The following is a 112410-nucleotide window of genomic DNA, read 5'->3' on the forward strand; positions in this document are numbered from 1 at the left end:
CCCGCGGGGGTCGTACCGCGAGCGCCTCGCGCCGAACCTCCGCGCCCGCCACGCGATCATGTGGACCAGCGCGACCGTCGGCGCGTCGAGCCGGCGGTTGACGCACAGCAGCGAGGGGTGCGCCAGCCCGTCCTCGACGACGACGTCGAACCCCGAGAGCCGGGCCGCGAGTCGGCGGGCGCGGAGGTTCGGCGCGAGGCGCTCGCGGTACGACCCCCGCGGGAGCGAGACGACCTCGACCGCGTGTCCGCGCTCGCGGAGGCGGTCGCGGAGCCGCCGGTCGTAGTAGAAGCCGCCCGACTCGGACTCGATGTCGCCGGCGAGGACGAGGGCGACGCGCATCACGCGCTCACTCCAGCGCGCCGGCGTAGGAGACGCTCGCGACGTCGTCCTCGCGAACGGTCACGGCCAGTTCGGTCGCGGCCGGCGCTTCCACGTCGGCGAGCGCGTCGAACAGCGCCCGCGCCAGTCGCTCCGCGCTCGGGTTGCCGTCGAGGTGGTCGTTGAGCGTCTCGTCGCGGTAGCTGTCGGCGACGCCGCTCAGGGCTTCGACGGCGAGGTCGATGTCGAGCAGATAGCCGTGCTCGCCGAGGGCCGGGCCGCGGAACGTCGCCTCCGCGGTGAACGTGTGCGAGTGGAGTTCGGCCTCGTCCGCCGGCGGGTTCGGGACGGTGAGGTAGTGCTGTGCGACGAACGATTCGGTGACGGTCAGTTCGTACATGGGTAGGTGAAGAGGAGCTGGAGGGTCGGTTCGGTCTCGTCGGCGAGGCGTCGGTACGCGCTCGGCGCGTTCGAGACGGGGACGCGGTCGGTGACGAGTCGATCGGCGACGTCGAGGTCGGCGTCGAGCCGTCTGAGCTCGCGCCAGGCGGTCTCGCGCCGGCGTTCGCGGTCCCAGCGCCCGCGGAGTTCGGGCGCGATGGTGGTGACCTGACTGCTCCGGACCGTCACCCGCCCCCGGTGGAAGTGGTCGCCGAAGCCGAGGTCGGCGCGCTTGGTGCCGTACCACGAGCCGACGAGGACGCGCCCGTCGAACCGGGTCGTCTCGACGGCCGTCTCCAGCGTCTCCGGGCGGCCCGAGACCTCGACCGCGAGATCGACGCCGTCGCCGGCCCGCCCGCGAACGGCGTCGACGACGCCCGCGCGCCCGTCGTGTCGGCTCGGATCGACGACGGCGTCGGCGCCGAACTCGGCCGCGAGTCGGCGTCGGCGGTCCTTCGGCTCGACCGCGACGACGGTCTCGGCGCCGCTCCGGGCGAGCAGGGCCGTCGTGAGCAGTCCGACGACGCCCTGTCCGAACACCGCGACGCGCTCGCCGATCCGGGGGGCGGCGTCGAGCGTCAGGGTGACGGCGGTCTCGGCGTTCGCGAACAGCGTCGCCGTCTCCGGGTCGATCCCGTCCGGCACCGGCCGGACGGCGTCCGCGGGGACGGTGAACCGGCTCTCGTGGGGGTTAAAGGCGAAGACGGTCCGGTCGAGCCACCCCGGGTCGACGCCGTCGCCGACCGCCGTCACCCGGCCGACGACCGCGTAGCCGTAGCGGAGCGGGTACGAGAAGTCGCCGTCGAGCGAGGCCAGCTCCTCGTCGGCGACGGTCTCGGGGTCGAGCTCGCCGCGGTACGCCAGCAGCTCCGACCCCGCGCTCACCGCCGAGACGGACGCGGAGACGACCACCTCGTCGGGGGCCGGGTCGGGGTCAGCGGTCGAGACGACTTCGACGCGCCTCGGCCCGGCGAACTCCACCGCCCGTTCTGTTCCCTCGTCGCTCACGCGGACTCACCCGTCCGCGGCCGACGACCGAGAGGATTCGGCATTACCGATCGCACGGACCGATCGAACATAAAGCCCGGCGGCGACGATTACACGACAGAACGGCGTCGCCGGCCGCGGTCCCGCGGGTCCGGGAGTAGACATAAGCCCGCGGAGACCGTGTTTCGCGTATTCATGGCACGCTCCGACACCGGTGTCGACGTCGAATCGCTGACCCCCCTCCACTGGATCGGCATCCTCGCCGCGGCGGTGACCGGAATCGCTCACGTCGCTCTCGGCGTCCAGTTCGGCGGGACGTGGATGGTCCTGTTCTTCCTCGCGACGCTCGGGTTCGGCGCCGGCGTCGCGGCGGTGGTCGCGAACTACCGCCGACGGCTGGTGTACGCGCTCGGTATCCCGTTCACCGCCGGCCAGATCGTCATGTGGTACGTCCTCAACGACGTGCCGCCGATCCCGACGAGCCACGCGATCGACAAGGTCGCGCAGGTCGTGTTGATCGCCGTCCTCGCCGTCCTGCTGTCTCGGGAGTCGTAGTCCGCGTTCCGCATTTCGTCGTCGCACTCCCGCTGTCGCACTCTCGGTCAGTCGCTCCCCCGTCCCGCCGCGGTCGGCGGGTCCTCGCGTCCGAGCCGTCCCGTCGCGGCCGCCCAGTCGCGGGCGAAGCTCGCGAGCAGCGCCGCGAGCGCCACCGCCGCGAACGCGGTCAGCAGGGCCGACCGTCCCGCGAGTCCGACGCCCGGGAGGAGCGCGAGCGCGACGACGGCGAACTGCGCGGTGCCGACGACCGGTCGGAGTCGGCTCGGCGGCAGTTCGTACACCGGCTCCCCGGCCAGCCGCCGCCGCCACAGCGACCCGGCGTAGGCGTACCAAACGCCGCCCGCGATGAGGTACCACGCCGGGAGCGCACCGAGCGCGACGGCGACCGCGGCGCCGACGAGGACGGTCAGCGCGTCGGTGGCGCCGTCGAGCCGCGCGCCGAGGACCGTCTCGCGCGTGCGCCGGGCGACCGCGCCGTCGACCGCGTCGAGGCCGACCGCGCCGACGAAGAGAACCGCGGGGAGCCACGGAACCGGCGGCGACGCGACCGCCGCCCCGGCGAGGAGGACGGCGAGCCAGCCGCGGAACAGCGTGATCCCGTTCGCCGGTCCGAACCGCGGGGACGGGTCGCCGCCGTCGGGCGAGTGATTCGCTCCGAGGTTGGTCCACGCGTACGCGGCGAGGTACGCTGCGGGCAGCGATGCGGCGAGGACCCACGCGGTCCCGAGCGGGCGCCACAGCGCGGCGAGCCCGAGGACGCCGAGCGCGACGGCGCCCGCGAATCGGAGGCGGAGCCGAGAAGGTGGAGCCCCGGGCGACCCGGTCGCCGTCATCTCAGTCCGACCCTCGGTCCGCCGGCGGTTCGGCGCCTCGCTCGCCGCGCTCACGCGCTTCTCCGCCGTTATCCCCGACCCCCCCGTCGGCGCCGCTCCGCGCCGGCTCGCCGATCTCTTCCATCACGCGGGCGTGGAACTCGCGGAGGACGGCCGACTCGTCGTCGGCGATGACGGTGTCGGAGTCGACGAGCGTCGCGAGCCCGAACGCGAGCGGGCTGGGCGAGTCGACGACGCGGTGTTCCACCGCGAGGTCGCCGGCCGCGATCCGGCCGACCGCGTCGGAGATCCCGGCGACGTCGAGGCGGTCTTCCAACAGCTCGCGGTACGTCTCCTCCAGCACGGCGAACTCCTCCAGACCGGCCGCGAACGACAGCAGCATCTCGGCCGAGACCTGCTGTTCCGCGGCCGACTTCTCGTACCCCTTGTAGCGCTTTAAGATGAGCAGCGCCCGCCCGGCGTCGATCCGGAAGTAGCGCTGGAGGAGGTCCGTCCCCTGAACCGCCTCCCGGAGGTCCTCGCGGACCGTCTCGGGGTCGAGGTCGGCCAGAATCCCCGCCACGTCGACCTTGCGGTTCAGCGGGAGCGCGAGCGAGAACCCGCGGTCCGCGACCGCGACGGCGACGTTGGCGTCGGTCCGGTTCGCCACCTCGGCGGCGACGAGCCGCGAGAGCCCGTCGTTGAACCGCCGACCGTAGGTGGCGTGGACGTAGAAGCGGCGCTTGTACTCGCCCCGGTCCAGTTCCTCCTCGACGACGAGGCGGTCGGGCGTGGAGACGCTCTCGGGACCGGCGTACCGGACCTGCTCGTCGTACATCCGGGCGAGCGCGCGGACGGCGTTCTCGTCGAGGGGCAACTCGCGGAGCCACGCGCGGACCGCGGCCGGGCCAGCGTTCGGGTCGTCGCCGGCCAGCCGGTCGAGGAGTTCGCCTTGGAAGTCGAGGACCTCGCGCGCGAGGTCCGCAGAGAGGGGGAGACGCTCGGCGAACCACGACGGGACCGTCGGGCGCTCGCTCGTTCGGTCGACGTACACCTTCGAGCCGCGGCGGTAGCGGAACGCGAAGCGCTCGCCGCCCAGCGCGAACACGTCGCCGGACTCCAGCGTGTCGAGGTACGACTCGTCTAAGGTGCCGACCCACTCGTCGTCGCGCGTGAACACGTCGCACGTGAACGAGTCGGGGATCGTCCCCACGTTCGTCATGTAGATGACCCGCGCGAGCCGCCCGCGCTTCCCGACGAGCGTCTCGTCAACCGGGAACTCGGCGTGGTGATGCTCGCCGTCCGGCGGGTCGTTCGCGTCGCGCCACACCTTCGGGTAGACGTTCTTCTCCTCCAGCCCGTCGTAGTCACCCGTCAGATACCGCATGAGTCGCTCGTACGCGTCCTCGTCGAAGCCGCGGTAGGGGTGCGCGCGACGGAGCACCTCGCGGACCTCGCGGTCCGGTCGGATCCGGTTTATCGCCATCCCGTAGACGTGCTGGGCGGCGACGTCGTAGGCGCCCTCGGGCGGGAACACCCGGTCGACGAACCCGTCCTCGGCCCGCGCGAGCAGCGTCGCGCACTCGATCAGCTCGTCGCGGTCGAGGGCGAACACTCGCCCCTCGACGGTCTCGCCCGGACTGTGGCCCGCGCGGCCGACGCGCTGGAGCAGCGCGGCGACGGACTTGGGCGAGCCCACCTGAACCACCAGATCGAGGTGGGGCATGTCGATGCCGAGTTCGAGGCTCGTCGAGGTGGTGACGACGTCGAGGTCGCCCGCCTTCAACCCCTCCTCGACCCGGGTGCGCTGCGCCTCGCCGAGGCTCCCGTGGTGGACCCCCGAGTCGGACTCGTCGTAGCCGAACCGCTCGCGGAGCTCTTGGAGCGTGCGCTCGGCGCCCGACCGGGAGTTCGTGAACACCAGCGTGTTCTCGTGGGACGCGATCAGCTCGCGGAGCGACTCGTAGAACCGGTCGGTCACCGCCGACCGCGGCGTGTGGACGAGGTCGGCGGCGGGCGTCCGGAGTTCGAGGTCGAACTCGCGGGCGAACCGGGCGTCGACCACCTCGCAGGGGCGCGTCTCGAACCCGTCGGCGTCGCCGACCGCACCGCTCGCGCGCTCGCGGCCGACGAGGAACGACGCGATCCCGTCGAGCGGTTCGACCGTCGCCGAGCAGCCGATTCGTGTGATGTCACCGGGCTCGTGCGCCGAGGAGTCGCCGTCGGGGGCGTGCCGCGTCAGTTCGGTCAGTCGCTCCAGCGACACCGAGAGATGGGTGCCGCGCTTGTTGGCGGCCAGCGAATGGATCTCGTCGACGATCACGTACTCGACGCTGCGGAGCTTCTCCTTGAACTTCGGCGAGTTGAGCAAGATCGCGAGCGTCTCGGGCGTGGTGTTGAGCACGTGCGGCGTCTCCGAGAGCATCGCCTGCCGGTCCGCCTTCGAGGTGTCGCTGTGGCGGATCGCCTGCCGGACGCCGGGGTCGTAGGCGTCGTCCGCGTCGGAGTTGCCGGCGTCGCCTCCGTCCGCCTCCGCCGCGGCGACCGCCTCGCCGATCCCCGCAAGCGGGGCTTCGAGGTTCCGCTCGATGTCGTTTGCGAGCGACTTCAGGGGCGAGACGTAGAGGCAGTAGACGGCGTTCTCCAACTCACCGGCGCGGTCGCGCGCGAAGAGGTCGTCGAGGACCGCGAGGAAGGAGGCGAGCGTCTTCCCGCTGCCCGTCGGCGCGGCGACGAGGCAGTTCTCCCCGGCGTCGACGTGGGGGATCGCCTCGCGCTGCGGCGGCGTGAAGAAGCCGCCGTTCTCGGCGACGTACTCGCCGAAGCGCTCGACCCACCAGCGGCGGACCGGCGGCGAGAGCCGAGCGAGCACGTCGGCGTCCCCGATCGGGACCGTCTCCGGATCGAAGTCCGGATCCGCGATAGCGCCGCGATCGACCGCGTCGCGGAGGAGCGCCCGCGCGGCGGCCTCGTCACCCCGGTCCGTGGTCTCGCTCACGGCGATCACGAGGGCTCGGGAAGGGAAATCGGTTGCGTCGATCGCAGCGGAAATCGCGCAACGCAGCTCTCTCCGTCGGCTCCCACCGGAACGCTCGGGGGAACCGACCCGTTTATCCGAGCGTCTTCCGTGTCGCAACACGTATGAGCGGCACCTCGCCGGAGCCCGACCGACGGATCGACCGGAACCTGTTCGTCACCGTCTCCGGCCCGCCGGGCTGCGGGGCCACGACCCTCGTGGAAGGGATCGCCGAGTCGCTCGACTGCGGCTACGTCTCCGGCGGCGAGCTGTTCCGCGAGATCGCGGCCGAGCGCGACATGAGCCTCTCGCAGCTCATCGCCGAGACCGGCGAGTCCGAGGAGATCGACCGCGCGCTCGACCGCCGGCTCCGCCGGATCGCCGAGAAGTGGGGGACCGCGAACAAGGCGTTCGTGTTGGAGTCCCGGCTCGCGGGGTGGATCGCCGGCAACCGCGCCGACGTCCGGATCTGGCTCGACGCGCCCGACGAGGTCCGCGCGGACCGCACGGCCGGCCGCGAGGAGATGACCTCCGAGATGCAGGTCCGCGAGGTCATCGAGGAACAGCGCTACAAGTCCTACTACGGGATCGATCTCTCCGACCGCTCGATCTACGACCTCGCGATCAACACGGGGCGCTGGGACGCCGAGGCGACGCTCGAGTTGGCGCTCACCGGCATCGAGAACTACGACGTCGAGGCCGACGAGGGCGCGTTCGACACGCCCGACTTCGAGATCTGAGCCCGCGGCGCCGACCGGTCGAGTCCTTTTAGTACGGTCGAGTGCCGCTAAATCCCCTCGATCCGCCGGAGCGCGCTCCTGACGTCGCCCGGCGTCGCGTACGGCCCGCCGCTCACCCGGTGGTCCGGCAGCAGGACGGGGATCGGGTTGTCGTCGAGCGCCGCCGTGACGGTCTCCAGGTCGTCGGCGTCGTCGGGGTCGAACCCGCTGAGCCGAGTGAGCCGACTCACGGAGACCTCCTCGCCGTACGGGAGGCTCCGGAGCGCCTCCAGCACTTCCCGCTGATCGGTCGGCACGGTGAGACCGAGCGCGACCTCGGCGAACTCGTCGCGCTCGCCGCCGAGGTAGGCGTCGACCCGGTCGAGCAGGTCGTGGTCTCCCTCGGCGTCCGCCGGCGGTTCCGCGGGGAACGACACCGAGATGACGCGGCCGCCGGCGAACCCTACCTGAACGGCCCGGTCGATCGCGCCGAACTTCCGGGCGTAAACGCCGGACGTACCCGACAGACTCATACCCACCAATGTTCGGGTCGAGCACTTAAACTATCGGCCGCCCGACGGCCTTCTGCGCGCGGGCGGGAGATCGGAGGCGGACGACACCTCCCCGCAAGCCTTATGAACAGATACGTACATTAGTGTATAGTAATGGACGATCCAGACGAGCTGGCGCCGGCGGTCAGGTCGATCCTGTCCGCCGCTCGGGAGCGGTCGACCGGGCGAGCGGACGCGAGCGGGACCGTCTCGGTCTCGCCGCGGGACCTCTCGGCCGCGTTCGAGCGGGCCGAGGCCGACGGGCGCGTCCCGCTTATCGCGGAGGTGAAGCCGACGAGTCCGACGACCGAGGGCACCCGCGAGGACGACCCGGTCGCGCTCGCGGAGGAGATGGTCGCCGGCGGGGCGGCCGCCCTGAGCGTCCTCACCGAGCCGGAACACTTCGGCGGGAGCGTCGACACCCTCGAACGCGTGCGCGCCGCCGTCGACGTGCCGGTCCTCCGGAAGGACTTCGTCGTCGAGGAGTCGCAGCTGGACGCCGTCGAGAGCGACGTCGTCCTCCTCATCGCCCGGTTCGTCGGCGACGACCTCCCGGACCTGCTCGCGGCCGCCCGCGATCGGGGGTTTCAGGTCCTCGTCGAGGTCCACGACCGCGAGGAGCTGGAGCGGGCGATCGACGCCGGCGCGACGACGGTCGGCGTCAACAACCGCGACCTCGCGGAGCTGGTCGTCGACCTCGGAACCTTCGAGTCCGTGGCGCCCCACGTCCCGGACGAGGTGACGCTGATCGCCGAGAGCGGTATCGGGTCGCCCGCGGACGTCCGCCGGATGCGCGCCGTGGGCGCCGACGCGCTGCTCGTCGGGAGCGCGATCATGGACGGCGATGTGGAGGCGAACACGCGGGACCTGACGCGGGCGGAGGCGGCGACCGACGACGCGACGGAGACAACGGAGACACCCACATGAGCGAGACCGACACGCGGACGACGGACGCAACGGACGGCGCGGCGCCCTCGCGGCGACCGGGTCGCGAGCGCGGGCGGGGCGACGGGAAGTTCGGCCGCTACGGCGGCCAGTACGTCCCGGAAGCGCTGATGCCGGCGATCGAGGAGCTGACCGACGCCTACGAGCGCTACGTCCTGAACAACGAGGACGGGTTCATGGACGAGTTCCGCGAGCGCCTCGCCGACTTCGGCGGCCGCCCGACGCCACTCCAGCGCGCCGACCGCCTCTCCGAGCGCTACGACACGGAGGTGTACCTCAAGCGCGAAGACCTCCTCCACGGCGGCGCCCACAAGCTGAACAACGCGCTCGGGCAGGTCCTCTTGGCGAAGTACATGGGTAAAGAGCGCATCATCGCGGAGACCGGGGCCGGCCAGCACGGCACCGCGACCGCGATGGCGGCCGCGCACCTCGATATGCCCTGTACGATCTACATGGGCGAGCGCGACATCAACCGCCAGCGCCCCAACGTGTTCCGGATGAAGCTCAACGGCTCGGAGGTGAAGCCGGTGACGACGGGCCGGGGCACGCTCAAGGAGGCCATCTCCGAGACGATGCGCGACTGGGCCGCAACGGTCGAGGACACCCACTACGTGATCGGCTCGATCGTCGGCCCCCACCCGTTCCCGGTGATGGTCCGCGACTTCCAGGCGGTCATCTCCGAGGAGGCCCGCGAGCAGGCGATCGAGAAGACGGGCGGGCTCCCGACCGACGTGGTCGCCTGCGCCGGCGGCGGCTCGAACACGATGGGCGCGTTCGCCGAGTTCGTCGACGACGAGTCCGTCGCGCTCCGCGCGGTCGAGGCCGGCGGATCGACCCTCGAAGTCGACGAGGAGGCGGGCGTGGCGCCCAACTCCGCGTCGCTTTTCGCGGGCGAGGAGGGCGTCCTCCACGGCGCCCGCACGAAGCTGCTCCAGGACTCCGACGGGCAGATCATGGAGAGCCACTCGGTGTCGTCCGGGCTCGACTACGCCGGCGTCGGCCCCGAGCTCGCGTACCTCGTCGACGAGGGGCGCGTGGAGCCGGTCGCGGTCGACGACGACGCCGCGCTGGAGGGGTTCCACCGACTCTCCTCGACGGAGGGGATAATCCCCGCCTTGGAGACGGCGCACGCGTTCGGCTACCTCGAAGAACACCACGATGAGCTCGGCGAGCGCGTGGTCGTGAACGTCTCCGGTCGCGGGGACAAGGACCTCGACGCCGCCATCGAGGAGACGGACCAGCGAGACCTGCCGAACGCGCCGGACATGTCGATGTTCACGGAGGGGATCTGAATGGCGGAGACGGGCAACTCCGACGCGATCGCCGCGGCGTTCGCCGACGGCCCCGCCTACGTCCCCTACCTCGTCGTCGGCGACCCGGACTACGAGTCGTCGAAGGCGTACGTCGAGGCGTTAGACCGCGGCGGCGCCGACGTGATCGAACTCGGCCTTCCCTTCTCCGAGCCGATCGCCGAGGGGTCGACGATCCAAGAGGCCCTCGTCCGCTCGCTCGACGCGGGGATGACGCCGGAGCGCTTCTTCGAGTTCGCGGAGGAGGTCGACGTCGACGCCGCCGTAGTGTGTATGACGTACTACAACCTGATCTACCAGTTCGGCACCGATCCCGGCCCGCGCCCCTTCGTCGAGCGCGCCGCCGCGGCCGGGATTCAGGGGCTCGTCGTCCCCGACCTGCCGGCCGAGGAGGCGGACCCGCTGCGAGCGGCCTGCGACGAGTTCGGCCTCGACCTCGTCTTCATCGTCGCGCCGACCACGCGCGGCGACCGCCTCGACCGGATCATGGAACACGTCTCCGGCTACGTGTACGTTCAGGCGCGTCTCGGCACGACCGGCGCCCGCGACGACGTCTCGGACCAGACGACCGCGAGCCTCGACCGGCTCCGCGAGTACGACGTGCCGAAGGCGGTCGGGTTCGGCATCTCGACCGGCGAGCACGCCGAGCGGATCGTCGCGGGCGGCGCCGACGGGATCATCGTCGGCTCGGCGCTCGTCGACCTCGTCGCCGAAGGCGTCGAGGACGACCTGTCGGCCGAGGTGGTGGCCGACCGGCTGGAGGCCCTCTCCCGCGAACTCACGGACGGCGCGGAGCGCGGCTACCGCTCCCGGACCGAGACGGTCGAGTCCGCCTGAGGCGGCGCGCCGCGCCGGACCGATACGAACCAATACGGCCCCGAACGAAACCGACTTACCTCCGATTGCCACACCCTCACACAACGACCGACCTCACAATGACAGCAGGACTCTCGGCACGACTCGACCGCATCTCCACGAACGACCGATACCTCATCGTCCCGATGGACCACGGGATCACGATGGGCGCCGTCGAAGGGCTCGTCGACATCGAGTCGACCATCGACGGCGTCACGAGCGGCGGGGCGGACGCGGTACTCACGCAGCGAGGGATCGCCGACCGCGTCCACCCGAACAAGAACGACGCGGGGTACATCGTCCACCTCAACGGCTCGACGACGATCGGTCCCGACGAGAGCGACAAGCGCGTCACCGGCACCGCGGAGGACGCCGTACGCGCCGGCGCCGACGCCGTCTCCTTCCACATCAACGTCGGCTCAGACCACGAGCCGGACCAGATCGAGGAGCTCGCCGAGCTGACCGCCGACGCCGAACGGCTCGGGCTCCCCGTCCTCGCGATGGCGTACGCGCGCGGTCCGGGCGTCGACGAATCCGATCCCGAGTCGCTCGGCCACGCCGTCCGGCTCGCCGAAGAGCTCGGCGCCGACGTGGTGAAGACGGGCTACTCCGGCGACGGCGACTCGTTCGCGCGCGTCACCGAGTCGACCCGCCTCCCGGTCGTCATCGCCGGCGGCTCGAAGGGGACCGACCGCGAGACGGTCGAGATGGTCCGCGGCGCGATGGACGGCGACGCCGCCGGAGTGTCGATGGGACGGTCGATCTTCCAGCACGAGGACCCCGAGGGGATCGCGCGGGCGGTGTCGTCGGTCGTCCACGAGGACGCGAGCGTCGAGGAGGCGCTCCGAGCCGGCGGGTTCGTCGAGGCGTAACGGCGTCGCGTTTTTCCGGCGTTTCAGCAGGCGACGCGTATCTGCCGCTCTCGCTCCGGCTCTCCCACGGCCCCGCTCGCGTCGACAGCCTGCTCGACGTGGAAGACGGTCACGGACTGTAACTCGCGGTCCGAACGCTCGCAGAGGTACGACGCCACCGGTCGGTACCGCGACTCCCCCGCGTTCTTCATCCGGAACCCGAACTGATGCCAGAGGGTCGTCGGATACGTCTCCGCCGCGTCGGGCGGTCGGTCGTACGTGGGCTCCTCGCCGTCGCGGAGGTCGATTGCGTCGCCCGATTCGAGCGTGCCCGCGGCGACGTACCAGCCCGAGGCGTCCGGGGGGTTCGGGGCGAAGAAGGACCAGCTCACCTCCGACAGCTCGCCGACCGACTCCGACGCCGGGAGGTCGACGAGCCCGACCCCCGCGGCCTGCCACCACACGAGCGCGACGAAGACCCCCACGAGCAGCGCGGCGGCTCCGACCCCGATCACGCGACGGCCCCGTGACGGGGTCGAGGACGCGGTCCCCGCGTCGGCTCCGCCGTCGTTCCGGCGCGGGCGGCTCCGATCCGCGAGCCGCAGGGACTCGGGGCGCTTCGGCGCGACGGCCTCGACGCGGTCCCACGCGCCGGGCGGGAGGAACAGGAGGAGGATCGCGCCCATGACGAACGGGAACACGGCGAGTCGCATCGTCGCGGCCATCCCGAGGTGCGCGGAGACGAACGCGGCGACGAGTGTGGTCCTCGACCGCCCGGTCGCGACGACCAGCAGGGGCGAGACGGAGAGGAGCGCGATCCAGAGCCAGTTGACCGCGGTGAGGGCCGCGGCGTACTCCGAGACGAGCGGTCCCAGCCCCACGGTGAACTCCCCCAACTGGAAGATCCGGGAAACGGCGCCCCCCGACATCCAGGCGTCGCTCCGGTACTTCGAGACCGCGTTCGCCGCGTATATCGACACGAACGTCAGGAGCGTGACCGCCGTGGCGATCGAACAGACCCGCGGGTCGGCGGGTTCCCCCCGATCGCCACTCGCTCGCTCGTCGGCGCCGTCGCGGCCGTCAGCGCTGTCGCGGCTGTCCCCGCCGTCGGCACCGTTGCGGACGCCACCGCCGCCGCCGCCGCGACCGTCCCCGCCGTCGCGATCGCCTCGCCGGTCCGAACCGAGCGACCAGCGGGCGTCGAGCGGGATGAAGAGGCTCAGGAACAGGAACGCGACCAGAATCGTGTTCCCGCCGTTGAGCACGTACGGGTTCCTCGCGTACAGCGACGCGAGCAGGACGAACGAGAGGCCGGTCGCCGCCCGCGTGCGATAGCCGACCAGAAGGCAGACGGCGGCGATGGCGGCGACCGCGAGGAGCCCCGTCTGGACCCGCGCCGACCCGGATATCGCGAACAGCGACGCGCGCTCCAACAGCGGGAAGGCCTCGGCGAGCGTCGATCGCGGGAGGACGCCGCCGTCGGTGTAGAACGTCCGCACCGCCGGGAGGCGATAGACCAGCAGATCCGCGAGGACGACGAGCGCCACCGCGATCCGGAACGCGCCGAGCGCTCGCGGATCGATCCCGAGGTGCGGCCGGGCGCGGTCGCGGAGGGATTCGCGCGCCGCGGCGTATCGCGACCCCGCATTCGAGAGGCGCTGGCGTGGTGGCGTCATGCGGAGGTGTACGTCTGAGGATGCTAGCTCAGCGATAAGTGCTTTGTCGTCCGCCTCGCGCCGTCCGCAACGCCCGACCCTTTCGCAGTTTTCAAGCCGGCGGGCCGTGAGGTTCCGGCAATGACACGCACGGTCTGGGTCAAAGCCGACGGCGCCGTCGGCGACTGGGAGGCGCGGAAGCGACGGGTCACGGCCGCCATCGAGGCCGGCGCGGACTGGGTGCTCGTCGACGAGGACGACGTCGGGCGCGTCCGGGAACTCGGCGACGTGAACGTGGCGGCGTTCCGCTCCGACGCCGACGTGATCGACGACGCCGAGAGCGACGCCGAGGCCGACGCGTACTTCGTCGGGAAGGGCGGCGAGGGCGACGGGACGATCGACATGCCCGAGGACCTCTCCGGGTCGGCGGACCTCACCACGCTTCGCCGGCGCGACGACCGCGCGCAGGGCGCGTACGTCCGCGTCCTCGACACCGAGTACGAGGCGTTCGCCGAGGCGGCGGCAGACGAGGCCGAGTTCACCGTGGTCATCGGCGAGGACTGGTCGATCATCCCCTTGGAGAACCTCATCGCGCGGGTCGGCGAGGAGACCCACCTCATCGCGGGCGCGACGACGGCCGCCGAGGCCCGGACCGCCTTCGAGACGCTGGAGATCGGCGCCGACGGCGTTCTCCTCGACGCGGACTCCCCCGACGAGATCCGCGGCGCGGTCGAGGCCCGCGACGCCGCCGACCGCGAGACGCTCGACCTCCGCTACGCCGAGGTGACCGCGGTCGAACAGACCGGGATGGCGGACCGCGTCTGTATCGACACGGGGTCGCTGATGGACGACAGCGAGGGGATGCTCGTCGGCTCGATGTCGCGCGGACTGTTCTTCGTCCACGCGGAGACCGCCGAGTCGCCGTACGTCGAGTCGCGCCCGTTCCGCGTGAACGCGGGCGCGGTCCACGCGTACGTCCGCAACCCCGAGGGCGGCACCAACTACCTCGCGGAGCTGTCGAGCGGCGACGAGGTCCAACTCGTCGACACCGACGGACACACCCGCGAGGCGGTGGTGGGCCGAGTGAAGATCGAAAAGCGCCCGATGTTCCGGCTTCAGGCGGAGGTCCAGACCGACGACGGAACCGATCGAGTCGAGACGCTGATTCAGAACGCCGAGACCGTGAAGATCGCCACGAGCGAGGGGCGGAAGGCCGTTACGGAGGTCGAGCCGGGCGACGAGGCGCTCGTCTACTACGAGGACGTCGCGCGCCACTTCGGCGAGGCCGTCGAGGAGAGCATCATCGAGAAGTAGCGGGGTCGACCGCACGGGAGACCCCGTATGGCGAGCCGGCCATCGGCCGGCGAGTAGCGAGACCGAGCGGAGCGGGGTCGACGCGAACCGGTCGGAACCGGGCGTGTTCGCACCGACCCGAACACATTAGTGTGATACTTTTTATATCGCTGTCATATGGCTGTTGTTGACGAGAGCCGTCACGTCGCAGAGTCAGGGTTCGTCGAACGGGTACAACACCTCGCGGACGCAGCGAACCCGGCGTTCGCGGCCGGGAGCTTCCTCGTGCCGCTGGCGTTTCTCGCGGCGAGCGTCGCGCTCGCGAGCACCGAACTGCTCTTCTATACGCACGTCGCTGCGGGCGCGGTGTGGTTCGGCTTCGCGCTGATCTTCCCCGCGCTCATCGGCCCGACGCTCGGCGGGTTAGACGAGGAGGCGTCGGCCGCGGTGAACAAGACGCTCATCCCGAAGGCCGTCTTCTTCCTCGTCGGCTTCTCGCTGACGACGGTGCTGTCCGGAACGGTCCTGTTGACGCCCGGCCTCGGACTCGGCTACGGCTTCGGCGGGACGTGGTCGGGGCTCGCGCTCGGTCTCGGCTGGGGGCTGTTCGCGTTCGGGCTGGCGGTCCCGCACCGGCTCCAGCTGTCGGCGTACTACGAGACGCTGTCCGCGGATCCCGACGCGTCCAAGCTCGAATCGATCGAGAAGAAGAACCTGATCGTCGGGCTGTTCGAGGGCGCGATGATGCTCGCACTCATCGTGTTGATGACCGGGTTCCGACTCTGACGGGCCGCGCCGCTATCCGACACTGACAGTCTGCGTTCGCGGGCGACGCAACCGTTATCTCCCCGTCGGGAGTCGGCCCACCATGGCCTCGACGGGATCTAGCTCCTCCTTCCGCACCCGATTCGGAACCGCGCTCTTGGTCGGTCTTCCCGGCATCGTCGCGCTCGTGGCGTACGTCTACCGGTCGACGCCGTCGGGGGCCGTCCCGGCCGGACTGTCCCGTCCGTCCCTCGCGCTCCTCTCCGGACTCAACCCGCTCCTGCTGCTCGTCGTCGCGTGTCTGGTCGGCGCTTACGCGGCGCCGAGGGCGGGCCTGCGGTCACACCTGCTGGACCGGGCGGGCGGCGCGGGGGTGAGAGAGCGGCTCCGTCCCGAGGTCGGCTTCGCGGTCGGGGTCGGGGTCGGCGGGAGCCTCCTCGTGCTCGCGCTCGACGTCGCGCTGGCGCCGTTCGTCGCCCGCGACCTCCCGCAGTCGGCGATCGGGGCGGCCAGACCGACCGTCGTCGACGTGCTCGCGCACGCGCCGGTCCGGTTCCTCTACGGCGGCGTCACGGAGGAACTCCTGTTGCGGTTCGGGCTCATGTCGGCGCTCACGCTCGCCGGGTGGGTCCTCGTCGGCCGCCGGGGTGACGCGCCCGGGCCGAGGGTCATCTGGGCCGCGATCGCGATCTCGGCGGTCCTGTTCGGCGTCGGCCACCTGCCTGCGCTGGCGGGAGCGGTGGGACTGACCCCGGCGCTCGTCGCTCGAACGGTCCTGTTGAACGCGGTGGCGGGCGTCGCGTTCGGGTGGCTCTACTGGCGGCGCAGCCTCGAAGCCGCGATGGTCGCGCACGCCGCGTTCCACGTGCCGCTGGTGGCGCTTTCGCTGATTCAGGTGCTCTGATGCGGCTGGAAAACGGGACGACCCGTCTTCAGATCCCGTACAGCTCGCCGTACTTCTCGTCGACGTAGTCGAGGAAAGCGTCGGCCGAGAAGTCCTCGCCGGTGGCGCGCACCACCAGTTCGTTCGTCTCGTAGCGGGAGCCGTGCCGGTGGACGTTCTCGCCGAGCCACTCGTGGAGGTCGCCGAACTCGCCGTCGGCGATCTGCCCGTCGAGGTCGTCGATCTCCTCTTCGGCGGCCGCGAACAGCTGCGCGGCCATCACGGAGCCGAGCGAGTAGGTCGGGAAGTAGCCGAAGTTGCCGTGACTCCAGTGGATGTCCTGGAGACACCCCTCGGCGTCGTCGTCGGGGCGGACGCCGAGGTACTCCTCGTACTTGTCGTTCCAGACCTCGGGCACGTCCTCGACGTCGAGGTCGCCGCGGATCAGGTCGCGCTCGATCTCGAACCGGATCACGATGTGGAGGTGGTAGGTGAGCTCGTCCGCCTCGACCCGGATGAGGTTGTCCTCGTACACCTGGTTGAACGCCTCGTAGGCGTCCCGGACCGTCGCCGCCTCGGTCTGCGGGAAGTGCTCTTTGAACACGGGGAGGAACTCCTCCCAGAACGCCTCGCTGCGGCCGACGTGGTTCTCCCAGAGGCGCGACTGCGACTCGTGGACCGAGAGGTCGCGCGACTCGCCGAGCGGCGTGCCGAACTGTTCCTGCGGGAGCCCGAGGTTGTACTGCGCATGGCCGAACTCGTGGATCGTCGAGCCGACGGCGCCGAGCGGGTCGGTCTCGTCGAACCGCGTCGTCACGCGGCAGTCGAACTGGTTGCCGGAGGTGAACGGGTGCGAGGAGACGTCGAGGCGGCCGCGGTCGAAGTCGTAGCCGACGAGTTCGAGCGCCTCCCGCGAGAGCGCCTCCTGGTCGTCCTCCGGGAACGTCCCCTCGAAGGTGTCGACCGCGAGGTCGACGTCCGACTCGCGGATCTCGTCGATCATCGGGACGAGCGCCTCGCGGAGCTCGGTGAGGATCGACTCGGCGCGCTCCATCGAGAGACACGGCTCGAACTCCTCGAAGAGGACCTCGTAGGGGTCGCGGTCGGGGTCGATGTGCTCGGCGTACTCGCGTTTCAGCTCGACGTGCTTCTCCAGGTAGGGCGCGAACGTCTCGAACTCGTCTTCGGCCTTCGCCTCCTCCCACGCCTGAAGCGCCTCGGAGCCGGTCTCGGAGATCTCCTCGACGAGCTCGACCGGCACGGCGTCGGCGCGCTCGTACTCGCGGCGGACCTCGCGGACCACGGCGGCCTGCTCCTCGGTGAGGTCGGCGCCGTCGAGCTCGTCGAGCAGCTCGCCCGTCTCGTCGGCGGTGACCATGTCGTGGTGGACGGAGGAGAGCGCGGAGAGCTGCTTCGACCGCGCGGGCGTGCCGCCCTCCGGCATCATCACCTGCTGGTCCCAGCCGAGGACGCCGGAGGCGCTCCCGACCGCGTTCCATCGCTGGACCCGGTCGAGGAGCGCGTCGTAAGCCTCGGGTGCGTCGCCCGTCTCGTCAGTCGCGGCTTCCGTTGCCATACGTCACGGATCGATCCCGGCCGTTAAGAAGGGACCGAACGCGGAACCGGCGCGCTCGGGACCGAGCCGGTCGAAGCCGATCTGTTCGGGAGCGAGCCGGTCGGAACGCCCCGCGACTGCGACCGGCCTCCGCGACTGCGACCGGCCTCCGCGACTGCGACCGACCGCCGAGCGCGGGATATATCCTCGCCGCCGTCGAACCGTCGGTAACAGATGTCAGACGACGACTTCATCGACCTGCGGTCCGACACCGTGACGACGCCCTCCGCGGAGATGCGCGAGGCGGCCGCGACCGCCGAGGTCGGCGACGACGTGTACCGCGACGACCCGACCGTCAACGAGCTGGAGCGCCGGGCGGCCGACGCCGTGGGGACCGAGGCCGCGCTGTACGTCCCCTCGGGAACGATGGCGAACCAGATCGCGGTCCACGTCCACACCGAGCCGGGCCAGGAGCTCCTCTTGGAGCGCGAGTCGCACATCTACCGCTGGGAGCTGGCGGGCGCGGCCAAGCTCTCGGGCGTCCAGACGCGGACGATCGACGCGGGCGAGCGCTGCGTCCCGACGCCGGAGGCGGTCCGCGAGGGGCTCGTCGACGAGGACCTCCACCGGCCGGGGACCGGTCTCCTCTCGCTGGAGAACACCCACAACTACCGCGGCGGGACGGCGATCCCCGTCGACCGGATCGCGGCGGCGGCCGAGGTCGCCCGCGACGCGGACGTACCGGTCCACCTCGACGGCGCGCGCGTGTTCAACGCCGCGGTCGCGCTCGACGTCGACGCGAGCGAGATCGTCGCGCCCGTCGACAGCGTCACCTTCTGCCTCTCGAAGGGGCTCGGCGCCCCGGTCGGCTCGATCCTCGCCGGCGACGAGGCGTTCGTCGAGGCGGCGCGCCGCGTCCGCAAGCTGTTCGGCGGCGGGATGCGACAGGCGGGGATGATCGCCGCGCCCGGGCTGCGCGCGCTGGACAACGTCGACCGGCTCGCCGAGGACCACGCCAACGCGGCGCGGCTCGCCGCCGGGCTCGACGCGATCGACGGCGTCGACGCGCCCGCGCCCGACACGAACATCGTCGTGGCACACACCGAGGCGGCCGGCGTTCCGGCCGAGTCGCTTTACGCGGCCTGTAAGGACGCTGGCGTCGGCTGCGTCGAGTTCGCCGACTACACCACGCGGTTCACCACCCACCTCGACGTCGACGGTGACGACGTCGACGAGGCCGTCGACCGCATCACCACGGTCGTGGACGAACTGCGGGACTGACGGGACCCCCGCCCGCTCCGAGCACCGCCGCGGGCCCGACGAAAACGTTCAATTCGACGCGCGACCAACGCGGTCGCATGGACGCACAGACCGTCGATGCGGACGCGGAGGCCGGTCCAACCGTGGTGAACGGCGCCCGCCCCTGAGGTCGTCGGCGTGGACATCAGCGGCCGCCACGAGGAGGACGGCGAGTACCTGATGGTGGCGGCCGCGGTCCACGCGCGGATCGACTCCGCGCGGATCCGCTCCGTCGAGGGGATGGGGTTCGCCGCCGCGCGCGAGGGGCCGACGCTGGAGGCGACCGTCGCGCTCGCCGCGGAAGCGGTCGGCGATCTCCCGGCCCCGCCAGACGGACCGGTCGTCGCGGAGGGCGGCGAGTTCTACGAGGAGCCGGCGGCTCGCGTCGGGCTCAGCTTCCAGCCCGAGTTTAAATACGTCGAGAGCATAGGCGAGCGCGAGACAGTGCAGGCAGCACACCACGCCGCGTACGCGGCCCGGGACCTCATCCGATGAACGGGAACGCCGAGCGAGTCGACGCGAGCGTCGAGCCGTCCGCTGAGGGGCGCCGCGCGGTCGTCGCGAAGCGCGTCGACTCCGGGGAGGCCGACCTCGCCGAGATCTCGCAGCTCGCGGCCGCCGCGGGGTACGAGGTCGTCGGCGAGCTCACGCAGACCCGCACCGAGGACGCCGCCTTCATGTTCGGCGAGGGGAAGGTCGCTGAGCTGCGCGACCTCGTCCGCCGGACGGACGCGAACGCCGTGATCATCGACAACGACGTGGGGCCGTACCAGACGTTCAACATCGGCGGGAAGCTCCCCGAGGGCGACGAGGTGATCGATCGGTTCACGCTCATCCTCGAAATCTTCGGCCAGCGCGCCAACTCCCGGAAGGCGCAGCTCCAAGTCGAGCTCGCGGAGCTGCGCTACGAGCTGCCCCGAGCGGAGGCGAAGGCGAGCCTCGCGAAGCGCGACGAGCGCCCGGGGTTCATGGGGCTCGGCGAGTACGACGAGAGCGTCGAGCGCGACATCAAACGCCAGATATCGGAGATCCGCGACGAGCTGGAGTCGATCGCGGAGAAGGAGGAGGCGCGCCGCGAGCAGCGCCGCGACTCCGGCTTCGACCTCGTCGCGCTCGCGGGCTACACCAACGCCGGGAAGTCGACCCTGATGCGCCGGCTCGCCGACGAGCTGGAAGTCGACGAGAACGCCGAGCGGCACCGCGACCTCGACACGACCGCCGAGTCGCAGGACATGCTGTTCACGACGCTCGGCACCACGACCCGACGCGCCGAGATGGAGAAGCGAGACGTCCTCCTCACCGACACCGTCGGGTTCATCTCCGATCTCCCGCACTGGCTGGTGGAGTCGTTCGAGTCGACGCTCGACTCCGTCTATCGCGCCGACCTCGTGCTGCTCGTCGTCGACGCCAGCGAGCCGGTCGCGGAGATGCGCGAGAAGCTCGTCACGAGCCACGACACCCTCTACGAGCGCAACGAGGCGCCCGTCGTCACGGTGTTCAACAAGATCGACCGGCTGGAGCCGGGCGAGCTGGCCGAGAAGCGCGGCGCGCTCTCCGGCGTGGCGCCCGATCCCGTCGCCGTGTCGGCGAAGACCGGCGCGGGCGTGGCGGAGCTCCGCGACCGGGTCGAAAGCGAACTTCCCGAGTGGGAGCGCGAGCGGCTCGTCCTCCCGCTTTCGGACGACGCGATGAGCCTCGTCTCGTGGGTCCACGACCACGGCCACGTCGCCGAGGAGACGTACGCGGGCGACCAGGTGACGGTCGACTTCGAGGCGAAGCCGTCGATCGTCGCCCGCGCTCGGGCGAAGGCGACGGAGATCGCGGTGCCGCCCGCCGAGGAGTCGGCCTGAGCGAGCGACGGGCCGCGCGGCCTGAGCCCGCCCGGTAGACCGCGGCGTCCGGACCGCTGCTCTCGCCGACGGCTCTCAGTCGCCGGGCACCCGGACAAAGTATACGTTTCTCCGCGGGTCATACTCGTTCATGGACGACTCCGGGGGGGACGGTCGGCTCGCCGACGGCGAGGAGGACGTCGTTCCGCCGCCGGCCGACTTCCGGACGCGGGCGGCCGCGAGCGACCCCGCGGTGTACGAGCGGTTCGACCGGGACGGGCCCGAGGCGTGGCGCGAAGCCGCGGACCTCCTGACGTGGGACCGGGAGTACGAGACCGTCCTCGACGACTCCGAGCCGCCCTTCTACGAGTGGTTCCCCGACGGGCGGCTCAACGCCGCGGTGAACTGCGTCGACCGACACCTCGACGAGCGTCGGAACCAGCTCGCGATCCGGTGGTTCGGGAAGCGCGGCGAGCGCCGGTCGTACACGTACCTCGACCTCCACCGCGAGGTGAACGCGGTCGCGGCCGGGCTCCGCGACCTCGGCGTCGAGGAGGACGACGTGGTGACGCTGTACCTGCCGATGATCCCGGAGCTGCCGATCGCGATGCTCGCGTGCGCGCGCATCGGGGCGCCGCACAACGTCGTGTTCGCGGGGCTGTCGGCGGAGGCGCTGGCGACGCGGATCGACGCCGCCGACTCCGAGTACCTGATCACCTGCGACGGCTACTACCGCCGCGAGGACGCGTTCAACCAGAAGTCGAAGGCGGACAACGCCCGCATCCGCGCCGAGGGGGAGCTGTCGGCCGCGGTCGTCGTCGACCGGCTGGGCGACGAGCTCGCCGTCTCGCTGGGCGACGACGAACACGAGTACGGCGCGCTCGTCGACGCGCACGACGGCGAGACGGTCGAACCGGTCGCCCGCGACGCGACGGACCTCCTGTTCGTGATGTACACGTCGGGGACGACCGGGCGGCCGAAGGGGGTCGAGCACGCCACCGGCGGCTACCTCGCGCACGTCGCGTGGACGACGCGGAAGGTCTTGGACGTGCGCCCCGAGGACACCTACTGGTGCGCCGCCGACATCGGCTGGATCACCGGTCACTCGTACGGGGTGTACGGCCCGCTGGCGACGGGGACGACCACCGTGCTGTACGAGGGGTCGCCCGACTACCCCGATCGCGACCGCGTCTGGGACCTGATCGAGCGCAACGCGGTGAGCGTCTTCTACACCTCGCCGACCGCGATCCGCTCGTTCATGAAGTGGGGCGCGGAGTACCCCGACTCGCACGACCTCTCGTCGATCCGCCTGCTCGGGACCGTCGGCGAGTCGATCACGCCGAAGGCGTGGCGGTGGTACCGCGAACACGTCGGCGGCGGCGACGCGCCGATCGTGGACACGTGGTGGCAGACCGAGACCGGCGCGATCGCGCTCGCCACGCTCCCCGGAATCACGCCGATGAAACCGGGGAAGGTCGGTCCGCCGCTCCCGGGGATCGACGCCCGGGTCGTCGACGAGGACGGCGAGCCGGTCGAGCCGGGCGAGTCGGGGTACCTCACGCTCGCGTCCCCGTGGCCCGGCATGCTGCGCGGGCTCCGCGAGGGCGACGAGCGCTACCTCCGGGAGTACTGGCTGAAGGGCGAGGATGGGTGGCGCTACCGCACCGGCGACGGCGCAACCGTCGACGAGGACGGCTACGTCACGATCCTCGGACGCGTCGACGACGTGATCAACGTCCGCGCGCAGCGGTTCAACACCGGCGAGCTGGAGGCGGCCATCGTCGACGCCGACGGCGTGACCGAGGCCGCGGTCGTCGGCGACGACGACGGGCGCATCGTGGCGTACGTGACGACGAAGGGCGCGGTCGAGCCGGGCGAGACACTCCGCGACGCCATCGCGGACCGGCTTGCGAGCGCCGTCGGTGACGTGGCCCGACCGGACCGGATCGTGTTCACGCCCGAACTCCCGAAGACGCGCTCGGGGAAGATCATGCGGCGACTGCTGGAGGACATCGCCCGCGGCGAGGAGTTCGGCGACGTGAGCGCGCTCCGCAACCCCGAGGTCGTGGGCGAGATCGAGTCGACCGTGAGAGAAAAAAGTAACTGACAATGGTTTCGTATTGCGCTTTGTGACGGTGGTAGTAGTTACTTATTGGTGGCGCCCCAACCGGTGGGTATGTCCACCAGCGTTTTCTCGCGGGACGCGATCCACGCTCGCCGTCGCGCCCTCGTCAAGACCCTCTGTTACCGGGTGCTGATGGTGACGATCACGGTGCTGGTCGCGTGGCTCGTCGTCGGCGACGTCGGTCAGGCGGCGAGCATCGGCTTCGTGACCAACGCGGTAAAGACGCTCACTTACTACGGCTACGAGCGACTGTGGGACCACGTGGCATGGGGGGTCGGCCAGTCGGGGTGACCGGCGAACGGTGTTTCGGATTCTCGTGAAAGACCGAATTTGAACGATCAGCGACCGACCCGAATAAAGATGAATTTCGCGATGTCGGAGACTATCCGCCCGTAGACGCCGTTTCCACCGGAAATTTTTTCTTTCGGCTGCTCATTGAGTCCCGAAACGAATGGTCGACGGCCTCGACGCGGACGCCTACGACGCGCTCGTCACCGCCGCGGAGACGTATCGCGCGGCGCTGGTCGTCAGGCTGGCGGGCGAGGCGGGGCTCCGAACCGAGGAGATAACCCGCGTCGCCCCGCGACACCTGCGCGAGGCGGAGTCGGTCGCGGACGCGCGCCTCCTCGCCGTTCCGGTGGGCGACGGCGACGAGGGAGGGGACGGAAGCGGGAGCCCCCCCGCGGCCGGCGGCGAACCGATCGACCGCGAGACCGTGGTTCCGGCCTCGCTGGCGGCCGACCTCGATCGGTACGCGACGAGCGAGGGGCTCGGCGAGGGAGATCCGTACGTCGACGTCTCGCCCCGCCGCGTCCAGATGATCGTCAGCGAGACCGCGGCGCGCGCGGCCGACCTCGCCGACGGCGCGCTCGACGAGCGGGTCACCCCGAGCGCCCTTCGGAAGACGTTCGCCCGGCGCCAGCTCGTCGACCGCGGCGTCGACCCGCGCGCCGTTCGGGACGCGGGCGGCTGGGAGTCGCTCGGGACGCTCGACCCGTACCTCGACCCCCTCGACGGCGAGGCGCTCGCGGCCGCCATCGCCGGCGACGAACGGTCGGGTGACGCGCCGCTTGAGGGGACTGTGACGGCGGCGTTGACGGGGTTCGAGGCGCTCGCAGACCCCGGGTCCGCGGCCCCCGCGGCGGCCGTGACCGCGGGGCTGACCGAGGCCGACCGCTGGGCCGAGGCGTGGGTCGTCCGCCGTGGGGTCGGCGGCGACCGGGCGGACGTGACCGCGGCGGCGGGCGTCGATCGAGAGACGCTGGCGGACCGCGGCGTGACTGCCGGCGGGCCGTGGCTGGACGCGATACCGGACGGCGCGCCCGCCGCCACCGACGGTCGGCGGGAGACCGGCGGTCGGCCGGCGGTCGCGGTTCCCGCGGCCTACGAGGGCGTGGCCCACGGCGCGCTCTGCGTCGTCGCGGCCGACGGCGACGACTCGATCGACGAGTCCGAACGCCGGGCGCTCGCCGCGCTCGGCGGGTGTCTCGGCCGGGCTATCACCGCCGACAGGTGGCGAGAGCTGCTCCACTCCGACGCGGTCACCGAAGTCGAGTTCCACACCACCGACGACGCCGCGTTCCTCGCCCGCGCGAGCGACCGGCTGGACTGCCGGATCGAGTTGACCTCGACCGTCGACGTGGACGAGGAGGTCTCGCGGGCGTACCTCTCCGTGGACGGAGCCCGGCCGCAGGACGTCGCGGCGATCGTCGAGACGGCGACGGGGGTCTCCGATTTCCGGGTGATAGAGACCCGAGAGGAGGGCTGTTCGGCGTCGCTGCGCCTCGCGGACGGGTCGCTCGTCAGGGCGCTCGTCGACCACGGCGCGACGGTGCGCGACGCGTCGGCCGCCGACGGTCGGGTCCGCGTCGTCGCGGACTTCCCCGAGGGGACGAACGTCCGTCCCGTCGCGGACGGGCTCCGGGACCGGTTCGCAGACGTCAGGCTCGCGAGCAAGGAGTCGGTCGCGCGCTCGCCGCGCGCGGAGTCCTCGCTGCGGGACGGGATCGCCGACCGGTTCACCGACCGCCAGTGGGCCGCGCTGTCGGCGGCGTACCACGGCGGCTACTTCGACTGGCCGCGCGGGAGCACGGCCGAGGAGGTGGCCGACGCGATGGACGTCTCCTCGCCGACGTTCCACAACCACCTGCGAAAGGCCCAGCGAGCCCTCCTCGACGGCGTCTTCGAGAACGCTTCCGACCGACCGGATCGAGCGGCCGACGAGCGGGCGGCCCCGCCGGGCGGGTGAGCGACCTGCGGGGGTGACTCCGGTCGGCGGCGTCCCGCCACGCGCCCGACCCGCCGGAGTCTGTCACGGTTTTTCGTATTTAGCGTCAGCGTTTATATGCCGATATTGGTTGGATACGACCGTACCATGACAGAGGGAGACGGCCAACTGGAAGCGAGATTAGCGGAACAAGAGGTATTCGAGCCGTCGGAGTCGTTCGTCGAGCAGGCGAACGTCTCCGACCCGGACATATACGAGGAGTTCGAGGAGAACTGGCCCGAGTGCTGGGAGACGGCCGCCGACCTGCTGGAGTGGGAAACCGAGTACGATCAGGTGCTCGACGACGACGACCCGCCGTTCTACGAGTGGTTCACCGGCGGCGAGCTGAACGCGTCGGCGAACTGCCTCGACCGACACCTCGACGAGCGCGGCGACGAGGTCGCGATCGAGTGGGTCGGCGAGCCCGTCGACGAAGACGACCGCTCGTACACCTACGAGGAGCTTCACCGCGAGGTGAACGAGTTCGCGGCCGCCCTCCGGGAGCAGGGCGTCGAGGAGGACGACGTGGTCACGATGTACATGCCGATGATCCCGGAGCTGCCGATCGCGATGCTGGCGTGTGCGCGCATCGGCGCGCCCCACAGCGTCGTGTTCGCCGGGTTCTCGGCGGACGCGCTCGCGACGCGGATGAACTCCGCGGACTCGGAGTACCTCGTCACCTGCGACGGCTACTACCGCCGCGGCGACCCGCTCGACCACCTCGACAAGGCGAACGAGGGGCTCGCGGGCGTCGACCACGACACGACCACGGTCGTCGTCGACCGGCTCGGCCCGAACGGCGACGGCTTCGGTCACGACCTCGGCGACGACCAGCTCGACTACGCCGACCTCGTTGCCGAACACGAGGGCGCCGAGGTCGACCCGGTCACCCGCGACGCCGAGGACATGCTGTTCCTGATGTACACCTCGGGGACGACCGGAGAGCCGAAGGGCGTGAAACACACGACCGGCGGCTACCTCTCCTGGGTGTCGTGGACCTCGCAGTCGGTCCTCGACATCAAGCCGGATGACACGTACTTCTGTTCGGCCGACATCGGCTGGATCACGGGCCACTCCTACATCGTCTACGGGCCGCTCTCGCTCGGGACGACGACGATGATGTACGAGGGGACGCCGGACCACCCCGAGCGCGACCGCCTCTGGGAGATCGTCGAAGAGTATGAGGCGACGCAGCTGTACACGGCGCCCACGGCCATCCGCGCGTTCATGAAGTGGGGGTCGGAGTACCCCGACCGTCACGACCTCTCCTCGCTGCGGCTGCTCGGCACGGTAGGCGAGCCGATCAACCCGCGCGCGTGGAAGTGGTACTACCAGCACATCGGCGACGAGGAGTGCCCGATCGTCGACACGTGGTGGCAGACCGAGACCGGCGGGATGATGGTGACCACGCTGCCCGGTGTCAAGGACATGAAGCCCGGCGCCGCGGGCCCGCCGCTGCCGGGGCTCGACGTCCAGATCCTCGACACGCTCGGCGACGAAGTCGAGCCCGGAAAAGCCGGCTACCTCACGGTACAGAAGCCGTGGCCCGGCATGCTCCGGACGCTGTACAACAACGACGAGCGGTACATCGAGGAGTACTGGGCGGAGTACTCCGACACCGATAGCGACGACCCCGACGACTGGGTGTACTTCCCGGAGGACGGGGCGAAGATCGACGAGGACGGCTACATCACCGTCCTCGGTCGCGTCGACGACGTGCTCAACGTCTCCGGCCACCGGCTCGGAACGATGGAGATCGAGTCCGCCATCGTCGGCGTCGAGGGGGTCGCGGAGGCCGCCGTCGTCGGCGGTGACCACGACATCAAAGGCGAGGCGGTGTACGCCTACGTGACGACCGAGGACGGCTACGAGGGCACCGACGAGCTCCGCGACGCGATCGTCGCGGGCGTCGAGGACGCCATCGGGCCGATCGCTCGGCCGGAGCAGGTCGTGTTCACGCCCGACCTGCCGAAGACCCGGTCCGGAAAGATCATGCGCCGCCTGCTGGAGAACATCGCCGACGGCAAGGAGCTCGGGAACACGAGCACGCTCCGGAACCCGGAGATCGTCGAGGAGATCCAACAGAAGGCCGACGCCGAGTAGCGCTCGGCGACCCGTTTTCCGCACGCCCGAAACAGACGAAGCGCACGGCGCGGCAAACAAATATCACGATAAAATCGTACAAACAAACCACGACCATACACACCACGACACATGACAAACAATAGCTCACAAGATTCGGACGACGCGGTCGCCGACGGGGGCCGCGCAGCCGACGAAGCGGTCACTGACGGTGGCCGCGCAGCTGACGACGCGGTCACCGACGGGGGCCGCGCAGCTGGCGACGCGGCCACCGACGGCGGCGTCGCCACGGGTGCGGCACAGGCGCACAACGACACCGACTACCTCGGCGCGGAGGTGAACATCCTGAATCCGAGTACGCCGTACATGCGCGACCACCTCCGTATCGTCTGGACGGGGTTCGCCATCTGGGTCCTCGCGGTGTGGGGGCCGGTAACGCTGACGCGACTCGCGCCCGGCCCGATGACGCAGTCGATGCCGATCTTACAGTTCCCGCTCCACTACTTCCTCGTCGCGTTCGGCGCACCGACTAGCGCGCTGATCCTCTCGTTCTGGTACTCGCGAAAGCGGGACGCGCTCGACGAGAAGTACGGTATCGAACACGACACCCCGACGGAGAGCGTGAGCGGCGCTGAGGCCGCTGCGGCGGACGGAGGGGTCGACGAATGACGCCGAGTTCACTCCTCCTACAGAGCGAACTCCTGCCCGAAGCCCTCGACATCTCGTTCAAGATCGGCCCGGCAGTCCTCGTGATCGGCATGCTGGGGCTGTTCCTCACGATCGGGTTCGTCTTCCGCGTGGCGGACACCGAGGACATGTGGGTCGCCGGCCGCTCCATCGGGAACGTCGAGAACGGGATGGCGATCGGGGCGAACTGGATGTCGGCCGCGTCGTACCTCGGCATGGCGGCGTCGATCGCGCTCGCGGGCTTCTACGGGCTGGTGTACGTCGTCGGCTGGACGACGGGGTACTTCATCCTCCTCATCTTCCTCGCCGCGCAGCTGCGTCGGTTCGGGAAGTACACGGCGCCTGACTTCGTCGGCGACCGGTTCAACTCCGACACCGCGCGCGCCATCGCGGCGGTGACGACGTTCCTCATCGGCTTCGTCTACGCCATCGGGCAGGCGAAGGGGATGGCGCTGGTCGGTCTGTACATCTTCGGTAACTACGGGGCTCTCGTCCCCGGCTTGGACGGGTACCAAGTGATGGTCGTCGCCATGATGGTCATCACGGTCGGCTACCTGACGCTGTCCGGAATGTTGGGCGCCACGAAGAACCAGGCGGTCCAGTACGTCATCCTCATCCTCGCGTTCGTCGTCGGGCTGTTCGTGGTCGGCTACACCAACGGTTACTCCACGGTGTTACCGCAGCTAGAGTACGGCGCGCTGATCAGCCAGCTCGGCAGCGAGTTCTCCGAGCCGTTCGCCTCGTCGAGCTACTACCTCTGGGTCGCGACGACGTTCTCGCTGATCGTCGGCACCTGCGGGCTGCCGCACGTGCTGGTCCGGTTCTACACGGTCGAGAGCGAGCGGACCGCCCGCTGGTCGACGGTGTGGGGCCTGTTCTTCATCTGTATCCTCTACTGGAGCGCGCCCGCGTTCGCGGCGTTCGGGACCGACCTCTACTCGCAGAACGTCGGCGCGACGTACGGCGACCCCGGCATGACGAGCGCGGCCAGCGAGGTTATCGTCGTGCTGGCGGCACAGCTGTCCGGGCTGCCGTCCTGGTTCGTCGGCATCGTCGCGGCGGGCGGTATCGCCGCGGCGATCGCGACGGTCGCCGGACTGTTCATCGCCGGCTCCTCGGCGATCAGCCACGACATCTACACGAACATCATCAACGAGGACGCGACGCAGCGCCAGCAGATCCTCGTCGGCCGCCTCTCGATCGTCGCGCTGGGCGCGCTGACCACGCTGGCGGCCTTGAACCCCGCCTCCTCGATCGCGGCGCTCGTCGGCTACGCGTTCTCGCTGGCCGGCTCCGTCCTGTTCCCGATGTTCTTCCTCGGCATGTGGTGGGAGAACGCCAACCGGCAGGGGGCGCTCGCCGGGATGACCACCGGGCTGACGCTCTGGTCGATCCCGATGATCAACCAGATCGTCCCGACGTACATCGGCTCGCTCGAAGCGCCGCTGTCGGCGGGGCTAGCGACGTGGATGCCCGCCATCGGCTCGGCGCTCATCACGCTCCCGATCGTGTTCGCGGTCACCATCGCCGTCTCGATGGCGACCGACGAGCCGTCGCTGGAGACGAAGCGGATCGTCCGGCAGTGTCACAGCCCCGAGCCGATGGGGCAACAGGAGACCGCCGAGGACGTCGTCGCCGCCGACGGCGGCGAGGACGTGGCGACCGACGGCGGCCGCGCAGTTGACGACGCGCGCGCCGACGGCGGTGACGCGGCCGCGACCAAGGAGGGGGAGCGGTGATGTACGACCGCATCCTCGTCCCCACTGACGGCAGCGACGTCGCGGAGGCCGCCGTCGACCACGCGCTCGACCTCGCGGAGAAGTACGACGCGGAGGTCCACGCGCTGTACGTGGTCGACATCGACTCGGTGAACTTCAGCCTCGGAACCGAGCAGGTCGACCGGCTCAAGCAGGGTCGGTTCGACGAGATGGGCGAGCTGAAAGAGCAGGCGGACGAGGCGACCGGCGTGGTCGCCGGCCGCGGCGCCGACCGCGGCGTCGACGTCGTCGAACACGTCTCGGGCGGTCGGCCGCACAAGGTGATCGCCGACTACGCCGAGAACCACGAGATCGACCTCATCGTGATGGGGAGCCACGGGCGGGCCGGCGTTCGGCGCGCGCTGCTCGGCAGCGTCACGGAGCGCACGCTGCGCTCGACGCACGTCCCCGTCCTCGTCGTCGACTACCTCGACGAGGACTGAGGCCGCCGCGCCGGGACCGTGCCGCCCGGCCCGCGAACCGTTCCGCCGCGCGGTCGACGCCGCGCGATTCCGCAACACCGACGTAACTCCTCGCACACACTCACCACATGCCCGACTCGGACGCCCCGGAGACGCCCGACGACCAGCCGACCGACCCGAGCGTCGCCGACCGCGCCCGAACCGTCCTCAGCGAGAACGGCACGGGCATGGCGCAGGACCTGTTGTTCGCGCTCGCTTGGGTCGGGCTCGCGTCGATCCTGTACGACTTCGTCTTCCCGACGGCGCCGCGGTGGGTGCTGTACATGTTCATGCTCGCGGGGATCCCCGCGTACTTCGGTTTCTTCATCTCGCTGGAGATAGCCAAGGAGCGCAGCGCGCGCTGACGCCGCCCCGCGAGCGGTCGGTCTCGTTCGTCCGCGGTCGGTCACCCGGCGAGATCGCGAATGTCACCGACGTCGAGCAGTCGCTCGTCCGGGTTCAACGCGGCGCGGTACGTCGCCCGCGCGACGGTGTCGACGGAGAGCGGCCGCGACTCGCCGAGCCGCGACGCGATCGGTCGCGCGCTCGCGACGAACCGGAGGACCCGGTCGACGACCGCCGGGACGTGCGGCTGGCCCTCGCCGTACACCGGTCCCGGCCGGAGGACGACCGTGTCGAGATCGAGGTCGGCGATCGCGGTCTCGGCGCGGCGCTTGGCGGTCAGGTAGGCGGCTCGGACGCCGGGGGGCTTCGCGGTCGCGGAGAGAAAGACGAACGCGTCGACGCCGGCGCGTTCCGCCTCCAGCGCCGCGATGACGGCGGCGTCGCCGTTGACGCGCTCGAAGGTGACGCCGTCGGTCGCCGCCTCGGTGAGCGTTCCGACGGCGTGGACGACGGCGTCGACCCCGTCGAGGCGGTCGCGCCACGCGTTCGGCCGGAAGAGGTCGGCGCTCGTCCACGAGACCTCGTCGGTCCACGCCTCGTCGACGTCCGGGCGGCCGCTCCGCGAGACGCTGCGGACCTCGTGGCCGTCGCGGACCGCGAACCGACAGACCGAGCGTCCGATGAAGCCGCTGCCGCCGACGACGAGGAGGGTGGTCATGGCTCCGCGTACGCGCCGGGTCGTCTTGGGACTTCGGGACGGGACGCCGAAAAGAAGTTAGACGCGGTCGGCCGCCGATCAGCGCCGGAGGACCCCGAAGAGCACGTAGTCCCGGTCGGGATCGTACCGGCGGAACAGGAGGCTGTTCGTCAGCACCGATACCGAAGAGAACGCCATCGCCCCGGCCGCGAGGGCGGGCTGGAGCAACCCGAGGGACGCGAGGGGGATCATCGCGGTGTTGTAGCCGAGCGCCCACACGAGGTTCTGTTTGATCTTCTGAAGCGTCGCGTCCGAGACCCGGATCGCCTTCACGACGTCGAGCGGGTCGTCGCGCATCAGCGTCACGTCGGCGGCCTCGATGGCCACGTCGGTCCCGGAGCCGATGGCGGTGCCGACGTGCGCCACCGCGAGCGCCGGCGCGTCGTTGACGCCGTCGCCGACCATCATCGCCTTCCGACCGTCGGCCTGAATCTCCTCGACCGCGTCCGACTTGTCTTCGGGGAGGACTCCGGCGCGGACGTTCTCGGGGTCGATCCCGACCTGCTCGGCGACCGCGCGGGCCGTGCGCTCGTTGTCGCCCGTGATCATCATCACGTCGACGCCGCGCTCTTTCAGCTGGCTCACGGCGTCTTTCGCGCTCTCTTTGACCGTGTCCGCGTCGGCGACGACGCCGAGGAGTTCCCCCTCGTCGGCGCCGGCGGGCACGCGGGCGACGAGCATCGCCGTCTTCCCCTCGCGTTCGAGCCGCTCCATCGCGTCCGCGGCCGGCGAGGGGTCGATTCCGGCGTCGCGCAGGAGCTTCCGGTTGCCGACGAGGATCTCGTCGCCGTCCACCGTCGCCTTCACGCCGTGCCCGGGGACGTTCTCGAACTCCGCGGGGTCGGCGAGGTCGAGACCGCGCGCCTCAGCGCCCTCGACGATGGCGCGGGCGAGGGGGTGTTCGCTCCCGCGTTCGGCGCTCGCGGCGAGGCGGAGGATCTCGTCTTCCGGCGTCGCCGTCGCGTCGTCGGTCTCCGCATCGTCGGCTTCCGCGTCGTCGCCGCCCTCGACGACCGCGCCGCCGTCGGGGAGCGTTCCGCCGTCGTCGCCGACCGCGACCACGTCCGTGAGCTCCATCTCGCCCTCGGTGAGCGTCCCGGTCTTGTCGAAGACGACGGTGTCGACGTCCTTCGCGCGTTCGAGGACGTCGCCGCCCTTGAACAGGACGCCGTTTTGCGCCCCGATGGTGGTCCCGACCATCGTCGCGGCCGGCGTCGCGAGCCCGAGCGCGCAGGGACACGCGATCAGGACCGAGGAGGCGAACACGACGATCGCGAACTCGAACACGGAGACGGTCCCGCCGACCGGGGCGGGGCCGCCCGCGACCTGGCCCCACAGCGGGAGCCGGTCGACGAACGCGGCGAGCGTCTCGGGGAAGAGGAACCAGACGACGCCCCACAGCAGGGCGTTGGCGATGACCGCCGGTACGAAGTACGCCGAGATGCGGTCCGCGAGGTTCTGGATGTCGGGCTGGCGGGACTGCGCCTCCTTCACCGTCTGGACGATCTGCTGGAGCGCGGTGTCCGCGCCGACCTTCGTCGCCTCGACGACGAGGAGCCCGTTCTCGTTGATGGTGGAGCCGACGACCTCGTCGCCCTCCTCCTTCTCGACGGGGACCGACTCGCCGGTCACCATCGACTCGTCGACGGCGGACTGCCCCTCGACGACGACCCCGTCGGTCGGGATCTGCTCGCCGGGGCGGACCTTCATCCGGTCGCCGACCTCGACCTCGTCGATCGGGACCTCCTCCTCGTCGCCGTCCTCGTCGACGAGGGTGGCGGTGTCGGCCTCCATCTCCAGCAGCTTCCGGAGCGCCTCGCCGGCCTGCCCCTTCGAGCGGGCTTCGAGGTAGTTGCCGAGCGTGATGAAGACGAGGATGAGCGCGGCCGTGTCGAAGTAGACGCTCCCGGCGACCGCGTTGAGGAGGACGGCGACGGAGTAGACGTACGCCGTCGTGGAGCCGAGGGCGATCAGCACGTCCATGTTGGCGCGCCCGTTCGTGACGAGCGCCTTGTAGGAGTTCTTATAGAAGGGTCGGCCGAGCGCGATCTGGACCGGCGTCGCGAGCGCGAACTGCGCCCACTCGGCCCTGACGCCGAAGATCCGGTCCGGAATCACCGTTCCCCCGAGCAGGAGCTTGTCGACCATGAAAAAGAGGAGGGGCGCGGCGAGCACGGCGCCGAACAGCGTCAGCCGGAGCTGTTTTCTGATCTCGGCGTTCCGTGCGGCGTCGCGCGCGCTCTCGCCCGAGTCGCCGCCGCTTCCCCCATCCGCGTCCTCCCCCTCGCCGCCGTCGCCCTCGCGGACCGGCGAGTAGCCCGCCTCCTCGACGGCGTCGTACAGCGCCGACAGCGAGGTCTCGGCGGGGTTGTACCGCACCTGCGCCTCGTCCGTGGCGTAGTTCACGTCGGCCTCGATGACTCCGGGCACGCCTTCGAGCGCGTCGCGGTTTGCGTCCGCGCAGTTCGCGCAGCTCATGTCCGTGATCGCGACGGTCACGCTCTCGGAGACCGCGCCGTAGCCCGCGTCCTCGATCGCGTCGTAGATCGCGGCGAGCGACGTCGTCGCCGGGTCGAACTCGACGGTCGCCTCGTCCGTGGCGTAGTTCGCGTCCGCCCGCTCGACGCCGTCTATCGACTCGACGGCGTCGCCGACCGTCGCCGAGCAGTTGGCGCAGCTCATCCCCGTGATGTCGAGGTGGGTTGTTCTGGTACTCATCTTGGGTACTACTACGGGATACTCCCTTAGTGCGTTTTCCCATTCGGAAGCAAAGCCAGAGGCGAGTCGAAATTTGGAATACAAAGTGAAACACGGGTGTCGGCCGATTTTGGTCCGATTTCCGCTCGGCGTAAACGGCGCACACAACACTTATGCCCACGTCGGGTGACTGTTAGGCTGCGATGGCGACAGGCAAGGTCGACTTCTTCAACGACACCGGCGGCTACGGATTCATCGAGACTGACGACGCTGACGAGGACGTGTTCTTCCACATGGAAGACGTCGGCGGCCCGGACCTCGAGGAGGGACAGGAGGTAGAGTTCGAGATCGAGGAGGCGGACAAAGGTCCGCGCGCGAAGAACCTCACTCGACTGTAGCTCGGTCGCGGCATCCGCTACCGGCGAACTCGGACAGCTCTCGAAACGCGTTCCGCGTATATTCTCACCGCGAGCGACGGCGCCGGGGTTTTCCTCGCCGAGCGCCGAAAACAACGCATGCCCGTCGACGACCTCGACGCGTTCGTGGCCGAGAACCTCGACCGCTACGCCGAGACCCAGGGCGTTCTCCCGGAGCGGCTCGACGAGTTCGGCGAGCGGTATCGGTCGCAGGGACACCTGACGCGCGAACAGCTGTACGAGATCGCCTACGAGTCGTCGACCCGGAGCGCCTACCACGTCGAGAAGAACTCCGAGGGCCGGTGCCGAGAGGTGACCCGCAACGCGCGCGCCGTGGACGGCGACTTCTCGACGGTCCACCTGATCACCGGCCTCGCCGGGTTCAAGCCGCCGACCGCGTCGTGCGTGCTGGCCGCGCTCGACGGCGACCGCCACGCCGTCGTCGACACGCGCGTCTGGGCGTCCTTAGAGCGACTCAGCTACCTCGACGGACGGAAGGAGTCGTTCGACGCCGCCGACTACGTGACGATGATCGGGCCGATCCGCGAGATCGCCGACGAAACGGGGTACCGCGCGGTCGACGTGGGGTACGCGCTGTTCGCGCACGACGCGCACGTCCGGGAGGGGACGCTCCACTGAGGTGCGGGCCCGCGGCGAGACGAGCTATACCGGGAACTCGACGCCCGTCGCCTCGGTCGAGTACTCCCAGAGCCGCCGCGCGTCCTCGCGGTCGTAGGAGGCGTCGTTCGACCGGCCGACGGTCGGGTGCCCGCGCATGTTCATGAACCCGCCGGGCTCGACGTACGCCCCGCCGTCGATGTCGGTCGTCGCCGCGTACAGCATCGGTTCGACGCCGACGTCGGGGTCCTGCCCGAGGACGGCGTTCGCGACCTTCATGCCGACTTTCATCAGGGGGTTGCCGCTCTCTTCGGCGGTCCGCATCTGGAGGTTCGTGTCGGTGTATCCGGGGTGGCAGGCGACGCTGCGGACGCCGCTTACGTCCTCAGACGCGTCGAGCCGCCGCTGTAGCTCGTAGGCGAAGAGCAGGTTCGACAGCTTGCTGCGCCCGTACGCCTTCCACTTGCCGTACGACCGCTCCCAGTTGAGGTCCGAGAAGTCCATCTCGCCCTGCTCGTGGGCGCCCGAGGACTGGGTGACGACGCGCGCGTCGCCGGACTCCGTCCGGCTTCCAGCGGCGCTGCGCGCCGCCCCGTCCCCGCCGATCCCCTCGGCCGCGTCGAGGAGGTCGAACAGTCGTCCGGTGAGCGCAAAGTGTCCGAGATGGTTGACGCCGAACTGCGTCTCGAAGCCGTCCTCGGTCTCGCTCCGCGGGATCGCCATCACGCCGGCGTTGTTGCAGAGCACGTCGACGGCGTCGTAGTCGGCCGCGAGCCCGTCGGCGAACGACGCCACCGAATCGAGCGAGGCGAGGTCGCACTCGCGGACGTCGAGCGCGCCGTCGACCTCGCCCCCCGCGTCCGCCCGGATCTCGTCGGCCGCGTCCTCGGCGCGCTCGACGCTCCGGCACGCCATCACGACGGTCGCGCCCTTCGCGGCGAACGCGCGCGTCCCCTCGAACCCCAGCCCGCTGTTCGCGCCCGTGACGACGACCGTCTTCCCGTCCAATCGCGGCATCTCGTCGGCCGTCCATCCTGACATGGCCGATCGAAGGGACGTCGAGGGGAGAAAGCTGTCGGCGGGATCGGACGTTGCCCGTTCGGGTTCGGGATTGCCGACGGCGAGCCGTGCGACACCGTACCGAACAGCGGGACGAGAGAGCGTCTGACGGCGAGATACACTTTCACCGCGCCGGCGGTGCGTTTTTAGGTGCCTCGGTGGAAGGGAGGGATACCGAATGACGTCCTTCCAGTCGACGATCGGCGACGAGGAGGGGATCGCGGAGGAGCTGGCCGAGGGCCAGCGCGAGATCTCCATCGCCGAGTTCTTCGAGAAGAACAAACACATGCTCGGGTTCGACTCGGGCGCCCGCGGGCTCGTCACCGCCGTCAAGGAGGCGGTCGACAACGCCCTCGACGCGACCGAGGAGGCCGGGTACCTCCCCGACATCTACATCGAGATCGAGGAGGTGGGCGACTACTACCGGCTCGTCATCGAGGACAACGGGCCGGGCATCACGAAAGAACAGCTGCCGAAAGTGTTCGGGAAGCTCCTGTATGGGAGCCGGTTCCACGCCCGCGAGCAGTCACTAACCCCGAACCAACAACTGCTCGTCAGACGGGGCGGAAACGTCGAGTACATCCCCATCGGAGTGCTCTGTGACGCGTATCTTCCCGATGACGGCGACGGAACAGCCCCGATACCCGACGAGATAGAAGTCCCGTCGTTCAATCGCGAAACACAGGAGATGAGTTGGCAGCCGGTCACTCACGCGATTCGCCACGAGACTGACGAGCGAACCTACGAGATCGAGACCCAAAAGGGGAGAACGGTTGAGGTTACCGGGAACCACAGCGTGTTTAGCGTCGATTCGAACGGGAACACACGCGAAGTGAAGGCCAGCGAACTTGAATCAGGAGACACACTTCTCACGCCCCGTACGCTACCATCGACCGACCGGAGCGTCGAGAAAATCAACCTCCTCGAGCACCTCATACCCGAGGAGGTTGCCGATCGGCGCGTCTACGTCTACGGCTTCGACCGAGAGACGCTTGAGACGCTCCAGACGGGAGAGACGATTCGACGGAAGCCGTCGGACGAGAGCGACCGAAAGCGCACGTACTACCGGTACGACGGCGTTGAGATTCTGAAGGACAGCCTCGACCAGAACTACTTGGAAAAGGGGTATCTCCCGGCGGAGACGGTCTTGGAACTCGGTTGGGAGGAGAAGGCGGCCGACTGTGAGTTTAAGACGTATCGGGTCGGCGGTGACGAGACGACGCTCCCGGTGTCGCTACCGGTCGACGAGTCGTTGGTCGAGATGTTGGCGTACTACGTGTCGGAGGGGCACGCGGGACCGAGACAAGTCGGATTCACGTTCGGAAGCCACGAATCGAATCTGATCGAAGCGACAGAACAGGCGATACAGACGATAGGTGGGTCGACGACGACGGTAGAACGTGAGCGCAACTCGACTCGCGTGAAGGCGTTCGGTTCGCCACTGGCGCTGTTCTTGAAATCCGTCTGTGGCGACGCCGCCGAGAACAAGCGGGTTCCGGGATTCGTGTTCGACCTCGACTCGGACCTCCAGCACCGGTTCATCGGGGCACTATACGAGGGAGACGGATCCGATTCCCACCCGAGCAACGAACTCTCTCACACGACGCGAAGCGAGACGCTGGCTCGGCAGCTCTCGACGCTCTGGAACATGCAGGGCGTCCTCGCGAGCACGGAGGTTTCGGAGGACGACAACGGGTACGGTGATGGCATCTCCACGAAGTATCGAACCAAAGTGTACGGTTCGGATATCGACGTCGTCGACGCGCTCAAAGACTCGGAATCGGTGCGGACTCAGCAATACAAACGAGTCCCGACGGCGCTGCTTGACGATGTGCGCGTCAGCGACGCTGGCACCGAGACGGTTCCGGACACGATTCCCGGATTGCTGATGGGTGCCGGGATCGGATCGAAGCGGGAGCACGCAGAAACGTACGCCTCGTTGATCGAGCGCGCTCTGGACGGAGAACGGGTTGACGAGCCGAGGTACGCACACAACCTACAGGAGTACGGACTCCTCGACGACGAAGGCTTCGCGACCGACGCACTCGAATCGCTCTGGAAAACGGTCACCAATCTACACGGAATTACGGACACGGACATGTGTCTGCTCTCGGTGAAGAGCGTGACCGAGACGGAGCCGCCAGAACACGTGTACGACATCTCCGTCCCCGGGGAATCCGGAACCGACGAGAACTTCGTCGTCTCCAACGAGGGCGCACTGAGCGTTAAAAACAGTCGCGGCCAGCAGGGGATCGGCATCTCGGCGGCCGTGCTGTACTCCCAGTTGACCTCCGGCCAGCCGGCGAAGATCACCTCGCGGCCGAAGGGCCAGTCGCGGGCGCAGTACTTCGAGCTCATCATCGACACGGACACGAACGAGCCGGAGATCCAGGCCGACGAGGAGACGACGTGGGACCGACCGCACGGCACCCGGATCGAGCTGGAGATGGAGGCGAACATGCGCGCCCGCCAGCAGCTCCACGACTACGTGAAACACACCGCGGTCGTCAACCCCCACGCCCGGCTCGAACTGCGCGAGCCCGGACTCGACGAGCCGCTGAAGTTCGAGCGCGCGACCGACGAGCTCCCGGCGGAGACGGAGGAGATCCGCCCGCACCCGCACGGGGTCGAGCTGGGCGCGCTGATCAAGATGCTGGAGGCGACCGAGTCGTACTCGGTCTCCGGATTCTTACAGGAGGAGTTCACGCGCGTCGGGAAGAAGACCGCAGACAGCGTGATCGACAACTTCCGCGACGTCTACTACGGCCGCGAGCTCGCGTGGACGCCGCCGAGGGCGCACGACGACCGGGACGTCGCGGGCGCGGTCGCCGAGGCGGTCGCGAACAAGGGCGCGGCGGCGACGAGCGCCTTCGCCGACGGCGTCGCCGAGACCGTCGGGAACAACGATCGGATCGCCCGCTCCGAGCTCGCCGAAATAGTCGACAACGTCGCGGAGACGGTCGAGGCCGACACGGGCAAGACGTTCGGCGGGACGGTCCGAGAGAACGCCGTCGCCGCCGCGTGGCGGGCGGTCACGGGGATCGGCGGAGAGGAGGCCGCGGACACGACCGAGTCCGGCGGGGAGGACGACGACGCCGACGGCAGCGACGAGTCGCCGCTCGTTTCCGACGCCTACGCCCTCGTCGACGAGGCCACGTCGACGCGGAAGGACGACGCCGCGGTCCGGGCGATGGCCGAGGCGCTCGCGCGCCGGTTCGAGAACCTCGACGGCGACGCGTTCCGAATCACCCGCGACGACCTCGAACGGCTCGTCGCGGACGCGGCCGGGTTCGTCGCCGAGCAGCGCGACGCGACGTTCGGCGAGACCGCCCGCGAGAACGTCGTCGAGGCGTTCTGGTCGCGGGCGCGCACGGTCCCGGACGAGCCGCCGAAGGTGAAGTCGATCGCGGGCAGCCGCGACGCCGCCGCCGACCTGCTCGACGCGATGCGGACGACCGACATCCTCGCGCCGCCGACCGACTGCCTCGCGCCGATCACGGCCGAGCTGGTCGAGGCCGGGCTGCGGAAGGAGTACGACGCCGACTTCTACGCGGCCGCGACCCGCGACGCCGACGTCCACGGCGGCGACCCGTTCATCGTCGAGGCGGGCATCGCCTACGGCGGCGAGATACCCGCCGAGGGGTCGGTCGAACTGCTCCGGTTCGCCAACCGCGTCCCGCTCGTCTACCAGCGCGGCGCCTGCGCGACGACGGACGTGATAAAGAACATCGGCTGGCGGAACTACGGGCTCGACCAGCCCGGCGGCTCGGGGATGCCCAACGGGCCGGCGGTCATTAGCATCCACGTCGCCTCCACGAACGTCCCGTTCACGAGCGAGTCGAAGGACGCGCTCGCGAACGTCCCGGCAATCGAAGACGAGATCGAGCTCGCGGTGCGGGAGGCGGCCCGGGAGCTGAAGTCGTACCTCAACAAGCGGCGTTCGATGCAACAGCGCCGGGAGAAACAGGATGTGCTCGGCAAGATCCTCCCGGAGATGGCCGACAAAGTGAGCGAGGTCACGGGCCGACCGCGCCCCGATATCGACGGCGCGCTGGCGCGGATCATGAACAACGTGAGCGTCGAGCGCGAGGTGAACGGCGAGACGGTGACGCTCGTCGTCGAGAACCACTCCGACGTGAACGAGCAGCTGGATATCACGGACATCGTCTCCGCGGAGCCGACCGACCTCTCCGACGGGACGGTGGTGGACATGGACGGCGAGTGGTTCGTCCAGTGGAAGCCCGAAGTCCCCTCGGGCGACGAGCGGGAACTGACGTACGCGGTCGACGGCGACGCGGAGTTCGAGGTCAGCGTCGGCGGCGTGGAGACGGAGAAACTCACGGTGAACGCCTAATGACGACCGAAAGCGACGCACGAGACGAGCTGATCGACCTGGCGGCGGACTTCTACGACCAGTTCGCCGGGGGGAAGATCCCGGAGATGACGCTCCCGACCCGGACGAAGAGCAACATCGAGTACGACGAGGAGAGCGGCGTCTGGACCTACGGCGACCGCACTTCGACGCGCAGCGCCAACTCGGTGCGGGGCGCGCGCAAGCTGTTGAAGGCCGCCTACACGATCGAGTTCCTCGCCGGACAGCTCGACGAGGACCGATCATCGACCCTCCGTGAGCTGTACTACCTCTCGGAGTCGTGGGACAACGACGAGGCGCAGTTCAAGAGCCAGGACGAGTCGAACGACCTCGTGGAGGACCTCGAGATCGTCACCGGCGTCACCCGCGAAGACTTCCACATGCGGCCGGAGGAGTCGGGCGCGAAGGTGATGGGCCCGCTGAAGATCCGCGAGCAGACCAACCGCGGCGACCGCGAGATCCACTGCCAGCTCGACGTGGGGCAGGGCGGCTACCAGATCCCGAACAACCCGGACACGATCGAGTTCCTCGACAACGACGCCGAGTTCGTCCTCTGCGTCGAGACCGGCGGCATGCGCGACCGGCTCGTCGAGAACGGGTTCGACGAAGAACACGACGCCTTGGTCGTCCACCTCGGCGGCCAGCCCGCGCGCGCCACGCGGCGGCTGACGAAGCGGTTCCGCGACGAGCTCGACCTCCCCGTCGTGGTGTTCACCGACGGCGACCCGTGGTCCTACCGGATCTACGGCTCCGTGGCGTACGGCTCGATCAAGTCCGCGCACCTCTCGAAGTACCTCGCGACGCCGGAGGCACGGTTCATCGGCATCCAGCCGGAGGACATCGTCGAGTACGACCTCCCCTCCGATCCCCTCTCCGACTCCGACATCAACGCGCTCGAATCGGAGCTGGAGGACCCGCGTTTCCAGACCGACTACTGGGAGGAACAGATCGAGCTCCAGCTCGACATCGGGAAGAAGTCCGAACAGCAGTCGCTCGCGAGCCGCGGCCTCGACTTCGTCACGGACACGTACCTCCCCGAGCGGCTCGGGGAGATGGGCGTCCTCTGAGCAGCGGTCGAGGCGCAGCTACTCGTCTTCGTAGACGATCTCGTCGATCGCCCGACGCTCGCCGTCGGCGTCGTCGTTCGCGTATTTGTAAACGACACCGTCTTCCTCGTCGGTCGTCGCGTTGTGCGAGCCGTCACAGAGCGGCTTCGAGTCCGACAGACCGCACCGGCAGACGTAGATCAGGCCGTCGTCGCCCTTGTCGTCGTCGTCGAGCACCGCCGGACCGCGCTCCTCGTGTGTGACCTCACGTGCCATGGAGTGAGATTCACCGCGACGGGGAAACGCCTTGCGTCGGGGGGTCGTCCCGCCGCAACCCCCTTGCCCGTGCGCTGCCAAAGGGCGGTATGAGCGAGACCGACGAGCGCGACCCGACGGAACTGACCGACGAGGAGTGGCGCGAGCGACTCTCCGAGGAGGAGTACCGCGTGCTGCGCGAGAGCGGCACCGAGGCGAAGTTCTCCGGCGAGTACGTCGACCACCACCCCGGGGACGGGGAGTACCGCTGCCGCGCCTGCGGCAGCGTCCTCTTCGAGGCCGAGACGAAGTACGAGTCCGGCTGCGGCTGGCCCGCGTTCTACGCCGCCGAGGAGGAGTCGGTGACGACGCAGGTCGACACCAGCCACGGAATGCGTCGCACCGAGGTCCGGTGTGCGAACTGCGACTCGCACCTCGGTCACGTGTTCGACGACGGCCCCGAGCCGACCGGGAAGCGGTTCTGTATCAACTCGGTCGCGATGGAGTACGACGACGAGTAGCCGGGAGACGGTTCGGGAGGGTCCGGCCGCGCGTCGGGGACGCCTCGCCGCTGGCCGTCAGACCCGCTCGGTCGGCCGCGAACACCGCAGACAGAGGACTCCGGTGCCGGCCCAGTTCACGTGGTTCGACCCGCAGTGCGGACAGCGATGCGACTCGTTGTCGTACTCGGTCGTCCCGCGAGGCGCGGCGAGGTGGCCGTCCTCGACCGCGCGCTCGACGAGGCTCCGGAACCGCTGCTTTTTGAATCGGGCGCGGTGGGCGAGGAACTCGCCGGGCTGGTCTGGATCCGCCCCGTGGAGGTCCTCCCACGCGATCGCGATCTCGCCGTCGGCCTGCCCGCGCGCGACCTGCTTGATCGTCGCGGCCGCGGCCTCGAAGAGCGGCGTCGTCGCGAGCGCCTGCGGCGAGTCGACGGCGTCGCCAGCGGCGACGTACTGGTCCGCGGCGTCGTCGTAGGCGGCCTCGGCGGCGTCGAGCGCGCCCGCGACCCGGAAGTCGGCGACGAACTCCGCGAGGCAGGCCGCCTGTCCCGGCTCGTCGAGGACGCGCGCGAAGTCCCGGCTCGCGGCGATCCCCTCGACCGCCCGCTGCGTGGCCCGCGCGTCGACGCCGGCGACGCGGGAGGCGACCGTGGCTGCGAGCAACTGCCGGAGCCCCTGTCCGACCCAGCCCTTCTCGTCCGGTCCGAAGGGGTCGATCTCGGGTCGGGGATCGGCGAGCACGCGCCATCCGCCGCGAGTGTAGCGGTTCCCCGCGCGCTCGTACTCTCGGACCGCCAGCGCGTCGACCGCCGCGTCGTGGTGGCCGCCGTCGTCGGTGTTCACACGCGGCGTACGGACGTGGCGGAGTTACGCCTATCGGGTGTGAGTCCCGACCATACTTACCCGCGGGCGTCGAAGCGGTCGCATGGACAGGCCGGACGGGGACGCACGGTCCGCGTCGGGGTCCGGAGCGCGGTCCACCGCAACGTCCGGAACCCGGTCCGCGTCGCGCCCGGATCGACCGACAGCGAGTTCGCGCGTCGAGTGGCTCCTCGTCGTTGCGCTGCTCGCGGTCCCGATGGCGGTCGTCCCCGGCGACGGCGATCCGACGCTTGTGAGCCTCTGGGGATTCGTGACGCTCGGCGGCAACGGGGCCGGGCTCGGCGGCTATCCGGTGTGGGCGTACTTCCTCGACCAGCCGCGGCCGTTCGCGACGCTCCCGCCGTCGATCCGGGCGTGGCCGCTCGCCCTCGGTTTCCACCTGACCGCGGCCGGGAGCGCCACGGCCGGGGTCGCGCTCGGGCGCGAGGACCGTCGGGTCACGGGCGGCCTCCTCGTTCTCGCGGCGGCCGCGACGCTGTGGGTCGCGGCGGGTCTCGGCGTGCGGTTCGGCGTCGGGACCACCGCCGGCTGGCTGGCGGTCCTCCCGGTGGGCGCGGTCGCAACGCTCGCCGTCGGCGCCGTACTCTACCGGGGCGATCTCCGCCGGATCGTCGCTCGGTGACGCCCCGGGAGCGACCGGACCCCGCCCGGCCCATTTATCAGTCCGCCTCTCGGATGCGGATCGCATGACTTCGTTCGCGACCATGCTCGGCGTGACGAGCGCCGCAGGGCTCGTCACGGCCCTCGGCGCGGTCCCCGTGTTCTTCAGCGCACGCGTGACCCACCGGACGTACGACGCCGCGCTCGGGCTCGCGGCCGGGCTGATGGTCGCGGCCAGCGTGTTCGGTCTCGTGATCCCGGGACTGGAACAGGGGACGCTCTCGGAGGTGATGGCGGGCGTGCTCGTCGGCGGCGTCGTCCTGCTCGCCGGAAACTACCTTATCCCGCACCTCCACGCGGAGTACCGCGAGTGGTTCCCCGAGGGCGGCGCGACCGGAGCGGACGCGTCCGAGGTGGGACTGCCGGCCGCGGACCCGGTCGGCGCAGCCGGCGCGTCCGCGGACGCCGGCGACACGAGGGAAGCGGTCACGGACGACCACGCGAGCGAGTCGGCCCCGAGCGACGGCCGAGAAAGCGGCGACGGCGAAAACGGCGGCGCCGGACGCGCCGAGGGGCTGGAGGCGTCGCTGCGGAAGGCGCTCCTGATCGGCGGCGCGATCACGCTCCACAACGCGCCCGAGGGGTTGGCGATCGGCGTCGCGTTCGCCTCGGGACTCGACGAGGTGGCGCTGGTGCTGGCGGTCGTGATCGGCCTCCAGAACGTCCCGGACGGGTTCGCGTTCGCGGTGCCGATGGCCGAGACGGGGATGTCGAACGCCCGCGTCGTCTGGTACACCGCGCTCTCCGGGTTCGTCCCGCAGGTCGTCGCGTCCGCGTTCGGATTCTGGCTCGTCGGGCTCTCCACCGGGCTGTTCCCCGTCGCCTCGGGCTTCGCGGCGGGCGCGATGCTCGCCGTCGTCTTCCGAGAGCTGATCCCCTCGTCGCACGGCCACGGCCATGCCGACGCCGCGACCGCGGCGTTCCTCGTCGGGTTCGTCCTCCTCGTCGTCGTCGACGCGGTCGTGGCGGTGTGATCGCGATCGCGATGTGAGCGCGGTCACGGCCCTCGCCGGTAAACGTTAATCCCCCTCGACGCGTTTCTCGGACCGATGTCACGACGCGGGTTCCCACGTGCGCCCTCCGCGGACGGACGCCCTCGAACGAGTCGACGCCGACGTACCGTTCGGCCAACCGAGTTACAATCGGCGGCCTCACGCGCCGCCGCGCCCGGAGGAGACCGATGACGCTGTACGCCGTCGAGGCGATCGACGACGCGATCGCGGCGACGCGGTCGTTTCTCTGGCCGTTCGACGTGGGCCGATGGCTCCGACTGGCGCTCGTCGTGTTCTTCGTCGGCGGCACCGGCGGCTCCGCGCCGGCGCAGTTCGGAGGCAGCGCCTCCACAGCCCCCGGATCGCAGCCCGGGCCACCACCGCAGCTGCCCGCCCCGGAGACGGTCCTCCCCGGCGGCGTCGAACTCCTCGCGATCGGGGCCGTCGTCGCGGCGGTCGTCGTGCTCGTCCTCGGGCTCCTGTTCGTCGGGTCGGTGATGGAGTTCGTCTTCGTCGAGTCGCTCCGCCGCGAGGCGGTCTCGGTCCGGCGCTACTGGCGCGGCCGCTGGCGGGCGGGCGCCCGGCTGTTCGCCTTCCGGCTCGTCCTCGGCGCGGTCACGCTGACGCTCGTCGGCGCGACCCTCGCGCCCTCCCTGCTGCCGGCGCTCTCCGGCGACGCGCCCGTCGCCGTCGGCCTCGTGCTGCTCGCGGTGCCGGTGGTGGGCGTTCTCGCCGTCGTCAGCGGCCTCATCGGAGGGTTCACCACGAACTTCGTCGTGCCCGTGATGATAGCCGAGGACCGGTCGCTGCTCTCCGCGTGGCGCCGTTTCTGGCCCGCGCTGACGGGGGAGTGGAAGCAGTACGCCGCGTACGTCGTCCTCGCGTTCGTGCTTCGGGCCGCGATCGGGGTCGCCACGGGAGTCGCGGTCGCCTTCGGCGCGCTCGTCGCCGCGGTGCCGCTCGGGATCGCCGGGATCGTCGGCGTCGCGCTCCTCTCGGTCGCCGAGCCGGTCGGCGCGGCCCTGATCGCGGTCTCGGTCCTGCTGTTCGTGGTCGCGGTCGTCGCGGTCGCCCTGATCGTCTCAGTGCCCGTTCAGACGTATCTCCGGTACTACGCGCTGTTCGTGTTGGGCGACACCGACGCCGACTTCGACCTCATCGCCGAGCGGCGGCGGGCGGTCAGGGAGTGACTACTCGTTGCGCGGGCTGCTCGGGTGGTAGTCGGTGTCGTACTCGCCGGGGGACCCGTCGACGCGGTCGGGGTTGATCCGGCCGCCGAGCAGCATGAAGTCGAGGACGGTACAGTACAGCATCGCCTCCACGACGGGGACCGCGCGCGGCGGCAACACGGGGTCGTGGCGGCCGACGACCTGAATCTCCTTCTCCTCGCCGGTCTCCCAGTCGGCCGAGCGCTGCTGCTTGGGGATCGAGGTCGGGGCGTGCCACGTCGCCTCGCCGTAGATCGGTTCGCCGGTGGTGATACCCCCCTGGAGTCCGCCGTGGTCGTTGCCGACGGGGACGGGGTCGCCCTCCTCGCTCTCGACGTGGTCGAACGACTCGCCGTCGTCGAACGTCCAGTCCTCGTTGCGCTCGCTGCCCGTCACGTCGACGGCGTCTTTCCCCAGCCCGAACTCGACGCCCGTCGTCGCCGGAATCGAGAACATCGCCTGTCCGAGCCGGCTCGGGAAGCCGTCGAAGCGCGGCGCGCCGAGCCCGCGCGGGACGCCGCGACACTCGAAGTAGATGGAGCCGCCGATGGAGTCGCCCTTCTCTTGGTACTCCTCGATCAGCTCTTGCATCTCTGCCGCAGCCTCGGGGTCGGCACAGCGCACGTCGTTCTCCTCGCTGTTCGCGAGCAGCTGCTCGAAGCTTACCGGGTCGGCCTCGACGTCGCCGATTCGGTTGACGTGCGCTTTGATCTCGACGTCGTGCTCGGAGGCGTCGAGGACCTGCTCGGCCACCGCGCCCGCTGCGACCCAGTTGACGGTCTCGCGCGCCGAGGAGCGGCCGCCGCCGCCCCAGTTGCGCGTGCCGAACTTCGCGGAGTAGGTGTAGTCGCCGTGCGAGGGGCGCGGGGCGGTGACGTACGGCTCGTACTTCCCCGAGCGCGCGTCCTTGTTCTGGATCACCATTCCGATCGGCGTCCCGGTGGTGTACCCGTCCTGAACGCCCGAGTTGACGACGACCTCGTCGGGCTCGCCCCGCGAGGTGGTGATCATCGACTGCCCCGGCTTGCGCCGGTCGAGGTGCGCCTGAATTGCCTCCTCGTCGAGCTCGACGCCCGCCGGCACGCCGGAGAGGGTGACGCCCATCGCGTCGCCGTGGCTCTCGCCGTAGGTCGTCAGCTGGAAGAGTCGGCCGAACCGGTTCCCGTTCATACCCTCACGTGTGGCCGGGGGCATATATGGGTTGCAATCCGCGCAACGGGTGTCGGTCGGGGCCTCGTGGTGGCGGCGGAGGGACGGCGCGGCTGCTCGGAGCGCGACCGATGGGAGTATGTAACGGGAACGCGTCGGTCGAGGCGTGCGCGAACGCCTGACATCGGACCTCGGCGTGTACGCCCTCGCCGGCCTGTTCTCGCTCGTCGTCTTCGTCCTCGCCCTCGCGATCCTCTCGCGGACGCTGCCCGGCGGGCTCGCGAGCCGACAGCTCGGCGGGCTCGTGGTCGGCTACCTCCTGTTCGTCGGCGTGTACACGACCGCGTGGTTCATCTACACCGGGATCGACAGCCGCGAAGATGTCTGACGGCCGCGTTGCGTCCGCTCGCTGGCACCGCTCTCGGACCGACGGTTCCGCCTGCCGAACCGTTTTCACGCCGCCGTTCGACGGAGGCGTATGGATTCGGACACCGTCGCCTTCGACGTCGACGACCGCGGCGTCGCGACGATCACCGTCGACCGACCGGAACAGCTCAACGCGCTCACCGTCGAGACGCTGGAGGCGATCGAGGACGCGCTCGACGAGGCCACCGACCGCGAGGCGCGCGCCCTCGTGATCGCCGGCGCGGGCGACGACGCGTTCGTCGCGGGCGCGGACATCTCCTACATGGTCGACCTCTCGACGCCCGAAGCGCAGGCGTACGCCGAGCTCGGCCACCGCGTCGCGGACGCGATCGAGACGTTCCCCGCGCCGACGATCGCCGCGATCGACGGGTACGCGTTCGGCGGCGGCTGCGAGCTCGCGTTGGCCTGCGACCTCCGAGTCGCGGCCGAGAGCGCGGTCCTCGGGCAGACGGAGATCGACCTCGGGATCATCCCCGGCTGGGGCGGCACGCAGCGACTTCCGGCGCTGGTCGGCGACGAGGTCGCCCGGCGCCTGATCTTCCTCGGCGAGCGGATCGACGCGGCCGAGGCGGCCGAGGTCGGCTTCGTCGGGGAGGTCGTCGCGGACGACGCGTTCGACGAGCGGATCGACGAGCTGACTGGCGAGCTGGCGGCGAAGCCCGCGACCGCGCTGCGCGCCGCGAAGGAGGCGCTGAACGCGGCCGGCGACGGCTCGGCGGCGACCGGGCTCGCCCTCGAACGCCGGGCGTGGGCCGGCCTGTTCGGCACGCACGACCAGCGCGAGGGGATGGAGGCGTTCTTAGCGAAGCGCGAGCCGGAGTTCGAGTAGACGGACCCACAATCGAATCGGAACAGCGGTGTGGTGGCGCGCGCCTCCGAGCGGCCGTCAGGCCGTGAGGAGCGCGTGCGAGGGACGCCGTGAGCGACGGGCGACCGGAGGGAGCCCGAAGCGAACGGCGAGGCTGGGGAGGTGTGAGGTGCGGTGCGGTCCGGGGCGGGATTCAAAGGGGCAGCCACGAGGCCGCGGTAGGCGACGTAAGCACTGGAAGGAGCGAACGGAGTGAGCGACTGAAGCGCGCAACGAGCGTACCGCGGCCTCGTGGCTGGGGCTTTGGCGGTGTTCGCCGTCGGTCAGCAATCACTCACTGATGACCGAATGGTTGGGGCTGTGGTGGTGAGACACACGGCGTCAGTTCGGCTTTCGTTCCGTGCCACCGTCTCTCACCGCGATCCGGCAACCGCCACGCTTTATTAATCCGCCCGAGTACCCGCGACATGGACCAGTTGCGGCAGTCGCTCCTCGACGCGCCGATCATCGAGAAAGGCGAGTACCAGTACTTCGTCCACCCGATCAGCGACGGCGTCCCCATGCTCGAACCGGAGCTACTCCGGGAGATCGTCATCCGGATCATCCGGAAGGCGGAGCTGGAGAACGTCGACAAGATCGTCACCCCCGCGGCGATGGGGATCCACATCTCCACCGCGCTCTCGCTGATGACCGACATCCCGCTCGTCGTCATCCGCAAGCGCCAGTACGGCCTCGACGGCGAGGTCCCGCTGTTCCAGGAGACCGGCTACTCCGAGTCGGAGATGTACATCAACGACGTCGAGGAGGGCGACCGCGTGCTCGTGCTCGACGACGTGCTCTCGACGGGCGGCACGATGAAGGCCATCCTCGACGCGCTCACCGACGAGGTCGGCGCGGAGGTCGTCGACGTCGTCGCCGTGATCAAGAAGGCAGGCGACAACGAGCTCGACGACACCGACTACAACGTGAAGACGCTGATCAACGTCACCGTCGAGGACGGCGAGGTCGTGATCGTCGACGCGCAGGGCGACGAGTAAGCCGGTATCCGTAGATCGACGAGGAACATCACCACGTTTCCAACCGGTCAGTTATTAACGACTGACCTCAGCAACGCGGGGACCATTTCCGAAGCCCCAGTCGCGGGGACTCGCGCGGCTCGGTGCGCTCCTCGCTCAGTCGCTGTCGCTCCTTCGCTGCGGTGCTTCCGTCGCCGTGCTTCGTCCTCGCGACTGCCCCTTCGAGTCCCACCCCGCCCAGCAACGCAACCGCAGCCTCACACCTCCCCAGCCTCGTTGGCGGCTCCCGGTGGTCACCGCCAACTCCCTCGCGCGGTGCTGCTCGCCCGCAAAGCGGCCTCGCAGGCACGCGCCACCGCACCGCGAACGCGCTTATAAAACCCGCGTCGCCCCGCGTCGCTGCCGGGCGCGGGCCGCTTTTGTGTCGCGGTCGCGAACGTGGATCCGGACATGACTAGCGCGCTGTTCGTCGTGAGCGAGGAAGGGTACTGGGCCGAGGAGTGTATCGAGCCGCTGACGACGCTCGAATCCGAGGGCGTCGACGTGACCGTCGCGACGCCCTCCGGGTCGCCGCCGGTCGTCGACGAGCGTTCCTTAGAGCCGGACGCCGCGGGCGGCGAGGAACGGGTCGCGGAGCTCCGCGAGGTCGACGAGAACCACCCAGGTCTCAACGATCCCGAACCGATCGCGACGGTCGACGCCGACGGCTACGACGCCGTCGTCTTCCCCGGCGGCCACGGCACGGTCTGGGACGTGAACCAGGACCGCCACGCCCGTCAGCTCCTGCTCGACGCGGTCGCGGGCGAGGAGAGCGTCGCCCTCGTCGTCTGTCACGCCGTCGGCATCCTCGCGTTCACGCGCGAGGCCGACGGGACGCCGCTCGTCGAGGGGCGCTCCGTGACCGGCTTCCCGAACGCGTGGGAGGAGAACATCGTCGACGACCACGACGTGATGCCGGACGGCCGGAAGCTCCCGTACTGGGTCGAAGACGAGGTCGTCCTCGCGGGCGCCGAGTGGGACGCCGAACTCGACGCCGACACGAGCGTCACCGTCGACGGCGACCTCATCACGGCCCGCGGCCCCGGCTCGTCGGCCGAGGCGGCCGCGACGCTGCTCGACGAACTGTAGGCGCCTCGCTCGGGGTCGGCCCGCTCCGCTCGCCTAGCGGATCACGAACGCCGGCTCCTCGATCCGCTCGCTCTTACACTCGGGGCACCGCGACGGCTCGTTGACGAGGTCGTCGAAGCCGTCGAACCCGCAGTCGCGACAGGCGGGCGGCGCGACGAGGAACTCCTCGTCCGCGCCGCCTCCGTCCCCGTCGCCCCCCTCTCGGACCGACCGCGAGACGTGGTCGAGGTGTTCGTACACGACGGGCGTCGGCAGCGACAGCGTCTCGGCGAGATCGTCCGCCGTCCGCGGCTCCTCGCGGAGCGCGTCGGCGATGCGCTGGCGGGTCGTCTCCATGCGTCGGATTCGCGGTGAGCGAGGAAAAGCCGTGCGGGAGGAACGACCGGTACCGGCACAAGAGGTATGTCACCGGGGCGAGACGGGACGGGTATGAAAGCAGTGGTACTTGCGGGTGGCTACGCGACCAGACTCTGGCCGATCACCGAACACCGGCCGAAGATGTTCCTCCCGGTGGGCGAGAACACCGTCATCGACGAGATATTCGAGGACTTGGAGGCCGACGACCGCGTCGACGAGGTGTTCGTCTCGACGAACGAGCGCTTCGCCGACACGTTCGCGGAGTACCTCGCCGACAGCCCCTTTGAGAAGCCGACGCTGTCGGTCGAGGAGACCGTCGAGGAGGACGAGAAGTTCGGCGTCGTGGGGGCGCTCGAACAGCTCGTCGACCGGGAGGGGGTCGACGACGACCTCATCGTCGTCGCCGGCGACAATATGATCAGCTTCGATCTGGGCGACTTCGCCGACTTCTTCGAGTCGAAGGGGACGCCGACGCTGGCGGCGTACGACGTCGGCGACCGCGAGCGCGCGAAGTCGTACGGGCTCGTCCAGCTCGACGGCGACGAGGTGATCGACTTCCAGGAGAAGCCCGACGACCCGCAGTCGACGCTCGTCTCCATCGCCTGTTACGCGTTCCCCGCCGAGACGCTCCCGGATCTCACCACGTACCTCGACGACGACAACAACCCCGACGAGCCGGGATGGTTCCTCCAGTGGCTACAGCAGCGCGGCGCGGTCCACGCGTACACCTTCGACGGCGCGTGGTTCGACATCGGCACCGCCGATTCCTACCTCGACGCGGTGGAGTACGCCTTGGAGGGCGGGACGCTCGTCGCCGACGACGCGACGGTCGAGGGGAGCGACCTCGGCGACGTGGTCCACGTCATGTCGGGCGCGACGGTGACCGACTCGACGCTCGACCGCGCCGTCGTCTTCGAGGACGCCACGATAACGGACTCGGAGATCCGCAACTCCGTGATCGACACGGGCGCGACCCTGGAAGGCGTCGACCTCTCGGGCGCGCTCATCGGCTCGTACACCTCGATCACCGAGGGCGACGAGTTCTAGCTCGCCTCGCTCGGCTCTCCCGTCCGAGACCCGGTCACGCACGGGCCGTCAGTCTGTGCCGGCCTGCGCGTGCGTGTGGTGATAGCAGTCGAACGCCGGCTCGCCGCCGTCCGCTCCTTCCTTTCCGCCGTCGGTCGCAGGGTAAAAACAGACCCGCTGGTAGCGCTCGTTGTCGAGCAGGTTCACGACGAAGCCGCCGGTGTGCCGGGAGACCGAGTCGTACGGGTCGCCGCAGGCGGGACAGTCCGGCGGCGGGTCCTCGGGGACGTACATGCGACGTGTGTGGCTGGCTACGGTCGGGAGGCGGAAAACCGCCTCGCCGCTCAGGAGCCGTTCGAGCCGTCGCCGCTGCCGCCCTCGACGCCGAGCGCGTCGAACAGCTTCCGGCGGACCGCCTCCTCGGTGAGGTGGAGGAGCGTGTCGCGGTTGTCGCCGCTCGCCTCGATACCGGTGAAGATGCCGAGCGGAATTTCGAGCGACCCCTGCGTCGAGTGGCCGGCGGCGTCGCCCATCTCGGAGAACGCCTCGTCGAGGACGTTCCCGATGTTCAGCCGGATGTCCTTCGAGCGCGCCGCGAGGTAGATCTTCTCGTCGGCGATGCCCAGCACGGCGGTCGTCGTGATCCCCTCCAAGTTGAGGAGGTGCTGGGCCGCCTGCGCCAGCGCCTCGCGGTCGCGGATGAAGCCGGCCGTCGAGAAGAGGTGGCTCCCCTGGACCTCGCGGTTCTGGATCGCCTCGGCGAGCACATCCAGCGTCTCCGGGCTCATCGACGGCGACTCCACCTGTTCGAGCGTGTCGTGGTTCGCGAACGGGTGGAGGTACGCCGCCGCGGTCAGGTCCGCGGGCGTCGTGTCTCGCTTGAAGTCGAGCGTCTCGGCACGGATCCCGTACAGCAGCGCGGTCGCGACCGCCTCCGATGGCGACTGGTCGAACTCCTGGAGGTACTTCGTGAGGATCGTCGACGTCGACGAGACGTTGGTCCGCACGTCGACGAACCGCGCGTCGAACGGCACCTCGGACTCCAGGTGGTCGATGTAGATGTCTATCCCGACGTCGAAGTCGAACCCCTCTTCCGCCGACTTCGCGAGGTCGACGGCGGCCACGGTGCCGTACTCGGACAGCTCTGGTGCCTCGTCGCGGGCGAGCAGGTCGATTCCGAGGAGGTTGACGAACGCGCGGTTCTCCTGGTGGCCGACGTCGCCGGAGTAGACGATGTCGGCGTCGACCCCGAACGCCTCGGCGATCGCCTGGAGCGCGGTCGCGGACGCGATCGAGTCCGGCTCCGGGTTGTCGTGGGTGAGGATCGCCATCCCGTCGCCCCCCTCCTCGATTATCTCCGCCAGCTGGCGGGCCATGTACTCCAGTTCGCCCGTCTCCAGCGACTGGAGCGCGCTGTCCGCGATCACCGTCGAGGGGTTGATCACGACGTCGGCGCCGCGCTCGCGCAGCTCGTCCTCGCTGACGGGGTCCGAAGCGCGGACGACGACGTAGTGGTCGCCGCCGGTCTCCCTGACCGCGGAGACAGCGGCCTTGTTCGCCTCCACGTCGCTGGCGAGGATCAACACGATGTCGCGGTCGGCGAGCTCGTCGACGACGTCCGGCTCGGCGATGTCCTGGACGCGCGCGTTGAGGTCCTGGTCGCGGAGCGCCTCGACCCGGCTCTCGTCGCGGTCGAGGATGAGGACGTCCTTCCCGCGCTCGGTCAGTTCCTCCGCGACGGCGTGACCGACGCTACCACAGCCGAGGATGGCGTATCGGGTCCGCGCGGATCCGGATGCCCCACTACTCATTGGAGGGATTTCCGCGGCACGACACTTAACGAGTGCGCTCTCGCCGTCCGCGCGTCCGAGAACGACCCACGAGACGGACGAGATGTCGACGGCCGAACCGATCGACAAGCCGCCGTCGTCACGGAATGAAAAGGTCTTTTACCGTGACAGGGATATCGTCTCGTGAGGGCCGGTAGCTCAGTTAGGGAGAGCGACGGACTCTTAATCCGTCGGTCGCGTGTTCAAATCGCGCCCGGCCCGTTCCGTTAATAAAAGATAGAGACCTCTTAGTCGCTTCTTGGCAATTAGCTGGTACCCCAGCGATAGCGCTGTGAGCAGCGTCGAGCGGCGGATCGACGTCGACCCACGGTGGCGGACACGGTCTCAGTCATCGACTGATACGAGCGCGAGTATCGGATAGACACACCACACGTGTCAGAGATGTACACAGGGTTCGAGGGTCAATCTGTGTTCCCGAATGAGCGCGACCCAACTGCGTGGGGTGGCCGAAACACGGATCTTCTCGCTGATGGACTGATAACCGCCCCCTAGAACTTTTTATACAGTATTATCGAACCGCTGTATGGATAGAAATTTGACGCGGCGCAAGATGCTCGGCGCCGGCGCCACGGTCGGCCTCGGCTCCTTGGCAGGCTGCGGAGGGGACGGAGACTCGACGGGGCCCGGAGCGAACTCGGAAGCCAATCCGAACACGACGGGACCGGAGACTGAGAGGGAGCAATCGGAAGACGGTGTGCCCGCTCAGACGGGGGTCCTCCCGGCCCAGTTCGTGGTCACGAAGGGGTCCGACGAGATTCGGGCGTACGACGGTACGACGCTCGAGGTGGCGTTCCGGGGCGAAGCCGGGGCGGAAGACGGTCGCGTGCTACAGGAAACGTTCGATGCGACCGACGGCGGCCGGGTCTTCATTCGGCGCGGCACCTACACGGTGGACCGTGGATTACGGATCCGGAACGATGGCACCGAGATCCGGTCGGACTTCGCGCGGCTCGCGTTCAGCGACCACGAGCCGTCCGGCTCGGCGCAGGTCGACTTCGCGGTGAATTCGGCGGAACACGTGGAAGTGAACGGGCTCGTCCTCGACGCCCGGAAGCGGGAGCGAACCGGGGGAACTCGGACGGCGGACATCTGGGGCGAATCGGCCTTCGTGGCGTACCGGAACTGTGTGATTTTCGGCGGGAAGTCCGTCGACGGAAACGCCGGCTACGGCATCGGCGAGGATAACGACGCCGACTACGTCACCATCGACAACTGCGTCATCCGCGACAGCGACCGGCACGCCTACCACCCTTCTGCCGCTCATCACCGAATCGTCAACTCGACGTTCATCAACAACGCCCAACGAACGGGCGACATCTTCGACCTCGCGTCGACGAAGGCGGTGGTCGCCAACAACCACTTCGAGGCGAACGGTCACGGCATCAAGATCGACGACGCCGGCGACGCCGCTAGCGGCGGAAACATCCTCATCACGGGGAACGTCTTCACGGACAACTACTTGGAGGACGTCGCCTCCGGTCAGATCGAGTTCGCGGACACCCGCGTCGATTCGGTGACTCTCTCGGACAACACCTTCCTGTTACCGGACATCGACGCGGAAGAGACGTCGGCTCACGTGCTCTTCGATTCCAACCTCGATCTCGGGAGCGTTACGTTCCGTAACAACTACTTCGCTGGTGGCGGCCGGAACGCGCTGACGTGGTTTACCGAATCGGGCCGGCGGCTCGACACGCTCGTCTTCGAACACAACACGTTCGAAGACATCTCCGGCGACGTGGGGCTGCTCGCGAGCGCTAACCGCTTGCTGTTCCGGGACAACCTCATAACGTGTTCGGGGTCACGGCGAGGGCGTCTCGATATCATCGAATCGAACACCGGTGTCGTCTCCGGGAACGTCTGCTACAACGCGACGATCGAGGTTGCCGACGGTCTCAACGTGATCGCCGAGAGAAACCACAACTTCTGACCGGTCTGGGATGTCAGTACCGATATCGGTCGACGATTCGAACGCCTTCTCTCGGTAGGGGTCGCCACACGGTCCCGATAGCGCCCGACTCGAACGGCTTCGACCCGGGACGGATCGAGCGCTGGCGCCGCTCTATCCCCGCGTCCTGACCGCGTCGCCGAGTCCCGTCTCGGGATACCCCTCGCCTCGACGCCTTCCGAAGTGTCGAGTCGGCGCGGACGGTGTTAGCCCTGATAATTTGCGGTGTACGCTTTTATATCGCAGCGACGTGGGGCGGGTATGACGCTGGAGACCGACCCGGCCCGGCCGATCGTTCACCGCGGCCTCGACGGGGAGTTGGTTCGCGAGGCGGTCGCGGAGTCGACCGTCGTCGCCGACCCCGAGCGCGTCCTGTCGGTGGGTCCGGAGGCCGGAGACCTCGCCTCGGTCGCGGGAACCGACCCGCTGGTGGTCGTCTGTCGCCTGAGCGCGGGCGATACCGACGGGTTCGCCGCGGTCCGCGAGTCGTTCCCCGACGCGCCGTCGCTCGCGCTCGTCGCCGACGACGACGCGGTCGGTGACGCGCTCGCGGCCGGCGCGACCGACGTGTTCGTCCGTCGTGAGGGGATCGACGAGGCGGCGGTGCTCGCTCGGCGGATCGACGCGCTCGCGACCTCGCCGGATGAGTCGACGGCGGCCGGTGGCTCGGCCGAGCCGTCGCTCGGCTCGGAGTCGACGGGGCGGCTCCTCGACGCCATCGACGACTCCTTTTACGCGCTCGACGCGGACGGGTCGCTCGTCCGGTGGAACGAGCGGTTCCGCGACGTCACCGGCTACGACGACGCTGAGTTGGCGGGGATGCACGCGCTCGACTTCTTCGTCGGCGCCGACCGGGACCGCGTGGCCGACGCCATCGAGACCGCGCTCGACCGCGGCAGCGCCACCGTCGAGGTGGAACTCGTCGCGAAGGACGGGGAGACGGTCCCGATCGAGTACACGGGCGCGCCGGTCACCGACGCCGACGGGACGGCGACGGGCATCGTCGGCGTCGGCCGGAACCTGCGGGACCGACGCGAACGCGAGGACCGACTGGTCCGGCTTCGACAGGCGGTCGAGACGGCCGTCGACGGGGCGCCCCTGACGCTGTTCGAGATCGGTCCCGACGGCGCGGTCGCGACCGTTCGCGGCGATTCGCTTTCTCGGCGGCTCCCGGGCGGACTCGGTTCCGGGGACGCCGTCGCCGACGCGTTCGCCGACCACCCGGAGATGCGGCGGGATATCGGAGCCGCGCTCGACGGCGAGGCGAGCTGCAGCCTCGTCGAGGCGGGCGGGGCGACGTTCGAGACGTGGCTCCAGCCGGCGTTGGACGAGACGGGAACCGTCAGTCGGGTGATCTGCCTGGCGCTCGACGTGACGGAGCGGGAGAACCGAGCCGCCATGCTCGATCAGATCCGGGCGAACGCCGGCGAGGTGATCTGGCTGTCGACGCCGGAGAAAGCGTCGATGGACTTCGTCACCGACGCCTACGAGGACGTCTGGGGGCGCTCCCCGGAGACGCTGTACGAGGATCCCGTGTCGTTCGTCGAGGCGATCCACCCCGACGACCGAGAGCGGGTCGAGGCGGCGTTGGCGGAGCAGCGCGAGGCTCCCGACGCGTACGAGGAGACGTACCGCGTGGTTCGACCGGACGGCGAGGTCCGGTGGGTACACGACCAGTCGGCCGGCGTCTACGAGGACGGAGAGTTGACCCGGATCGTCGGCATCGCGACCGACGTCACCGTTCGGAAGCGACGCGAGCGCGAGCTCCGACTGAAGAACCGCGTCGTCGAGACCGCTCCCGTCGGCATCGCGATCCACGAGACCGGCGACGGAAACGGGTCGATATCCCACGTCAACGAACGGTTCGCGGCGACTGCGGGCCGCGACCGCGATGCGGTCACGGGCGAGGGGCTCTCCGTACTCGGCGGTGACGACACGGACGCCGATCGGCTCCGGGCGCTGGAGGCGGCCGTCGAGTCCGGCGCCCGCGGCTCGGAGACCCTCGTCTGTCACCGCGGGGACGGGACGCCGTTCTGGGGGCGTATCGACGTCGCTCCCGTCGTCGGGCCGGACGGGGAGGCGACTCACGCCGTCAGCTTCCTCCAAGACGTGACGGAGTCGAAGGAGCACGAACAGGAGATAGAGCGTCATCTGACGGAGTTCGGCGAGGTGCTCGCCGAGGACCTCGGAGCCCCGCTCCGGGAGGCGGACCGGCGGCTCGACGCCGCGCTCGACGGCGAGTCGGACGAGGACCTTCGACGGGCGAAACGGGCGGTCGAGACCGCTCGCTCGCTGGTCGACGACCTCGAGACCGTCCACTCGTTCTCCGTCGAACCGCGGCGGCTCTCGGAGTCGATTCGCGGGGGGACGCCTGCGCCGACGGAGGGCGATGAGTGACCCGACGGCGGTGAGCGACCGGCCGGTGCCGCGCGTACCGACAGCGCAGAGTGAGGCGACCGCACCGCAGGTCTCGCGAGAGACCCGGTCGGGTGTGGGACGGTGACCGGCGTCGAACTCCCCGTCTCGACGGTCGTCGTCTGCGAGGCGAACCGAACGAGAGCGGACCTCTACGGGCTCTGGCTCGACGCCTACGAACCTCGCCGCGCGCTGACGAGCGCGCAGTTCGCCGAGGCGTTCGACGCCGGCGTCGCTGTCCTCGTGCTCGACGACTCGTTCGGCGACGGGAGCGCCGAGGCGGTGGTCGAACGGGTCCGATCGGAGGCTGCACACTGCCGCGTCATCGGCATCAGAGAGGCGTCGGACGCGGACGACCCCTCGGCGTACGACCGGGACCTCACGCGGCCGGTGTTCGAGGCGGACCTCACCGACTGCGTCGAGACGCTGCTGTACCGGGCGAACTACCACCTGCTGTTGGACAAGTACTACCGGACCACGGTGTTGATCTCGGCGTACGAGTGGCGGACCGGCGACGAGGGGTCCCCCGCGGCGGACTCGCCCGACGCCGAGCGGTACGACCGACTGCGGGACCGCGCCGAGCGACTACAGGGCTACCTGAACGACATCCGCCCTGCCATGACCGACGAGGACGTCCGCGCCGTCGCGGAGGGGATCGCGGTCGCCGACGCCGAACCGGCTGATGCCGAACCGGCTGACGCCGCGGGAGGGAAATCGGGCGAGAGCAAGTACCGCCCCGACGAGTGCGCTCGGTGCGGGACGGACTGGCGAGGGTCGAACGGGAGCGAGGCGCCCGCGACGAAGCTGGGCGCCTACGTCTGGCGGTGCGGTAGCTGCGGACACGTGGATATGCGAGCCGACCCGAACCACCGACACGTCTCCTCGTTCCGGCGGTGAGTCGGCGGTCTGGCACGAATCCTTTATCAAGCGCGCCGTCGACCCCGAGCACATGACGGATCTCGACGGCGCGGCGGCGGTGATAACCGGGGCGAGCTCGGGGATCGGGGAGGCGACGGCGCACGCGCTCGCGGAGCGCGGCGCGAACCTCGTCCTCGTCGCGAGACGGCGCGAGGCGCTCGAATCGGTCGCGGACGACGTACGGGCCGAACACGGCGTCGAGGCGGTCGTCGCGGACGGCGACGTGCGCGACCCGGCGACCTCGGCGGCGGCGGTCGAGGCCGCGGTCGAGTCGTTCGGCGGGCTCGACGTCGCCGTCGTCAACGCGGGGCTCGCCCGCGGGAGCGACGTGGCGACGATGACCGACGAGGAGTACGCCGCGATGCAGGAGACGAACGTCGACGGAGCGTTCTACCTGACGCGCGAGGCGCTCCCGTACCTCACGGAGAGCGAGGGGAGCCTGATCGCGGTCGGCAGCTTCGCCGGCCAGTTCCCCCGCTCGTTCAACCCCGTGTACGCCGCGACGAAGTGGTGGGTCCGCGGGTTCGCGCACAGCGTCGCGGCGCAGGTCGGCGACGACGGCGTGGCCGTCTCGGTGGTCAACCCCTCTGAGGTCCGGACGGAGTTCGGCAGCGAGGACGGCGAGCCGTTCGAGGAACGGTTCGAGCCGGGGAGCGCCACCGAGCCCGAGGAGGTCGCCGAGGCCGTGGCCTTCGCGGCGTCGCGGCCCGGCTCGTCGGCACAGGAGATCGACCTCTATCGCCGAGACAAGTTCTCCGATACCCTGTAGCCGTCGCGAGCGGACGCCTCAGCGCTCGGTCGACCCGTCGCCCCGGCAGTCGAGCGACGCCCCGCACTCCGGACAGACCTCGTCGACGCGCGTCACCGCGAGGTCACACTCGGGACAGAACTCCCGGTCGCAGGCGGAGTCTCCCATGCCGCAACTGACGGCGCCGTTCCGGAAATAGCTTCGGCGCGGGACGGCGCGGCCTTCGAACCGAAATCCCTTTTGAACCGGTGGCCGCCGATCCGGTGTGAGCAACGCCGACCGCCGGGGGCAGTTCTGGGCGCTCTACCTCACCCGGTTCGCGGAGGGATTCGGGTTCATCACGCTGTTGACGCTGCTGCCGACGTACATCAACGCGCTGGACCCGCAGGCGACGACAGTGCTAGGCGTGACGGTGTCGGCCGGGTTCGTCATCGGGATGTACACCACCGGGTTCACGCTCGCGCAGACCGTCGCCGTGGTCCCGCTCGCGTGGGCGGGCGACCGGTTCGACAAGCGGCTCGTGCTGCTCGCCGTCCTCGCTGCCGGCGCGGGCGTGTACGCGCTGTTTCCGCTCGTCGACTCCTCGGCGACGTTCATCCTCGTGCGCGCGCTTCAGGGGCTCGTCGTCACCGGCGCGGGGCTGATGACGCTCTCGCTCGTCGGGCAGATCGCCGAGACCGGCACGCGGGCGGACAAGATCGGGAAGGCGAACGCCGCCTCGTTCGGTGCCTCCATCCTCGGCTCGCTCGGAGCGGGGGCCGTCTACGACGCCGTCGGCTTCGGGCCGGTGTTCGCGCTCATCACGGCGCTGATGATCGCCGCGTGGCTCGTCACGTGGGGGTACCTCGATTCGGACCCGACGCGGGTCGAGGGGTTCCCGTTCAGCGACCTCGCGGTCAACCGCAAGATCCTGACTATCTCGACGTTCCGCGCGCAGTACGCCTTCGCGGTGACGATGGTGCGGACGTGGGTCCCGATCTACGCCGGCACCGAGCTGGCCGCCGGGGGGCTCGCGGTCGGCGCGACCGCGGTCGCCGTGACGGTCACCGCGGAGAAGGGGACGAACATGGTCGGGCAGCTGTTCACCGGTCGCCTCTCCGACGCCTACGGCCGATCGCTGTTCGTCTTCGCAGGCGGGGGCGCGTACGGGCTGATCGCGGTGCTGATCCCGTTCTCGACCGCCATCGGAACCGTGCTCTGGACCGGCGTCTCGGTCCCGATACTGGGCGAGCTCCCCGTAGCGTACCTCCCGCTCGTCGCTCTCTCCGGGCTGCTCGGCGTCGCGGACTCGTTCCGCGAGCCGGCCAGCATGGCGCTGTTCGCCGACGAGGGGACCGACGACGGCGGCGTCGCGTCCAGCTTCGGCATCCGCGAGCTCGTGTGGCGCCCGGGCTCCGTGGCCGGCCCCCTCATCGCGGGCTGGCTGATGGTCGAGGTGAGCATGGCGTCGGTCTTCTACGTCGGCGGCGCGTTCGCGGTCACCGGCGTCCTCGCGTTCCTCGCCGTCCTCCTCAACGACCACGGCCGCGCGGCGCTGACGGCGTGGTGAGACGTAGCGGGCCGGTCCGGCGAGAACGTCTGGTTTGAAAAACTATCTGCGTGATTCGGTGTTCGCGCTCGCGGAGGTCGTCGACTCAGGCCTCGTGCCCCTGTACCGCGAGCGCCTCTTCCAGCGCCGAGAGGACGTACTCGACGTTCTTCGGGCGAGCCGAGTAGCCCATACAGCCGATCCGCCAGATGTCGCCTTCGAGGTCGCCGAGTCCGGACGCGATCTCCAGGTCGTACTCCGCGAGGAGGTGGTCGATGACGGCGCCGTCGTCGACGCCGTCGGGCACCCGCACCGCGTTCAGGCTCGGGAGCCAGTACTCGTCGGGGGCGTTCATCTCCAGTCCGAGGTCCTGAAGCCCGGCCTTCAGCTCGCCGGCGACCTCGCGGTGACGCTCCCACCGCGACTCGATCCCCTCCTCCGCGACGAGGCGGAGCGCCTCGCGCAGCGCGTACACGTTCGTGATCGGCGCGGTGTGGTGGTACGAGCGGTCGTCGCCCCAGTATCCCTCGAGCAGCGAGAGGTCGAGGTACCACGAGCGGGGCTGCTCGTCGCGGTCGAGCACCTTGTCCATCGCGCGGTCGTTGAGCGTGAGCGGGCTCGCGCCCGGCGGACACGAGAGGCACTTCTGCGGACCGGAGTAGGCGACGTCGACGTCCCACTCGTCGACGCGCAGTTCCACGCCGCCGAGCGAGGTGACGCAGTCGGCGATCACGAAGGCGTCGTGGGCGTGCGCGATGTCGGTCAGTTCGGGGACGTCGGGCTGGCGGACGCCGGTCGAGGTCTCGGCGTGGACGAACCCGAACACGTCCGGCTGGTGCTCGTCGAACGCGCGCTCGACGTCGACGGGGTCGAGCGGCTCGCCCCACGGCGCGTCGACCGTCACGACCTCGCCGCCGGCGCGCTCGGCCATCGACTTCATCCGCCCGCCGAAGTAGCCGTTCGTCGGCACCAGCATGGTGTCGCCCGGCTCGACGAGGTTTCCGATCGCGGCCTCCATCGACGCCGACCCGGTGCCCGAGACCGGGATCGTCCACTGGTTGTCCGTGCGGAACGTGTAGCGCAACAGCTCCTGTACCTCGTCCATGATCTCGACGAACGAGGGGTCGAGGTGACCGACCAGCGGCGTGCTCATCGCCTGAAGGACGCGGGGGTGAACGTCGCTCGGCCCCGGTCCCATCAGCGTGCGGTCCGGCGGTGTCAGCTCGCCGACCTCGGGCGCTTGCTCGTCGACGCCGCGTTCGGCGTATCGCTCCGTCATACGCTAAACTCCAGCAAGCGCCGACAAAAAGCCGACGGAACCCGAATCCCTCGCGCGGCCCGTCGGCGGACGACCCTCTCTGAGGCGATCGGCTAGGGAGTTTGGGGCGACCGGCTGGGGGTGACCGTCTCAGGGGTGACCGTCTTGGGGGACGACCGGCCGCGAACCGCCTCCGTTTGGCCTCCGCCCATGTAAAATGGTAATCCACGTCACCTAAGAACCCGGGACGCGTATCTCGGAACATGAGCGACCGCCGCCGCAGCCCGAGCGCGGAGCAGGACCTCCGGACCATCCTCGACCGGATGGCGGACGGGTTCTTCGCGCTCGACGCGGAGTGGCGCATCTCGTTCGCGAACGATCGGGGGCGAGAGATTCTCCGCTCCGCGATGCGCGACGACGCGGTGGGGGCCGACGGCTCGGTCGAGGGGTGTCACCTCTGGGAGTCGATCCCCGGGTCCACCGAGACCGTCTTCCACGACGAGTACCACCGCGCCATGGAGACCCAAGAGCCGGTCTCGTTCGACTCGTACTACGAGCCGCTGGACACCTGGTTCGAGGCCCGCGCGTTCCCCTCTGACGAGGGACTCTCCGTCTACCTCCGGGACGTCACCGAGCGGCACGAACTGGAGCGACAACAGCGGGAGAGCCTCCGAGCCATCCAGCGGCTCTACGCTGTCTCGTCGGACAACGACCGGACGTTCGAGGCGAAGGTGGAGGCGATACTGGCGCTCGGCTGCGAGTACCTCGACGTCCCGAACGGGTTCCTCACCCGAATCGACGACGAGACGCAACACGTCGAGGTGTCCCACGCCGAACACCCTCTGTTACAGGCGGGCGAGAGCTGTCCGCTCGACGAGGCGTACTGTAAGCGCACCATCGAGCGCGAACAGCTCCTGACGGTCGTCGACGCGTCGGACGAGGGGTGGGTCGGCGACCCGGCCCACGAGACGTTCGGGCTCGAAACGTACATCGGCGGACGCGTCGAGGTCGACGGCGAGCGGTTCGGCACGCTGTGCTTCGCCGACACGGTCCCCCGAGGCGAGCCGTTCACCGAGACGCAGCAGACGTTCGTCGAGCTGTTGACCCGCTGGGTGAGCTACGAGCTGGAGCGGCAGCGCGCGGCCGACCGGCTGGAGCGCGAGCGCGACCGGCTCGACGAGTTCGCGAGCGTCGTGAGCCACGACCTCCGAAACCCGCTCACCACGGCGCGCGGACGGGTGGACCTCCTCGCCGACGACTGCGACAGCGAGCACGTCGAGCCGGTTCAGCGGGCGCTCTCACGCATGGAGACGCTCATCGAGAACCTCCTCATGCTGGCCCGCGAGGGCGGCGGCGTCGACGAGGTGGGGCGCGTCGACCTCGTGGCGCTCGCCGGGGACGCCTGGGAGACGACCGACAGCCGCGGCGGGGCGCTCCGCACGGCGGTCGACGAGTTCGAGCTCCGCGCCGACGAACCCCGGCTGCGACAGCTGTTGGAGAACCTGTTCCGGAACGCCGTCGAACACGGGGCCGCGGAAGCGGGCTCAGACGGCGTCACCGTGACCGTCGGCCCGCTCGCGGACGGCGACGGCTTCTATGTGGCCGACGACGGGCCGGGAATCCCCGAGGACGAGCGCGAGAAGGTGTTCGAAAGCGGCTACACGACGGCGAGCGGGGGCACGGGATTCGGGCTCGACATCGTCTCGCAGATCGCCGACGGCCACGGCTGGGAGGTGCGCGCGACCGAGTCGGACGAGGGCGGCGCGCGGTTCGAGTTCACCGGGGTCGAGCGCCCCTGAGTCCCGTCCTCACTCCTCGTCGACGAAGTCCGGCTCCGTCCGCTTCTCCGAGCGCTCCGCGACGAGGTGGTCGACGAACGCGTCGAGGTCCACGTCGCCGCGCTGGTTCTCGAAGCGGTCGCGGACCGAGACGGTGCCCGCCTCCTGCTCGTCGTCGCCGACGATGACCATGTACGGGAGGCGGTCGTCGTGGCCCGCGCGGATCTTCCGGCCGACGGTCCAGTCGCGGTCCTCGACCTCGACGCGGAACCCCTCGCTCTCCAGCTCGTTTTTCACGCGGTGGGCGTACCCCAACGTCTCGTCGGAGACGGGGAGGATCCGGACCTGCTCCGGGGCGAGCCACAGCGGGAAGTTGCCGTCGAAGTGCTCGATCAGCACCATGAAGAAGCGCTCGTAGCTCCCGTACAGCGCCCGGTGGATCATCACGGGCTGGTGTTCCTCGTTGTCCTCGCCCGTGTAGGAGAGGTCGAACCGGTCGGGCATGTTGAAATCGAGCTGAACGGTCGGGCCGTCCCAGACGCGCCCCAGCGCGTCCTCGAACCCGAAGTCGATCTTCGGGCCGTAGAAGGCGCCGTCGCCGGGCTCGACGTCGTAGTCGTAGCCGCCGGACTCGAGCACGTCGCGGAGCTGTTCCTCGGCGGACTCCCAGATCTCGTCGCCGCCGACGGACTTGTCGGGGCGGGTCGCGAGCGCGACCTCGACCTCCAGATCGAGCGTCTCGACGACCTCGAAGATCATCTCGATCACCGACTCGATCTCCTGCCGGATCTGGTCGGGGCGGACGAACAGGTGCCCGTCGTCGATGGTGAACGACCAGACGCGCGACAGGCCCGACAGCTCGCCGCGCTGCTCTTTCCGGTACACCTTCCCGTTCTCGAAGTAGCGCTGCGGGAGGTCGCGGTACGACCAGTTCTGCTGGTCGAAGATGGTCGCGTGGCCCGGGCAGTTCATCGGCTTCAGGCCGTACTCCTCGTCGTTGACGTCGAGGAGGAACATGTCGTCCTTGTAGTTCTCGTAGTGGCCCGACTGCTTCCACAGCTCCGTCCGGAACACGTGGGGCGTCTCGACCTCCTCGTAGCCGTTCTCGCGGTTGAGCTCGTTCGCGAAGTCGGACAGCTCCCGCAGCACGGTCTTCCCCGGCGGGTGGTACAGCGGGAGGCCCGGGCCGGTCACCGTCGGGATCGAGAAGAGGTTCATCTCCTGGCCGATCTTCCGGTGGTCGCGCTCTTGGGCCTGCTCGCGGAGTTCGAGGTACTCTTCGAGGTCGGACTCGCTCGCGAACGCCGTCCCGTACACGCGCGTCAGCGTGTCGTTGTCTTCGTCGCCGCGCCAGTAGGCGGCCGACACCTCCAGCAGCGTCGCGGCGCCGATCTCGCCGGTCGACTCGACGTGCGGCCCCTGACAGAGGTCCTCCCAGTCGTCTTGGACGTAGAAGGTGACCTCCTCGCCGTCGGCCTCCTCGTCGAGGATCTGCCGCTTGTACTCGTTGTCGGCGTAGGTCTCCTTGGCCGCCTCGCGCGACCGGACCTCGCGCTCGATGTCGTAGTCGGCGGCGATGATCTCGTCCATCTCCGCCTCGATGGCGGCGAGGTCGTCCTCGTCGACGTCGACGTCGGCCACGTCGTAGTAGAAGCCGTCGTCTGTCGGGGGGCCGATCGTCAGCGTCGCCTCCGGGTGGAGCCGCTGGAGGGCCTGCGCGAACACGTGGGCCGCGGAGTGGCGCAACACCGTGAGGTACTCGTCCGACTGGTCGGTGACGATCTCGATCCGCGCGCCGTCGTGGACCTCGGCGTACTTCTCGACGAGTTCGCCGTCGATCTTCCCCGCGACGGTGTCGCGACCGAGCCCGGGGCCGATCTCGAAGGCGACGTCCTCGACTGTCGACCCCGCCGGAACGGTCAGCTCTGATCCGTCCGGCAGGACGACCGTCACCTCGGCCTCCGCATCGGTCTCGCTCATACAGCATCGGAGCCGGACGACCGGCATAAGTGTGTTCGATCCGTGGCGGGGGGTCGCACGCGCGGCCGACCGACTTCCCTGCGAGTCGGCTAAGAGTTCGACCCCTGCGGGTCGCAAGGACATCGACCCCTGCGAGTCGGCAAGGCCTGCCGCGGCTCCGGACACCCGGAACCGGCGGAGTCGATGGCAACACACAAATCCCGCGGCAACCTTTGCCGCGCCATGACCGATCATCGGGAGCCCCTGTCGTCGGTGTTGGAGACGATCGGGGAGACGCCGCTCGTCGAGGTCCACGACGCGCCGGAGGCGGTGCCCGTGTACGCCAAGCTGGAGTCGTTCAACCCCGGCGCGAGCATCAAGGACCGCATCGGGAAATACATGCTCGAACGGATGCTGGAGCGCGGCGACGTCGGCGAGGGCGGCACCGTGATCGAGCCGACCGCCGGCAACACCGGGATCGGGCTCGCCGTCGCGGCCAAGCAGCTGGGGCTGAACGCCGTCTTCGTGGTCCCCGAGCGCTTCTCCGTGGAGAAACAGCAGATCATGCGCGCGCTCGGCGCGGAGGTCGTCAACACGCCGAGCGACGACGGGATGGGATTCGCGATCGAGCGCGCCCACCAGATCGCCGACGAGCTCGACGACGCCGTCGTCCCCCAGCAGTTCTCGAACCCACTCAACGCGGAGGCGCACTACGAGACGACCGCGCCGGAGATCGACGAGGCGCTCGACGGCGAGGTGGGCGCGGTCGTCGCCGGCTGCGGCACCGGCGGCACGCTGATGGGGATCGCCCGCTACTTCCGCGAGCGCGACCCGGACACCCACGTCACCGCGGTCGAGCCCGCGGGCTCCGCGTACCGCGAGTTCCTCGGCGAGGACGTCGACCACGAGGCGTACAAGACCGAGGGGATCGGCACGCACGACATCGACACCAACGAGCTGTTCGACCCCGACCTCGTCGACGACATCTGGGCGATCGACGACCGCGAGGTCCACGCGGAGATGGGCCGGCTCGCCGCCGAGGAGGGCCACCTCGCCGCCTCCTCGTCGGCCGCGAACGCGCTCGCGGCGAAGCGGGTCGCCCGCGGGATCCGCGACGGCGAGATCGACGCCCCGCACGACGCCGTCGTCACCGTCTTTCCGGATTCTTCCGAGCGATACCTCTCGAAGGGCGTCTACCGTAGCTTCGAGGAGTGGGAAGGGTAGGGTGTCTATCGAGGTTAGCCCCGCAGACGACCGTGTTCGACCTTGAGACAGCGGTCTTGGACCACGTCGAGTCCGTCCGCTTCCGCGGCCGCGACCGCCTCGTCGTGAGTGATGCCGAGCTGGAGCCACACCGCGCCGGCGTCTCCCCGCTCGGCGTGGCGCTCGCGGACGGCGTCGACGATCTCCGGCACCTCCTCGCTGGGCCGGAAGACGTCCACGAGGTCGATCGCCTCCTCGACGTCGCCGATCGCGTCGTACGCCGGCTCGCCGAGCACCTCGTCCGCGAACGGGTTCACCGGAATCACGCGGTACCCCTGATTCTGGAGGTACGCGGGCACGTCGTGGGCGGCCTTCCCGGCCGTCGTCGAGCAGCCGACGACGGCGATCGTCTCCGCGTCGAGCAGGCGGTCGAGTCCGGCGTCGTCCGTGATGGGCATAGCTCCCGATTCGGTCGCCGGCCGATTAAGCTGTAGGGTCGCTCGCCCGTGGGGCCCGGGTCAGGGGAGCCGGAGTTCGGGCTCGCCGTCCTCGGGGACGGTGACGATCCCGTCGAACAGCTGCTTTAGCGTGTTCATCGCCTGATCGTCGTGGGCCGTCGAGTCGATGCTGTACAGCCCGAGCCCGTCGACGCTCTGGACTCGGCCGGTGAACACGTGGAGGAAGCGGAACACCGTCTGGAGGTCGGAGTACATCAACAGCGTCGACAGCGAGTGGACCATCACGCGGTTCCGGTCGATCCCGCGATCGCCGAACGCCTGGAGGAACTCGGAGAGCTTGATCCCGATACCGGTCATGTCCACCGGCGAGGAGGCGTACTTGATCCGGTCGGACTCGCGGGTCTCGCCGCCCTGCTGACGGGTGACGCAGTCGACGACCGCGACGGGTTTGCCCTCGTAGGGCGTCCGCTTCTCGTAGTCGCGGAGGACGCGATCGGCGCCGTCCTTCGTGGTGACGACGATGGCGCCCTCGTCGCGGTCGGTCCCCGCGGCGAGGACGTCCATCATGATCGACCGCTTCCCGCTGAGCGGGGGGCCGGTTAACAGGATGTTGGTCCCGGGATCGACCTCGGCGTCGAACTGCGGCGTCAACTCATACATGGACGCACCTCGGGGGCGACGACGTCGGCGCGGGCCACTCGTTCGGCTGCGAGGCCGTGCGACCAGGACACATCTACTACCGAAACATGCCCGCTCCGAATAATATTCTTTTTGATCGCCCCTTGTGAGGCCGCGGTACTCCTCCGCGCGGTCGCGGGCCGTTTCAGCCCGTGTATCCGCCACGGGATCGGCACCCCGCGACGTCGGAGCGGGAGAACGTGTCATACGGATAGATTGATTGCGGCGGTGATTGGACGCGGAACGACGGACTGCGCGGCGGCGATTTCGAATCGCGGGACTTAACATCCTCTCGGAAGTACGTCGGAACACGGGCGCTTAGCTCAGTTTGGACAGAGTGCTTGGCTTCGGACCAAGTTGCCACGGGTTCAAATCCTGTAGCGCCCACTTACTCACCGACCGTCTCGGGACTAACAGCGAACGCGCCGTAGATGCTCCCTTCTCCGCGAACACGGCAGATACGCCGACTCGCGAGAAGCCGTCTCGAATCGGGTTGAGTACGCCACGGATCGCGGCCCCCTCACGTCGGGCGATCGGGTCCGCCAAGTTCGGGGTGATCCTCGGATGATGGCGCTCCGGATCGACGCCGCGGACCCGGGCGTCTGCCGGGGGTGCGGCGCGCACGTCCCGAGCGACTTCCGTCGCGTTCACGGCGACGAGGATCAACTCGCGTACCGGTGCCCCGGGTGCGACTCGTGGGTCCGGATCTGCGAGGGGAGCGCGGCCGGGAAAGACGTCAAGAGGGGGGAGAGATTTTAGCGGAGGCGGCCGAGCAACTTCTAGTCGGAATCGGGCGTGTACCGACGGAACAGTGGATTGTTCGACAGTACCGACACGCTTGAGAACGCATCGCTCCGGCAGCGAGTAGCGGTTGGAGGAAGCCGAGCGGGGCCAGCGGGATCATAGCCGCGTTGTAGCGTAGTGCCCACAGGTGATTCCGCTCGATCTTCACGAGGGTCGCATCCGAGATGCGGATCGCCTTCGCGGCGTCCACCGGATCGTCGCGGGGCAGGATGCGGTCGGCGACCCCTGTATCAGTATCAAATTCGCCGGCCCCTCGATTGCTCTGTCTACCGGTGACAGGCCGATTCCTTGTAGTTATCCCGGCCGGACACGATACTACGCACATGCGTGAGGTTGTGTTCACCGTCGAGTACGAGCGGGGGGCCGACGCGGTGATGGACCTCTTTATCGGGCATCCGGATTTGTCCGCCCGGTCGATGGAAGTGAACGCGACCAGCGAGACCGTCTGGGGCATCGAGAAGGTCGTCGGACCGACAGCCGTCCTCAATGAGTACGACGACCGTTTGGAACAGCTCGCCGACGATTCGACCCTGACCGGGATGTGTGGTGCTCCGATTACCGAGTATCAGTACGAGGTGCTGTCATCGAACCCGGAATCACGGAAGATCTACTCGCTCTGTCGGGAAGGCGACGGTCCGCGGTCGATTCCGATTGCGGCCGCCGAGCACCTCGGGGACGGGCTGGTTATGCGGTCCGGACGGCGAGGCGACCAGTTCCGCTGGCACCTTCTCACAGACGGTTCGATTGGTGACCTCCACGACGATATCCGTTCGAACCTCCGCGATGGGCTCTCACTCACGGTCGAACGACTGGGCGAGCCGCCGTGTCTACGCGAAGACGGGCGGGTACAGAATGCGCTGACGCCGGAGCAATCGTCGGCGCTGGAAGCTTCCCTCAAACACGGTTACTACGAGGAGCCGCGAGAGGCCTCAGTCGCCGAGATAGCCGACGAGATCGGCGTGCCGGGTTCGACGCTACAGTACCGGTTGAATCGCGCGGAGGCCTGGCTCGCCGAACAGTTCGCCGCCGACTCGATGACCGTCGATATCGACACGCCACTCGACCTCGGAGACGTCGAGTTCATCCAATGACATCCTCCCCGGCGTGAACGCCGGGGTTTCCTCACGCTGGGGGTATCGCTTACCGGCCCACGGAGGCAACTTGCGGGTTCGTATGCTCCTCGTTGGGAACTGAGCGTGGTGACTCTGACCAATTATGGTCGTCCCACTTGAGGCATACAGGCCGTGCCATCGACCGTGTTACCGTCGTCTGCCGCCTCAGGAACGTTTCTGACGCCGTGAGGTCGGCGTGCCCCTCGAATCCACACGGACACGTTAGCGTGTCGTGGTGGCGCGTCGTATCCTCTGTTGAACCGCAGTTCGGACACTCCTGACTCGTCCACGCCTCAGACCGAACCTCGACCGACATACCGTATTCTTCAGCAGTACACGCCAGTCGATTCACGAACGCCCGGAACGCCCAGAAATTGTGCGTCTTCGCGTTCGTCTCCACCGACCAGTGCGTTTCCAGTACATCCGTCAACGCTCCAACGTACACTGTCGAAACACCCTCGTCGTACAGGCGTTCGATGAGGTCACGGGCGAGTGCGTCTTGAGCGTGATCACGTCGCTTGGTGCGCCGGTCGTACAGGCGTCGGATGCGGTGACTGCTGTATCGACCGTCTTCCAAGAGTGATTGGAGACGTGCTATTTCTCGCGTCGTCTCACGGAACCGCTCGAACAGGTCACGTCCTTCGTACAGGAGTTGTTGCCCGGTTGTGGTTGTACAGGCGACGAGGTTGTTCGCACCGATGTCCAGAGCGGCTTCTTCCGAAGCCAGTGGTTGTGCCAGCCGAGAATGGTCTTCACTGATTGTGACTGGCTGAAAGGCCCTGAATGATTGTGCTTGCTCGTCGTAGAACAACTCCAACCGGCCTTGCTTCTCGTACTCCTTCCAGTTTGGGTCACCACGGACTTCAAGTCGGAGGCGTTCGCGGTGTCCCAGCCCGTACTCATCTTTCAGGTCTTTACCGACGAGGATTTCGAGGCGGGAGTATTCGCCCCACTCAACGGAGTACGACGTGTTGCGGATGTACGTGCGGAGTTCTCTCCCGTCTTCCGAGTTGCCCCAGAATCCGGGTTTGCCGTTCGCTTCTCCCTTCTTCTTGAGGCTGAAGAACGACTTCCACGCTTCGCGGTTCTTGCGCTCAATCTGCTGAACCGTGGACGCACCGAGAACACCGCTGTAGCGACCGCGATACTCGCTGATATCCCATACGTCTCCATCTGGGTCAGCATAGTTCTCGCGGCGCTCATAGTTGATTTCGTTCCAGAGAGCGGCAGAAGCGTCCAACAGCCGCCGAAGCAACTCCTCGTCCTCTGGGGACTGCGGAATCACGTCGAACGTGTTGGCTCGCTTCATCGACTACATAGTATATCATAACGCACATAATTATTCCGTTCATGTGATATTGTATGGTTGCAATTCGCATCGAGTTTGACGACGACGAACAGTACGAACGACTGAAGGAATTGAAGAAGCGCCGTGGATTGACGTGGAAGGGCTTACTCCTCGAAGGAGAGAAGAAAGTCAGAGAGGATACCCCTGAATAAGCGTCGAACGTGGTTTGTGCCGTGGAGTGTCGGATTCACGCCCGCCGTGAACGGCGGGACTCTCTCCTTGATTCAGGTAGTCTCCACCATACCGGGATGGCCGTTTGGAATATTTCGAAGTAAGTCGTAACCAGTCGACGCCCCAAGAACAGGTGTATGACAAGCGACTCAGAGATTAGCGTACAACTCGTGCGAAACGCGACCGTGCTTGCGACGGTCGATGACACCACGTTCCTCGTTGACCCGATGTTCACCCCGAAAGGCGAGCTGCCGACGGTGACAGAGAGTCCTGGAGTGCCGGAGTTCCTCACGACGGCCAACCAGAAGCGGAACCCGCTGGTGGAGCTGCCGGACGTCGAGATCGACTACGACGCCGTGGTCGTCACGCACCGCCACCCCGACCACTGGGACCCGGCAGCCGTTGAGAAACTCGACGCGGAGGTTCCGCTGTTCTGCCAGCCCGAGGAAACAGACGGGTTTCGTGAGGAAGGATTCACCGACGTGCGGCCTGTCGAGGATGAAGCGTCCTTCGAAGGCGTGACGGTTCACCGGACGCCCGGCCAGCACGGCCACGGCGACCTCGCCGAAGGGATGGGACCGGTTTCCGGGTTCGTCTTCGAGGGTGACAGAACGCTGTACATCACCGGCGACACGATCTGGTACGACCCGGTCAAAGAGACGCTCGACCAGTTCGAACCGGATATGGTCGTGCTCAACGGTGGCGAAGCACAGTTCGATCAGGGCGAACCCATCACGATGGGCGTCGAGGACATCACTGCCGTCCGCGAGGCGGCGGACGCGATCGTCGCCGTCGTCCACATGGAAGCGATCAATCACTGTCTGCTCTCGCGGGAGGAATTGGAAGCAGAGACGGAGAATGTGCTCGTGCCCGAGGATGGAGATCGTATCTCCCTGTAGCGGGACTTCAGTTGTGTGCGGGTTTGGTAGCCTGTAGGCTGTAGTAATCAAACCTCACTCTCGGTGCAGCGACGTGCTGCATTCGCGGTCTGTACTTAGAAACTGAGGAGGGACCGACAGGCTGGAGCGTATCGAACGAGTCGATCACGTCGCTCGTCGAATACACCTCGACCAGGCGCTGTTCGTCGAAGTCAGTGTCGTCACTCCAGATGGCCGCATCTTGGGCAATCGCACACGCCAGGTAGAGCACATCGTCGGGGTCAGTGTCGCCGATTGCGTCGTCTGCGCGCTCGATAGCCGGGTAGAAATCGTCGGCTGGGACGATCTCGAGGTACTGGAAGAGGAGATCGATGAACTGTTCGACGCGGTCCAATTCCATCCCGGACTTCTCCACGATCAGGTCCTCGTAGTTCTCGATTTCGTCGTAGACGAACGCGGGCGTCAGGAGGTCCGGTTCGAGTGTGACGATAAGTTCCCGTGTTTTCGAATCGGCGATAAGTGCGGAGATGACGACGTTGGCGTCGATGACCAGCTTCATTCGTCGTTTCTACGCCGACTCCTCGTCAACGCGCTTGCGTCCACTCTCGTTGATTTTGTCGGCGATCTCCTGCACGTCGCTTTCGGTAAGTTCGCTCTCGGCGGTGAGTTCGTCCAGCACTTCCAGCGTCTCAACCTTCTCTTGGATAGCCTGCCGCGTAACCTCACTCCAGTTGATTTCGGGGTGGTTCTCCATGCGCTGTTTGAGGTCGTCGTCCACGTTGACCGTGATACTGGGCATACATGAATCTATGAGCACACAGATTACTGTGTCTTTCGGTGTGTCTGACAGCGTTCGAATTCGGCCGCCTCACACCCGAAAGGTCGATCCGTTCGACAGTCGAACCGGAGCCTGTAGTGCCCACTTCCCCATCGAGCATTTCACGACTCGGGGTATTCTACTGTATTGGCTCGCTACGGCGTGGAATCGGCGGGGTAGTTCGTCCCCGAGCGCGTCCCTGAAATCGGATTCAGTGCGTCATCGATCGCGGCCCCTTCGAGTCGGGCGATGGGTCCGACCGACTCGGGGGGAACCCCTGCTGTCCGCCTCCTGAACCGTTTAATACCTCGCAGGCGAACGCCGTTTCATGTACGCGCTCGTCGGCGGGACCGTCCACACGGCAACGGAGCGGGGAACGATCGACGCGACCGTCGTCATCGACGACGGCGAAATCGTCTCCGTCGAGGACGGTGACCCGCCCGAGGAGGCGACCGTGATCGACGTCTCGGGCCACCACGTCACGCCGGGGCTCGTCGACGCCCACAGCCACGCCGGCATGGCGGAGTGGGGCGAGCCGGAGGACGGCGACGTCAACGAGGGCACCTCGGCGGTCACGCCGCACGTCAACGCCCTCGACGGGTTCCACCCGCGCGACGAGGAGCTGAAACACGCGTTCCAGAACGGCGTGACGTCCGTCTCGGCGCGGATGGGGTCCGGAAACGTGATCGGCGGGATCATCTGCTCGATGAAGACCCACGGGCTGACCGCCGACGACATGCTGATCCGCGAAGACGGGATGAAGGCCGCGATGGGCGAGAACCCGAAGCGCTTCCACGGCGAGGAGCAGGGGCGCCAGCCCTCGACGCGTCCCGGCGTCGCGGCCACGCTCCGGTCGGCGCTGATGGAGGCCGAAGACTACGTCGACCGGCGCGAACACGCCCGCAACGAGGGCGAACCGTTCGAGCGCGACCTCGGCATGGAGAACCTCTCTCGCGTCCTCACCGAGGGGCTTCCGCTCCGCGTTCACGCGCACCGCTCGGACGACATCATGACCGTCTTTCGGATCGCCGAGGAGTTCGGGATCGAGTCGCTCTCTATCGAACACGCGACGGAGGGACACCTGATAGCCGAGGAGTTCGCGGAGCGGGACGTGCCCGCGATCGTCGGCCCGTCGCTGTACTCGGGCGCCAAGTACGAGCTCCGCAACATCACCTTCGAGACGCCGGCGATCCTCCGCGAGGCCGGCGTGAAGGTCGCGATCCAGACGGACGCCCCCGTGCTCCCGCAACAGCACCTCGACGTCTGCGTCGGGCTCGCGGTCCGCGAGGGGTTCCCCGAGTCGGAGGCGCTGGAGGCGGTCACGAGGTACCCGGCCGAGATCCTCGGCATCGACGACCGCGTCGGCACGCTGGCGGTCGGCACGGACGCCGACGTGGCGGTCTGGGACGGGGTCTTCTACGAGAACGACAGTCGGACGCGACACGTCTTCGTCGACGGCGAGCACGTCTTTGACCGCGAGCGCGACGCGGTCGATCCCCGCGACGAGTACGACTGGTAGCCGGCGCGTCGGCGACTGCGGTCGGTTCTCCGAGCCGGCCGAGCGCCCGCCCCGCTATCTTTTAGTCGCTCGTCCGTATCTCGCGTAGTCGTGCCCATTCGCCGCGCGAAAGCCGTCGACTCGCTCTACGCGGAGGTCGCGGAGTACGACCTCGTCGTGACCCCCGACGCCGCGCTCGCGAGCGCGATCAACCGCCGTCTCGATCGCCCGCAGTTCGGGACGTTCGCGACCACGCCGCGCCGCCTCGCCGCCGGCCGGCGCGAGCAGGCCGAGGACCGCCTCGCCTTCCTCGAACTCGTCGAACGGACGGACCACGACTGGACGGCGGTCGCGTACGCCGTCGGGAACGTCCTCCAGTGTTGGGAACACCGCGGGAGCCTCGACGCGATCCTGTCGTACGACGCCTACGTCGACGACGTGACCCGCGACGTCGTCGAGCGCATGCGGACGCTCCGGACGACCTCGAAGCGCCTCTCCGAGTACGCGATCGACGACGACCGGTCGGTCGCCGTCGTCGGCTACGACCAACTGACCGCCCTAGAGCGGAGCGTCCTCCCGGACGCGTTCGACCGCGTCGACCCCTTCGCCGACGACGCGTTCGATCACCCGCCGTTTCACGTCTTCGAGTCGACGACCGACATCGTGGGCGCGCTCCTCGACGCGGTCTCGGCCGGCGACGCCGACCGCGTCGCCGTCGTCCTCGACGCCGGAAGCCGGTACTCCTCGCTCGTCGAGTCCGCGCTCGAAGCGGCGGACGTCCCCTTCTACGGCGGTCCGGGCTTCGCCGACGACCCGCACCACCGGGCGTTCGTGCGACTCCTCCGGCTCTGCTTCCGGGGGCCCGAAACGACCGTCGGCGACGCCGCCTCGATCCTCACGCGGGCGGGGTTCGACGCGCCGATAGCCGACCGGGATCGGCATCTCGCGGCCGCCGACGGACCCGGTCCGGAGTGGCTGCGGGCGTTCCGCGACGCCGTCGAGGACCGGAGCTTCGCGGAGGCGCTCGGGGCGTACGAGCGCGAGGCCGGCGTCGACCTGACTCGCTTCGACGAGGAGCTGCGGCGCCTCGGGATCGCCGACGACCCCGTGACGGCCGAGGGGGTCGACCGCCTCGCATTCTACCTCCGGACCTACGAGGTCCCGGTCGACAGGGAGAACGAGGGCGTCCTGCTCGCCGACGCGAAGTCCTCTGCCTACGTGGACCGCCCCGTCGTCTTCCACCTCGGCATGGACGAGGCGTGGACGCACTCGGCGCCGCAGCGGCCGTGGGTGGACACCGAGGCGCAGTTCGAGCGCTACGTCGGGGGCTTCCAGCGCCTGCTCCAGAGCGGCGACAGCCGGTACTACCTCGTTCGTGACGCCGCCGGCGGGGAGCCGATCACCCCGTGTCTGTACCTCGGCGACCTCCTCGACGAGGAGTTCGAGCGCTTCAGCGACCTCGACTCGGTCGTACACCGCCGGCGACCGCGGTCGACGGGCACCGGCTTCGACCGCCGACCGACCGGGACGGACCCCGAGCCGGTCGAGTCGGTCAGCCAGTCCGCCCTGAACAGCTACGTCAACAGCCCGCGGGACTACCTCTTCGGCAGGCTCCTCGACGCTCCGGACCAAGAACGGTTCGTCGAGGGGAACCTCTTCCACGACTTCGCGGAGTTCTACGTGAACCATCCCGACGCCGTCGCGGCGGCCGACACCGACGAGCTCGTCGACGCCATGCTCGCCGAGGCCGAGGCGTTCTTCTCGGCCGCCGACGAGCCGCTCCGACGCCGGACGTACCGCATCGGGCTGGAGCTGATCGCCGAGTACCTCGACGCGGAGGGCCCGGAGTCCGACGACTTCCTCACGGCGGCGTCGGGGTGGGGGACCAACTTCTTCGCGGAGCACTTCGACGAGCCGGTCGACTCGCCGCTCACCGAGCGCTGGTTCGAGGACGACGCCCTCGGCCTCAAGGGGAAAATCGACCTCGTGCGGGCGCCGACACACCTGCTCGATTACAAGAGCGGGCGGAAGAAGCGAGCGTCGCAGGTCGTCGGCGGTGCGGCGGTCGATCCGCCGGCCGACGCGCCGAACTTCCAGGCGGCGCTGTACCTCACCTACTACCGGACGGTCCGGCCGGACGAGCGGTTGGAGTTCACGTTCTTCCACTTCCTCGAACCGATGGACGACGTCATCGCGGGCGACGCCGACATCGACGACGCGCTCACGACGGTCACTTACCACCCGTGCTCGTTCGACGAGTACGTCGGCTCGCGGGAGGCGTACGACCGGCTGCTCGACGGCTACACCGACTGTCGGGAGACGTTCGACGACCTCGGCTTCGCCGCCTACGAGGCGATCGTCTCCCCGCTGACGTTCCCCGAAACGACCGACAGAGACGAGCTACGTGACTCGGCGTTCGCCGAGTCGTTCACCGCCGCCGTCGACGCGGAGACCGCCGCGGACGTCGACGCGGAGAAGGGGGCGGACCAAGCGATCCGCGAGCTCAACGGCGCTCGAAAGCGGGCCTTCTTCCGCGAGGACCTGGACGCCTTCGAGTCGTTCGTCGACGAGCGCCTCGACGAACTCGACGCCCGACGGGCGGGCGAGGAGCGATTCCCGGTCGACGGACTCGCGGGCGAGCCGAACTACCGGCGCGTGGACAACCGCGACCTGCTGTTGGAGGGCGACCGATGAGCGGGCCGACGCCGAACGACGCGCAGCGGGAACTCATCGAGAGCACGGAAGGGACGTACCTCGTCGACGCCGGGCCCGGAACGGGGAAGACGTTCGCCGTCACCCGCCGCTACGGGCGGATCGTCGACCGGCAGGACGTGGAACCGGACGACGTGCTGCTGGCGACGTTCACGCGGAACGCCGCGACCGAAATGAAAGAGCGGATCGTCGACCACAGCGCCTACGGGCTGCGGGAGCTGGCCGACGCCCCGATCCGGACGTTCCACTCGCACTGCCACGCGCTGCTCGAAGAACACGGGTACGCCGCCCCGACGCACCTCGGCCTCGACGAGCGGATCACGGGATCCACCCGTATCGTCGAGGACGAGCTGGTCGAGGCCGAGCGGTTCCGCGAGTTCTTCGACGGGTTCCGCGACGACCACCCGGAACACGCCGACTTCTACCGTGCGCTCTCCGGGCCGGACGAGCTGCTCGATCTCATCGAGGAGCTCGCGTCGAAGGGGATCTTCCCGACGACGGACGGCTGGTACCGGAACGGCGAAGCGCACCTCGACGGCGACTTCGAGGCGTTCGAATCGCGGTTCGACGAGGCGAATCGGCCGCGGAACGACGGCCGGAAGCAGTCGAAGCTGCGCGAGGACCTGAGCCGCTTCGGCCGGGACAAATCGTACCGTCCGGACGCGCCGTCGAAGTCGACGCTCCGGGGCGGCCGCGGGACGAAGCGGCTCGACGACGACGTGGCGCGGCAGGTGTTCTACGAGGACCGCGAGTCGCTCAAGGCGTTCGTCCACGACGTGTACGTCGAGTACCTCCGGTTCGCGCTGCGGCGCAACTACCTCTCCTTCAGCTTTCTCCAGCTGTTCGCGTTCGTCCTCCTCTGCGAGGACGAGCGCGTGCGCGAGGCGGCCGAGTTCGAGTACGTGATGGTCGACGAGTTCCAGGACACCAGCGAGGTCCAGTTCAAGCTCGCGCTGCTGTTGTCCGAGGCGGACAACGTCTGTGTCGTCGGCGACTGGAAGCAGAGCATCTACTCGTTCCAGTACGCGGACGTGCGAAACATCACGGCATTCGAGGAGCGACTGGAACGGTTCGCCGCCGACCTCAACGACGACGCGGACCGGGTCGCGCTCGACGTGGCCGACCCGACCCGGATCGAACTGCGGGAGAACTACCGGTCGACGGCGTCGGTCATCGACCTCTCCGAGCGGGCGATCCTGACGCCGGCGACGAGCGGCGACGCCGTCGACACCGATCCCGACGACGTCGTCGAGCTCTCCTCGAACGCCGCCTTCGACAACACGGTCGTCGAGGGGGTCCGCCACGAGGACGAACACGCGGCCGTCCTCTCGAAGGTCCAGCAGATCGTCGGCGACGACGACTACGCCGTCGAGGGCGAGGACGGCGAGCCGCGCCCGCCGGAGTACGGGGACGTCGCGGTGTTCACCCGGACCCGCGACTACGGCCGGGAGCTGCTCGACGTCGCCGACGAGTACGACTTTCCGATGGCCTACGACGGCGGGATCGAGCTGTTCCGGACCGACCCGGCGAAGCTGCTGCTCGCGTGGCTCCGGATCCTCGAATCCGACGCCGACCGCGGCTGGGCGGTGGTACTCGAACGAGCCGGGTACGCCCTCGACGAGATCGATCACGCGCTACAGACGGGGTCGTATCCGACCGAGCCGGCGGCGTTCCGCGACGAGCTCCGCGAGTTGGCGTCGGTGGGGGCGGTGGCGCGTCGCGTCCTCGACCGCTACGGGTTCGCGGGCGACGTCGCGGACGTCCTCCTCCACACGGTCCAGTCCGTCCACGACTCGACGACGGCCACGCGCGGCGACGTGATCCGACACATCGAGCGGGGGATCGAGACCGGCAGCACGGTCGACGTCACCGCGTCCGCCGGCGAGGACGCGGTGACCGTTCAGACGATTCACACCGCGAAGGGGCTGGAGTATCCGATCGTCGTCGTGGCGAACATGAACGAGGGGCGCTTCCCGCCGCGCGCCGGCGGGTCGAGCGTGATCCAGTACCGCGACCCCGTGGGGCTCCGACGGCGGAAGATCTACTCGACGGAGCGAGCCCACCCACACGTGTACGACAACTGGCGCCACGACGTCATCAGGCGCTGTCTGCCGCGAGCGTACGACGAGGAGCGGCGGCTGCTCTACGTCGCGGTCACGCGCGCGGAGAATCACGTCGTGTTCGCGGCCGGCGAGGACCCGAACGCGTTCCTCGACGGACTGCCGGTCGCCGTCGAGGAGACCGAGCCGGCGGTCGAGCCGGTCGACCGCGGCGAATCCGCCGACGCGGAGCTGCCGTTCTCGGTGACGGCGCGGGACGGCCCGATCGGACACACCCCGCACTCGCTGATGGACGAGTCGGTGTTCGAGGAGACCGGCGAACGGCCGGAGGCCGGCCCCGAGGTCGAATCGGAGCCGGAGACGCGGGGGATGGAGTTCGGCTCGCAGGTCCACGACTTCGCGGAGGCGTACGCGCTCGACGAGGACGGCGACGTGACGCCGTCGAACGACCGCGTGCGTCCCCATGCGCGACGGATCGCCGATCTGATCGACGGGCTGTCGGGCGAGAAGTACGTCGAGGAGCCGGTGACGCTCCCGATCGAGGTCGACGGTCGCCGCGTCACCGTCTCGGGGATCGTCGACCTGGTCCACGTGACGACCGACCGGGTCGAGGTGATCGACTACAAGACGGACTCGACGCGGCGCGCGCAGCCGGAGTACAGAAAGCAGCTCAGCGTCTACTACCACGTCCTCGACGAGTGGTTCCCCGAGAAGGCGGTCGAGGCGAGCCTGTTCTACACGAGCGACGGGACGCGCGAACGGGTCGAGCCGCACTCGATCGAGGAGCTCCGCGGGCTCGTCCGGGCGGCCGAGTCGGACGCCGAGTGACGGGGTCGGATTTTTGACGGCTCGAACTGGAGGACGGGTATGATCGCCGCCCTCGCACCGCCGGCCCGGATCGGAGCCGACGACCGCGACCGCCTCGCGACGCGGGGGGACGGCGCGTGAGCGACCGCGGCGCGGCCGAGGAGAGTGAGTCGGGGGCGCTCGACGCGTTCCGGCGGTTCTTCGCGTTAGAGCGGGACATCCTCGTCTTGTCGCTCGCGATGTTCGCGTTCAGCCTCGGCTTCCAGATGACGAGCCGGTACCTCCCGGAGTACATGGTCGCGCTCGGGGCCTCGGGGTTCGTCGTCGGCCTGTTCGGGACGTTCGGCAACGTCATCTCGGCGATCTACCCGTATCCCGGCGGCGCCGTCTCCGACCGGATCGGGTCGCGGTACGCGCTGACGGTGTTCGGGCTGCTGTCGACGCTCGGCTTCCTCGTCTGGCTCGTCGCGCCCGGCATCGGCCCGATCACCGTCGCCGCGGTCACCGTCGAGCCGTGGATCTGGATATTCGTCGGGCTGGTCCTCGCGCAGGCGTGGAAGTCGTTCGGGCTGGGCGCGACGTTCGCCGTCGTCAAACAGGCGACCGACCCGTCGCGGCTGGCCGCGGGGTTCGCCAGCACGGAGACGTTCCGGCGGACGGCGTTCCTCGTCGGCCCGGTGGTGGCCGCCGTCCTCATCGGGCTCCGCGCGGAGTTCACCGAGAGCTTCCGGTTCGTCCTCGCGGTCGCGGTGGTCTTCGGGGCCCTCGGCACGCTCGTTCAACACGTCCGCTACGACGCGAGCGGCGACTCCCTCGGCGGTTCGTTCGCGGGGCTCGACGAGATTCGGCGGGACCTCCGCGAGATGCCCGAACCGCTCCGGCCGCTGCTCGTCGGCGACACGCTCGTGCGGTTCGCGAACGGGATGGTGTACGTGTTCTTCGTCCTCGTCGTCACCCAGTTCTTCGAGGTCGGCCTCGAAACGACCGTCGCGCTCGGCGGCTTCTCGTACGGCGTCGACCTCTCGCCGCAGGCCTTCTTCGGCTACCTCCTCGGGGTCGAGATGCTCGTCGCGCTGCTGATCATGGCCCCCGCCTCGAAGCTCGCCGAACGGGTCGGGCTCAAACCCGTCGTCGCGGTCGGCTTCGCCGTCTACGCGGTGTTCCCCGTCGTGTTGATCTACGCGCCGGCGCTCGCGGGCTCCGCGCTCCCGCTCTGGGCCGTGATGGTCGCCGTATTCGCGTTCTCGGGGCTGCGGTTCGCGGGGCTCCCGTCGCACAAGGCGCTGATCGTCGGGCCGGCCGAGCGGGGCGCCGGAGGGCGCGTCACCGGCACGTACTACCTGATCCGGAACGCGGTCGTGATCCCGAGCGCCGCCGTCGGGGGATACCTGTGGGAGTTCGTCAGCCCCGAACTCGCGTTCACCGTCGCGGCGGTCATCGGCGTCGTCGGCACCGGCTACTTCCTCGCGTTCGGCGAGGAGTTCGAGGCGTACGCCTGACGTTCAGTTCCTCAGTCCGCCGCCTCGGAGCGCTCGCCGTCGTCGCCCGCGCCCCGCTGTCGCTCCGGGAGCGGGCCCTCGTACCCCTCGGGGACGTACGGGCACAGCGGGTCGCTGCCGGTCGGATCGCCCGTCGCGGCGTACGCGCGCGACCGGCTTCCCCCGCAGACGTGACGGTACTCGCAGGCGCCGCACTTCCCCGAGAAGCCGTCCGGGTCGCGGAGCGACTCGAAGAGGTCGGCGTTCCGGTAGGCGTCGACGACGGACCGCTCGCGGACGTTTCCGGCCGATTCGGGGAGGAAGCCGGACGGGTACACCTCGCCGGTGTGGCTGACGAACGCGAACCCGCGCCCGGCCGTGATCCCGCCCCGCCGTCGGGCCGCGCCGTCAGGTGCTCCCTCCTCGGCGCGCTGGATACCCACCCGGCGGTAGAACGGCGCCTCGGTGGTCTTGACGCCGAACCGCTCCTCGTCGGACACCTCGTGAAGCCACGCCATCACGTCCTCGGCGCGCTCGGGCGAGACCGGGTCGAGCACGCGGCCGCGGCCCACCGGAACGAGGAAGAAGACGCTCCACAGCACCGCGCCCAGCTCGCGGACGCGGTCGCGGATCGCGGGGAGGTCGTCGACCGTGTCCGCGCAGACCGTGGTGTTGACCTGAAGCGGGATGCCGGCGTCGCGGGCGGCGCGCGCGGCCGCGACCGTGTCCGCGTAGCTCTCCTCGCCGCGGAAGGCGTCGTGGCGCTCGCGGGTCGAGCCGTCGAGGCTGAGCGCCATCCGCGCGATCCCCGCGTCGCCGAGGTCGCGGACGCGCTCCGGCGTGAGCGAGCGGGTCCCGCTCGGCGTGATCGTCATCCGGAGGCCGCGGTCGTCGCCGCGCGCGACCAGCTCTGCGAGGTCGTCGCGGGCGAGCGGGTCGCCCCCGGAGAGGACCACCAGCTGGCCGTCGCCGAACGCGGCGGCCTCCTCCAGCAGTCGCTTCCCCTCCGCCGTCGTCAGCTCGTCGGGGTGTCGCCGCGGCCGCGCGTCGGCCCGGCAGTGCCGGCACGCGAGCCCGCAGGCCTGCGTGACCTCCCAGACGAGGACCAGCGGCCGCCGGTCCGTGTCGAGGTCGTCGAACATCGCTCGCGCGATGCTACGATCCCGATCCGTTTGGGGTCGTCCCCGAACGTGTTCCCCGGCGGGTGCGGTGCGCGGCGGCCGAGGCGGTTCGACGGGTACTTCGTCGGCGGCGGCGACCTCCCCGTGAATGAGTCGCTACCGGACGGCCGGCCGCTTCCTGCTGCTGTGTGCGGTCTGGGGAACGGCGTTCATGGCGACGGACGTCGGCCTCGCGGACCTCCCCGCGGTGCCGTTCGCGGCCGTGCGATTCGACGTCGCCGCAGTACTGCTGTTCGGCGCCGTCCTCGCCACCGGTACGGACGTCCGTCCCCGGACTCGGGACGACTACGTCTACGTGCTGGTCGGCGGCGCCCTCATCATCGGCGCCCACCACGCGTTCCTCTTCGCCGGCCAGCGGTACGTCACGGGGGGCGTCGCCGCCGTGCTGTTGGGGCTCGTCCCCGTTGTGACGCCCGCGCTCACGCGGCTCGTCTCCACCGACGAGGAGTTCACCGCCGCCACCGCGCTCGGCGTCGCGCTCGGGTTCGTCGGCGTCGTCGTCATCGCCGACCCCGACCCCTTGAACCTCGCAGACAGCGTCCTCGGTGTCGCGCTCGTGCTCGCGTCCGCGCTCGCATTCGCCGTCGCCGCGGTCGTCGCCCACAGCCGCTCGCCGTCGATGCCGTTCCTCTCCACGCAGGCGTGGATGATGGCGGTCGGCGCGGCCGTACTTCACATCGCCGTGCTCGCGCTCCCCGGCCAGTCGTTCGCGACCGCCGCGTGGACCCCGTCCGCGCTCGGCGCCGTCGCGTACCTCTCCGCGGTCGCCGGCGTCGGCGGCTTCCTGCTGTACTTCACGCTCTTAGACGATCTCGGTCCCATCGAGATGAGCTTCATCGAGTACGTGATTCCCGTGTTCGCGGCGCTGGCGGGCTGGCTCGTGCTCGGACAGGAAGTGACGCCCGCGACCGTCGGGGGGTTCGCCTTCATTCTGGCCGGCTTCGTCGCAGCGAAGTGGCGGACGCTGCGTGGAGCATAGTTCGTGTCGTAGCCCTGCTACCGTCGTACCGGTCGTTCGAGAATGTCGAAGATATCGATTGCTTTGTACTCCCGATTTCGCTGTTGGCCAGTCGCTTCGACAACGAGGCCATCCGATTCGAGTTCCCCAATCGCATTGTAGGCGGTCTGTCGACTCACGTCGAATCGGTCCGCGATATCGTCCGCGGTGAAGTACGGTAGTTCGAACAGTTCCCGGGCGAGTTTGTGACTCGTCTTTCGGTTCGGATATCGCGCTTCGTACTCTCGCCGGAGTTCGAGTAATTCGAACGTTCGCTCGTAGGAGTCCTTCGCTTGTTCCTCGATACCCTCGATAAAGAACGCGATCCAATCGCGCCAGCGGCCTTCTTCGCTAACCGCACGCATCGTCTCGACGTACTCCCGTTTGTTTCGATTAAAGTAGGCACTCGGATAGAGGTACGGATCTGACAGATAGCCGGCCTCGTGTAGCTGGAGAACGATTAAGATGCGTCCGAGACGACCGTTACCGTCCGAGCAGGGGTGAACCGTTTCAAACTGATAGTGAGTGATCGCAAGGTCGACCAGTGGATGATACTCACCGTCCATCTGAATATATGCTTCAAGCGAATCCATGAGTTCCGGGACGCGGTCTGCCGGTGGTGGAACAAACGGGGACTGCCCCCGACGCGGCGACGGAATATGAACGTCATCATCTCGCCACTCACCAACGTCGTCGCCCTCGTTCCGAACTCCTTCGAGTAGTATTTCGTGGAGCGATTTGAGCAACCCGACCGAAATTGATCCACCTGTTTTAATCGCGTCAAATCCGTCCCTGAGTGCGCGCTCGGCGTTGAGAACTTCCTGTAAGTCGCGGCTCACGCCCCCGGAATCGCCGGATTTCTGGCGTGTGTGATATGCGTAGACTTCGTCCATTTCGACGTCTGCGCCCTCAATTTCCGCCGTTTCGACTGCTTCGAGTCGAAGGAGGGACGTATACAGTACCGGTGCGAAATCGACCGTCGGGCTAATCCCGTCGATACGTCCGAGTTGGAACATCGCATCCGATATCGTCGACGCGAGATCCTCGTCGATCTCGATCGGCGACGACAGGGGCAGCTTCTCTGGAATATAGTAGGGGTGTGGATGCGACTGTTGGTAGTGCCCTGGCGCATCTGGTGGTAAATCCTCTACTCTCATTTTGAATTAGTTGGTGTCTACCGCGCCTTAACCATATTGGATATAAACAGATTTGGACACTGAGGGTTAAAGAGCGTTCTAAATCAAATTCTACTCAGGTCGCGGGCACGTCGCCCGCGGTCGGCTCACCCTCGCCGGTCCGCTCGTCCGAAACGGCCGTTTCGCCGTCGGCCGGCCAGATCGCCGTCACGACCGCGTCGGTCGCGTCGGTCTCGACGGTCGCGTACGCGTACCCGCGGTCGTCGAGCCGCGGGAAGAGGAACTGGGGTGTCCGATCGTTGTACTGGATCAACACGTCGTCGTCGCCGAGCGCTTCGACGCGTTCGAGCGTCTCGCGAAGCGGCTTCGGCGGGCCGAGGTTTCGCACGTCGAGGGAGACGGTCTCCCCGTCCGTCGGCGCATCCGTCCGCTCGGCCACCGCCCGTTCGACCGCCGTCGGATCGCCGGGTTCGGAGCTCATACCCGACGGTACGGGCCCGGTCCCCGGGTCGTTTGTGACGAACATGTTCTGGCGGCTCGTGCCGAGCCGAAGGTACTTCCACCCCCGCGCCGAACGGGCGCGCATGGCACAGGCACGCCTCCGCGTGGAGATCCCGGACGGCCCGTGGGTCGGCGACGTCTCGCGGGAGTTCCCGGACGCGCGGTTCCAGGTACTGACCGCGACGCCCGACGACGGCGCGGGGTTCGCGCTGGTCCGGATCACCGCGGACGACACGGACCCGATCCTCGACGCGATCGACGACCACGACACGATCACCCACTCCTCGGTGATGGCCGAGGACGATGGGATGATAACCGTTCAGGTCGAGGCGCTCGTCCCGCTGTTACAGACGGTCGCGCGCCGGGCGGGCGTCCCGATCGAGATGCCCGTCGAGATCCGCGACGGCGTCGCGCGCGTCGACGTCACGGGCGACCACGGGCGCGTCGCGGAGTTCGGCGACGCCCTCCGAGACGTGGGGGCCGACTTCGAGGTCGAGTACGTCCAGCAGCGCATCAATCCCGGCGGGTCGCTCACCGAGCGCCAGCGCGAGGTCCTCTTCGAGGCGGTCGACCGCGGCTACTACGACGTGCCCCGGGAGACCACGCTCACCGAGGTGGCCGACCACGTCGGCATCGCGAAGTCCACGTGTAGCGAGGTGCTCCAGCGCGTCGAGCGCACCATCGTCCGGGAGTTCGTCGACGACCTCCCGCGCCGCCCCGTCGACTTCGAGTCGCCCGAGGACGACGGGATCGAGCGGATTCAGTGACCGGCTGACTTCGGATTCTTCCTGGTCACTCGGCCTCCTCCGGCTCGGTCCGGAATCGCCCGGAGAAGAGCTGTACGCTGACCGCGATCACACCCACGATTCCGGTCGCGCGGGCGACGGTCGGTATCAGGGTCTCGTAGCCGCGGACCGCCACGGCGATGTCGCCGAGCGCCGCGACTCCGACTCCGAGCAGCAACACGACGGTCTGTAGGAGACGGCGGATCGATTCGAGTCGTTCGTCCGTTTCGGAGGGCATCGCCGTCAGTTCCGGCCGTTAGTCCCATAGTTCCCACGGAGTCGAAACCGGAAGCGCCCGGAGGCGATCAGAGCCGACGGCGACGCACGAGCACCCCCGCGACCGCGACGGGGACGAGACACCACGCGACGAGCGCGAGCGACAGCGAGCCCGCCGAGAGCCCGCTCCCGGCGAGGACCGCGGTGAACCCGCCGCCCGCGGTGGTGCCGAGCCCGCTCAGGACGAGCACGCGGAACGCGCTCACCGGGTTCGCGTACACCAGCGCCGACAGCGCGGCGTCCGGCAGCTCGAACGCCGCGACGACGCCGAGCGCGAGGAGGTCGTGGACGAGCACGAACCACACCCACGCGAGCAGCGCCGCGCCCAGCGCGTGAGTCTTCTCGCGCGCGACCGTCGACAGCAGCAGCGCGACCCCGAGGAATGCGGCGCCGACCGCGACGGTTCCGCCGAGGAACCCGAGGAAGGCGGACAGCGAGCCGACGCCGAACTCGCGGACGATCAGGGCGCCGCTGAAGCCGAACCCGAGCAGCGTCGCGCCCGCGAGCACCGCCAGCCGGCCGAGGTACGTCCCGACGACGACCTCGCTCCGGCGGACCGGCAGCGAGAACACGACCGCGAGCCACCCCTCGTCCTCGCGGCCGACGATCGCGTCGTAGCCGAGCGCGAGCGCCGCCAGTGGAACGAGGTAGGCGGCGAGGCTCGTCAGCGACGCGACGACGCGCTCGGCGCCACCCGGACCGACCGCGGAGCCGCTGAACGTCAGCATCACCCCGCCGAAGACGACGAACAGCCCAGTCAGCGCGAGCGCCCACCGGCTCCGAACCGCGAGCCGGTACTCCGTGACGGCGACGACGAAGACCTGGCGGAGTGCGTCGCGGGCGCCGTCGTTCGTCTCGGTCTCGACCGCGTCGGCGGTCGCCGCCGTCGCCGTCGACTCGGCCGGCCCGCCGTCCGGCTCCCGGTCGAGCGTCCCGACCGCGGCCGCGGCGTCCGGGTGTCCCCCGTCGGGGCGGGTGTTCCCCGCCTCCTTCCCGGACCGCTCGCTCGGGTCGCTCATGGCGCCACCTCCTCGGCGTCGACCTCGCCGCGGCGCGCGGCGTCGTCGCCGACCGCCTCGCGGAACGCCGCGCGCAGCCCGTCGCGCTCGCGGCCGGACCCGGTCGCCGCTTCCCCGTCCCGGCCGGCGAGGGGATCGGCGGCGGCGAGCTCGTCGACGGGGCCCGCCGCGCGCACCCGCCCGTCGTGGAGGACGGCCGCGCGGTCGCAGAGGCGCTCAACCTCCCCGAGCACGTGCGAGCAGAACACCACTGTCGCGTCGGTCTCGGCCGCGATCTCCTCCACGATGGCGTGGAACTCGTCGACGCCGCGGGGGTCGAGCCCGGCGGTCGGCTCGTCCAAGACGAGCACGTCGGGATCGGGCAACAGGACGGTCGCCAGCCCGAGCCGCCGCCCCATCCCGTTCGAGTAGCCCGAGACGCGGCGGTCCGCCTCGGCCGGAGTCAGGCCCACTCGCTCGATCGCGTCGGCGATCCGCCCGTCAGTCGGGAGGCCGCGGATCGCGCGGTGAACGCCGAGGACTTCCCACCCGGTGAGCCCGTCGGGGAAGCCGACGTGTTCCGGGAGGTAGCCGACGCGCTCGCGGACCCGGCGCCCGTCCTCCGTCACGTCGGTCCCGCCGACGCTGACGGACCCGGCGTCCGGCCGGTCGTGGCCGACGAGCAGCCGGAACAGCGTCGACTTGCCGGCCCCGTTGGTGCCGATGATCCCGAACGTCGAGCCGCTCGGGACGGACAGCGAGAGCCCGTCGAGGGCGGTCACGTCCCCGTACGTCTTCCGCACGTCGGTCGCGTCGATTCTCATGGTGTGTCCTCCGTGTCCGCGGTTCGGTTCGCGGCGCCCGGGCGGGTCGCGGCCGCCTCGTACGCGCGCCAGTCGTGGTTCGGCTCGACGAGCGGGCGGCGGTCGACGACGCCCGGCGTCTCGACCACCGGGAAGGAGCTCTCGGCGAGCCGCACCGCCTCGAACGCCGGGCTGTTCGCGAACGCCGCAGCCTGCGGGTGCTCGGCGACGAGGTTCTCGACGATCCCGATCGGCCGGTGGCGGATCTCGCTCACGCCGTCGCCGTCGCGGTCGGCCACCCGCGCGCCGGACCAGTAGTTGCCGCGGTCGCTGCCGTTCCACGCGACGAGCGAGTTCCGCGCCGTCTTGGCGGCCCGCCCGTTCCGGACGAAGCTGTTCCCGGCGACGGCCGCGTTGTTGCTTTCGGCGGCGCTGTGGACCCCGATCCCGTTGCGGTAGATCAGGTTGTCGACGAGCCGGTTCCCCTGCGCGTTGTAGAGGTAGAGCCCGTTGCGGTTCGCGACGAGGTGATTGCCGGCGATCGTCGACTCCTCGATGTCCTTCGCCAAGATCCCATGGCCGCTCGTGCCGCCGTTGCGGAGGGCGGTGTTGTTCCGGACCGTCAGCCCCTCGCTCACCATCAGCGCGTAGCCGACGCCGTTGTCGGCCGCGACGTTGTCGACGAGGCGGTTGTCGTCCGAGTACATGTAGTGGACGCCGTACCGCGCGTTGCGTATCGTGTTGTTCTCGGCGAGCACGTCCGTCGCCCACGAGAAGTAGATCCCGTCGCGGGTGTTCGCGATCTCGCTGTCGCGGACGACGGTCCCGCTCGTCTCGAACAGGTGGATCCCGTTGCCGCGGTCGGTCCGGGGGTACACGTCCTCTCGACCGTCGATCCGTACGTCCGCGATCGCGGCGTCGTCGACGCCGTCGACCCAGATCCCGTACGCGGTGTCGGTGATCCGGACCGTCTCGATCCGCGCGCCCGCGCCGTCCACGAACACCCCCGCGTCCTCGGCGCCGAGGTCGCTGCCGGAGCCGCGGACCCACACGCCGGAGACGGTGACGTTCTCCCCGGAGATCGTGAGCACGCGACCCTCGCCGCCGCCGTCGATCACCGCGCCGTCCTCGCCCGCGACGAGCCGCAGACCGTCGACGCTGGCGTTCACGCGCTCGTCGAACCGGCCGTCGAGGACGACCGTCCCGCCGGGCTCGGCGGCGTCGACCGCGGCCTGCGCCGACGCGAACGACTCCCCGTCGACGGTGGCGGTCCCGTCGCGCTCCGGCGCGGTGACGCCCGTCGCCGCGAAGTCGGTCGGGATATCGACCCCGGAAGCGGCCGGGGCGCCACCCGTCGCGTCGCTGCCCGTCGCAGCGACGTTCGCGGCGTCGGCGCTCGCGGCGCCGGACCCGGCGACCGGGAGCGCGACGCCGAGCGCGACCGCGACGGCCGCAGCGACGCAGGCGGCCGCGAGGAAGCCGGCTTCGAGGCGGTCATCCGACATGGTCATCCCCTCCGAGATCGCGGTCTCCGTCGGCGCCGTCGTCGCCGGCGACGCGCTCGCGGATCTCGCCGGGCAGGGCGCGGGCCAGTCTCGGGAGCTCGTCGACGGTCGCTTCGAGATCGCGGGCGAGGTACGCGGTCGCGAGCAGCAGGACCGCGACGACGGTCATGTACCCGCCGGGACCGAACCACGCGAACCCGCTTATGTTGGCGACCTCGTACGGACCGAGCAGCGGCGGCGTGAACGACTCGATACCGCGGAGCGGCGCGTCCGGGTCCAGCGAGTGGCCGGCCTGGTGGAGCCGGTACTGGATGAACGCGAACATCCCCACGAAGACGGTGATCGTCCCGACGAGCTGCGCCGTGAGGCCGGCCTTCAGCTTGCGGGCCGTGGGCGCGAACGCGACGAACGCGCCCGTCAGGGCGAGCCCAGCGAACACGACCGGGCCGAGCAGCCACTCGGGGACGTCGATCGCGGCCTCGCTGACGGCGTAGTTCGGATCGACGAACACCGGGTCGGGGTAGTGGAACCCGGCGTACTTGTTGAGCCCCTGTACCTCGGCGAAGTCGCCGCCCAGACGCGGGTAGGCGTACAGCTCGATGAGCAGCTCCTGACCGGGGTACTGCGGCGCCGTCAGGGTGATCTTCCACATCGGGACCAGCAGCGCCCCGACGAGCAGCGCCGCCGCTGCCAGCGGGAGCGCGCGTCGGATCTCGGTCAGCCGCGTGAGCGACGAGGACATGGCGTTACTCCTCCGGTTTGACGATGAGCCGCGAGCGCATTTCCAAGTGCAGCGCGCTACAGAAGTGCGCGCAGTAGATCCAGTAGACGCCCGGCTCGTCGGCGGTGAACGTCGCCTTGCGCGTCTCCTGCGGCGCGACCCGCATGTGGACGTCGTGGTCCGGGATCGCCACCGAGTGGAGCATGTCGCTCGTGGTCTCGATGTTCGTCACCTGCATCTCGATCTCGTCGCCCTCCTGGACGACCATCTCCTGGAACCCGTAGTGGTTCCGGGTCGAGTACATCTCGATCTCGACGCGGTCGTCGGCGACCCGCTCCATCGTCTCCTCGCCCTCGGCGGTGTAGTCGAGTTCGAGATCCTCGGGGTCGTACGTCTTCGCCGGGTCGATCTTCGACTTGTGGCAGATCGAGGCGTCGTGCGGCTCCGCCTGCGCGGGCGAGTCCTTCACCAGCTCCATCCCGTTCTCGTCGTCGCCGATGTAGATCAGCTGGTCGTTCTCCGGGTGCTGCGGGCCGACCGGGAGGAACCGGTCCTTCGAGAGCTTGTTGAGCGAGACGAGCCAGTCGCCGGCCGGGTCCTCCGTGTACGACTCCGCGGCGATGAGGTGGCCGGGGTTGTAGTGGACGTCGATCTTCTCGATCACCGGGCTCTCGGAGCGCGCGTCGGCCTCGACCGCCTCCTCGATGTCCCACTTGACGACCTGCGAGTCGATGAACAGCGTCGTGTACGCGTGGCCGCGGCCGTCGTACGCCGTGTGGAGCGGGCCGAGCCCGAGCTTCGGCTGGCCGACGATGGCGTCGGCGGGGTCGTCGACCTCGTCGATCGCGTCGATGTCGATCACCGACGCGGTCGGGTCGAGCTTCCCGCTGACGATCACGTACTCGTTGTCCGGGGTGACGCTGACCCCGTGCGGGCTCTTCGGCGTCGGGATGTAGTGGACGATCGGCTCGTCGCCCTGGTTGAGCGGGCTGTCCTTCCGCCCGTCGACGACCGGGACCTCGTTTATCGTCTCGTAGTTGCCGGCCTCGACGGCCGCCTCGATGCGCGGGATGTCGAACGCCTTCACGTCGTCACGGTCGGCGCGCGTCATCCCGGACTCCGTCGCGGCCTCCTCGGAGTTGTAGGCGCTGGTGAAGAAGTACCGGCCCTCCTTGCTCCCGTCGCCGTTGTCCATGTTCCCGTCGATGAGGACCTCCCACTCGACGTTCATCGTCTCGGGGTTGATCGCGGCGAGGACGGAGCCGTACTCGTCGGGGTCTTCGAGGTTCCCGGTCCCGTTGTTGGGGATCGGCGTCCGGAACTCGCCGACGCCGAAGATGAGGTCGGTGTCGGGCAGCTGCGCGCAGGCGCCGTGAGTCCCCTGCTGGTTGGGGATGTCGACGATCGCGTCCGTCTCGAAGTACGTCAGGTCGATCCGGGCCATCCGCCCGTTCGCCTTGTCGTTGACGTACGCGAACCGGCCGTCGTAGTCGCCGTCGGTCTGACTGATCCGCGGGTGGTGGGTGTCGCCCCACGTGTAGCCGCCGGCGTCTTCGAGCATCTGCTTGCTCTCGTCGTCGAACCCGTACCCCCGGCTGGCGTCGTAGTTGAACACCGGGATCCGGATGAGTTCCCGCATCGACGGGAGCCCGTACACGCGGACGTCGCCCGCCTGCCCGCCGGAGAGGAGCGCGTAGTACTCGTCGTGTTCGCCCGGGGGAACGGAGTTGTCGACCCCGCTCGCCGAGGCCGTCCCCTGGACCCCGTCGTCCTCGCTCAGCAGGCTGGTACAGCCCGCCAGCCCGCTGAGGCCCCCGGCGGCCGCGCCGGCCTTCATGAAGTCGCGGCGACGGACGCCGGGGAGCAGCGAGTCGAAGCCGTCCGTCGAGCCGGTCGTCTGGTCGCCCGATTCTCCCGCGTCCGTCTGCCGCTGTGTGTCGTTCGACATGGGTGGATCCGCGAGCGGCGGTTCTCTCGCGACATGTGGCGGTTGCGGGCTGCCGTATATATCCCCTCAAGCGGCTTGCTGTGCGGCTAGAAGCGCGCGAACACGTTCGGACATCGGCCCCCGCGTTTCAGGGACGTGAGAACGCGGTCCGTTCCCTGTTCGAAGAATCCGCCCGAAAAGAGTCAGTCTCGCCGGGCCAGCGTCCCGGGTGCGGTTCAGCCGATCTCGCGTCGTCGCCGCGGTTCAGCCGATCTCGCGTCGTCGCCGCGGTTCAACCGGTCTCTCGTCGTCGCCGCGGTTCAACCGGTCTCTCGTCGTCGCGGTTCAGCCGCGTCGCGGCGTCATCGAACGACGACGGCGCCCTTCATGCCGACCGAGGAGTGGGGCGTACAGGCGTACTCGTGGACTCCCGTCTCCTCGAACGTGTACTCGAAGGTGTGGCCGCCCTCGGTGACCGTCTCGCTCTCGAAGTCGCCCGACTCGGCCGAGACGTTGTGGCCGCCGCCCTCGCCGGTCCACTCCCAGACGACGGTCGTCCCGGAACTCACCGCCACCGCGGCCGGGCCGAACGAGAGGCCGTCGCCGGCCCCCACCGAGACCGTCACCTCGTCCTGTCCGGTGGCGTCGACCGTCTGTTCGTAGTTGTTCGCGCCCTCCAGCCAGCCGCCGTAGTCCGGCTCCTCGCTGAGGTACTGGGTGTCGCCGCCGCTCCCGCCGTCGCCGCCGTCTGAACCGTCCGATCCGCCGCCGTCGCTTCCGTCGCTTCCGTCCGAGCCGTCTCCGCCGCTTCCGCCGTCGCCGCCCCCGGAACAGCCGGCGAGCAGGAGCGTCGCGCCCGCGGCGGTCGTCGCCTGTACGAATCGTCGCCGATCGAGTGTCGTGTCGTCCGTCATGTGGTCGGTCGTTGGTGGGTGGTAGTTGTAACGCCCTGCGCGCCGCCCAGTCGCACGGGAATCCCGACGAACATGTTCGGCGATCGCGACCGCCGAGCGCCGCCGGTCGCCCGCGCGACACCGCCCTCACGGCCCCGGACGCCTACGCTTCTCTCCGCGGTGCCAACACGATCAGCGCGGTCGCGTCCTCGCGCGCGGTCGGTTCCACGGTCCGCTCGCCGTCGAAGCGGAGCAGCTCGCCCGCCTCGACGCGGTGGGTCTCGCCGTCGAGCGCGACGTCGAAGGTGCCCTCCAGCGCGTGGAACAGGACCGTCCTGTCCGGGTGGTCGTGTTCGGCGACGCTCTCGCCCGCGGCCAGCGAGAGCCGGACCGTCTTCGGCTCAGCGCCCGGGAACGCCGACGCGTGCGGCTCGCCGTCGAGGTCGTCGAGCCGGACGGTCTCCGGCCCGGACCCGGACTCCGCCTTCGGCAGCTCGGCGACGAACCGCTCGGGGCCCTCGCGCTCGACGGCGTAGTTCTCGTCGTCGAACGCGGGCACCTCCGCCGACAGCTCGTAGTAGAGCGGCTTCGGGTCGTGGTCGTTGACGATCGTGAGCGACTCGCCCGGATCGAGGTCGGCGAACGCGTCGTGTATCCGGTCGTGTCGCTCGTTCGGCGGGATCTCTCTGACGTCGAGTTCGGACATCGCGTGCCCATCGACGCCGCGCCCGCATGTCGAGCGGCGCGAACACGTTCGGGACCGACGCCGTCGGACGGAGCCACCGGGGGTGACTGAGCGTCAGCCGTCGTCGAGCAGTGCCTCGATCCGCTCGCCGATCCGCCCGATCGTCGCGTCGGAGAGCCCGTGGCCGTCGCCCGGATCGACCCGGCACTCGACCGCGGCGCCGGCGCGCTCGAAGACGCTCGCGGTCGCCCGGACGCGCTCGACCGGCACGTACGGGTCGGTCTCGCTGCTGTCGAGCGCGACGGGCGTCCCGGCGAGGACCCCCTCGTCGCTCTCCGGTCCCTCCGCTCCCTCGATGTTGCGGGCGTCGAGGTCCTCGCCCGGCAGCGCGGCGGAGACGACGAACGCGCCGCCCAACCGCCGCGGCCGGCGCCGGAGGAACTCGGCGACGACCGCGCCGCCCTGCGAGACGCCGACGAGGACGACGCGCTCGGGCGGGACCCCGGCGTCGCGCGCGACGTCGACCGCGGCGGCGACGCAGTCGACCGCCGAACTCAGGTCGGGCTCGTTGGCCGACAGCGGCGCGTCGTGCGGGGCGGGGAACCACGTCGACCGGACCGCGCCGGGCGCGAGCAGGGTCGCCCCCGACCGGTAGAACTCGTCCGCGAGCCGCACCAGCCCCTCGGCCGTCCCGCCGCGGCCGTGAACCAGCACGACCGCGACCTCGGCGGCCGCGACCGGGGCGCCCGCGGTCACGAGCGTCGCCTCCGCGTGCGGGCCGGAGACCCCGGTGATCCGCCGGCTCATCTAGGGCGCTCCGACTCGTCCCGGTCGCCCGCGTCCGGCGGTCCGGACTCCGGCCCGTCGAACGCGGGCAGCTGCGACTCGATCAGCTCGCGGTCGTCCTCGAACCGGGGCGGGAGGTAAAGATCCGCGGCGTGGCCGGTCGCCTCCGGGTCGGCGAGCCCCGGGCCGGGCGGGCCGTCGGGGGTCGACGACTCGGTCGCGAGCTCGACGAGGAGCCCGCCCGGGCCGCGGACGTACAGCGAGTGGAAGAAGTGGCGGTCCTTCACGCGCGAGACGTCGTACCCCCGCTCGCGGAACAGCGAGTGCCACTCCAGCAGCGTCTCGCGGTCCGCGACGCGCACCGCGGCGTGGTGGAGCGTCCCCGGTCCCTCACGGAGGTACGCGGCGTCGCGGTCCAAAATATCGACGACCGTCGCGCGGTCGCCCGGCGCGCGGTACCGCACCCGGTCGCCCGACTCGGCCGCGTACTCGAAGCCGAGCGTCTCCAGCACGCTCGCGGTCCCGTACGGGTCGGCGGGGAGGGCGGTCACTCCGTACAGCCCCCGGATCGCGTGGGCGGTCGGGACGGGGCCCTCGGTCCACGGGTCGCGCCCGCCGCCCTCGGCCGCCTCGTCGCCGCCCGTCGGTTCCTCGACCAGTTCGACCCGCGTTCCGGACGGGTCCGCGAGCGTGAGGCCGCGGTCGCCGAAGCGCGCGTCGGGGTCGAGCGGCGCCGCCTCGACGCCAAGGTCGGCGAGCCGGTCGCGCCAGTAGTCGAGCGAGTCTGGCGGCACCGCGAACGCGACCGCCTCGTACCCCGGTTTCCCGGCTCGTCCGGGGTCGGCGTTCGGGTCGGGGAAGGCGGTGAACACGGAGCCCGGCGAGCCGGTCGCGTCGCCGAAGTAGAGGTGGTACTGGAGCCGGTCCTCGTAGTTCACCGTCCGGCGGAGCAGCCGGAGCCCGAGCGTCCCGCCGTAGAAGGCGGCGTGGGCCTCGGGGTCGCCGACGATCCCCGTCACGTGGTGGAGGCCGGGGGTGTCAGAGAGCATGGGGTAGATCGGCGCCGCGCGCGAAAGTCGGTGTCGGTCGGGGCGATCGCCGAATCCCGGGAGCAGGTCCCTAAGAGAGCCACAGCAGCCGGACGTTGCTCGCGGTGAGGTACGTCCCCGTCGCCGTGAGCAGCACCGGCGGGAAGTAGTACAGCAGGCCGTCCCCCTCGCGCGCGCCCTCGACGCTGATCCAGAGCATGACGAGGTAGACGGCGATCTTCAGGGCGACGAGCCCGGAGAGCCCGAACGACTCCAGCGCGAACCGCACGACCGGGTTCGCCTCCTCGATCGTCGGGACGTATCGGAGGAACGCGATCGTGGAGACGACGTCGCCGACGCCGTACGTCGCGGTCGCCGCGATCCAGAGCCAGTAGAACTCGTTCGGCCGGCGGCGGTAGGCGGGGCGTCGACGGGACTGGTCTCGGGAGCGAACCACGACAGAAGGTGTCGGCTGAAAGACCTGAATCTGCCGGTCTGCGGGAGACGGCCGCCCGAATCCTCACCCGGGAGCGCCGGGCGTCGTCCGGCCGACTTAAGAGGGAACGCGCCGTCTCGCCGGCCGTGACGGAGCCGTCGACCCGCGAGGAGAAGCTGGAGCTCGGCGTCGAGCTGCTCGCGCACCTCGAACGCGAGGAGCTCGACCTCGCGGCCGCGGTCGACCGCATCGAGACTATCACGACCAGTCCGGCGCTCACCCGCGACATCCTCGACGCCGCCGAGAAGCGCGGCGTCATCGACCGCGACGGCGCCCGGTTGCGGGTTCGCACGGGCGGGACGTACGTCGAGTACGACAGTCAGGTCGTCGCTCGCGAGGGCGACTTCGACTGCCGCCGGTGCGGCACATCGATCTCGACGGGACACTTCGTCGAGCTCGACGCCGGCGAGCTCGGCCCGTTCGGCTCCTCGTGTATCCGGAAGGTGACCGGACGGGAGTCCGAGTCGGAGTGAGAGGGCTCTGTTGTTATCCCATTGTCCAGACATGTCCCCCGGAAATGTCTGGGTGATGTAGGAGCGTACTTTGTATGAGTCATTTGGTCAGGAACTGCTGGCAATCAAATTTATAATTATTCTAAGGGCAGTGACAGAAGTTTGACTGTTCACATACTATTATTCTTCAATGAATCTGTAGGCAGGTCGTCCGTAGAGTGCGTCGTATAGGTGATTGACGATATGAATGATATCCCATAGGTCGTTAATGCTTTCCAACATTTTCAGGTCAAATCGCCGTTCTACATCGTGAACGAGGTCCCTCCGGTTTTCCCTGATGTGAGCAATATCGCTCAGATATGAGTTGTCGATAAGGTCAAAGTGGTCAAGTAATTGGGCGCGAGTCTGATATTTTCCTATTTGATTCTGTAGTTGCCGTTTTCCCATCTCCGTGGCTATATCTTCATCAAGAATTTCGAGGAGTAGGTCCCCCATGAGGTCTTTCACGAGTTCATATCCGAGAGTGTAGATGACCATCACATTGTTGCCAACGGTGTACCGACCAACTCTGTCAGCCATTTCCTGCGCAGCTTCTGGAGTGACCTCATCATCCTTTAGAAATTCGTCACGAGACCTTTCGCCTTGTTTCTGGTATATCTCACCGCACTTTTTGATGAGGGTGTAAATTCGGACGGTGGTGATGTACCTGTATTCGTAGTCTTGGATTTCGTCTTCTTCTCTATGGATGACGTACGTCGCGAGAAGGTCTTCAAGTTCTCTTACAGAGGAATCGTGAGTTGGTTCTGTTTCGAGGCCTTCAATGCCATTGTCATTGAGATAATCGAAGACATCAGGACGGTCTCGCTCATCAAACATGGTTGATAGCTACTTTGGAGTATCCTAAAAAGGTAGTCCGGGTACGAGCCAGTATCCCGATTTCTTGGAGATTTTCTCTGTACTGACCGATCGATGCCATAAAACTAGCAATGATGGAGAATTTCGACAAAGCCAGTGAGGTCGTCCTCGACCACTCGCGGGGGTGCCGCCGATCCGTCGCCGCGCGGTCGAACCCGCCGGAGTATTTAGGTCGGCGCCCGAAGCGGCGGTAATGACCGCGCCGAACCGGAACGTCCTGTGGGCGAACGCGCTCGTCGACGAGCTCGTCGCCGCGGGCGTCGACGCCGTCGTCGTTTCGCCGGGGAGCCGCTCGACGCCGCTGACCGTCGCCGCCGCGGGCCACGAGGAACTCCGCGTGTTCTCGCAGCTCGACGAGCGCTCGGCCGCGTACTTCGCGCTCGGGCGGGCCCGACGGACCGGCCGCGTGACGCCGCTGATCTGTACCTCCGGCACCGCCGCCGCCAACTACCATCCGGCCGTGATGGAGGCGAGCGAGGCCCGGGTCCCGCTGCTGGCGCTCACCGCGGACCGACCGCCCGAGCTGCGGGACTCCGGCGCCAACCAGACCGCCGATCAGGAGAAGCTGTACGGCGACGCCGTCCGGTTTTATAAAGACCTCCCGGAGCCGGCCGCGAACGACCGGGCGCTCCGGTCGCTCCGAACCACCGTCGCCCGCGCCGTCGCGGCCGCCGAGGGCGCCGATCAGGGGCCGGTCCATCTCAACGTGCCGTTTAAGAAGCCGCTGGAGCCGACGCCGGTCCCGGGCGACGTGCCCGACGACCTTCCAGAGGCGGCGGAGCGCGGGCGAGACGGGCCGTACGTCGACGTGACGCACGGCGCGCCCGAGCCGGGCGACGACGAGCTGCGCGCGCTCGCGATCGAGCTGGGCGAGGCGGACCGCGGGCTGATCGTCGCCGGCCCCGCCGACCCGCCGGGGATCGACCCGGAGGCGGTCACGGCGCTCGCGCACGCGACCGGGTTCCCCGTGCTGGCCGACCCGCTCTCCGGGCTCCGGTACGGCGGTCACACTCGCGTCGCGCCCGTGATCGGGAGCTACGACGCGTACCTCTCGGCCGACCTCGCGGGCGGCGGGGCGGGCGGGGGCGACGGCGATCCCGGAGCGGGCGCGGCCGACGGGTGGACCGACCCCGAACTCGTCGTCCGCCTCGGCGCCTCGCCGACCTCGAAGCGGCTCCGGAAGTACCTCGCCGGGACGGGCGCCGACCAGTACCAGGTCGACCCCGCGGGGCGCTGGCGCGAGGCCGAGTTCGCCGCGACCGACCTCGTCGTCGCCGAGCCGACCCGGCTCTGCGCCCGCCTCTCACGGCTCGTCGCGGGGGGAAGCGGCGACCCCGACTGGCGAGCCCAGTGGGAGGAGGCGGACCGGGTCGCCGAGGCGGTTCACGCGAGGGAGAGCGACGCCGTCCGCGACGGGGACGCGGACGAACACGGCTTCCACGAGGGCGACGCCGTCCGCGCGGTCGCCGACGGGCTTCCCGACCCGGCGACGCTGTTCGTCTCCAACTCGATGCCCGTCCGCGACCTCAACCGCTTCGTCGGGCCGTCGACCGCGAACGTCACCGCGCTCGGCAACCGCGGCGTCTCCGGCATCGACGGCATCGTCTCCAGCGCGCTCGGCGCGGGGTCCGGTACGACCGACGACCTCACGCTCGTCGTCGGCGACCTGGCGCTGTACCACGATTCGAACGGGCTGCTCGCGGTCGAGCGCTGCGACGCCGACGCGACGATCGTCGCGGTGAACAACGACGGCGGCGGGATATTCCACGAGCTCCCGATCGAGGAGTTCGAGCCGCCGTTCACCGAGTCGTTCGTGACCCCGCACGGGCTCGATTTCGAGCCGCTCGCGGACCTCCACGGGCTCGACTACGCGCGGATCGACGCGCGGCCGGACGCGCTCGCCGACCGCGGCGAGACCCCGGCGGAGCGCTCGGGAGCGGTCGCGGACGAGGTCGCCGCCGCCGTCTCGCGGGCGCACGAGACCGCGGGGTCGCACCTGATCGATATCGAGACGGACGCCGGGGCGAGCCACCGCTCGCGGGAGCGGCTGGCGGCGGCGGTCGGCCGCGCGGTCCACGGCGACGCCGACAAGTAGGCGGTCAGGGGAGGCTCGGACTCGACTCCTCGCGGCGGCTCTCGCCGATCGCGACGCCCGCGTACGCGACGACGGCGAACTGGACCCCGACGCCGAGGCTCGCGCCGAGCGCGAAGACGGCGGTGGCGATCGGCCCGCGGTCCGGACCGAGGTACCAGAGGACGGCCGCCGACCCGACGAGGAACGCGGCGGTCGCGCTCGCGCCCGTCGCCAGCGCGGTCGACGCCGCGGCGGCGTCGGCGTCCCGCAGCCCCGTGAACAGCGCGACCCCGAACAGCAGGCCGTAGACCAGCAGGAACGCCGTGAACCGGGCGCTCAGGAGGTACGTCGAGAGCGTCTCGGCCGACGGGAGCGAGACGGACGACTGGAGCAGGATCGGGGAGAGCCGTCTGATGCCGCTGACCGCGAGCGCGACGATCGCGGCGACGACCGGCGGGAGGGCTGCCGTGCGCATGCCCGAGTGCCGACGCGGAACCTACTTATAAATCTCGGTCGGCGCGGACGGTGGCGTGACTGCCGACGACGCTTATATACCCACCCTCCTCGTATCCCGCGTCGTGCAGGTCGTCGGCTACGAGACGGACGCCGCGAGCGACTCGGCGGCGTCGGAGGGAGACGCGGCGTCCGACGTCGACGGAGACGCCCCGATCGACGGAGCGACCGGACCGATCGGGGGCGGACTCTACGTCGCGAGCGGCGGGAGCGTCGACTTCGTGGACGCGAGCCCGGGCACCGAGCTCGCCTTCGGGCTCGGCGAGCGGCGCTGCGCGGGGACGGTCCACGAGGGGAGTCACGTCGCCTGCGACGCCGCGGACGCGCCGTACTGCGACGACCACTCCCACGTGTGGGTGTGCGCCCGGTGTACCGGGACGTGCCTGAAAGACGAGATGGACTGCCACGAGACGCACGCGATGTACCTCGCCGCGTTCGCGCCCGACGTGCTGAAGGTCGGCGTCACTAGGGAGTGGCGGCTCGGGACGCGCCTCCGCGAGCAGGGCGCCGACCGGGCGGCGCATATCCGGACGTTCCCGAACGGGCGGATCGCCCGGGAGGTCGAGGCCGAACTGGCCGCCGGCGACGACCTCGTCGACCGCGTCCGCGTCCCGACGAAGCTCGACGGGTTCGGGCGCGCGGTCGACGAGGCGGCGTGGGCGGCGCTCCTCGACCGATTCGACCCGATCGAGCGGTTCGACTTCGACTACGGGCTCGACCTCGACGACCGACCGGTCGCCGAGACGATGGCCGCGGGGACCGTCCGCGGCTGGAAGGGCCGCGTCCTCGTGCTCGATCGCGGCGGCTCGACGTACGCGGTCGACGCGCGCGACCTCGTGGGGTACGAACTGACCGACGCGGTGCCGGAGCGCGAACTCCAGTCGAGCCTCGGCGCGTTCGGCCGATGACGGGGGGCGTTCTGGAGGTCCTCTTCGGCGACCCCTTCGCCGTCATGAACACGGTCGGGCTCGTCGCGTTCGCGCTGGTCGGCGCGAGCAAGGCGGTCCGCGAGGGGTTCGATCTGTTCGGCGTCGCGGTCGTCGGACTGGCGATGGCGTTCGCCGGCGGGGTCACCCGCGACCTCCTCGTCGCGCGCGTCCCCCTCGCGCTGCGCTCGCCGGTCGAGATCCTCCTCGGCCTCGTCGGCGTCGGCCTCGCGGTGGGGCTGAGCGCGTGGCTCGCCTCGCCGGACGAACACCCGGTGACGCTCGTCGCCGACGCCGTCGGGCTCGCGGCGTTCGCGACCACCGGCGCCATCGTCGCGACGGACGCGGGAGTGTCCGCGTTCGGCGTCGTCGCCGTCGCGACGATCAACGCCGTCGGCGGCGGCGCGCTCGCCGACATCCTCCTCGACCGGTCGCCGTTCATCCTCTTCGAGGACTTCTACGCGAGCTGCGCCGTGCTGGGCGGCGTCGCCTACTGGCTCGTCGGGACGCTCGGCGGCCCGTCTGGGATCGCGGCCGCGACGTGCGCCGCGGTGACGGTCGGCCTCCGGCTCGTCGCCGTCGCTCGCGGGTGGCGGCTCCCGACCGCGAAGGGGTTCGGCGACCGCTTCGGCGACTGAGCCGCGCAGGGGAGTCGGTCCGGAACCGCCCCTCAGCGACCGAATCCCTCGACGGCGACGACGCGCCGGACGCCGAGGTACGCGGCCGCGGCGATACCGACGTACGCGACCACCAGAAGGCCAGTCGTCGCGTCGGCGCTGTCGATGGCGAGGCGGGCCACCGCGTTCGCGGGTCCGCCCGCCATCGCCGTCGCGCCGCCGAACAGCACGAGGACGGCGACCGAGTAGAGCAGCTGCGCCGCCCGGCGGTCGGGCGCGACCGCCGCGATGCCGACCGCGACGGCGACGACGAGCGTCGTCAGCGCGGTCATCAGCGCCAGTATCGGGCCGACGTTCGCGACGTTGGTCCCGTTGGCCTCCAGAAGGAGGAGCCACAGCAGGGCCTGCGCGGGGGCGATCCCGACCGCGGCGGCGGCCTTCCCGTCGACGATCTCGCCGACCGTGACGGGCGCGACCCGGAGCAGCTCCATGGTTCCGCGGTCCAGCTCCTCGGTGATCGAGTCGACGACGAGCGAGCCCGAGATGAACACAGGGAGGAACACGAGCACGGGGATCAACACGGTGTAGGTGAACGCGAAGTACGGGCTCGTCTCCCCCCGGTCGGGCAGCGGCAGCGGCGACTCCTCCAAGAACGAGGCGCGCGCGTCGCGCTCGTTCAGCTCGTACGTCCGCAACAGCTCGCGCAGCTGGACCACGATCACCGTCGTCTCCACGGTGGAGTCGGGGGCGGTGACGGCGGCCGACACCCGCCCCGACTCGGTGCGGGTCGCGACCACCACCGCGTCGGCCGCGTTCCGCTCGAAGGCGCTCCGCGCCGCGTCAGGGTCGTCGTACGGCGTGACGGAGGCGCCGGGGACCTCGCCGGCGGCGCGCTCCAGATCGTCGACGGCGTCGCCAGCGGCCGCGACCTCGATCTCCGCGCCGTCGAGCGCGCCCGGGTCGTACATCGAGACGAGCCCGACGACGAGGAACGACGAGAAGGCGGCGATGAACAGCTGAATCCCGATCGCCAGCAGGATCGTCTTCTCGGCGCGGAGCCCCGCGAGCTCCCGCCCGGCGATCGTCAGCCGGCTATCCAAGGCTCACCACCCCGACGTTGTACGCGGCGTGTCCCAGCGTCGCGAGGGTCAGCGCCACGGCGTAGGCGGTCCGGCCGCGGCTCGCGCCGACGCTCGCGACGCTCGTCGTCGCGACGTGGAGGGCGAGCGGCGCGAAGAACAGCGCGGCGAGCGCGAGCGGCGGCAGCCCGGAGAGCCCGGCCACGTCCGCGAACGCGGCGCGGCCGAGGAACAGATCGGTGAGCCCGACCGCCTGAACGACCGCGGTGACCTTCTCCGCGACGAAGAACCCGGTCCCCGAGGCGATGCCGACCGCGAGCGCGACGCGAAGCGTTCCGCCGTCTCCCCCACGCCCTTCCCCGGCGTCGACGCCGTCGGTCCGCCCGAAGACGCCGCGCTCGAACCCGGCGTACAGGGCGATGCTCTTCGCGACCTCCTCGATGAACGCGATGCTCACGAGCAGCACCGGGATCGACACCGTGACCGGCAGCGCGAACAACACCGCGACGGCCAAAAGCTCCGCGACGAAGACGAACGGGATCGTACAGGCGGTGAGGAGCGCGACGGCGCCGAGCGCGCGAAGCAGGCCGCGGTCGAGGAGTCCGCTACCGACCGACACGGGCGACAGCCGAACCGCGAGCGCGTCGAGGAACTTCCGGGTCACCGGTTTCTGTGAGAACATGTCCTCCTCGCGGTAGACGCCGAGGCCGAGTCCGAAGAGGAGGGCGGCCCCGACCGCCATCGGCGCGGTCGAGAAGAGGGCCTCGCCCGCCGACACCGCCTCTCCCTGGAGGTCGAAGACGACGAGCGTCAGCGGCGAGACGAGCGCGACCGGCGTCACGTTCGTGAAGATGGCCGGCACGAACGCGTAGGTGGTCAGCAGGACGCTCACGCCGACCGTGACGAAGGTGAGCTCCTTGAACGAGCGCGCGAACATCGCGCCGACGAAGGTGGCCCCGAGGAACGCCGCGGCCACGGGCGCCACCGCGATCACCGAGAGCGCCCCGCCGCCGACGAGGGCAGCGATGAGCGTCGTGACGACCGCGGCGGTCGCCGCGTACGGCAGCGTCTTGCCGGCGACGATCTCGCCCGGCGACAGCGGCGTGACGAGCAGTGGCTCCCCGCGGCGGTTCGTCCGCTCGTCGAGGATCGACGACCCGTACGCCTGAATCAGGAAGTTCATGGGGACGAGGAAGACGAACGCGAGAAGCAGCGAGGTGAACGGGAACGGCGGCGTGATCGAGCCGGGAGACCCGACCGTGTCCGCGCCGAAGGCGGCGCCGCCGATCGAGGGGACGCCGAGGAGGCCGTCGCTCCCGTCCGATTCGGCGGCGCCGTCGCCCGAGTCGGTACCGCCGGCGTCGGCGCCGTCGCTCTCCCCGTCGCCGGTCCCGCCGTCGGCGACGCCGCTCTCGTCGTCGCTCCCCCCGTCGCCGGAGCCGTCCCCGCCGGTTCCGTCGGCAGACCCGTCCGTCGAACCCCCCGTCGAACCGCCGTCGCTGCCGCCGAGCGTCGCGCCGTCGTCGAAGCCGGTCGTCCGGCCGACGTACCGGAGCGTGACGGTGACCGGGAACGCCGCCGTCCGGTTGGGTTCGGCGCGCATCAGCCGCTCGTTGTGCGCCTCGACCGCCTCGCGGACCGCCGCGGCCGCCGCCTCGCCCTTCCGGGTGTCGCTCGCGCGGACGATCACGTCCTCCACGTCCGCGGCGTCGACCGTCTCGTCGTCGACGGAACCGGGCCGCACCACCGTCACCACGACCGCGTCGGCGGAGTCGCCGAGCGACGACGTCCCGGCCGGGACCGCGCGCAGTGACGGCTCCGCCTCGATCGCGTCCGCGTACGGCGACTCGGCGTCGACGCCGACGCGGTACACGTCGCGGTCGACGTCGAGTCCCGCGACGCCCGTCGCCACGCCGACGCCGACCACGCCGCCGGCGACGAGGAGCAGGGCCACCCCGGCGGCGAGCGTTCGGCGGTCGACCCCGCCGGACGCGCGGGCCGACTCCCACCTCGCGACCCGGAGGACGCGCCGGACGCTGACCGCGAGCCGACGAGCGGCGCGGCGGAGCCGGTCGGTCACTCGGTCGCCTCCGTCGCGGTCGCGCTCGTCTCGTCGCCCTCGTCGCCCTCGTCGCTCTCATCGCTGTCGGAGTTACGCTCGACTCCGAGGCTATCACCGCCGCGGTCGCCGGTGTACCGCCCGGGCATCGGGCGGCCGACGATGTCTAAGAAGACGTCTTCGAGGCTCGGCTCGCGGCTCCGGATGTCGACGACCTCGCCGCCGGCGTCGGCGACCGCCTCGCGGACGGCCGCGACCGCGTCCATGCTCGGGACCGCGGTCCGGAACCGGTCGCCGACCGCCTCCGTCGTCGCGTCGAGGTCGGCGAGCGCGGCCGTCGCGGTCGGCTCGACATCGGTGAACACGCGGTAGGTGGTCTCGCCGTGGCGCTCGCGGATCTCGTCGACGCTGCCGCGGGCGACGATCCGCCCCTCGTTCATCACGGCGACGCGGTCGCAGACGGACTCGACGTGGTAGAGGTTGTGCGCCGAGAAGACGACCGTCTTGCCCGTCTCGCGGAGCTCGCGGGTGAACGCCAGCACGGAGTTCGTCGTCACGGGGTCGAGCCCGGAGGCCGGCTCGTCGTACACCAGCACGTCTGGGTCGTTGACCAGCGAGCGCGCGATGGCGACCTTGCGTTTCATGCCCTTCGAGACGTCGCCGAGGCGGCGCTCGCGGTGGTCGAGTTCGAGGCGGTCGAGCGCGGCGCCGATCCGTTCGTCGGCGACCTCGCGGGGCACGTCGTAGAGGTCGGCGAAGAAGCGGAGGTACGACAGCGCGGTCATCTCCTCGTACAGCGGCGACTCCTCGGGCAGGAACCCGAGGTGCCGGCGCATCTCCGAGTCCCCGGCGTCGAACCCGGCGACGGTCACTTCTCCGTCCGTCGGCTCGACGAGCCCGGCGATCACCTTGAGCGTCGTCGTCTTGCCGGCGCCGTTCGGGCCGACGATCCCGAACACCTCGCCGTCGTCGACGGCGAAATCGCTGTCGACCACGGCGGCGAAGTCGCCGTAGGTCTTCCGTAGCCCCGACACCTCGATCATGCGCCCGACTCCGCGGGCGTCCGGGTTAAACCCACGCCCGCGGGTATCAGCCGCGAGAACGGTCCCGAAACCTCAGTCCGTGTACGGCTTCTCGATGTTCGCGTCGCCGCTGACGTACGCGTTTATGCGGCGAGTGATCCCGTCGAACAGGGTGATGAGTGGCGAGAGTACGCGCTCGACCAGCCGGACCGGCGACGCGATCCGCAGCGACCACGTCTCCGCGTTCCCGAGGCCGAACGCCTTGGGAACGATCTCGCCGAACACGAGGACGAGGAAGCTCGTACACAGCGTCGTCGCCGCGATAGCTGCCCCGGGAGGGAGGTGGCTCGCGATCAGCACGGTGACGATGCTCGATATCGCGATGTTGACGACGTTGTTCCCGACGAGCAGCGTCACGAGGAGCCGGTGCGGGTCGTCGTGGAGCTCCTTCAGGACGGCCCCTCGCGGGTCGCCGGTCGCCGCCTGCCGCTCGAACCACTCTGCCGGCAGCGAGAAGATCGCGGTCTCCGAGCTGGAGAAGAACGCGCTGAACGCCAGCAACACGATCACCGCTCCGATCCCCGCCACGCCGAGTGCGACTCCGACCATGCGGCGTATTTAAAAACGACGTCAAAGAGGGTGTCGGCGAGGCGCCGGCCGCGTCGACCGTGCGCGGGGCTGCTCGTCGGTGAGGCGATGTCGCAGGAAAGGACGCGCGTTACTCCTCTTCTTCTTCCTCGACCGGTCCCCGTCCTCGTTCCCAGACGGCCTCCGCGGATGTGTCGTTCGGTGCGGTGTGCGAGACATCTTTCATCGTGTCACGGTCGCTTGCCATATTGGCTCCCGATAGCTCGGACCCCCGTATTAACGCTTCGTGGAAAGAGATAATGAGTCCTGATACCATATAAGGAATTAATATACCCGAGCGTATTCGACGGCCTAGATTCGGACGGACCGTGAGATATCGCGCGCGCTCGCCTCCGAAACCGATCGGGCGTCCGGAACTGTCGGCGGTGAGCGGCCGATGAGACGCGGCGATCGCTCCCGAGCCAACGACCGCTCCCGAGCCGACGATCGCTTCCGAGTGGTTCGAGAGGGATCGCTGCTGGCGGTCGGCCGTGAGATCGACGCGCCGCCCGAGGTGACCGCGGAGGCGCTCCGCGACACCCGGAGATGGCCCGACTGGAGCCCGTCGGTCGGCGGCGTCGAGAGCGCGGACCGCTACGTCGAGACGGGGACGACCGGACGGGTCCGAGTCGCGGGCGTCTGGGTCCCCTTCCGGGTGACGAGTGCGACGCGGCTCCGCTGGGACTGGCGGGTCGCCGGGATTCCCGCCACCGGCCACCGGGTGGAGCGGTACGCCGGGGAGCCGAACCGGTGTCGGGCGGTGATCGAGGTCCCGCTGCTCGCCGCGGCGTACGCGCCCGTCTGTCGGCGCGCGCTCGACCGGTTCGCGGCGCTCGTCGAGACCGATTGAGACCGGCGAGTGCGGCGGTCGCTCCTCCCAGTCAGTTCTCGTAGCCCTCCTCGAACGGGTCGATGACCGCGCTGCCGGGCTCGTCCTCGTCGCGGGTGAAGCCGGGCCCCTGCGTCGCCAGCTCGAAGACGAGCCCGTCGGGGTCGGTGAAGTAGACGCTCTTGAAGTAGGTGCGGTCTTTCACCTCGGAGACCTCGACGTCGTGCCCTTCGAGGTGGTCCCGCCACTCGCGGAGCGTCGCCTCGTCGTCGACGCCGAACGCGAAGTGGTGGCTCGCGCCCGGGCCGGGCGTCCCCCGCGAGTCGGGGTACTCGAAGTAGGTGACGTTGGTCCCCGGCTCTCCCTCCGGCGTCGGCGAGAAGTAGTAGTGCGGCGTCCCGGGGTCGTCGTAGTTCTGGGTCCGCTTGACCGTGTGCCAGCCGAGGACGTCCTCGTAGAACGCGACGGTCTCGTCCATGTCGGTACAGATGTTCGTGACGTGGTGAAGCCCGGTCGTCGGCGGCGCGTCGGTCATGGTGTGTGGAAACGGTTGTCGGGAAGGTAGTTAGTCGTACTGGCGGCCCGGACGATGGGCCGAACGGCGACTCGAAGGACGAGTCGAACGGCGGCTCGAAGACGGGTTCCGTGGCGTGCGCGCGCCGGGCTCGGAGCGTTGCGTGGGGGGGGCTCAGAACAGGCCGATACCGATCGCGTAGGGCCACGCGCTGCCGCCGACGGCGAGCAGCGCGAGCGCGGCGCCGGCGCCGTAGACGTTCTTTAAGAAGCTCGTCATCTCGTTCTGCTTCTCCTCCGGGTCGTCCATCGACCAGAAGTCGTGCATCGTCACGGCGGAGGCGAGGAGGAAGAACGCGAGCGCGCCGGCGGAGAGGACGGGGAACGCGCCCGCGGCGACGCCGAGTCCGCCGAGGACGAGGACGACACCCGAGGCGATCACCGAGAACTGCGGCGCCGGGAGCCCCTTGAACTCGGCGTAGCCGGCCATCGTTTCGAGGTCCATGAAGTGGTTGAGTCCCATGAACGCGAGCGTCGCGCCGAAGATGATCCGGCCGAGCAGGAATAGCTCGTCCGCGAGCGGGGCGTCGAACTGGAGCGGTAGCGTCGTGAATTCAGCTAACATCGTGTAACCTGCTATACGGTCGTAACCTATTTATCGCTTCCCGGACAATACAGTTAGTAGGTAACACCGATGTCATCGCAGGACCTCACCGGCGCCGACCCGGTGGACACGGCGGACGCAGACGTGGACGCGGAAGCGGCCGCAGACGCGGAAGCGGCTGTAGACGCGGCGACCGAGGCGACGACGCCCGAGACGCCCTGCCCGGTCGTCGACTCGATAGAGCAGATCGGCTCGAAGTGGCGACTCGTCGTCCTCCACGAGCTGTTGAGCGGCGAGGCGCGCTTCAACGAGTTGAAACGCGAGACCGACGCCAACGCCCGGACTCTCTCGCGCGTGCTCGACGACCTCCAGGAGACCGGCTTCGTCGATCGGCGGCTGGAGGAGGACTCGCCGGTGGCGACGTACTACAGTTTGACCGACAAAGGCGAGTCGCTCGCGCCCGTCTTCGAGGAGATCGACGACTGGGCCCACGAGTGGCTCGCCGAGTGTAACGCGTAAGAGTGCGGTAGTGAGGCCTTCTGCGGTTTATAAGTAGATCTCGGGCCCGCGTCTCGCCGTTTATAAATAGCTGCTGGCGGAGCGACCGAGAACACCCCCGAAGCCCAGCCGCTCGGCGATACGTGGTCGCTGCCGCGGAGAACACCCCCCAAAGCCCCAGCCACGAGGAGCCCGTACGCTCGCTGCGCTCCTCGCTCAGTCACTCCGTTCCTTCGCTGTGGTGCTTGCGTCGCCTACGGGCTCCTCGCGGCTGCCCCTTTGATTCCCACCCCGCACAGCACCTCACGCCTCCCCAGCCTCGTCGGTGGTCCTCCGCTTCGCTCCGGACCACCGACTCCCTCGCGCGGTGCCGCTCACGCCCGCCACGGGCGGCCGTTCGCGGGCACGCGCCACCGCATCGGTTATTTATAAATGAGCACCACAAACGCTCGTGTCAATTTATAAACCGTCCCGGCGCGAACGCGTTCCGCCGCCGAAACGCACACACTTCTCCGGCGCGTACGGATCTGCGTGTACGCCGGACTGAAGAACACCCCCTGTTGTCTATGCGGCCGGGACGACACCCACACCCGGATCGCCGTGCCGCCGCGCGCGCTCCGGCTCATGGAGAACGGCGAGCCGATCGCGTGGCGCGACGTGGTGGGCACGGTGACGCTCCGGTTTTGCGCCGACGACTGGGACCTCGTGAGCGACCTCGCGATCGAGATGGACGCGCACCCGCTCTCGCGGTGTAACGCGGCCTACGTCTCGCTGGACCTCCGCGAGGACCACGAGGCGCTGCTGTCGGCGACGAAGGCCGAGACGGACCAGACCGAACTGGAGGCGCGGCTGGCCGACGAGGCCGAGGCGACCCTCGACGCGGTCGACGACCCCTACACCGAGGCGCGCGACGTGGTCGAGGCGATCGTCGTGCTGCGCGCGCTGGAGGAACTCGGCGTCCGGGACGGACCCGACGGCGCCGCCGAAGCGACGGCGACCGCGGACGACGACTGACCGCCCCCGCGCTCGCCGTCGCCCCTCCCGGACGGCGGCCTACCACCTGACCTCGAATCCGTCCTCGTCCTCCGGCTCGCCGTACTCGACGTCGACGTCGTCGACCTCGGCGGCCTCGCTTCCGGTCTCGCACCACGCCACCATGTCGCGGACGTCGCCCTCTGGACCCTCGAAGACGGCCTCGACCCGGCCGTCGTCGAGGTTCCGCACCCAGCCGTCGACGCCCTTCTCGCGGGCCGTGTCGCGGGTGCTCGCCCGGTAGTAGACGCCTTGGACGCGACCCGAGACGAACACGTGCGCGCGAACGCGGTCGGTCATCGCTCGGTTGTGCGACGCCCGGCCTGTTAAACGCCCCGCCCCCGAGCGGCCGATCGCCGACCGACCCACGCGCCCGCAACCGACGCCTACTAACTGCCGGGCGCCGAGGGAGTCGACATGGACCTGTTCGGAACCGCCGGGATCCGCGGCGGCGTCGAAGACCGCGTCACGCCGGCGCTCGCGCTCGCAGTCGGGCGAGCCGTGGGCGCCGAGATCCGGAGCCGAGCCGACGAGACGAACGCCGAGTCGACCCCCGAACCGACGGTCGTCCTCGCCCGCGACGGACGGGTGACGGGGTCGGCGCTCGCCGCCGCGACCGAGGCCGGGCTGTCGGCGGGGGGCGTCGAGGTACGCCGCGCGGGACAGCTTCCCACGCCGACGCTCGCGCACGCCTCGCGGGGGCGCTACGGCGTGATGCTCACGGCCTCGCACAACCCGCCGACCGACAACGGGATCAAGCTGTTCCGCGACGGGACGGAGTTCGACCGCGACGCCGAGCGCGCGGTCGAGTCGCGGGTGGGCGACGAGGAGCCGGTCGCGCCGTGGGACGAGTGGACCGAGGCGGCTCGGGTCGATCCCCTCGACGACTACCTCGTCGACGTGCGCGAGTACGCGTCGGGGTTCGGCGCGCCGCTCGACGGCCTCCGGGTCGCAGTCGACTGCGGCAACGGGATGAGCGCGCCCGCGACGCCGGCCGTTCTCCGCGAACTCGGCGCCGACGTCGTCACGCTCAACGGGAACGTCGACGGCCACTTCCCCGGCCGCGGGAGCAAGCCGACCCCGGAGACGCTCGCCGACCTGCGCGCGTTCGTCGCCGACGCCAACGAGGGGGTCGCGGACCCGGGTCGTCCCGGAGCGGGCGGCGAGGGAGGAGACGGCGGGGCGGACGAGACCGAGGGATTCGCCTTCGGCATCGGTCACGACGGCGACGCCGACCGAATCGTGATCGTCGACGCGGACGGCGAAGTCGTCCACGAGGACACGGTCCTCGCGGTCCTCGCGGAGCGGTACACCCGCGCGAGCGACGCGGCGGACCCGGTCGTCGTGACGACGCCGAACGCCTCCGGTCGGATCGACGAGCGCGTCCGCGACGCCGGCGGCCGCGTCGAGCGCGTGCGACTCGGCGCGCTCCACGAGGGGATCGCCGCCGTGCGGGCGGACGCCACCGACGCCGGCGCCCTCGGCGAGGCCGGCGCGGTCGGCGAGGCGGGCGCGGCCGGCGAGGTGGGCGCCGACACGCGCGTCGTCTTCGCCGCCGAGCCGTGGAAACACATCCACGTCGCCTTCGGCGGCTGGATCGACGGCGTCACCTCGGCGGCGGTGCTCGCGCGCCTCGTCGCCGACGAGGGGTTGGAGGCGCTCCGCGAGCCGGTGACCGAGCGCCCGTACCGGAAGGTGAGCGTCGACTGTCCCGATGACGCGAAGGAGCCGGCCATGGCGCGGCTGGAGACGGCGCTGCCGGAGGA

The 112410-nt window shown here is 69.5% G+C and carries 104 protein-coding genes, 2 tRNA genes and 3 pseudogenes (1 of these 109 only partly in view); 60 read left to right on the forward strand and 49 right to left on the reverse strand.

Going from position 1 to position 112410, the window contains the following annotated elements; genetic code table 11:
- The 3 genes and pseudogenes from EXE46_RS04600 to EXE46_RS04610 all read right to left on the reverse strand — a co-directional run.
- Nucleotides 1-342, reverse strand: a pseudogene (locus EXE46_RS04600) (glycosyltransferase family 1 protein); the annotation flags it as partial.
- Nucleotides 343-349: 7 nt separating this feature from the next.
- The gene (locus EXE46_RS04605; protein ID WP_137687316.1) at nt 350-721 is read right to left on the reverse strand and encodes a 6-carboxytetrahydropterin synthase; all 372 of its coding nucleotides are present in this window, start codon (nt 719-721) and stop codon (nt 350-352) included.
- The gene (locus tag EXE46_RS04610) at nt 709-1770 is read right to left on the reverse strand and encodes a zinc-binding alcohol dehydrogenase (protein WP_137687317.1); all 1062 of its coding nucleotides are present in this window, start codon (nt 1768-1770) and stop codon (nt 709-711) included. Before EXE46_RS04610 ends, EXE46_RS04605 begins: the two co-directional genes overlap by 13 nt.
- 174 nt (nt 1771-1944) lie before the next feature.
- Here EXE46_RS04610 and EXE46_RS04615 point away from each other — a divergent pair, with 174 nt between their 5' ends.
- Nucleotides 1945-2304 carry a hypothetical protein gene (locus EXE46_RS04615; protein WP_137687318.1) on the forward strand — a complete coding sequence of 120 codons (360 nt, stop codon included), beginning with the start codon at nt 1945-1947 and terminating at the stop codon, nt 2302-2304.
- 47 nt (nt 2305-2351) lie between these two features.
- On the opposite strand, the gene EXE46_RS04620 is transcribed toward EXE46_RS04615, so the two are convergent.
- Nucleotides 2352-3140, reverse strand: a complete 789-nt coding sequence (locus tag EXE46_RS04620; protein WP_137687438.1) for a CDP-alcohol phosphatidyltransferase family protein — start codon at nt 3138-3140, stop codon at nt 2352-2354.
- Nucleotide 3141: 1 nt separating this feature from the next.
- On the reverse strand, nt 3142-6126 hold the full coding sequence (locus tag EXE46_RS04625; RefSeq protein WP_137687319.1) for an ATP-dependent helicase: 2985 nt from the start codon (nt 6124-6126) through the stop codon (nt 3142-3144).
- 134 nt (nt 6127-6260) lie between these two features.
- On the opposite strand from EXE46_RS04625, the gene cmk reads away from it, so the two are divergent.
- A complete protein-coding gene (gene cmk / locus EXE46_RS04630) occupies nt 6261-6875 on the forward strand; it encodes a (d)CMP kinase (RefSeq protein ID WP_137687320.1) in 615 nt (204 codons plus the stop codon).
- A gap of 47 nt (nt 6876-6922) precedes the next feature.
- Here cmk and EXE46_RS04635 read toward each other — a convergent pair whose 3' ends face one another.
- Nucleotides 6923-7387 carry an MGMT family protein gene (locus EXE46_RS04635; protein WP_137687321.1) on the reverse strand — a complete coding sequence of 155 codons (465 nt, stop codon included), beginning with the start codon at nt 7385-7387 and terminating at the stop codon, nt 6923-6925.
- A gap of 132 nt (nt 7388-7519) precedes the next feature.
- On the opposite strand from EXE46_RS04635, the gene trpC reads away from it, so the two are divergent.
- The 4 genes from trpC to EXE46_RS04655 all read left to right on the forward strand — a co-directional run bounded on the left by trpC (nt 7520) and on the right by EXE46_RS04655 (nt 11387).
- Entirely contained in the window at nt 7520-8332 is an 813-nt protein-coding gene (gene trpC, locus EXE46_RS04640; protein ID WP_137687322.1) for an indole-3-glycerol phosphate synthase, read from the forward strand.
- Nucleotides 8329-9642: a tryptophan synthase subunit beta gene (gene trpB, locus EXE46_RS04645; protein ID WP_137687323.1), complete on the forward strand. Its 1314-nt coding sequence runs from the start codon at nt 8329-8331 to the stop codon at nt 9640-9642. The genes trpC and trpB overlap by 4 nt, the downstream gene beginning before the upstream one ends.
- The gene (gene trpA / locus EXE46_RS04650; RefSeq protein WP_137687324.1) at nt 9643-10497 is read left to right on the forward strand and encodes a tryptophan synthase subunit alpha; all 855 of its coding nucleotides are present in this window, start codon (nt 9643-9645) and stop codon (nt 10495-10497) included.
- Between the two features lie 98 nt (nt 10498-10595).
- Nucleotides 10596-11387 (forward strand): 2-amino-3,7-dideoxy-D-threo-hept-6-ulosonate synthase, encoded by a 792-nt coding sequence (locus EXE46_RS04655; RefSeq protein WP_137687325.1) that lies wholly within the window; start codon nt 10596-10598, stop codon nt 11385-11387.
- Between the two features lie 23 nt (nt 11388-11410).
- Here EXE46_RS04655 and EXE46_RS04660 read toward each other — a convergent pair whose 3' ends face one another.
- Nucleotides 11411-13042: an HTTM domain-containing protein gene (locus tag EXE46_RS04660; protein ID WP_137687326.1), complete on the reverse strand. Its 1632-nt coding sequence runs from the start codon at nt 13040-13042 to the stop codon at nt 11411-11413.
- A gap of 120 nt (nt 13043-13162) precedes the next feature.
- Here EXE46_RS04660 and EXE46_RS04665 point away from each other — a divergent pair, with 120 nt between their 5' ends.
- The 3 genes from EXE46_RS04665 to EXE46_RS04675 all read left to right on the forward strand — a co-directional run bounded on the left by EXE46_RS04665 (nt 13163) and on the right by EXE46_RS04675 (nt 15983).
- Nucleotides 13163-14335: a 3-dehydroquinate synthase II gene (locus tag EXE46_RS04665; protein WP_137687327.1), complete on the forward strand. Its 1173-nt coding sequence runs from the start codon at nt 13163-13165 to the stop codon at nt 14333-14335.
- Between the two features lie 156 nt (nt 14336-14491).
- A complete protein-coding gene (locus EXE46_RS04670) occupies nt 14492-15100 on the forward strand; it encodes a hypothetical protein (RefSeq protein ID WP_137687328.1) in 609 nt (202 codons plus the stop codon).
- A gap of 82 nt (nt 15101-15182) precedes the next feature.
- Entirely contained in the window at nt 15183-15983 is an 801-nt protein-coding gene (locus tag EXE46_RS04675) for a CPBP family intramembrane glutamic endopeptidase (protein WP_137687329.1), read from the forward strand.
- Nucleotides 15984-16011: 28 nt separating this feature from the next.
- Here the strand turns inward: EXE46_RS04675 and EXE46_RS04680 are convergent, their stop codons facing one another.
- The gene (locus EXE46_RS04680) at nt 16012-17538 is read right to left on the reverse strand and encodes a carboxypeptidase M32 (protein ID WP_137687330.1); all 1527 of its coding nucleotides are present in this window, start codon (nt 17536-17538) and stop codon (nt 16012-16014) included.
- 213 nt (nt 17539-17751) lie between these two features.
- Between EXE46_RS04680 and EXE46_RS04685 the strand changes: the two genes are divergently transcribed.
- The 11 genes from EXE46_RS04685 to EXE46_RS04735 all read left to right on the forward strand — a co-directional run bounded on the left by EXE46_RS04685 (nt 17752) and on the right by EXE46_RS04735 (nt 30388).
- Nucleotides 17752-18798 carry a low specificity L-threonine aldolase gene (locus tag EXE46_RS04685; RefSeq protein ID WP_137687331.1) on the forward strand — a complete coding sequence of 349 codons (1047 nt, stop codon included), beginning with the start codon at nt 17752-17754 and terminating at the stop codon, nt 18796-18798.
- 156 nt (nt 18799-18954) lie between these two features.
- The gene (locus tag EXE46_RS04690) at nt 18955-19311 is read left to right on the forward strand and encodes a DUF2209 family protein (RefSeq protein WP_137687332.1); all 357 of its coding nucleotides are present in this window, start codon (nt 18955-18957) and stop codon (nt 19309-19311) included.
- The gene (hflX, locus tag EXE46_RS04695; RefSeq protein ID WP_137687333.1) at nt 19308-20666 is read left to right on the forward strand and encodes a GTPase HflX; all 1359 of its coding nucleotides are present in this window, start codon (nt 19308-19310) and stop codon (nt 20664-20666) included. The genes EXE46_RS04690 and hflX overlap by 4 nt, the downstream gene beginning before the upstream one ends.
- Nucleotides 20667-20796: 130 nt before the next feature.
- Nucleotides 20797-22752, forward strand: coding sequence for an acetate--CoA ligase (gene acs, locus EXE46_RS04700; protein ID WP_137687334.1), 1956 nt, complete (start codon nt 20797-20799; stop codon nt 22750-22752).
- Nucleotides 22753-22821: 69 nt separating this feature from the next.
- Nucleotides 22822-23061, forward strand: a complete 240-nt coding sequence (locus EXE46_RS04705) for a DUF2061 domain-containing protein (RefSeq protein WP_137687335.1) — start codon at nt 22822-22824, stop codon at nt 23059-23061.
- Between the two features lie 160 nt (nt 23062-23221).
- Nucleotides 23222-25018 (forward strand): bacterio-opsin activator domain-containing protein, encoded by a 1797-nt coding sequence (locus EXE46_RS04710; protein WP_137687336.1) that lies wholly within the window; start codon nt 23222-23224, stop codon nt 25016-25018.
- A gap of 126 nt (nt 25019-25144) precedes the next feature.
- Entirely contained in the window at nt 25145-27139 is a 1995-nt protein-coding gene (acs, locus tag EXE46_RS04715; protein ID WP_137687337.1) for an acetate--CoA ligase, read from the forward strand.
- Nucleotides 27140-27250: 111 nt separating this feature from the next.
- On the forward strand, nt 27251-27787 hold the full coding sequence (locus tag EXE46_RS04720; protein WP_137687338.1) for a DUF4212 domain-containing protein: 537 nt from the start codon (nt 27251-27253) through the stop codon (nt 27785-27787).
- Nucleotides 27784-29544 carry a VC_2705 family sodium/solute symporter gene (locus EXE46_RS04725; RefSeq protein ID WP_137687339.1) on the forward strand — a complete coding sequence of 587 codons (1761 nt, stop codon included), beginning with the start codon at nt 27784-27786 and terminating at the stop codon, nt 29542-29544. Before EXE46_RS04720 ends, EXE46_RS04725 begins: the two co-directional genes overlap by 4 nt.
- On the forward strand, nt 29544-30005 hold the full coding sequence (locus EXE46_RS04730; RefSeq protein ID WP_137687340.1) for a universal stress protein: 462 nt from the start codon (nt 29544-29546) through the stop codon (nt 30003-30005). Before EXE46_RS04725 ends, EXE46_RS04730 begins: the two co-directional genes overlap by 1 nt.
- 107 nt (nt 30006-30112) lie before the next feature.
- The gene (locus EXE46_RS04735) at nt 30113-30388 is read left to right on the forward strand and encodes a hypothetical protein (RefSeq protein ID WP_137687341.1); all 276 of its coding nucleotides are present in this window, start codon (nt 30113-30115) and stop codon (nt 30386-30388) included.
- 41 nt (nt 30389-30429) lie between these two features.
- On the opposite strand, the gene EXE46_RS04740 is transcribed toward EXE46_RS04735, so the two are convergent.
- Complete coding sequence (locus EXE46_RS04740; RefSeq protein WP_137687342.1) at nt 30430-31086, reverse strand: NAD(P)-dependent oxidoreductase; 657 nt, start codon at nt 31084-31086, stop codon at nt 30430-30432.
- A gap of 78 nt (nt 31087-31164) precedes the next feature.
- Nucleotides 31165-33843, reverse strand: a complete 2679-nt coding sequence (locus tag EXE46_RS04745) for a heavy metal translocating P-type ATPase (RefSeq protein ID WP_137687343.1) — start codon at nt 33841-33843, stop codon at nt 31165-31167.
- 182 nt (nt 33844-34025) lie between these two features.
- Between EXE46_RS04745 and EXE46_RS04750 the strand changes: the two genes are divergently transcribed.
- Together EXE46_RS04750 and EXE46_RS04755 are read left to right on the forward strand one after the other, a co-directional pair.
- Nucleotides 34026-34220, forward strand: coding sequence for a cold-shock protein (locus EXE46_RS04750; protein WP_095635894.1), 195 nt, complete (start codon nt 34026-34028; stop codon nt 34218-34220).
- A gap of 117 nt (nt 34221-34337) precedes the next feature.
- Entirely contained in the window at nt 34338-34877 is a 540-nt protein-coding gene (locus EXE46_RS04755) for a hypothetical protein (protein WP_137687344.1), read from the forward strand.
- 24 nt (nt 34878-34901) lie between these two features.
- Here the strand turns inward: EXE46_RS04755 and EXE46_RS04760 are convergent, their stop codons facing one another.
- Nucleotides 34902-35897: an SDR family NAD(P)-dependent oxidoreductase gene (locus EXE46_RS04760; protein WP_199234106.1), complete on the reverse strand. Its 996-nt coding sequence runs from the start codon at nt 35895-35897 to the stop codon at nt 34902-34904.
- Nucleotides 35898-36093: 196 nt separating this feature from the next.
- Between EXE46_RS04760 and EXE46_RS17695 the strand changes: the two genes are divergently transcribed.
- Nucleotides 36094-40269, forward strand: coding sequence for an ATP-binding protein (locus EXE46_RS17695; RefSeq protein WP_137687345.1), 4176 nt, complete (start codon nt 36094-36096; stop codon nt 40267-40269).
- Nucleotides 40269-41354 (forward strand): DNA topoisomerase IV subunit A, encoded by a 1086-nt coding sequence (locus EXE46_RS04770; RefSeq protein WP_137687346.1) that lies wholly within the window; start codon nt 40269-40271, stop codon nt 41352-41354. Before EXE46_RS17695 ends, EXE46_RS04770 begins: the two co-directional genes overlap by 1 nt.
- 18 nt (nt 41355-41372) lie before the next feature.
- Here the strand turns inward: EXE46_RS04770 and EXE46_RS04775 are convergent, their stop codons facing one another.
- On the reverse strand, nt 41373-41609 hold the full coding sequence (locus EXE46_RS04775; RefSeq protein ID WP_137687347.1) for a CDGSH iron-sulfur domain-containing protein: 237 nt from the start codon (nt 41607-41609) through the stop codon (nt 41373-41375).
- A gap of 89 nt (nt 41610-41698) precedes the next feature.
- Between EXE46_RS04775 and msrB the strand changes: the two genes are divergently transcribed.
- Entirely contained in the window at nt 41699-42109 is a 411-nt protein-coding gene (gene msrB / locus EXE46_RS04780) for a peptide-methionine (R)-S-oxide reductase MsrB (protein ID WP_137687348.1), read from the forward strand.
- Between the two features lie 57 nt (nt 42110-42166).
- Here msrB and EXE46_RS04785 read toward each other — a convergent pair whose 3' ends face one another.
- Complete coding sequence (locus EXE46_RS04785) at nt 42167-42934, reverse strand: hypothetical protein (protein ID WP_137687349.1); 768 nt, start codon at nt 42932-42934, stop codon at nt 42167-42169.
- 82 nt (nt 42935-43016) lie between these two features.
- On the opposite strand from EXE46_RS04785, the gene EXE46_RS04790 reads away from it, so the two are divergent.
- The 3 genes from EXE46_RS04790 (at nt 43017) to EXE46_RS04800 (ending at nt 45815) form a co-directional block, all read left to right on the forward strand.
- A complete protein-coding gene (locus tag EXE46_RS04790) occupies nt 43017-43595 on the forward strand; it encodes a TIGR04206 family protein (protein WP_137687350.1) in 579 nt (192 codons plus the stop codon).
- A gap of 64 nt (nt 43596-43659) precedes the next feature.
- On the forward strand, nt 43660-44607 hold the full coding sequence (locus EXE46_RS04795) for a ZIP family metal transporter (protein WP_137687351.1): 948 nt from the start codon (nt 43660-43662) through the stop codon (nt 44605-44607).
- A gap of 206 nt (nt 44608-44813) precedes the next feature.
- Complete coding sequence (locus tag EXE46_RS04800) at nt 44814-45815, forward strand: hypothetical protein (RefSeq protein WP_137687352.1); 1002 nt, start codon at nt 44814-44816, stop codon at nt 45813-45815.
- Here the strand turns inward: EXE46_RS04800 and aroC are convergent, their stop codons facing one another.
- A complete protein-coding gene (aroC, locus tag EXE46_RS04805; protein ID WP_137687353.1) occupies nt 45816-47003 on the reverse strand; it encodes a chorismate synthase in 1188 nt (395 codons plus the stop codon).
- 145 nt (nt 47004-47148) lie between these two features.
- Between aroC and EXE46_RS04810 the strand changes: the two genes are divergently transcribed.
- The 4 genes from EXE46_RS04810 to EXE46_RS04825 all read left to right on the forward strand — a co-directional run bounded on the left by EXE46_RS04810 (nt 47149) and on the right by EXE46_RS04825 (nt 50360).
- Nucleotides 47149-47370 (forward strand): hypothetical protein, encoded by a 222-nt coding sequence (locus EXE46_RS04810; RefSeq protein WP_137687354.1) that lies wholly within the window; start codon nt 47149-47151, stop codon nt 47368-47370.
- 90 nt (nt 47371-47460) lie between these two features.
- Nucleotides 47461-48237: an enoyl-CoA hydratase/isomerase family protein gene (locus EXE46_RS04815; protein WP_137687355.1), complete on the forward strand. Its 777-nt coding sequence runs from the start codon at nt 47461-47463 to the stop codon at nt 48235-48237.
- Between the two features lie 446 nt (nt 48238-48683).
- Nucleotides 48684-49253 carry a hypoxanthine/guanine phosphoribosyltransferase gene (gene hpt / locus EXE46_RS04820; RefSeq protein WP_137687356.1) on the forward strand — a complete coding sequence of 190 codons (570 nt, stop codon included), beginning with the start codon at nt 48684-48686 and terminating at the stop codon, nt 49251-49253.
- Nucleotides 49254-49682: 429 nt separating this feature from the next.
- Complete coding sequence (locus EXE46_RS04825) at nt 49683-50360, forward strand: type 1 glutamine amidotransferase domain-containing protein (RefSeq protein WP_137687357.1); 678 nt, start codon at nt 49683-49685, stop codon at nt 50358-50360.
- A gap of 33 nt (nt 50361-50393) precedes the next feature.
- On the opposite strand, the gene EXE46_RS04830 is transcribed toward EXE46_RS04825, so the two are convergent.
- Nucleotides 50394-50696 carry a transcriptional regulator gene (locus EXE46_RS04830; RefSeq protein ID WP_137687358.1) on the reverse strand — a complete coding sequence of 101 codons (303 nt, stop codon included), beginning with the start codon at nt 50694-50696 and terminating at the stop codon, nt 50394-50396.
- A 93-nt stretch (nt 50697-50789) separates the two neighbouring features.
- Between EXE46_RS04830 and EXE46_RS04835 the strand changes: the two genes are divergently transcribed.
- The gene (locus EXE46_RS04835) at nt 50790-51764 is read left to right on the forward strand and encodes a sugar phosphate nucleotidyltransferase (protein ID WP_137687359.1); all 975 of its coding nucleotides are present in this window, start codon (nt 50790-50792) and stop codon (nt 51762-51764) included.
- Between the two features lie 48 nt (nt 51765-51812).
- Here the strand turns inward: EXE46_RS04835 and EXE46_RS04840 are convergent, their stop codons facing one another.
- A complete protein-coding gene (locus EXE46_RS04840) occupies nt 51813-52037 on the reverse strand; it encodes a hypothetical protein (protein WP_137687360.1) in 225 nt (74 codons plus the stop codon).
- 50 nt (nt 52038-52087) lie between these two features.
- On the reverse strand, nt 52088-53554 hold the full coding sequence (locus EXE46_RS04845; RefSeq protein WP_137687361.1) for a DHH family phosphoesterase: 1467 nt from the start codon (nt 53552-53554) through the stop codon (nt 52088-52090).
- 166 nt (nt 53555-53720) lie between these two features.
- Here EXE46_RS04845 and EXE46_RS04850 point away from each other — a divergent pair.
- From EXE46_RS04850 to EXE46_RS04870, 5 genes are all read left to right on the forward strand, one after another.
- A tRNA-Lys gene (locus tag EXE46_RS04850) sits at nt 53721-53794 on the forward strand.
- A 322-nt stretch (nt 53795-54116) separates the two neighbouring features.
- Complete coding sequence (locus EXE46_RS04855) at nt 54117-55520, forward strand: right-handed parallel beta-helix repeat-containing protein (RefSeq protein WP_137687362.1); 1404 nt, start codon at nt 54117-54119, stop codon at nt 55518-55520.
- A 279-nt stretch (nt 55521-55799) separates the two neighbouring features.
- Nucleotides 55800-57935 (forward strand): PAS domain S-box protein, encoded by a 2136-nt coding sequence (locus EXE46_RS04860; RefSeq protein WP_137687363.1) that lies wholly within the window; start codon nt 55800-55802, stop codon nt 57933-57935.
- A 102-nt stretch (nt 57936-58037) separates the two neighbouring features.
- Complete coding sequence (locus tag EXE46_RS04865) at nt 58038-58850, forward strand: response regulator receiver protein (protein ID WP_137687364.1); 813 nt, start codon at nt 58038-58040, stop codon at nt 58848-58850.
- A 52-nt stretch (nt 58851-58902) separates the two neighbouring features.
- Nucleotides 58903-59640, forward strand: a complete 738-nt coding sequence (locus tag EXE46_RS04870) for an SDR family oxidoreductase (protein WP_137687365.1) — start codon at nt 58903-58905, stop codon at nt 59638-59640.
- An 18-nt stretch (nt 59641-59658) separates the two neighbouring features.
- Here EXE46_RS04870 and EXE46_RS17595 read toward each other — a convergent pair whose 3' ends face one another.
- Nucleotides 59659-59787 (reverse strand): hypothetical protein, encoded by a 129-nt coding sequence (locus EXE46_RS17595; RefSeq protein WP_255509469.1) that lies wholly within the window; start codon nt 59785-59787, stop codon nt 59659-59661.
- 97 nt (nt 59788-59884) lie between these two features.
- Between EXE46_RS17595 and EXE46_RS04875 the strand changes: the two genes are divergently transcribed.
- Entirely contained in the window at nt 59885-61168 is a 1284-nt protein-coding gene (locus tag EXE46_RS04875) for an MFS transporter (RefSeq protein WP_137687366.1), read from the forward strand.
- A gap of 85 nt (nt 61169-61253) precedes the next feature.
- On the opposite strand, the gene EXE46_RS04880 is transcribed toward EXE46_RS04875, so the two are convergent.
- Nucleotides 61254-62426, reverse strand: coding sequence for an alanine--glyoxylate aminotransferase family protein (locus EXE46_RS04880; protein WP_137687367.1), 1173 nt, complete (start codon nt 62424-62426; stop codon nt 61254-61256).
- A 242-nt stretch (nt 62427-62668) separates the two neighbouring features.
- On the opposite strand from EXE46_RS04880, the gene EXE46_RS04885 reads away from it, so the two are divergent.
- On the forward strand, nt 62669-64204 hold the full coding sequence (locus tag EXE46_RS04885; RefSeq protein ID WP_137687368.1) for an ATP-binding protein: 1536 nt from the start codon (nt 62669-62671) through the stop codon (nt 64202-64204).
- 9 nt (nt 64205-64213) lie between these two features.
- Here EXE46_RS04885 and thrS read toward each other — a convergent pair whose 3' ends face one another.
- Nucleotides 64214-66190, reverse strand: coding sequence for a threonine--tRNA ligase (gene thrS / locus EXE46_RS04890; protein WP_199234107.1), 1977 nt, complete (start codon nt 66188-66190; stop codon nt 64214-64216).
- A gap of 195 nt (nt 66191-66385) precedes the next feature.
- On the opposite strand from thrS, the gene EXE46_RS04895 reads away from it, so the two are divergent.
- Nucleotides 66386-67366 carry a PLP-dependent cysteine synthase family protein gene (locus tag EXE46_RS04895; RefSeq protein WP_137687370.1) on the forward strand — a complete coding sequence of 327 codons (981 nt, stop codon included), beginning with the start codon at nt 66386-66388 and terminating at the stop codon, nt 67364-67366.
- 14 nt (nt 67367-67380) lie between these two features.
- Here the strand turns inward: EXE46_RS04895 and EXE46_RS04900 are convergent, their stop codons facing one another.
- Together EXE46_RS04900 and EXE46_RS04905 are read right to left on the reverse strand one after the other, a co-directional pair.
- Nucleotides 67381-67803: a CoA-binding protein gene (locus EXE46_RS04900; RefSeq protein WP_137687371.1), complete on the reverse strand. Its 423-nt coding sequence runs from the start codon at nt 67801-67803 to the stop codon at nt 67381-67383.
- Between the two features lie 60 nt (nt 67804-67863).
- The gene (locus EXE46_RS04905) at nt 67864-68463 is read right to left on the reverse strand and encodes a recombinase RecA (RefSeq protein ID WP_137687372.1); all 600 of its coding nucleotides are present in this window, start codon (nt 68461-68463) and stop codon (nt 67864-67866) included.
- Between the two features lie 330 nt (nt 68464-68793).
- Here EXE46_RS04905 and EXE46_RS04910 point away from each other — a divergent pair.
- Both EXE46_RS04910 and EXE46_RS04915 read left to right on the forward strand, forming a co-directional pair.
- Nucleotides 68794-68868, forward strand: a tRNA-Arg gene (locus EXE46_RS04910).
- 180 nt (nt 68869-69048) lie between these two features.
- Nucleotides 69049-69240, forward strand: coding sequence for a hypothetical protein (locus EXE46_RS04915; protein ID WP_137687373.1), 192 nt, complete (start codon nt 69049-69051; stop codon nt 69238-69240).
- Nucleotides 69241-69260: 20 nt separating this feature from the next.
- Here the strand turns inward: EXE46_RS04915 and EXE46_RS17360 are convergent.
- Nucleotides 69261-69505, reverse strand: a pseudogene (locus EXE46_RS17360) (heavy metal translocating P-type ATPase); the annotation flags it as partial.
- Between the two features lie 103 nt (nt 69506-69608).
- Between EXE46_RS17360 and EXE46_RS04925 the strand changes: the two are divergent.
- On the forward strand, nt 69609-70376 hold the full coding sequence (locus EXE46_RS04925) for a helix-turn-helix domain-containing protein (protein WP_137687374.1): 768 nt from the start codon (nt 69609-69611) through the stop codon (nt 70374-70376).
- A 49-nt stretch (nt 70377-70425) separates the two neighbouring features.
- On the opposite strand, the gene EXE46_RS04930 is transcribed toward EXE46_RS04925, so the two are convergent.
- Nucleotides 70426-71706 (reverse strand): RNA-guided endonuclease TnpB family protein, encoded by a 1281-nt coding sequence (locus EXE46_RS04930; protein ID WP_137687375.1) that lies wholly within the window; start codon nt 71704-71706, stop codon nt 70426-70428.
- 53 nt (nt 71707-71759) lie between these two features.
- Here EXE46_RS04930 and EXE46_RS17025 point away from each other — a divergent pair, with 53 nt between their 5' ends.
- Together EXE46_RS17025 and EXE46_RS04940 are read left to right on the forward strand one after the other, a co-directional pair.
- Nucleotides 71760-71897, forward strand: coding sequence for a hypothetical protein (locus EXE46_RS17025; RefSeq protein WP_199234108.1), 138 nt, complete (start codon nt 71760-71762; stop codon nt 71895-71897).
- A 156-nt stretch (nt 71898-72053) separates the two neighbouring features.
- Nucleotides 72054-72815: an MBL fold metallo-hydrolase gene (locus tag EXE46_RS04940; protein ID WP_137687376.1), complete on the forward strand. Its 762-nt coding sequence runs from the start codon at nt 72054-72056 to the stop codon at nt 72813-72815.
- Nucleotides 72816-72942: 127 nt separating this feature from the next.
- Here the strand turns inward: EXE46_RS04940 and EXE46_RS04945 are convergent.
- Both EXE46_RS04945 and EXE46_RS04950 read right to left on the reverse strand, forming a co-directional pair.
- Nucleotides 72943-73353 (reverse strand): annotated as a pseudogene (locus tag EXE46_RS04945) (PIN domain-containing protein); the annotation flags it as partial.
- 9 nt (nt 73354-73362) lie between these two features.
- Complete coding sequence (locus tag EXE46_RS04950; protein WP_137687378.1) at nt 73363-73593, reverse strand: hypothetical protein; 231 nt, start codon at nt 73591-73593, stop codon at nt 73363-73365.
- A 346-nt stretch (nt 73594-73939) separates the two neighbouring features.
- On the opposite strand from EXE46_RS04950, the gene EXE46_RS04955 reads away from it, so the two are divergent.
- The 4 genes from EXE46_RS04955 (at nt 73940) to EXE46_RS04970 (ending at nt 82187) form a co-directional block, all read left to right on the forward strand.
- Nucleotides 73940-75130 (forward strand): amidohydrolase family protein, encoded by a 1191-nt coding sequence (locus EXE46_RS04955; RefSeq protein WP_137687379.1) that lies wholly within the window; start codon nt 73940-73942, stop codon nt 75128-75130.
- A 90-nt stretch (nt 75131-75220) separates the two neighbouring features.
- Nucleotides 75221-77803, forward strand: a complete 2583-nt coding sequence (locus tag EXE46_RS04960; protein WP_137687380.1) for a PD-(D/E)XK nuclease family protein — start codon at nt 75221-75223, stop codon at nt 77801-77803.
- A complete protein-coding gene (locus tag EXE46_RS04965; protein ID WP_137687381.1) occupies nt 77800-80709 on the forward strand; it encodes an exodeoxyribonuclease V subunit beta in 2910 nt (969 codons plus the stop codon). The genes EXE46_RS04960 and EXE46_RS04965 overlap by 4 nt, the downstream gene beginning before the upstream one ends.
- Nucleotides 80710-80825: 116 nt before the next feature.
- A complete protein-coding gene (locus EXE46_RS04970) occupies nt 80826-82187 on the forward strand; it encodes an MFS transporter (RefSeq protein ID WP_137687382.1) in 1362 nt (453 codons plus the stop codon).
- 11 nt (nt 82188-82198) lie between these two features.
- Here the strand turns inward: EXE46_RS04970 and EXE46_RS04975 are convergent, their stop codons facing one another.
- On the reverse strand, nt 82199-83308 hold the full coding sequence (locus EXE46_RS04975; RefSeq protein WP_137687383.1) for a radical SAM protein: 1110 nt from the start codon (nt 83306-83308) through the stop codon (nt 82199-82201).
- 127 nt (nt 83309-83435) lie between these two features.
- Between EXE46_RS04975 and EXE46_RS04980 the strand changes: the two genes are divergently transcribed.
- Nucleotides 83436-84326 carry a DMT family transporter gene (locus EXE46_RS04980; RefSeq protein ID WP_137687384.1) on the forward strand — a complete coding sequence of 297 codons (891 nt, stop codon included), beginning with the start codon at nt 83436-83438 and terminating at the stop codon, nt 84324-84326.
- A 17-nt stretch (nt 84327-84343) separates the two neighbouring features.
- Here EXE46_RS04980 and EXE46_RS04985 read toward each other — a convergent pair whose 3' ends face one another.
- Both EXE46_RS04985 and EXE46_RS04990 read right to left on the reverse strand, forming a co-directional pair.
- Nucleotides 84344-85501, reverse strand: coding sequence for a Fic family protein (locus EXE46_RS04985; RefSeq protein WP_137687385.1), 1158 nt, complete (start codon nt 85499-85501; stop codon nt 84344-84346).
- A gap of 94 nt (nt 85502-85595) precedes the next feature.
- Nucleotides 85596-85961 carry a DUF2249 domain-containing protein gene (locus tag EXE46_RS04990; RefSeq protein ID WP_241981493.1) on the reverse strand — a complete coding sequence of 122 codons (366 nt, stop codon included), beginning with the start codon at nt 85959-85961 and terminating at the stop codon, nt 85596-85598.
- Between the two features lie 103 nt (nt 85962-86064).
- Between EXE46_RS04990 and EXE46_RS04995 the strand changes: the two genes are divergently transcribed.
- Nucleotides 86065-86748, forward strand: a complete 684-nt coding sequence (locus EXE46_RS04995) for a helix-turn-helix domain-containing protein (RefSeq protein WP_241981494.1) — start codon at nt 86065-86067, stop codon at nt 86746-86748.
- 25 nt (nt 86749-86773) lie between these two features.
- Here the strand turns inward: EXE46_RS04995 and EXE46_RS05000 are convergent, their stop codons facing one another.
- From EXE46_RS05000 to EXE46_RS05050, 11 genes are all read right to left on the reverse strand, one after another.
- Nucleotides 86774-87004: a hypothetical protein gene (locus EXE46_RS05000; protein WP_137687388.1), complete on the reverse strand. Its 231-nt coding sequence runs from the start codon at nt 87002-87004 to the stop codon at nt 86774-86776.
- A gap of 67 nt (nt 87005-87071) precedes the next feature.
- Nucleotides 87072-88061, reverse strand: a complete 990-nt coding sequence (locus tag EXE46_RS05005) for an ABC transporter permease (protein WP_137687389.1) — start codon at nt 88059-88061, stop codon at nt 87072-87074.
- Nucleotides 88058-88864 (reverse strand): ABC transporter ATP-binding protein, encoded by an 807-nt coding sequence (locus EXE46_RS05010; protein WP_137687390.1) that lies wholly within the window; start codon nt 88862-88864, stop codon nt 88058-88060. The genes EXE46_RS05005 and EXE46_RS05010 overlap by 4 nt, the downstream gene beginning before the upstream one ends.
- The gene (nosD, locus tag EXE46_RS05015; protein ID WP_137687391.1) at nt 88861-90348 is read right to left on the reverse strand and encodes a nitrous oxide reductase family maturation protein NosD; all 1488 of its coding nucleotides are present in this window, start codon (nt 90346-90348) and stop codon (nt 88861-88863) included. The genes EXE46_RS05010 and nosD overlap by 4 nt, the downstream gene beginning before the upstream one ends.
- Nucleotides 90338-91090, reverse strand: a complete 753-nt coding sequence (locus EXE46_RS05020) for a hypothetical protein (protein WP_137687392.1) — start codon at nt 91088-91090, stop codon at nt 90338-90340. Before EXE46_RS05020 ends, nosD begins: the two co-directional genes overlap by 11 nt.
- 4 nt (nt 91091-91094) lie before the next feature.
- Nucleotides 91095-93017: a TAT-dependent nitrous-oxide reductase gene (gene nosZ, locus EXE46_RS05025; RefSeq protein ID WP_137687393.1), complete on the reverse strand. Its 1923-nt coding sequence runs from the start codon at nt 93015-93017 to the stop codon at nt 91095-91097.
- Nucleotides 93018-93358: 341 nt separating this feature from the next.
- Nucleotides 93359-93910 carry a halocyanin domain-containing protein gene (locus EXE46_RS05030; protein WP_137687394.1) on the reverse strand — a complete coding sequence of 184 codons (552 nt, stop codon included), beginning with the start codon at nt 93908-93910 and terminating at the stop codon, nt 93359-93361.
- 142 nt (nt 93911-94052) lie between these two features.
- Nucleotides 94053-94595 carry a DUF2249 domain-containing protein gene (locus tag EXE46_RS05035; RefSeq protein WP_137687395.1) on the reverse strand — a complete coding sequence of 181 codons (543 nt, stop codon included), beginning with the start codon at nt 94593-94595 and terminating at the stop codon, nt 94053-94055.
- Between the two features lie 93 nt (nt 94596-94688).
- Nucleotides 94689-95381, reverse strand: coding sequence for an alpha/beta hydrolase (locus EXE46_RS05040; protein WP_137687396.1), 693 nt, complete (start codon nt 95379-95381; stop codon nt 94689-94691).
- Nucleotides 95378-96409 (reverse strand): VOC family protein, encoded by a 1032-nt coding sequence (locus EXE46_RS05045; RefSeq protein WP_137687397.1) that lies wholly within the window; start codon nt 96407-96409, stop codon nt 95378-95380. The genes EXE46_RS05040 and EXE46_RS05045 overlap by 4 nt, the downstream gene beginning before the upstream one ends.
- A gap of 70 nt (nt 96410-96479) precedes the next feature.
- Nucleotides 96480-96845 (reverse strand): hypothetical protein, encoded by a 366-nt coding sequence (locus EXE46_RS05050; RefSeq protein ID WP_137687398.1) that lies wholly within the window; start codon nt 96843-96845, stop codon nt 96480-96482.
- Nucleotides 96846-96970: 125 nt separating this feature from the next.
- Between EXE46_RS05050 and EXE46_RS05055 the strand changes: the two genes are divergently transcribed.
- Nucleotides 96971-97357 (forward strand): DUF5830 family protein, encoded by a 387-nt coding sequence (locus EXE46_RS05055; RefSeq protein WP_137687399.1) that lies wholly within the window; start codon nt 96971-96973, stop codon nt 97355-97357.
- A gap of 159 nt (nt 97358-97516) precedes the next feature.
- On the opposite strand, the gene EXE46_RS05060 is transcribed toward EXE46_RS05055, so the two are convergent.
- Nucleotides 97517-98212 (reverse strand): hypothetical protein, encoded by a 696-nt coding sequence (locus EXE46_RS05060; protein WP_137687400.1) that lies wholly within the window; start codon nt 98210-98212, stop codon nt 97517-97519.
- A gap of 232 nt (nt 98213-98444) precedes the next feature.
- Between EXE46_RS05060 and menD the strand changes: the two genes are divergently transcribed.
- A complete protein-coding gene (menD, locus tag EXE46_RS05065; RefSeq protein ID WP_137687401.1) occupies nt 98445-100346 on the forward strand; it encodes a 2-succinyl-5-enolpyruvyl-6-hydroxy-3-cyclohexene-1-carboxylic-acid synthase in 1902 nt (633 codons plus the stop codon).
- A 4-nt stretch (nt 100347-100350) separates the two neighbouring features.
- Here the strand turns inward: menD and EXE46_RS05070 are convergent, their stop codons facing one another.
- Nucleotides 100351-100800, reverse strand: coding sequence for a hypothetical protein (locus tag EXE46_RS05070; RefSeq protein WP_137687402.1), 450 nt, complete (start codon nt 100798-100800; stop codon nt 100351-100353).
- A gap of 103 nt (nt 100801-100903) precedes the next feature.
- Here EXE46_RS05070 and EXE46_RS05075 point away from each other — a divergent pair, with 103 nt between their 5' ends.
- Both EXE46_RS05075 and EXE46_RS05080 read left to right on the forward strand, forming a co-directional pair.
- Complete coding sequence (locus EXE46_RS05075; RefSeq protein ID WP_199234109.1) at nt 100904-101746, forward strand: DUF2797 domain-containing protein; 843 nt, start codon at nt 100904-100906, stop codon at nt 101744-101746.
- Nucleotides 101743-102402, forward strand: coding sequence for a trimeric intracellular cation channel family protein (locus EXE46_RS05080; RefSeq protein WP_137687403.1), 660 nt, complete (start codon nt 101743-101745; stop codon nt 102400-102402). Before EXE46_RS05075 ends, EXE46_RS05080 begins: the two co-directional genes overlap by 4 nt.
- A 32-nt stretch (nt 102403-102434) precedes the next feature.
- Here EXE46_RS05080 and EXE46_RS05085 read toward each other — a convergent pair whose 3' ends face one another.
- The 4 genes from EXE46_RS05085 to EXE46_RS05100 all read right to left on the reverse strand — a co-directional run bounded on the left by EXE46_RS05085 (nt 102435) and on the right by EXE46_RS05100 (nt 107150).
- Nucleotides 102435-103481, reverse strand: coding sequence for an ABC transporter permease (locus tag EXE46_RS05085; RefSeq protein ID WP_137687404.1), 1047 nt, complete (start codon nt 103479-103481; stop codon nt 102435-102437).
- Nucleotides 103474-105540, reverse strand: coding sequence for an ABC transporter permease (locus tag EXE46_RS05090; RefSeq protein ID WP_137687405.1), 2067 nt, complete (start codon nt 105538-105540; stop codon nt 103474-103476). Before EXE46_RS05090 ends, EXE46_RS05085 begins: the two co-directional genes overlap by 8 nt.
- Nucleotides 105537-106562 carry an ABC transporter ATP-binding protein gene (locus EXE46_RS05095; protein ID WP_137687406.1) on the reverse strand — a complete coding sequence of 342 codons (1026 nt, stop codon included), beginning with the start codon at nt 106560-106562 and terminating at the stop codon, nt 105537-105539. Before EXE46_RS05095 ends, EXE46_RS05090 begins: the two co-directional genes overlap by 4 nt.
- Nucleotides 106563-106634: 72 nt before the next feature.
- Nucleotides 106635-107150 carry a CNNM domain-containing protein gene (locus EXE46_RS05100; protein ID WP_137687407.1) on the reverse strand — a complete coding sequence of 172 codons (516 nt, stop codon included), beginning with the start codon at nt 107148-107150 and terminating at the stop codon, nt 106635-106637.
- Between the two features lie 415 nt (nt 107151-107565).
- Between EXE46_RS05100 and EXE46_RS05105 the strand changes: the two genes are divergently transcribed.
- Nucleotides 107566-108018 carry an SRPBCC family protein gene (locus tag EXE46_RS05105; RefSeq protein ID WP_137687408.1) on the forward strand — a complete coding sequence of 151 codons (453 nt, stop codon included), beginning with the start codon at nt 107566-107568 and terminating at the stop codon, nt 108016-108018.
- Between the two features lie 31 nt (nt 108019-108049).
- Here EXE46_RS05105 and EXE46_RS05110 read toward each other — a convergent pair whose 3' ends face one another.
- Both EXE46_RS05110 and EXE46_RS05115 read right to left on the reverse strand, forming a co-directional pair.
- On the reverse strand, nt 108050-108532 hold the full coding sequence (locus EXE46_RS05110; protein WP_137687409.1) for a VOC family protein: 483 nt from the start codon (nt 108530-108532) through the stop codon (nt 108050-108052).
- Between the two features lie 153 nt (nt 108533-108685).
- Nucleotides 108686-109135: a DoxX family protein gene (locus tag EXE46_RS05115; RefSeq protein ID WP_137687410.1), complete on the reverse strand. Its 450-nt coding sequence runs from the start codon at nt 109133-109135 to the stop codon at nt 108686-108688.
- A 69-nt stretch (nt 109136-109204) separates the two neighbouring features.
- Between EXE46_RS05115 and EXE46_RS05120 the strand changes: the two genes are divergently transcribed.
- Complete coding sequence (locus EXE46_RS05120; RefSeq protein WP_137687411.1) at nt 109205-109633, forward strand: helix-turn-helix domain-containing protein; 429 nt, start codon at nt 109205-109207, stop codon at nt 109631-109633.
- A gap of 510 nt (nt 109634-110143) precedes the next feature.
- Nucleotides 110144-110626 (forward strand): hypothetical protein, encoded by a 483-nt coding sequence (locus EXE46_RS05125; RefSeq protein WP_137687412.1) that lies wholly within the window; start codon nt 110144-110146, stop codon nt 110624-110626.
- Between the two features lie 39 nt (nt 110627-110665).
- Here EXE46_RS05125 and EXE46_RS05130 read toward each other — a convergent pair whose 3' ends face one another.
- A complete protein-coding gene (locus EXE46_RS05130; RefSeq protein ID WP_137687413.1) occupies nt 110666-110944 on the reverse strand; it encodes an acylphosphatase in 279 nt (92 codons plus the stop codon).
- Nucleotides 110945-111061: 117 nt separating this feature from the next.
- Here EXE46_RS05130 and EXE46_RS05135 point away from each other — a divergent pair, with 117 nt between their 5' ends.
- Nucleotides 111062-112410 carry the 5' portion of a phosphomannomutase gene (locus EXE46_RS05135; RefSeq protein ID WP_137687414.1) on the forward strand. Its footprint extends 184 nt past the window's final position, so the window shows 1349 of its 1533 coding nt (coding positions 1-1349); it begins with the start codon at nt 111062-111064; its stop codon lies off the right edge, out of view.

Source organism: Halorubrum sp. GN11_10-6_MGM (assembly GCF_005435165.1).
GTDB lineage: Archaea > Halobacteriota > Halobacteria > Halobacteriales > Haloferacaceae > Halorubrum.

Coding starts and splice junctions, on each gene's coding strand:
- EXE46_RS04775 (WP_137687347.1), bottom strand. CDS start 41,609: ATGGCACGTGAGGTCACACACGAGGAGCGCGGTCCGGCGGTGCTCGAC.
- EXE46_RS04655 (WP_137687325.1), top strand. CDS start 10,596: ATGACAGCAGGACTCTCGGCACGACTCGACCGCATCTCCACGAACGAC.
- EXE46_RS17595 (WP_255509469.1), bottom strand. CDS start 59,787: ATGGGAGACTCCGCCTGCGACCGGGAGTTCTGTCCCGAGTGTGACCTC.
- EXE46_RS04895 (WP_137687370.1), top strand. CDS start 66,386: ATGACCGATCATCGGGAGCCCCTGTCGTCGGTGTTGGAGACGATCGGG.
- EXE46_RS04685 (WP_137687331.1), top strand. CDS start 17,752: ATGTCAGACGACGACTTCATCGACCTGCGGTCCGACACCGTGACGACG.
- EXE46_RS04800 (WP_137687352.1), top strand. CDS start 44,814: ATGACGCTGTACGCCGTCGAGGCGATCGACGACGCGATCGCGGCGACG.
- EXE46_RS04965 (WP_137687381.1), top strand. CDS start 77,800: ATGAGCGGGCCGACGCCGAACGACGCGCAGCGGGAACTCATCGAGAGC.
- EXE46_RS05120 (WP_137687411.1), top strand. CDS start 109,205: ATGTCATCGCAGGACCTCACCGGCGCCGACCCGGTGGACACGGCGGAC.
- EXE46_RS04905 (WP_137687372.1), bottom strand. CDS start 68,463: ATGTATGAGTTGACGCCGCAGTTCGACGCCGAGGTCGATCCCGGGACC.
- EXE46_RS04925 (WP_137687374.1), top strand. CDS start 69,609: ATGCGTGAGGTTGTGTTCACCGTCGAGTACGAGCGGGGGGCCGACGCG.
- trpC (WP_137687322.1), top strand. CDS start 7,520: ATGGACGATCCAGACGAGCTGGCGCCGGCGGTCAGGTCGATCCTGTCC.
- EXE46_RS04835 (WP_137687359.1), top strand. CDS start 50,790: ATGAAAGCAGTGGTACTTGCGGGTGGCTACGCGACCAGACTCTGGCCG.
- EXE46_RS04880 (WP_137687367.1), bottom strand. CDS start 62,426: ATGACGGAGCGATACGCCGAACGCGGCGTCGACGAGCAAGCGCCCGAG.
- cmk (WP_137687320.1), top strand. CDS start 6,261: ATGAGCGGCACCTCGCCGGAGCCCGACCGACGGATCGACCGGAACCTG.
- EXE46_RS04870 (WP_137687365.1), top strand. CDS start 58,903: ATGACGGATCTCGACGGCGCGGCGGCGGTGATAACCGGGGCGAGCTCG.
- EXE46_RS04725 (WP_137687339.1), top strand. CDS start 27,784: ATGACGCCGAGTTCACTCCTCCTACAGAGCGAACTCCTGCCCGAAGCC.
- EXE46_RS17695 (WP_137687345.1), top strand. CDS start 36,094: ATGACGTCCTTCCAGTCGACGATCGGCGACGAGGAGGGGATCGCGGAG.
- EXE46_RS04855 (WP_137687362.1), top strand. CDS start 54,117: ATGGATAGAAATTTGACGCGGCGCAAGATGCTCGGCGCCGGCGCCACG.
- EXE46_RS04710 (WP_137687336.1), top strand. CDS start 23,222: ATGGTCGACGGCCTCGACGCGGACGCCTACGACGCGCTCGTCACCGCC.
- EXE46_RS04770 (WP_137687346.1), top strand. CDS start 40,269: ATGACGACCGAAAGCGACGCACGAGACGAGCTGATCGACCTGGCGGCG.
- EXE46_RS05100 (WP_137687407.1), bottom strand. CDS start 107,150: ATGGTCGGAGTCGCACTCGGCGTGGCGGGGATCGGAGCGGTGATCGTG.
- EXE46_RS04755 (WP_137687344.1), top strand. CDS start 34,338: ATGCCCGTCGACGACCTCGACGCGTTCGTGGCCGAGAACCTCGACCGC.
- EXE46_RS05010 (WP_137687390.1), bottom strand. CDS start 88,864: ATGAGAATCGACGCGACCGACGTGCGGAAGACGTACGGGGACGTGACC.
- EXE46_RS04605 (WP_137687316.1), bottom strand. CDS start 721: ATGTACGAACTGACCGTCACCGAATCGTTCGTCGCACAGCACTACCTC.
- EXE46_RS05040 (WP_137687396.1), bottom strand. CDS start 95,381: ATGAGCCGGCGGATCACCGGGGTCTCCGGCCCGCACGCGGAGGCGACG.
- EXE46_RS04790 (WP_137687350.1), top strand. CDS start 43,017: ATGGACAGGCCGGACGGGGACGCACGGTCCGCGTCGGGGTCCGGAGCG.
- EXE46_RS04940 (WP_137687376.1), top strand. CDS start 72,054: ATGACAAGCGACTCAGAGATTAGCGTACAACTCGTGCGAAACGCGACC.
- EXE46_RS04705 (WP_137687335.1), top strand. CDS start 22,822: ATGTCCACCAGCGTTTTCTCGCGGGACGCGATCCACGCTCGCCGTCGC.
- trpB (WP_137687323.1), top strand. CDS start 8,329: ATGAGCGAGACCGACACGCGGACGACGGACGCAACGGACGGCGCGGCG.
- EXE46_RS05105 (WP_137687408.1), top strand. CDS start 107,566: ATGAGACGCGGCGATCGCTCCCGAGCCAACGACCGCTCCCGAGCCGAC.
- EXE46_RS05035 (WP_137687395.1), bottom strand. CDS start 94,595: ATGTCCGAACTCGACGTCAGAGAGATCCCGCCGAACGAGCGACACGAC.
- EXE46_RS04745 (WP_137687343.1), bottom strand. CDS start 33,843: ATGAGTACCAGAACAACCCACCTCGACATCACGGGGATGAGCTGCGCC.
- EXE46_RS04830 (WP_137687358.1), bottom strand. CDS start 50,696: ATGGAGACGACCCGCCAGCGCATCGCCGACGCGCTCCGCGAGGAGCCG.
- EXE46_RS05095 (WP_137687406.1), bottom strand. CDS start 106,562: ATGATCGAGGTGTCGGGGCTACGGAAGACCTACGGCGACTTCGCCGCC.
- EXE46_RS04735 (WP_137687341.1), top strand. CDS start 30,113: ATGCCCGACTCGGACGCCCCGGAGACGCCCGACGACCAGCCGACCGAC.
- EXE46_RS04670 (WP_137687328.1), top strand. CDS start 14,492: ATGGCTGTTGTTGACGAGAGCCGTCACGTCGCAGAGTCAGGGTTCGTC.
- EXE46_RS04740 (WP_137687342.1), bottom strand. CDS start 31,086: ATGACCACCCTCCTCGTCGTCGGCGGCAGCGGCTTCATCGGACGCTCG.
- EXE46_RS05080 (WP_137687403.1), top strand. CDS start 101,743: ATGACGGGGGGCGTTCTGGAGGTCCTCTTCGGCGACCCCTTCGCCGTC.
- EXE46_RS04825 (WP_137687357.1), top strand. CDS start 49,683: ATGACTAGCGCGCTGTTCGTCGTGAGCGAGGAAGGGTACTGGGCCGAG.
- EXE46_RS05005 (WP_137687389.1), bottom strand. CDS start 88,061: ATGAGCGACCCGAGCGAGCGGTCCGGGAAGGAGGCGGGGAACACCCGC.
- EXE46_RS04665 (WP_137687327.1), top strand. CDS start 13,163: ATGACACGCACGGTCTGGGTCAAAGCCGACGGCGCCGTCGGCGACTGG.
- EXE46_RS04815 (WP_137687355.1), top strand. CDS start 47,461: ATGGATTCGGACACCGTCGCCTTCGACGTCGACGACCGCGGCGTCGCG.
- EXE46_RS05115 (WP_137687410.1), bottom strand. CDS start 109,135: ATGTTAGCTGAATTCACGACGCTACCGCTCCAGTTCGACGCCCCGCTC.
- EXE46_RS04990 (WP_241981493.1), bottom strand. CDS start 85,961: ATGAGCTCCGAACCCGGCGATCCGACGGCGGTCGAACGGGCGGTGGCC.
- hflX (WP_137687333.1), top strand. CDS start 19,308: ATGAACGGGAACGCCGAGCGAGTCGACGCGAGCGTCGAGCCGTCCGCT.
- EXE46_RS04795 (WP_137687351.1), top strand. CDS start 43,660: ATGACTTCGTTCGCGACCATGCTCGGCGTGACGAGCGCCGCAGGGCTC.
- EXE46_RS04720 (WP_137687338.1), top strand. CDS start 27,251: ATGACAAACAATAGCTCACAAGATTCGGACGACGCGGTCGCCGACGGG.
- EXE46_RS04680 (WP_137687330.1), bottom strand. CDS start 17,538: ATGGCAACGGAAGCCGCGACTGACGAGACGGGCGACGCACCCGAGGCT.
- EXE46_RS04660 (WP_137687326.1), bottom strand. CDS start 13,042: ATGACGCCACCACGCCAGCGCCTCTCGAATGCGGGGTCGCGATACGCC.
- EXE46_RS04750 (WP_095635894.1), top strand. CDS start 34,026: ATGGCGACAGGCAAGGTCGACTTCTTCAACGACACCGGCGGCTACGGA.
- acs (WP_137687337.1), top strand. CDS start 25,145: ATGACAGAGGGAGACGGCCAACTGGAAGCGAGATTAGCGGAACAAGAG.
- EXE46_RS05045 (WP_137687397.1), bottom strand. CDS start 96,409: ATGCTCTCTGACACCCCCGGCCTCCACCACGTGACGGGGATCGTCGGC.
- EXE46_RS05130 (WP_137687413.1), bottom strand. CDS start 110,944: ATGACCGACCGCGTTCGCGCGCACGTGTTCGTCTCGGGTCGCGTCCAA.
- EXE46_RS04975 (WP_137687383.1), bottom strand. CDS start 83,308: ATGTTCGACGACCTCGACACGGACCGGCGGCCGCTGGTCCTCGTCTGG.
- EXE46_RS05000 (WP_137687388.1), bottom strand. CDS start 87,004: ATGCCCTCCGAAACGGACGAACGACTCGAATCGATCCGCCGTCTCCTA.
- msrB (WP_137687348.1), top strand. CDS start 41,699: ATGAGCGAGACCGACGAGCGCGACCCGACGGAACTGACCGACGAGGAG.
- EXE46_RS04995 (WP_241981494.1), top strand. CDS start 86,065: ATGGCACAGGCACGCCTCCGCGTGGAGATCCCGGACGGCCCGTGGGTC.
- EXE46_RS17025 (WP_199234108.1), top strand. CDS start 71,760: ATGGTTGCAATTCGCATCGAGTTTGACGACGACGAACAGTACGAACGA.
- EXE46_RS04620 (WP_137687438.1), bottom strand. CDS start 3,140: ATGACGGCGACCGGGTCGCCCGGGGCTCCACCTTCTCGGCTCCGCCTC.
- nosZ (WP_137687393.1), bottom strand. CDS start 93,017: ATGTCGAACGACACACAGCGGCAGACGGACGCGGGAGAATCGGGCGAC.
- EXE46_RS04930 (WP_137687375.1), bottom strand. CDS start 71,706: ATGAAGCGAGCCAACACGTTCGACGTGATTCCGCAGTCCCCAGAGGAC.
- trpA (WP_137687324.1), top strand. CDS start 9,643: ATGGCGGAGACGGGCAACTCCGACGCGATCGCCGCGGCGTTCGCCGAC.
- EXE46_RS04615 (WP_137687318.1), top strand. CDS start 1,945: ATGGCACGCTCCGACACCGGTGTCGACGTCGAATCGCTGACCCCCCTC.
- acs (WP_137687334.1), top strand. CDS start 20,797: ATGGACGACTCCGGGGGGGACGGTCGGCTCGCCGACGGCGAGGAGGAC.
- EXE46_RS04675 (WP_137687329.1), top strand. CDS start 15,183: ATGGCCTCGACGGGATCTAGCTCCTCCTTCCGCACCCGATTCGGAACC.
- EXE46_RS04985 (WP_137687385.1), bottom strand. CDS start 85,501: ATGAGAGTAGAGGATTTACCACCAGATGCGCCAGGGCACTACCAACAG.
- EXE46_RS04760 (WP_199234106.1), bottom strand. CDS start 35,897: ATGTCAGGATGGACGGCCGACGAGATGCCGCGATTGGACGGGAAGACG.
- EXE46_RS04860 (WP_137687363.1), top strand. CDS start 55,800: ATGACGCTGGAGACCGACCCGGCCCGGCCGATCGTTCACCGCGGCCTC.
- nosD (WP_137687391.1), bottom strand. CDS start 90,348: ATGTCGGATGACCGCCTCGAAGCCGGCTTCCTCGCGGCCGCCTGCGTC.
- EXE46_RS04840 (WP_137687360.1), bottom strand. CDS start 52,037: ATGTACGTCCCCGAGGACCCGCCGCCGGACTGTCCCGCCTGCGGCGAC.
- EXE46_RS04730 (WP_137687340.1), top strand. CDS start 29,544: ATGTACGACCGCATCCTCGTCCCCACTGACGGCAGCGACGTCGCGGAG.
- EXE46_RS04950 (WP_137687378.1), bottom strand. CDS start 73,593: ATGCCCAGTATCACGGTCAACGTGGACGACGACCTCAAACAGCGCATG.
- EXE46_RS05020 (WP_137687392.1), bottom strand. CDS start 91,090: ATGTCCTCGTCGCTCACGCGGCTGACCGAGATCCGACGCGCGCTCCCG.
- EXE46_RS05030 (WP_137687394.1), bottom strand. CDS start 93,910: ATGACGGACGACACGACACTCGATCGGCGACGATTCGTACAGGCGACG.
- EXE46_RS04635 (WP_137687321.1), bottom strand. CDS start 7,387: ATGAGTCTGTCGGGTACGTCCGGCGTTTACGCCCGGAAGTTCGGCGCG.
- EXE46_RS04845 (WP_137687361.1), bottom strand. CDS start 53,554: ATGAGTAGTGGGGCATCCGGATCCGCGCGGACCCGATACGCCATCCTC.
- aroC (WP_137687353.1), bottom strand. CDS start 47,003: ATGAACGGGAACCGGTTCGGCCGACTCTTCCAGCTGACGACCTACGGC.
- EXE46_RS04900 (WP_137687371.1), bottom strand. CDS start 67,803: ATGCCCATCACGGACGACGCCGGACTCGACCGCCTGCTCGACGCGGAG.
- EXE46_RS05060 (WP_137687400.1), bottom strand. CDS start 98,212: ATGTTTGATGAGCGAGACCGTCCTGATGTCTTCGATTATCTCAATGAC.
- EXE46_RS05070 (WP_137687402.1), bottom strand. CDS start 100,800: ATGCGCACGGCAGCCCTCCCGCCGGTCGTCGCCGCGATCGTCGCGCTC.
- hpt (WP_137687356.1), top strand. CDS start 48,684: ATGGACCAGTTGCGGCAGTCGCTCCTCGACGCGCCGATCATCGAGAAA.
- EXE46_RS04955 (WP_137687379.1), top strand. CDS start 73,940: ATGTACGCGCTCGTCGGCGGGACCGTCCACACGGCAACGGAGCGGGGA.
- EXE46_RS04980 (WP_137687384.1), top strand. CDS start 83,436: ATGAGTCGCTACCGGACGGCCGGCCGCTTCCTGCTGCTGTGTGCGGTC.
- EXE46_RS05110 (WP_137687409.1), bottom strand. CDS start 108,532: ATGACCGACGCGCCGCCGACGACCGGGCTTCACCACGTCACGAACATC.
- EXE46_RS04915 (WP_137687373.1), top strand. CDS start 69,049: ATGGCGCTCCGGATCGACGCCGCGGACCCGGGCGTCTGCCGGGGGTGC.
- menD (WP_137687401.1), top strand. CDS start 98,445: ATGACCGCGCCGAACCGGAACGTCCTGTGGGCGAACGCGCTCGTCGAC.
- EXE46_RS04885 (WP_137687368.1), top strand. CDS start 62,669: ATGAGCGACCGCCGCCGCAGCCCGAGCGCGGAGCAGGACCTCCGGACC.
- thrS (WP_199234107.1), bottom strand. CDS start 66,190: ATGCCGGTCGTCCGGCTCCGATGCTGTATGAGCGAGACCGATGCGGAG.